This window comes from Streptomyces sp. NPDC049687 (assembly GCF_044465285.1).
Lineage (GTDB): Bacteria > Actinomycetota > Actinomycetes > Streptomycetales > Streptomycetaceae > Streptomyces.
Genome location: NZ_JBITLN010000018.1, coordinates 57672 through 162508, shown reverse-complemented (window position 1 = coordinate 162508; position 104837 = coordinate 57672). Strand labels below are relative to the sequence as shown.

Below are 104837 nucleotides of genomic sequence, written 5' to 3'. Positions count from 1 at the left end.
GCGTACCGGGCGTACGCGGGCGATCCCGACAACGCGGCGAGGCGCCGTGCCAGGCGTCGCGGGCCAGACGGGACTTTCGAAACACGCCCTAGGCGTCAGGGCCGCGGGCCGGTTACCCGGGGACGGCCCTGAGAAGTCTCCGCGCCCTCGTCCGGCACCCAGCGCAGGACATCGCCGGGCTGGCAGTCGAGGGTGCGGCAGATCGCGTCGAGGGTCGTGAACCGTACGGCCTTCGCGCGGCCGTTCTTCAGTACGGCGACGTTGGCGGGCGTGATGCCGACGGCGTCGGCGAACTCGCCCACCGACAGCCCGCGTTGGGCAAGCAGGAGGTCGAGGTCGACGACGATCGCCATCAGACCACCTCGGCGATCTCGGTCTGCAGGTCCGTCGCCTTGCGCAGCAGCCCTCGCATGACGACCACGAGCATCGCGAACGCCGCTCCCGCGCCGACGGCCAGCATCGCGGCGCCGAGCGCGCCGATGACCTGCATGTTGCCGTCGGGGGTGGGGATGTCGGCGAAGGCCAGGTGCCCGGTGACCCCGAGGGCCAGCAGGGTGGCCGCGACCGAGGCGCCGATGATGACGTCGACCCACCGGAAGGCGCGGGAGCTGAAGATCGCGTCGCGTTCGATCATGCCGAGCAGCATCCACAGGGCGCCGAGCACGACCTGGACGCAGGCGACGCCGATGATCGCCGCCGTGACGTAGGGGAGTTGGAACGGGGCGTACGGCGGGAACCGGTCGACCTCGTCGGCCGCCGTCGACGGGATGACCACGATCTGGCCGAAGAGGCCACCCAGGACGGCGGCGACGATACCGGTGCGCAGCACGGCGACGAAGAATCGATGCATGCATCGATTGTCGATCGAGCTCCTATCGAAATTCAATAGGTTTCTATCGGAACTCAATAGGTCCGATCCCCGTCCGCGGGTGGGTGCGGGTGCGCGAAAGGCTGATCACGTCGACCGCGCTGACCGTGCCGGCCGCGGGAGTCCTGCTCGCGCTGGTCCTCCCCCGGCAGGAGGCGCTGGTCGAGGGTGAGGGGACGCGGGAGACGACCGTGCGGCTCGCCATGTCCACCGGGATCTTCAATCTGCTGGGGGCGACGGTGACCGTCCTGATGATCGTGCGGCCGGGGTCGACGACGGGGGCGTAGGTGGTGACGGCCGGGACGCGGGCGGCCGGGTTTTCGTTATCGGGCCGGCCGCCGTACGTCTCCCCGGGCATGCATGCGACTCGACCTCGACAGATCAGCCGCCGCAGTGCGCTGAAGGCGGCGGGCGTGGCCGCCGGGGCCCTGGGCGTGGCCTCGGCCGTCCCCGCGGCCCCCGCCGCCGCGGCCGGCTACGCGCACCCCGGTCTGCTGCACACCGGCGCCGACCTGCAGCGGATGGCCGCCAAGGTGAAGGCGGGCGCCGCGCCCTACACGTCCGGATACGCCAAGCTGACCGCCAACCGGCACGCGCAGAGCGGCTGGACGGCGAACCCGCAGTCGACCGTGGTCCGGGGAGGCACCGGGCAGAACTACGCGATCCTCTACAACGACATCCACGCCGCCTACCAGAACGGCCTGCGCTATCACGTCGGCGGGGACAGCGCGCACGCCGACACCGCCGTCGCCATCCTCAACGCCTGGTCCGCGAAGCTCACCTCACTCGCGGGCAGCGCCGACCGGTTCCTGGCCGCCGGACTGTACGGCTACCAGGCCGCCAACGCCGCCGAACTCGTCCGCGACCGGCCGGACTTCGAGCTCGAACGCTTCCAGAAGACGCTGCGCACGGTCTTCTCACCGCTCAGCGAGAGCTTCCTGGTCGAGCACAACGGCGCCGTCGTCACCAACTACTGGCCCAACTGGGACCTCACCGCGATGGCCTGCGTCCTCGCCACCGGCATCTTCTGCGACGACACCGCGAAGGTCGAGCAGGCGGTGGAGTACTTCAAGAACGGCACCGGGCTCGGCGCGGTCAGGAACGCCATCCCCGTCGTACAGGACGACGGCCTGGCCGAGTGGCTGGAAGCAGGGCGCGACCAGGGGCACGCGCTGCTCGGGGTCGGGCTGATGGGCACGGTCTGCGAGATGGCCTGGAACCAGGGCATCGACCTGTACGGGTACGACGACAGCCGCTTCCTCAAGGGCGCCCAGTACGTGGCCAAGTGGAGCTTGGGCAACGAGGTGTCCTACACCGCCAACACCCGCAAGAAGGGCGCGATCGGGGGCTGGTCGGGGACGGAGACCGCGTCCGACGCGGCCGGTGTCGACCCGACGATGACCCGGCCGATCTGGGCGATGATCGCCAACCACTACACCAAGCGGCGGGGGCTGTCCGCGCCCTACCTCACCCGGATCGCCGCGAAGGCGGCGCCCGAGGGCGGCGGCGGGGACTACGGGCCCAACAGCGGCGGGTACGACCAGCTCGGATTCGGGACACTGGCGTTCACCCGGGACAAGGTCACGGTCGCCGACACCGAGGGCGGGGCGCCCTCGCCCTCCGCGAGCGGCTCGGTGACGGCGGGGGGTTCACCGGCCACGCCGTCCGCCGCGACCACGGCCGCCGGGAAGAACGGTGACCTCGCGGCCACCGGTTCCACCGACCTGGTCGCCTGGACCACGGCGACGGGGATCACCGCCCTGGCCGGAGGCTTGCTGCTGCTGCGGCGCCGGGGCAGGCGGGCGGCCGAGTAGGGGCCGCCCGCCGGGTGCGGCGGGGTGGGTGGAGGCGCTGCCCGCCGAGGGGTGCCGCTGCGCCCACCCGCGCCGCCCCGCCGGCCGCAGCTGGTGCCACGACACTAGGCGGACTTCAGCTTGCCCGTCGTCCTCGCGCCCCTCGCCTTCGTCGCCGCCGCCGTCAGCGGGCGGGCGATGTCCTCCAGGGAGCGGCGTTCGGCCTTGACCGCCAGGAAGACGGCCGTCAGGCCCGCCGCGCACATCAGGGTCGCGCCGATGCAGAAGGCGAGGACCGTGTCGGCGACCCTGCCCGTGCTGGTGAGGTCGGCGAACAGGAGCGGGCCGCTGATGCCGCCGGCTGCGGTGCCGATGGCGTAGAAGAAGGCGATGGACATCGCGCGGGTCTCCATCGGGAAGACCTCGGAGACCGTGAGGTAGGCGCTGGACGCTCCGGCCGACGCGAAGAACAGCACCGCGCACCAGCAGGCCGTCATCGTGGTCGCGCTCAGCGACCCCTGGTCGAACAGCCAGGCCGTGCCGAAGAGGAGCAGGCCCGACAGGAGGTAGGTCGAGGAGATCATGACCCGGCGGCCGACCGTGTCGAACAGCTTGCCCAGCAGCAGCGGGCCGCAGAAGTTGCCGATCGCGATGACGGCGAAGTAGTAGCCGGTGTTGCCGCTCGGGACGTCGAAGAACTCGGTCAGGATCGCGCCGAAGCCGAAGGTGATCGCGTTGTAGAGGAAGGCCTGGCCGATGAAGAGGGAGAAGCCGAGGATCGCCCGGCGGCGGTAGTCGGAGAACACCGTGCGGCCGATCTCCAGGAAGGTCACACTGCGGCGCTGGTGGATCGTGATCTCGCCCTCGGGGCGGGCGAGCCGTTCGTTCCTCTCGGCCTCCACCCGCCGCTCGATCGACGTCACGATCTCCTCCGCCTCCGCGTCCCTGCCGTGGATCAGCAGCCACCGCGGGCTCTCCGGGACGTGCCGCCGTACGAGCAGGATCACCAGGGCAAGGACGGCGCCGAGCGCGAAGGTCAGCCGCCAGCCCACGTCCGCCGCGAAGAGATCGGTGTTCAGCGCGACGATCGACAGCAGCGAACCGGCGACCGCGCCCAGCCAGAAGCTGCCGTTGATGATCAGATCGACGCGGCCCCGGTACTGCGCCGGGATCAGCTCGTCGATCGCTGAGTTGATCGCCGCGTACTCGCCGCCGATGCCGAAGCCGGTGAGGAAGCGGAAGAGCAGGAACCACCACGTGTCGAAGGAGACCGCGGTCAGGGCGGTGGCCGCCAGATAGACCGCGAGGGTGATCATGAAGAGTTTCTTACGGCCCCAGCGGTCGGTCAGCCGGCCCCAGAACAGGGCTCCGAAGCAGGCCCCCGCGACATACAGGGCGGCCGCGATGCCGGTGACCTCGCCCGAGGTGATCGGCAGACCGCTGCCGGGCTCCGACAGCCGGCCGGCGATGTTTCCGACGACCGTGACCTCCAGGCCGTCGAGGATCCACACGGTGCCCAGACCGATCACGATGGTCCAGTGCCAGCGCGACCAGGGCAACCGGTCCAGGCGTGCGGGAATGTCGGTGGTGACGGTCCGGCCGGTCTCGGCCTGAGCGGTGGTCATGGGCACCCTCCCCATCGAGGCGAACTCGTCGAGGCGAACTCGACGAGCAGACCGGGACCGGGTGCCCGGACAAGACCGCCTTACGCCCCCAGCGCTCTGGCCACCGTGTAGATCAGCAGGCCCGCCAGCGAACCCACCACCGTGCCGTTGATCCGGATGAACTGCAGGTCACGGCCGATGTTTGCCTCGATCTTGCGGGTCGTGTGCTCCGGGTCCCAGCTCGCCACCGTGTCCGTGATCAGGGAGGTGATCTCCTTCCGGTACGTCGTCACGACGTGCACCGCCACGCCCTCGACCCAGCCGTCGACCTTCTCCTGCACCCTGGGTTCGGTGGCCATCCGCGCGCCCAGCGACAGCAGCGAGGCCCGCACCCGCAGCCGCAGCTCACTGCGCTCGTCCTCCGCGGCCGCCACGATCATGGAGCGTACGGCGGTCCAGGCGGACGCGATCAGGTCCTGCACCTCGCCCCGGCCCAGCACCTCGCCCTTGAGCCGCTCCACCCGGGCCCGGGTGTCCGTGTCGGACTGCAGGTCGGAGGCGAAGTCCGTGAGGAAGCGGTCGAGGGCGGCACGGGCCGGGTGGGACGGCATGTCGCGCGCCTCCGCGCAGAACCGCAGCAGCTCCTTGTAGACGCGCTCACCGATCCGCCGGTCCACGAAACGCGGGGTCCAGCCGGGAGCGCCGCCCTCCACCGCGTCCATCACCGAGTCACCGTGCAGCACCAGCCAGTCGTGCGCCCGGGACAGCACCAGATCCACGGCCCGCCGGTGTCCCCCGTCCGCGACGATCCCCTCCAGCATCTTTCCCATGCCGGGCGCGATCTCCTGGGCGTCCGCCCGCCGGGTGATCGCCTCCCCGACCACCGCCTGCACATCCGAGTCGCGCAGCACCGTCAGGGCGCCCCGCAGCGCCGTCGCCAGCTCCGCCGTCACCCGGTCGGCGTGTTCCGGCTCCGCCAGCCAGGCGCCGAGCCGGGTGCCGATGCCCACGGCGCGCAGCCGCTGCCGTACGACGTCCTCGGAGAGGAAGTTCTCGCCGACGAACTCACCGAGGGAGACGCCCAGCTGGTCCTTCTTGTTCGGGATGATCGCCGTGTGCGGGATGGGCAGGCCGAGCGGGTGCCGGAACAGGGCCGTCACGGCGAACCAGTCGGCCAGCGCGCCCACCATGCCCGCCTCCGCGGCCGCCGCCACATAGCCCGCCCAGGCGCCGGCGCCGCTGTGGGACGCCCACTCGGCCAGCACGTACACCACCGCGACGAACAGCAGCAGTCCGGCCGCGGTGAGCTTCATCCGCCGCACACCGCGCTGCTTCTCCTCGTCGGCGGCGCTGAAGACGGTCATCGCGCGCGCCGGATTCATCCCGTTGGGTACCGCTTCCGTACGATCCATCAACTCCACCCGTTCCCAGTCCCCCGCGTCACCCACGCAAACATTGTCCCTACTTGACCGACTCCTGGAACGGAACAGGAGTTCCCCGCGTCTGTCAGACGGGGGAGCTCAACGGTGAGAACTCCTGTGCGGGTCCGTTCCCGCGCACGTCTTTTCCGGAGCCTCACCGCTCCCCTCGCCGAGGAGAACAACACCCGCATGACCAAGCATGACGTCAGGGGTGCGGGGGTGTCCCCCACAAGGCACGGCGCCCTGCTCAGCGCGGTCCTCGCGCTTGTCGTGGCCCTGTCCGTCGGTCTCTACGCCGGAGTCGCCGCCGACCACGGCCCCGGCCACCGTACGAACAACGCCCTGGCCGCACCGGCCACCGCCGCCCCCGTCTCCACCGGCGTCTGGGTCGGCGGCTGGGCCACCTCCCCCGTCGGCGGCGAACCGGGCACCGACACCACCGGCATGGCGGGCCGTACGGTCCGCAACGTGGTGCACACCAGCGTCGGCGGTACGAGCGCCCGCGTCACCCTCTCCAACCTCTACGGCACCCGCCCCCTGACCCTCACCCACGCCACCCTCGCGGTGGCCGCCGGCGAGGACGGCCCGGCGGCGGCCACCGGCACCCTGCGCCGCCTCACCTTCGCCGGCGCCACCACGGTCACCGTCCCGCCCGGCGCCCAGACGGTCAGCGACGCGGTCTCCGTCACCGTCCCCCGCGACTCCGACATCCTCGTCAGCACCTACTCCCCCACCTCCTCCGGCCCGGTCACCTACCACCCGCACGCCCGGCAGACCAGCTATGTCGCCGACGGCGAGTACACCGAGGACGAGACGGGCACCGCGTACACCGGCACCACCCCGTACTGGCGCTACCTCACCGCGCTCGACGTCCTCAGCGACGAGGCCGACGGCACCGTCGTCGCCCTCGGCGACTCCATCACCGACGGGGTCACCTCCACCCCGGACGCCAACCGCCGCTGGCCCGACGTCCTCGCCGACCGCCTGCACACCGCCGCACGGTCCGGCGGGGACGCGCCCCACTACGGCGTCGTCAACGAGGGCATCAGCGGCAACCAGGTCCTCGCCGACGACGCCCGCCGCGGCGCCAGCGGCCTGAACCGCTTCGAACGGGACGTCCTCGACCGTACGAACGTCAAGGTCGTCGTCATCGACCTGGGCGTCAACGACATACTCCGCAACCCACGGCTCGCCGACCCTGAGGCGGTCGTCGGAGGCCTGCGCACCCTCGTCGCCCGCGCCCACGCCCACGGCATCAAGGTCATCGGCGCCACCCTCATGCCCTTCCACGGCCACCGCGGCTACACCGACGCCCGCGAGGACGTACGGCAGCGGATCAACGAGGCGATCCGCGGGGACGGCGTCTTCGACACCGTGGCCGACTTCGACAAGGCCCTCAGGGACCCCTACGACCCCCGCAGCCTCCTGCCGGACTACGACTCGGGCGACCACCTGCACCCCAGCGACAGCGGCTACCGGGAAATGGCGGAAACGATCAACCTGGAGAAGCTCGGGGGCTCGACCCGGCCCGCCCAGGCATAGCCGCGAGCAGCGCCTGGACTCACCCCGCCGAGCCGCGGCACCGGCTCAGTGCCCCCGGTGACGCTCCCCCTCACCCAGTTCCCTCGCCGCCCTGCGCTCCAGCTTCTCCTGCCGCCGCGCCGCCCGTGTCTGCTTGCGCTCGACCCCGACCCCGCCCCAGAAGGCGAACCCGGTCACCACCACGCGCGGCGCGCCCGGATCCCCGGGAATCCCCGTCTCCCGCTGGTCGAAGCCCCCCATGATCCCGATCCCCCGGACCACGACCTCCACCCCCGGCGGCACCACGATCTGCATCCCGCCCATGATCGCCACACAGTTGATCTCGACCTCCCCGGCGGCGAAGTCCGCCTCCCGCAGATCGATCTCCCCGCCACCCCAGAACGCGAAGCAGGTGAACCGCCGGGGCACCGTCCAGCGCCCCCTGCGCTGGAACCCGGACATCACGGCCACGGCCCACGTCGACGACCCCTCGCCGCCCACGATCCGCCCGGACCAACTCCCGTCCCGCACAGGCTCCTTGTGCAGCGACACCACGGGCGGCGGGGGCGTGACCCCGGCGACCGGCAGGTCACGGGTGATCGGCGCCAACTCCCCGTACGTCCGCGCGCCGTACGTCTGCTCCAGCCGCTCCTCGAACTCCGCCATGTCGAGACGGCCCTCCGCGAGGGCGTCCCGCAGGACCTCGGCGACCCGCTCACGATCGGCGTCGGAGGCGCGGAGGTCCGGGACTGCGTCGTCGGTCATGCCAGCAGCCTACGAGCTCTGGGCGCCCGGCACTACGGTCTCGGGCTCGGGCGGGGATGCGGAGGTGTCCCCCATCGAGTACAGCATCTTGGCGATCACCGCCTCGATGTCGGGCTCGCGGACCGACAGATCCACCAGCGGATACTCCGCCGCGATCCGGGCGACCAGCGGAGCCGCCGACTCCGACGCCGGGAACGCCAGCCACTGCCGCGGCCCGTCCACCTTCACCACCCGCGCCGCCGGACCCGCCTCGATCGGCGGCAGCTCCCGTTCCAGGTCCACCACGAGGGTCCGCTCGCTGTCGCCCGCCTCGTGCAGCCCGGCGAGCGCACCGTCGTAGACCAGGTGCCCGTGGTCGATGACCATCACCCGGGAGCAGAGCTGCTCGATGTCCTGGAGGTCGTGCGTGGTGAGCAGCACCGTCGTGCCGCGCTCGGTGTTCAGCTCGCGCAGGAACTCCCGCACCCTCGCCTTGGACACCACGTCCAGACCGATCGTCGGCTCGTCCAGGTAGAGCACCTCGGGGTCGTGCAACAGGGCCGCCGCGATGTCGCCGCGCATCCGCTGGCCGAGCGACAGCTGCCGTACGGGCACGTCCAACAGGGCCGTGAGATCGAGGAGTTCGACGAGGCGGTCGAGATTCTCGCGGTAACGGGCGTCCGGGATGCGGTACATGCGGTGCATCAGCCGGTAGGAGTCGATCAGGGGCAGGTCCCACCACAGGGTCGTCCGCTGGCCGAAGACCACCCCTATCCGGTGCGCCAGACGGGTCCGCTCGCGGGACGGATCGATGCCCGCGACCCGCAACCGGCCGCCGCTCGGCACGAGGATCCCGGTCAGCATCTTGATCGTCGTCGACTTCCCGGCACCGTTCGGCCCGATGTAGCCGACCATCTCGCCGCGCGCCACGGTGAAGGAGATCGCGTCGACCGCCCGCACCCGCCGCACCTCCCGCCTCAGGAAGCCGGTCCTCTTGCGCACGTCGAAGACCTTCTCGACGCGGTCCACTTCGATGAACGCCTGCTCCGTCACCACTAACTCCCGGTACTCCGATACGACCTGAGCCCCGCCCGCCACGCCAGCCCCGCCAGCGCCCAGCACGCCACCGCCACCAGCGGAGGCGCGAACGCCGCCCACTCCGGCAGCCCCAGCGGATACGGCCGCCCCAGCACATAGGAGGCCGGCACCCAGTTGACGAAGGCCAGCGGGAACACGAACGTCACCCCCCGCACCAGCTCCCTGCCGAAGACCGTCGGCGGGTACTGCAGCATCGTCTGACCGCCGTACGTGAACGCGCTCTGCACCTCGGAGGCGTCCTGCGCCAGGAACTGGAAGGCCGCGCCCGCCACGAACACCGCCGAGAAGATCACCCCACCGCACACCACCATCACCGGCACCAGCAGCACCTTCAGCGGCGTCCAGCCGACGTCCAGGGCGACCAGCGCGTACCCCAGGATCAGAAGCCCCTGGGTGATCCGGCCGACGCGGCGCAGGGCGAACCGGTCCGCCGCGACCTGGGCCAGCACCGGCGCCGGCCGCACCAGCAGAGTGTCCAGCGTGCCGTCACGCACGCGCGTGCCCAGCCGGCCCGCCGAACCGATCACCAGGTCCGCGCACCCGAAAGAGGTCGCCGAGAGCCCGTACAGGAGCGCCACCTCCGGCAGCGCGTAGCCGCCGAGCGTGTCCACCCGGGAGAACATCAGCAAGATCGCGACAAAGTCCAGCCCGGTCACCACCGCACCGCCGAACGCCGTCATCACGAACGACACCCGGTAGGCCATGGTGGAGCGGATCCACATCCCGGCGATCAGCCGATACGCCCGCAGCCCCTCCGCCAGCCGGTTTCCCTCACCCACCCTGGATCACCACCCGCCGCGTCGCCACCGACTGCAGCAACCGCCCCGCCGCCAACAGGACCACCGCCCACACCGACTGGAAGGCGAGGACGGGCAGCGGATCCGCCTCCCCCATCAGCACATCGGCGGGCATCTGGAGCTGCGCCGCCCACGGCAGCGCCCGGACGACCTCCCCGAGACCCCCCGGGAAGGCGTTCAACGGCAGCGTCATCCCCGAGCAGAAGATGCCGGTGACCATCAGCACCTGCAGCGCTCCCTGACCGTCCATCAGCCAGAACCCGCTCAGCGCCACCAGGAACCGGATCGCGAAGCTCACCACCATCGCCGGCACCAGCGTGACCGAGAACGCCAGCCAGGTCCCCACCTCGCCCGGCAGCGCGGTCGGGAAGCACAGCACCCCGAAGACGAACGGGATCACCCCGCGCCCGATCAACTGGAACAGCGCCCGCCCCATGTCGTTCGCCAGCCACCACAGCTGGAGATCGGCCGGCCGGTAGAGATCGATCGCGATCTCACCCGTACGGATGCGTTCCATCAACTCGATCTCGAAGCCGCCGCCCTGGATCGCCAGCGTCGCGTACAACGCCTGCCCCAGCCATACGAAGGTCACCGCCTGCGCCTGGTCATAGCCCCCGAGGTGCGGCCGCTCGTCCCACAACGCCAGGTATGTGTAGACGAGGATCAGGCCGAAAACGGTGTTGGTGAACACCCCTGCGGCAGTCGCCACCCGATAGGTCGCGTACCTTCTGAAACCACCCGCTGCGACGGCCGCGTACAACCGCGCCGAACCCACGGCAACCTTCCTCCTCGCCCGTTCGTCCACCTCTACGGCACCGAAGCGCAGGAGCCTAGTCCGCTGACACAGGGCCGTGCCACGCGTTTTCCGGCACAACGCGTGCCGATTGCCGGGAACGGAACGCTTGGTGCGAGAGTCTTCAACAGGGGGCGCAGAAGGCGTACGAGGCGTACGGGAACGTACGACGCGAAACAGGAGTCCGAGCAACACATGAGCGACGAGCCGCAGCCGCAGCAGCCGACCGAGGGCTGGGCACCGAGTGAACCCCCGGGGGAGGCCAAGAAACCCAAGCGCCCCAAGCGCACGGGCTGGCGGCGGCTGATCCCCACCTGGCGGATGGTGCTCGGCACCGTCGTCCTCGGCGTCCTGCTGCTCGTCGGCCTGTTCTACCTCGGCTACTCCACGGTCAAGATCCCGCCGGCCAACGCGCTCGCCACCAAGCAGTCCAACGTCTACCTGTACGCCGACGGCACCGAGATCGCCCGCGACGGCACGGTCAACCGGGAGAACGTCGACCTCTCGCGGATCTCCAAGGACGCCCAGCACGCCGTACTGGCCGCCGAGGACCGCGACTTCTACACCGAGTCCGCCATCGACCCCAAGGCGATGCTGCGGGCCGGCTGGAACACCGCCACCGGCAAGGGCAAGCAGTCCGGCTCCACGATCACCCAGCAGTACGTCAAGAACTACTACCTCGCGCAGGAACAGACCGTCACCCGCAAGGTGAAGGAGTTCTTCATCGCGATCAAGCTGGACCGCGAGAAGTCCAAGGACGACATCCTCGAGGGCTACCTCAACACCAGCTACTTCGGCCGCAACGCCTACGGCATCCAGGCCGCCGCCAAGGCCTACTACGGCATCGACGCCGCCGAACTCACCGCCGCCCAGGGCGCCTACCTCGCCGCGCTGGTCAACGCGCCCAGCGAGTACGACGTGATCGCCCACCCCGAGAACAAGAAGGCCGCCGAGGCCCGCTGGAACTACGTCCTCGACGGCATGGTCACCAAGGGCTGGCTCACCGAGGCCAAGCGCCAGGGCATGAAGTTCCCCACCCCCAAGGAGACCTCCGGCGCCGACACCGGCATGTCCGGGCAGCGCGGCTACCTCGTCACCGCGATCAAGGACTACCTGAAGGACAACAAGATCGTCACCTCCGAGGATCTGGAGGCCGGCGGCTACCGCATCACCACCACCCTGCAGAAGAAGAAGCAGGACGCCTTCGTCGACGCCGTCAACGACCAGTTGATGGACAAGCTCGACAAGAAGAAGCGCAAGGTCGACACCTACGTCCGCGCGGGCGGCGCCGCCGTCGACCCCAAGACCGGCAAGATACTCGCGATGTACGGCGGCATCGACTACGTCAAGCAGTACACCAACAACGCCACCCGCCAGGACTTCCAGGTCGGCTCCACCTTCAAGCCGTTCGTCCTCACCTCGGCCGTCGAGAACGACTCCACCACCCAGGACCACCGCGAGATCACCCCGAACACGGTCTACGACGGCACCAACAAGCGCCCCGTCCAGGGCTGGAGCGGCGGCAGCTACGCCCCCGAGAACGAGGACTACGTCAACTACGGCAACATCACCGTGCGCGAGGCCACCGACAAGTCCGTGAACTCCGTGTACGCGCAGATGGCCGTCGACGTCGGCCCCGACAAGGTCAAGCAGACCGCGATCGACCTGGGCCTGCCCATGGACACCCCCGACCTCCAGCCCTACCCGTCCATCGCCCTGGGCACCGCCACCGCCAGCGTCCTCGACATGGCCGAGGCGTACGCCACGCTCGCCAACCACGGCAAGCACGGCACGTACACGATCATCGAAAAGGTCACCAAGGACGGCCGGAGCGTGATGGACATGCCCAAGCGCAAGACCGCCCAGGCCGTCAGCCGCCAGGCCGCCGACACCACCACCTCCGTCCTGCGGAGCGTCGTCAACAACGGCACCGCCACCGCCGCCCTCGCCGCCGGCCGCCCCGCCGCCGGCAAGACCGGCACCGCCGAGGAGGACCAGGCCGCCTGGTTCGCCGGCTACACCCCCGACCTCGCCACCGTCGTCGCCGTCATGGGCCAGGACCCCGAGACCGCCGCCCACAAGTCCCTCAAGGGCGCCATGGGCCTGCCCCGCATCAACGGCGGCGGCGCGCCCACCCAGATCTGGGCCCAGTTCACCGAGCAGGCTCTGAAGGGCACCCCCGCCCACGACTTCGACCTCGACGTCCAGGCGGGCTCCGCGGACACCGGCCTCCCCTCCACCCCGTCCTCCCCGAGCGCCACCACCGGCGACCAGGACGGCGGCACCGGCGGCAAGGCCGACCAGGGACAGACACAGGGCCAGACCCAGGGACAGACCCAGGGCACCACCCAAGGCAACACCACCGAAGGCTCCACCACCAACGGCAACACCACCACCGGCAACACCACCGACGGCACGAGCACCGAAGGCAACACCACATCCGGCGACGCCGGCGGCGACACCACCCAGGGCAACACCTCCACCGGCAACACCACCGACGGCACCACCACCGAAGGCAACACCACATCCGGCGACGCCGGCGGCAACACCGGCACGACCGTCGGCCCCGACCCGCAACTGGCCGCCACCCGGGAGGACTGAGACTCCTCGCGGGGACGGGGAGAGGGGCCGGTGACCATGGTCACCGGCCCCTCTCCCCGTCGAGCCCCGGATACGCGCGGGTACCTACAAGTACAGGCCGGTCGTGTCCTCCGACCCCTCGAACCGGTCCGCGGCCACCGCGTGCAGGTCGCGCTCCCGCATCAGCACATAGGCCACGCCCCGCACCTCCACCTCGGCCCGGTCCTCCGGGTCGTACAGGACCCGGTCGCCCGGCTCCACGGTCCGTACGTTCTGCCCCACCGCGACGACCTCCGCCCACGCCAGCCGACGGCCCACGGCCGCCGTCGCCGGGATCAGGATGCCGCCACCCGAACGCCGCTCGCCCTCGCTGGCGTCCTGCCGTACGAGGACACGGTCGTGGAGCATCCGGATGGGAAGCTTGTCGTGCTGGGGACCGCTGTGGTCGCTTCTGTTACCGCTCACGTCTCGAACCTACCTGCCTTCGCCGTACCGGAACGCCGCCGGGTGGGCCGTCACGCCTTCCGGCGCCGGGAGCTGAGGGCCAGCAGCCCGACGACCCCGACGACCACGAGCGCGACCGGCACGACCCGCTCCAGCCGCGGCGTGCCCTCCTCGTCCACGAACTGCGCCCTGACATCCGTCACCATCCGGTTGACCTGGACATAGGCCTTCCCGAGCGTGTGATCGACGTTGGCGACGACCCTGGCCTTCGCATCCCCGACGATGGTCTTCGGGTGCACCCGCACCCCGATCTCGTCCAGCGTCTCGGCCAGCACTGAGCGGCGGGCCCTGATGTCCGCCTCGATCTGCGCCGGGGTTCTGGTGTCCGACGTGTCCGCCACGGTAAGGCCTCCGAAGTCAGCCGATGCCTGTTGCTGATGCGTGTTGCTGTTCCACACAGTCTGTCAGTTCCCGCCCTCCCCGCACTGCCGGGACCCCCGGTTACGCTGGAGCGATGAGCGAGCGACTCCAGCCCGGGGACGTGGCCCCCGCCTTCACCCTCCCCGACGCCGACGGCAACGAGGTGTCCCTTTCCGACCACAAGGGCCGCAAGGTCATCGTGTACTTCTACCCGGCGGCCCTGACCCCCGGCTGCACCAAGCAGGCCTGCGACTTCACGGACAACCTCGACCTCCTGGCCACGGCCGGCTACGACGTCATCGGCATCTCACCGGACACCCCCGAGAAGCTCGGCAAGTTCCGCGAGAAGGAGTCCCTGAAGGTCACCCTCCTGGCCGACCCCGACAAGTCCGTCCTCGACGCCTACGGCGCCTTCGGCGAGAAGAAGAACTACGGCAAGACCTACCTGGGCGTCATCCGCTCCACGATCGTGGTCGACGAGCAGGGCAAGGTCGAACACGCCCTCTACAACGTCCGCGCGACGGGCCACGTCGCCAAGATCATCAAGGACCTCGGCATCTGAGGCCCCGTCTCCGCAGCTCCCGAACGGCCCGCCCCGGGGTCCCCCCGGCGCGGGCCGCTTCACGTTCCGGGCGTGACCGCCCGACAAGCGGTTCGTTACCCCGTACGAGCCACGAACGGACGGCCGGAAACGGAGGGGGACTCGACGGTGACAGGCCTGTACACGAAGGAGCGGCTCGCGCCGGAGGTCGCCGAGGCGCGTAACTGGGCGGATCTCATGCGGCGGCTCGGCCTCAAGCCGAGCGGAGGCCGACGGCGGCTGCTGCAGGAGCATGTCACGTTTCACGGACTTGATACGAGCCACTTCGTCAAACGCAGCCCGTGGCGCAAGTACCCCGACAGCGCCATCGCCGAAGCCGCCGTCTCGTCGTCGTCGCTGCGGGAAGTGGCCCTGAAGCTGGGCGCCACCCCGGCCACGGGAACCCTCTCCCACATCCGACGCCGTATCGACGCGGCGGGCATCGACATCAGTCACTTCCCCGGCATGGACCGCCGCGAGTTGGACCTGCCCTTCACTCCGGAGGAGATCCGGGCGGCTGCGGCCTCAGCCACGAGCGTGCGTGGGGTGGCACGCGCACTGGGCGTCCCGGACGACAGTCGGTCGCGGGCGACCCTGAGCCGCATGCTGGCGGCCCAGAACATCGACGTCAGCCACTTCTCCCATCGGCGAGCCACGATTCCCGAGGACGAACTGCGGGTCCTGGTGCGGTCCTGTACGAGTTACGCCGATGTCCTGCGTGGCCTCGGCCTGGACGTCAACGACACCAATCACCGGCGCGTCCGGCGCGCCGCCTCCCGGCTCGGTCTCGACACCAGCCACTTCAAGCGCCGATCCTGGGGCCGGCAGGAGCGCCCCGCGCCCCTGCCGACCGCGCATCGGGTGCTCGTAGTGCTGCCGGAGCGAGCCGGGCGGACGAACAGGACACGACTTCACCAAGCCCTGACCGAGATCGGGGTGCCGTACGAGTGTGCGGAATGCGGCAACGTCGGCGAGTGGCGGGGGCGCCCCATCACCCTGCAGATCGACCACGTCAACGGGAACTGGCGGGACAATCGCCGGGAAAACCTGCGATACCTGTGTCCCAACTGCCATGCACTGACCGACACGTGGTGTCGCAGGAAGAGCGGAGTCCCACTCGCCGGGTGAGCCGACAGCCCCGTACACTGAGTGCCGCCGGTCGAGCGCGATGACCGTTTTTGAGCGGCCGTGATGGAATTTGGCAGTCATGCTGGGTTTAGGTCCCAGTGGGTTCACACCCGTGTGGGTTCGAGTCCCACCGGCCGCACAGACGAACAAGAGGGGCCGTCCGACCGGGCGGCCCCTTTCCCGTGGCTCAGCCCAGCAGCTCCCGCACCACCGGCACCAAACCCCGGAACGCCTTTCCCCGGTGGCTGATCGCGTTCTTCTCCTCGGGCGACAGCTCGGCGCAGGTGCGGGTCTCGCCCTCCGGCTGGAGGATCGGGTCGTAGCCGAAGCCGTTCGTGCCCGTGGGGGCGCGCCTGAGGACGCCCCTCAGTCGGCCCTCGACCACGCGTTCCGTGCCGTCCGGGAGGGCCAGGGCCGCCGCGCAGGCGAAGTGGGCGCCGCGGTGTTCGTCGGCGATGTCGGAGAGCTGGGCCAGGAGGAGTTCCAGGTTGGCGCGGTCGTCGCCGTGCTTGCCGGACCAGCGGGCGGAGAAGATGCCCGGGGCGCCGTTGAGGACGTCCACGCAGAGGCCGGAGTCGTCGGCCACGGCCGGCAGTCCGGTGGCCCGGGCCAGGGCGTGGGCCTTGAGCAGGGCGTTCTCGGCGAAGGTCACGCCGGTTTCCCTGACGTCGGGGACGTCGGGGTAGGCGTCCGCGCCGACGAGGTCGTGAGGCAGGCCTGCGTCGGCGAGGATCGACCTCAGTTCGGTGATCTTTCCGACGTTGCGGGTGGCGAGGATCAGGCGGGTCATGCCCCCAGTATCCCGACCCGCCTCACCGGTGCGTCAGGGTGTGCAGACCTTGGTCAGCTCTCCCGCGGCGTCGGTGATCGGGCTGAGGTCGGGGGTGTTGTCGCCGTTCTCGACCGCCGTACGGACGTTGGTGACGGCCTTGTCGAGGTCGTCGACGGCCTTGTTGACGTCGGCGTTGTCGGTCTTGTCGCCGATCTTGTCGAGGTCGTTCTGGATGGAGGTGAGGGACTCCTCGAGCTGGGTCGGGTCGCTCGAGGCGTTCTCGACGGCCTGCTGGAGGTCGGTGACGCTGTCGGCGATGGCGTCGGCGGTCTGGACGCAGTCCAGGGCCTTGTTGACGGCGTCGCAACCGGTCACCGTGAAGCCCAGGGTGAGTGCGACGGCCGCGGCGCTCGCCGCGATGGCGGTACGGCGGCCTCGGCCCCGGTGGCGGCTCGCGGACATGGCCATACTGTGTTCCTCCCCGTTGGTGCACTGCTGCACGACTGCACTGCGTATTGCCCAAGACGCCGTGGCGCGCGGTGGGGTTGCCGCCGCGCGCCGCCCCGCTTGGCTTGTCCTTTACTTTCCGAGGACGGTATCAAGAGCCGCGCGCTGCAGCGCCGCCAGTTCGGTGCAGCCGGAAACAGCCAGGTCCAGCAGGGAGTTGAGTTCTTCACGGGCGAACGGCTCGGCCTCCGCCGTGCCCTGGACCTCGACGAAGCGGCCGTCGCCGGTGCAGACGACGTTCATGTCGGTCTCGGCGCGGACGTCCTCCTCGTAGCGGAGGTCGAGGAGCGGGACTCCGCCGACGATGCCGACCGACACGGCCGAGACCGTTCCCGTGAGCGGCTGGCGGCCGGGCTTGATCAGCTTCCTGCCCTGGGCCCAGGTGATGGCGTCGGCGAGCGCGACGTACGCGCCGGTGATGGCGGCCGTACGGGTGCCGCCGTCGGCCTGGAGGACGTCGCAGTCGAGGACGATCATGTTCTCGCCCAGTGCCTTGTAGTCGATGACCGCGCGCAGGGAGCGGCCGATGAGGCGGGAGATCTCGTGGGTGCGGCCACCGATCTTGCCGCGGACGGACTCGCGGTCGCCGCGGGTGTTGGTGGCGCGGGGGAGCATGGAGTACTCGGCGGTGACCCAGCCCTCGCCGCTGCCCTTGCGCCAGCGGGGGACGCCTTCGGTGAAGGAGGCGGTGCAGAGGACCTTGGTGTCGCCGAAGGAGACGAGGACGGAGCCTTCGGCGTGCTTGCTCCAGCCGCGTTCGATGGTGACGGGGCGGAGCTGTTCGGGGGTGCGGCCGTCGATGCGTGACATGGCGCCGAGCCTAGCGGGACATGGGGAAGGGGCTCCCCCGGTATGCGGAGGAGCCCCTTCCACGCGGGAGCCCGGTGGCTCACATCATGTCTTCGATCTCCGCTGCGATGGGGTCGGCGTCGGTGCCGATGACGACCTGGATCGCGGTGCCCATCTTGACGACGCCGTGGGCGCCGGCGGCCTTGAGGGCGGCATCGTCGACGAGGGCGGGGTCGGTGACCTCGGTGCGCAGGCGGGTGATGCAGCCCTCGATCTCCTCGATGTTGTCGATGCCGCCGAGCCCGGCGACGATCTTCTCAGCCTTGGTGGCCATGTCGGTCTCCTTACGCACAGTTGGCCCATCTTCGCGAGCGATTGTGTCGTGCGTACCGAAGGATGACGTCACAGCAACCCAATCGTCCGTAGCTGGTCTACACCACTCGGCAGGTGGTCGCCAACCCATGAGGCCGGCGGCGAGGCACCTCCCGCGCGGCGCGGTGGTATCGCGGTTCCGTCGGCGGCGGGCATCCTCGAACTTCACGACGCCCGGGCGGGAGGCGTGCGGGAGTGCGAGGACTCACGAAGGCGTGGCAGAAAGTAGCCGAATCGTCACGGGAGCCGCGGGTTCCTTATGTCTTCTTCATCTGCTACAACATGGTCTACACCACTGAGTGGTGTAGACCATCACCCAGATGGAGGAACCATGACCACCGCCACCGCGCCTACGGCGGCCCCCGCGAAGAAGCGGGGATCCGGCCTGCTCCAGGGCCTGCAGAAGGTCGGCCGCAGCCTTCAGCTTCCCATCGCCGTCCTTCCGGCGGCGGGCATCCTGCTCCGCCTCGGCCAGCAGGACGTGCACGACAAGCTCCACCTGCCCGACAAGGTCACGGCGGTGTTCGCCACGGCCGGCGGCGCCCTGTTCGACAACCTGCCGATGCTGTTCTGCATCGGTGTCGCGATCGGCTTCGCCAAGAAGTCGGACGGCTCGACCGCCCTCGCCGCGCTGGTGGGCTTCCTGGTCTACAGCAACGTCCTGAAGGCGTTCCCGGTCACCGAGGCGAAGGTCCAGGCGGGCGCCGACATAGCCGCGACCTACAACAACCCAGGTGTGCTGGGCGGCATCCTGATGGGTCTGCTGTCCGCCGTGCTCTGGCAGCGCTACCACCGCAAGAAGCTGGTGGACTGGCTCGGCTTCTTCAACGGCCGCCGGCTGGTGCCGATCATCATGGCGTTCGTCGGCACGTTCATGGGTGTCTTCTTCGGCCTGGTCTGGGAGCCGATCGGCGAGGGCATCTCGAACTTCGGCGAGTGGATCACCGGTCTCGGGGCCTTCGGCGCCGCTCTGTTCGGTCTGATCAACCGCGCGCTGATCCCCGTCGGCATGCACCAGTTCGTGAACTCCGTCGCCTGGTTCCAGATCGGCGACTTCAAGGAGGCCTCCGGCGACATCGTCCACGGCGACCTCACCCGCTTCTTCGCCGGTGACCCGACCGCCGGTCAGTTCATGTCGGGCTTCTTCCCGATCATGATGTTCGGTCTGCCGGCCGCCGCCCTGGCCATCGCGCACACCGCCCGCCCCGAGCGCCGCAAGGCCGTGCTGGGCATGATGATCTCGGTCGCGCTGACCTCCTTCGTCACCGGTGTCACCGAGCCCATCGAGTTCTCGTTCATGTTCATCGCCCCGGTGCTCTACGGCATCCACGCGGTGCTGACGGCCCTGTCCATGGCGGTCACCTGGGCCCTCGGCGTCCACGCCGGCTTCACCTTCTCCGCGGGCTTCATCGACTACGCGCTGAACTGGAACCTCGCCACCAAGCCCTGGCTGATCATCCCGATCGGCCTGGTGTTCGGCGCCATCTACTACTTCGTCTTCCGCTTCGCCATCACCAAGTTCAACCTCACCACCCCGGGCCGCGAGCCCGAGGAGGAGATCGAGGACCTCACGAAGGCGTAGCCGCCCGTACGCGCACGAAGGCCCCCGGAGCTTCGAACAGCTCCGGGGGCCTTCCGCATGTCCGCCGGGTCGGCGCCGCTGCCGCGGCACTAGATGTCGTACGACATCCTCGGCGCCGCCAGTTCCACCGGGCCGTCGTAGACCGCGCGGGCGTCGGCGAGGTTGACCTGGGGGTCGGTCCACGGCGGGATGTGGGTGAGGATCAGGCGGCGGGCGCCCGCCCGGGCCGCGGTCTCACCCGCCTCGCGGCCGTTGAGGTGCAGGTCGGGGATGTTCTCCTTGCCGTGCGTGAAGGCGGCCTCGCACAGGAACAGGTCGCTGTCGCGGGCGAGTTCCTCCAGCGCCGGGCTGAGGCCGGTGTCACCGGAGTAGGTGAGCGACCGGCCGCCGTGCTCGACGCGGATGCCGTACGCCTCCACGGGGTGGGCCACGCGTTCGGTGTGCACGGTGAACGGGCCGATGTCGAAGGTGGAGGGCTTGACGGTGTGGAAGTCGAAGACCTCGCTCATCGAGGAGGCGGAGGGGGTGTCGGCGTAGGCCGTGGTCAGGCGGTGTTCGGTGCCTTCGGGGCCGTAGACCGGCAGGGGGGCGCAGCGTCCGCCGTCGTGGCGGTAGTAGCGCGCGACGAAGTAGGCGCACATGTCGATGCAGTGGTCGGCGTGCAGATGGCTCAGGAAGATCGCGTCGAGGTCGTAGAGACCGCAGTGGCGCTGCAGCTCGCCCAGGGCACCGTTGCCCATGTCGAGAAGCAGCCGGAAGCCGTCGGCCTCGACGAGGTAGCTCGAGCAGGCCGATTCCGCGGACGGGAACGACCCCGAGCAGCCGACGACGGTGAGCTTCATAAAGCAGAAACCTCCGCTGGCGGGAAAACGAGAGAGAGGGGCGACGGGGGTCGTGCGGTTTGTCGAGCGTAAGGCGCAAAACCCAGGGTCGCTCCTCCACCAGGGTCTGTTGTGTGCGAACTCACCTGTGGTGTCACCGGTTCGGCTGGAACAGGGGCGCATGAGGTGCGAGAGAGGGCGCGCGGCGACAGGCACGCGCCGGTAACGTCATCGTATGGACACGTCCTGGTGGCTGGCGCTCGTGGCGGTGGTACTGCTGGCGCTCGTCGCCACGCTCGTGGACGGCTGGGGGCGGGGCCACCGGCCGTCCGGGCGCAGGACCCGGCCGCCGGGGCGGCCGACGCGGGCGCACGGCGGGGCGGGGCGGCCTCAGCCGGCGGAGATCTGGTGGGCGAGCGTGCCGTTCGAGGACGGGCCGGGGACGAAGGACCGGCCCTGTCTCGTACTGGGGGTGCGGGGCGGACGGGTGACCGTCGCGAAGATCACCAGCAGGTACCGGGACGCGCCGGCCGGGGTGATCCCGCTGCCGCCGGGTGCGGTCGGGGACGCGCGGGGGCGGCCGAGCTTCCTGGAGACTGACGAGCTGCGCCAGGTCCCGGTGGCGGACTTCCGGCGTCGGGTGGGCGTGGTGGATCCGGTGCTGTGGGACCAGGTCCGGCATCTGGCGGGCTGAGCGGGCCGGATGGGCTGAGCGGGCTCACCCCCGCGTCACCTTCACGGTGACGCTCCACTCCCGGATGCCCTTGCAGGACATCTGGTCGGAGTCGGTGGGGACGGCGCACAGCGGGCGGGTGGCGGTGAGCCGGGCCGTGCCGGCGGCCACCGCGTCGTAGGCGGCGACGGCGTCGCCGGGCAGGACGACGGCGCCCGCGTTGGTGGGCTTCAGGGAGTCGCCGGTGGTGGCGACGGTCGACCAGGGGCGTTGCTGGGTGCCGTCGAGGGTGAGCCGGAGCTGTCCGCCGACGGCCACGCACAGGGTGCGGCCGCTGTCGGCGGCGGTGAGTTCGGCGGGCGCGGACGCCGTGCAGTCGGTCGCGGGGGTCGTCGACGAGGACGGGGAGCGCGAGGCGGGGGACTTGGGTGCGGCGTCGTCGCTCTCGGTGCCGCAGCCGGCGAGCACGAGGGCCGGCACGGCGAGGGCGAGCACGAGGGTCGTGGAACGGGTCGTACGGCGCATGGGGCCTCCTCTCCCCCTTCGACGTACCACCCGTACGTCCGGATCCATGCCGGACGTACGGGTGGTGCGGGTGGCCCGGGCGATACGGCGATCAGCTGGTCGTCACGGCCGTGTCGTCGAGGACGAAGCTGGTCTGCAGCGAGGAGTCCTCCACACCGCTGAACTTCAGGGTGACCGTGGAGCCGGCGTAGGAGGACAGGTCGAAGGACTTCTGGGCGTAGCCGGTGGCGGCGTTGAGGTTGGAGTACGTCGCCAGGGTGGTCGAGCCGGCGGTGACCGTCAGCTTGTCGTAGGCGGTGCCGGTGGAGGTCTCGGCGGTGTCGATGTGCAGGTAGAAGGTGAAGGTCGCCTTGCAGCCGCTGGGGACGGTCACCGACTGGGACAGGGTGTCGGTGTGCGAGGAGCCGTAGCCGTCGAGCCAGGCGTAGTAGGAGCCGGCGTGCGCGGACTCGCTGCTGGAGTTGGTGATGACGCCGGAGCTGGCGGTCCAGGTGGTGTTTCCGGACTCGAAGCCGGCGTTGCCGAGCAGCTGGGTGGAGGTGCAGGTGCTGCTGCTCGAACCCACCGTCCAGGTGAAGGAGGCCGAGCCGGAGGCGCCGGTCGAGTCCTTCGCCGTGACGGTGACCTGGTAGGTGCCCGCGGTGGACGCCGTACCGGAGATCAGGCCGGTGGAGCTGCCGATGGACAGGCCGGTGGGCAGTCCGGAGGCGGTGTAGGTGAGGGTGGCGCTCGCGCTGTCGGTGGCCTTGATCTGCAGGCTGACCGAGCCGCCGGTGGTCGTCGACTGGCTGCCGGGGTTGGTGACCGTCACCGTGTTGCCGGTGCTGGTGCCGGAGGTGAAGGCGGTGGTGCCGTTGGGGGTGCCCCAGCCGGTCGGGCCGTCGTAGCCGGTGGTCGCGGTGCAGAAGTAGGAGGTGGAGCAGGAGCCGTTGCTGCCGCTGGTGACGTCGTACAGGTTGCCGGTGTGGCTGTACGGGTACTTCGCCGGGTAGTCGCTCGTGCCCGGGGTGCCGGCGAGGGCGTAGACGCCTGCGATGATCGGGGCGGAGGCGCTGGTGCCGCCGTAGACCGCCCAGCCGGAGCCGCCGTAGGTGTCGTAGACCGCGACTCCGGTGGCCGGGTCGGCGACCGCGGAGACGTCGGCCTCCATGCGCTTGGCGCAGCCGGTGTCGGTCTGCCAGGTCGGCTTGGGGTCGTAGGAGGAGCAGCCGGAGCCGGTGCCCTCGGTGCTGGAGGTCTTCCACACGGACTCGGTCCAGCCGCGGGAGTTGGAGGACGTGGACAGGGCGGTGCCGCCGACGGCCGTCACGTACTGGGAGGTGGCCGGGTACTCGGCGCCGTAGCCGGAGTCGCCCGCGCTCACCGTGATCGCCACGCCCGGGTGCTTGAAGTACGAGGTGTCCTCGCCGGTCTGGGAGGAGGACTCGTCGCCGCCCCAGCTGTTGGAGACGAACTTGGCGCCCAGGGCCACGGCCTCGTTCTCGGCGGTGCCGAGGTCTGCGTCGGTGGCCGAGTTGGCCTCCACGAGGATGATGTTGCAGTTGGGGCAGACGGCGCTGACCATGTCGATGTCGAGCGCCTCCTCACCCGCCCAGCCGGTGTCGTTGGAGGGCAGCGAGGTGGTGGAGCCGGTCTGGCCGACCTGCTTGAAGCAGCCGTTGGCCTTGGTGCAGGCCGAGAGGCCGTACGTCGAGCGGTAGGTGGCGAGGTCGGACTCGGCGTTGGGGTCGTTGTAGGCGTCGACGACGGCGACGGTCAGGCCGGAGCCGCCGGTCGAGGGCAGGTTGTAGGCGCTGTGCAGGTTGGCGGGGCTGAGTCCGGAGGGCGCGGCGGCCGCGGCGGCGAGGGCGGAGGCGAGCCGCTGCTTGATGTCGGTGCGGCGCTGGGCGAAGCAGGACACGTGCCCGGGGGTCGGGTCCCCGCACAGGTGGGTGGTGGGGACCTTCTGGCCGGCCTTGCCGGTGGAGTGGAAGGTCTGCCGGTCGGGGGCGGTGAGGGCCGTGGCGTTCTGGGTGGTGCGGGAGGTGTGCGCGGCGGCGGTGGGCTGGGCGCCGGCGGCGGGGGCCGCGAGGAGTCCGGCGACGGTGAGGGTGAGCGCGGGGAGGGCGACGCTCAGGAGTCTTCGCAGGCGTGATGCACGCATGGGGTACTGCCTCCATCGGGAGTGGGGTTCTCGCATGGGGTGCAGGCACGTGACGCGCGTAGCGGCGGACGGAGGCGCGGTCATGGGCATGACACTTCGGGGGACATTGATGACTGCGCGCCAGAACCTAGCCCCGCTCGGGGCGTGACCGGCAGTACCCTCCGGTGTTCTTTGCCGCCCCATAGGCAGCGTTTAGCCCCCTCATAGGAGGGGGCTGGCGTGTGGTTGATGAGCGCTATGCCGACGCTATGCCCAGAGCTGGCCCTGGAGGGTCTCGATCGCTTCCTCCGTCGTGGCGGCCGTGTAGACGCCGGTGGAGAGGTACTTCCAGCCGCCGTCCGCGACGACGAACACGATGTCGGCGCTCTCCCCCGCCTTCACGGCCTTCTTCCCGACGCCGATCGCGGCGTGCAGCGCGGCACCGGTGGAGACGCCCGCGAAGATGCCCTCCTGCTGCAGGAGTTCCCGGGTGCGGGTCACGGCGTCCGCCGAGCCGACCGAGAAGCGGGTGGTGAGGACGGAGGCGTCGTACAGCTCCGGTACGAAGCCCTCGTCGAGGTTGCGCAGGCCGTACACCAGGTCGTCGTAGCGCGGCTCGGCGGCGACGATCCGCACGTCCGGCTTGTGCTCGCGGAGGTAGCGGCCGACACCCATCAGCGTGCCCGTGGTGCCGAGGCCGGCCACGAAGTGGGTGATGGAGGGCAGGTCGGCGAGGATCTCCGGGCCGGTGGTGGCGTAGTGGGCGCCGGCGTTGTCCGGATTGCCGTACTGGTAGAGCATCACCCAGTCGGGGTGCTCGGCCGCCAGCTCCTTGGCGACGCGTACGGCGGTGTTGGAGCCGCCCGCGGCCGGCGAGGAGATGATCTCGGCACCCCACATCGCCAGCAGGTCCCGGCGTTCCTGTGAGGTGTTCTCCGGCATCACGCAGACGATGCGGTAGCCCTTGAGCTTGGCCGCCATGGCGAGGGAGATGCCGGTGTTGCCGGAGGTCGGCTCCAGGATCGTGCAGCCGGGAGTCAGACGGCCGTCCTTCTCCGCCTGCTCGACCATGTACAGGGCGGGACGGTCCTTGATCGAGCCGGTGGGATTGCGGTCCTCCAGCTTCGCCCAGACACGGACGTCGGCGGACGGCGAGAGCCGCGGCAGGCGCACCAGAGGGGTGTTGCCCACCGCGGCCAGCGGGGAGTCGTAACGCATGACCGGGTCTGCCGGCCTAGGCCATGCCGCCGGCCACGGCCGGCAGGATCGTCACGGTGTCGCCGTCGGACAGCTTGGTGTTGATGCCGTCGACGAAGCGGACGTCCTCGTCGTTCAGGTAGACGTTGACGAAGCGGCGCAGGGCGCCGTCGTCCACGATGCGGGCCTGGATGCCCGTATGCCGGGTCTCGAGGTCGGCGAACAGGTCGGCGAGGGTGTCACCACTGCCCTCCACCGCCTTCTGACCGTCGGTGTACTGGCGGAGGATGGTCGGGATGCGGACCTCGATGGCCATGGCTCAGGGCTCCTGTCGGAAGGAAGGTGCGGGCAGCGCGGAAGTACGTGCGTGTGAAGCGGCGCCGCGGCTCACGGCCGTACGGCGGCAGGGGCCTGCGTCAACAGATGGCGCTGGCGAGCCTGCACAGGTCGACGTGCAGCCGCGCCACGAGCAGTGCGCCCGGCGTCTTCTCGCTCACGTCGTTCAAAACCATGGGCTCATCGTATCGATTCCCGTCCCGGCTTCCGGAATGTGATCCCATATGGTGGACGAAATCGGGCCGGGAAATGAGACCGCTTCAGGCGGAGGCCCGTCGGACCAGCCGGGTGGGCACGACCACGGAGGTCGTACGGGGGGTGCGCGCGAAGAGCAGCCGGGCCATGAGGCGGCCCATCTCGCCGACGTCCTGGTGGACGGTGGTCAGCGGCGGCTCGGTGGTCTCGGCGATGGAGGTCAGGTCGTCGAAGCCGACGACGGCCACGTCCTCGGGGACGCGGCGGCCGTGCTCGCGCAGGGTCTGCAGGGCTCCGGAGGCCATGAAGTCGGATGCGACGAAGACGGCGTCCAGGTCGGGGCGGCGGTCCAGCAGCGCGGCCATGGCGTCGGCGCCGCCCTGCCGGCTGTAGTCGGCCCGCTCGACGAGGTCGCGGGGCGCGTCGGGGAGGACGTCGTGGTAGCCGGCGAGGCGGTCGGCGGCGGAGTTCTCCTGGTCGTAGGGGCCGGTGACGGTGGCGATGCGTCGACGGCCGAGGGAGACGAGGTGCCGGACGGCCTGGCGGGCTCCGCCGCGGTTGTCTCCGTCGACGTAGGCGTGGCGGTGATCGGGGAAGGCGGCGCCGTCGCGCGGCAGGGGGCGGCCGCCGAAGACGGCGGGGATGTCGAGCCGGTCGATCATCTCGTGCAGGAGGTCGCCGGGGCGCAGCGAGAACAGCACGGCGCCGTCGACGTGGCCGCCGCCGAGGTAGTCGGCCACGCGCGCGTGGTCGTCCGGTTCCTCCACGAAGAGCAGGACCGCCTGGGTGCCGCGTGCGGCGAGTTCCCGGCGCACGCCGCGCAGCAGGAGGTCGAAGAACGGGTCGAGGAAGAGCCGGTCCTCCGGAGGGGTCGCGACGACCGCGACGGCGCCGGTGCGGTGGGTCACCAGCTGGCGGGCGGCCCGGTTGGGCACGTATCCCAGCTCGGCGATCACCTCACGGACCCTCGCCACGGCCTCGGCGCTCACCCGCGTCTCACCGTTGACCACCCGGGACACGGTCGACTTCGACACCCCCGCCCGCCGGGCCACGTCCTCCAGGGTGGGCCGCCGTAAGTCCGCCGCTTGCGTCCGCGTATTCGTCCGTTGCGTCAACACCGTCTCCGTGAAAGCGCGTTGTGCTACACCTGCGGGAAACGGTAGCCGCCGTGACTACACGTACGCCTCCACGATTCGCACGTCCTCCTCCGTGACGACCCCCTCCACGATCCGGAACGAGCGGAACTGGAACTCGCCCAGGCCGTCGGTGTCGGCGGTGGAGACGAGGACGTAGTGGGCGCCGGGCTCGTTGGCGTAGGAGATGTCCGTGCGGGAGGGGTGGGCCTCGGTGGCGGTGTGGGAGTGGTAGATGACCACCGGCTCCTCGTCGCGGTCGTCCATCTCGCGGTAGAGCTTGAACAGGTCACCGGAGTCGAACTCGTAGAACGTGGGCGACATGGCCGCGTTCAGCATGGGGATGAAGCGCTCGGGGCGGTCCGAACCCGCGGGGCCGGCGACGACGCCGCACGCCTCGTCGGGGTGGTCCTTGCGCGCGTGCGCGACGATCTGGTCGACGAGGGCCTGGGTGATGGTCAGCATGCTCGTCAGGATAAGCAGAAGGAAAAGGGGCCGCGCGCAGCGCGTCAGGCGGGCGGGTGGCGGGCGAACGGGTGGGCCACCCCGTACCGAGGTGCGGTCCGGGATGGCCCATATGGCGACGTCCTCAGCGGCCGCCGCGGGGGGCGCCACGAGTGCTCCCTGCGGCTGGACGTCCTGAGGGAGTCAGCCGATCTTCTCCAGCTCCGGCTCGCGGCGGCTGGTGACCTCCGGGTTGCGGCCCTTGAGGATCACCCAGCCGACGGCGAGGGCGGCGGCCCAGCCGGCCATCACGTAGAGGCAGACACGGGAGTCGGCGTCGTAGGCGATCAGGCCCGTGACGAAGAGGAGGAAGACGATCGCGATCCAGCTGCAGACCGCGCCGCCCGGTGCCGGGAAGGAGGACGCGGGCAGACGGCCCGCGACGACCGCACGGCGGTAGAGGACGTGGCTGATCAGGATCATCAGCCAGGTCCAGATGCCGGCCGCGGTGGCGACGGAGGTGACGTAGGCGAAGGCCTTCTCCGGGACGACGTAGTTCAGGACCACGCCGATGCCCATGAAGAGGACCGAGACCGTGATGCCGAGGGCCGGGGTCTTGGTGGACGACAGCTTCTTGAAGACCGCGGGGGCCTCGCCGCTGTCGGCCAGGTTGCGCAGCATGCGGCCCGTGGAGTACATGCCCGAGTTGCAGGAGGACAGGGCCGCGGTGAGGACGACGAAGTTGACGATGCCGGCGCCCGCCGGGATGCCGATCTTCGCGAAGGCCTCGACGAACGGCGAGACACCCGGCGCGAACTCGGTCCACTTCACGACGCAGAGGATGACGGTGAGCGCGCCGACGTAGAACAGCGCGATGCGCCACGGGAGGGTGTTGATCGCCTTGGGGAGGGTCTTCTCCGGGTCCTCGGACTCACCGGCCGTGACGCCGACCAGCTCGACGGCGAGGTAGGCGAACATCACGCCCTGCAGGGTCATGAGGGACGAGCCGATGCCCTTGGGGAAGAAGCCGTCGAAGGCCCACAGGTTGGAGACCGCCGCGGTGTCACCGGCGCTGCTGAAGCCGAAGGTCAGAACGCCGAGGCCGATGACGATCATGCCGATCAGGGCGGTGACCTTGACCATCGAGAACCAGAACTCCAGCTCGCCGAAGAGCTTCACGGAGATCAGGTTGACCCCGAAGAGGATCACCAGGAAGACGAGGGCCGTCACCCACTGGGGGACGGACGGGAACCAGTAGTTGACGTAGATCGCTGCGGCCGTCAGCTCGGCCATGCCGGTGACGACCCACATCAGCCAGTACGTCCAGCCGGTGAAGTAGCCGAAGAACGGGCCGAGGAACTCGCGGGAGTACTCCGCGAACGAGCCCGAGACCGGGCGGTACAGGAGCAGCTCGCCGAGCGCCCGCATGATGAAGAAGACGATCGCGCCCGCGAGGGCGTACATGAGGATGAGGCTGGGGCCGGCCTTGGCGATGTTCGCCCCGGCACCCAGGAAGAGGCCGACGCCGATGGCGCCGCCGATCGCGATCATCTGGACCTGGCGGCTGCCGAGCCCGCGCTCGTACCCCTCTTCGGACTCTGCGGAAGCCTTCTCCGTGTCGACCTGAGCGGAGGTCATGTCGTGGTGCGCCTTTCTCCATGCCGACCCGGGCCTCTCGTCGGCCGCGGATCGGGTTTCGATCCCCCCGGATTGATGGAGCGGTGCCTGGCCGGCGATCGACCGGCTCGGTGGCGCACCCGGCCGAACATACGGGTGGTGTTCGCCGGGCGGTCGTGAAGATTTATCACGACGGCACCATTGATCACCGGAGGAGACTGTGACACATCACACAGGAAGGAGCGGACAAATGCCACGCAAGACGCTCACACCTCACCGCTGTGGTGACGTGATCGTTATCCGGATTTGAGCGTCCTCTGAGCGAACACGGAATCCACACAACTCAGGGCATCAGGGTCGCCACGAGCGTCTCCTGGAGCCCGCCCAGCCACAGGTACGCCATCACCATCGGCTTGCGCGGGTCCTCGTCCGGCAGCCGGTAGAGGAAGTCGGTGTCGTCCTCGTCGGAGATCTCCAGACGGGCGCCGATCGCCAGCCGCAGGTCGTTGAGCGCGCTGAGCCACCGCCGGGACTCCTCCGGCGCCAGCTCGAGCACCGCGCCGCCCTCGGCGGCCGCCTCGGAGGCCAGGGCGTCCAGCGAGCGGACCACCGCGAGGGCGTTCTCCCGCTTGCCGGCCCTGAGGTCGTTCTCGGTGTAGCGGCGGAACTCCGCGGAGTGCGCCTTCTGCTCGTCCGCCTGCTTCGGCCCCGGGGCGCCCTCCGGATCGGTGTAGGCGTCCGGGAAGAGCCGGCGCAGGACGGGGTCGGCGGGGGGCTCGCTCGGGCCCTCGGCGAAGAGTTCGGCGAGCGGGTCGTCGGGGGCGTCCTCGGCGGGGCCGGGGCCGATCAGCTCCAGGAGCTGGACGGCCAGCGACCGGATGATCGAGATCTCGACGTCGTCGAGCGCGACGGCCGCGCCGCCGCCGGGGAGCGGTTCGAAGTGTCCAGGCATCAGGAGGAGGCTACTTCCGGTCCCGCTTCCGGACCTATTTCCCGTCCCGCTTGCGGGCCTACTTGCGGTCCTGCTGGAGGGTGGCCCACAGCCCGTAGCCGTGCATGGCCTGCACGTCGCGTTCCATCTCCTCGCGAGAGCCGCTGGAGACGACCGCCCGGCCCTTGTGGTGGACGTCGAGCATGAGCTTGGTGGCCTTGTCCTTGGAGTATCCGAAGTACGTCTGAAAGACGTACGTCACATAGCTCATGAGGTTGACCGGGTCGTTGTGGACGATCGTGACCCAGGGGACGTCCGGCTCAGGTACGGCGAAGACCTCCTCCGCCGACTCGGTGCGTTCGATCTCAAGGGGAGCGGGTGACGTCACATGCCCCATGCTGCCACGCATCAGGGAAATCGTCACACCGACGAAAAGGGAGTACCATCTACCGTCATGAACACAGCGGACCTTGGGCTGCCGGTGGACGTTCCCTCTACGGCGCTCTTCACGGACCAGTACGAGCTCACGATGCTGCAGGCCGCGTTGAAGGCCGGTACGGCCGAGCGGCGCAGCGTGTTCGAGGTCTTCACCCGGCGGTTGCCCGAGGGCCGGCGCTACGGCGTGGTCGCGGGCACCGGGCGGGTCCTGGACGCCGTCGAGAACTTCCGTTTCGACGCGAGCGTCCTGGGCTTCCTGCGCGAGCGGGCGATCGTCGACGAGGAGACCCTGGACTGGCTGGCCTCGTACCGCTTCTCGGGTGACATCTGGGGCTACCCGGAGGGCGAGGTCTACTTCCCCGGCTCACCGATCATGCGGGTCGAGGGCTCCTTCGCCGAGTGCGTGCTCCTCGAAACCGTGATCCTCTCCATCCTCAACCACGACTCCGCGATCGCGGCCGCCGCCTCCCGGATGTCCTCGGCCGCCGGGGACCGCCCGCTGATCGAGATGGGTGCCCGCCGCACCCATGAGCTGGCCGCGGTCGCCGCCGCCCGCGCCGCCTACGTCGGCGGCTTCACCACCACCTCCGACCTGGCCGCCGGCTTCCGCTACGGCATCCCCACGGTGGGCACGAGCGCCCACGCCTTCACCCTGCTCCACGACTCCGAGCGGGACGCCTTCCGGGCCCAGGTGGACTCCCTGGGCCGGGGCACCACCCTGCTCGTCGACACCTACGACGTCGCCGAGGCCGTACGGGTGGCGGTGGAGGTGGCCGGGCCCGAGCTGGGCGCGGTCCGTATCGACTCCGGCGACCTGCTCCTCGTCGCGCACCGGGTACGCCAGCAGCTGGACGAGCTGGGCGCGACGAACGCCCGGATCATCGTCACCTCCGACCTCGACGAGTACGCCATCGCCTCGCTGGCCGCGGCGCCCGTGGACGCCTACGGCGTCGGTACGCAGCTGGTGACCGGCTCCGGGCACCCGACCTGCTCGATGGTCTACAAGCTGGTCGCCCGTGCCGAGTCCGCCGACCCGAAGGCAGCGATGGTGCCGGTGGCGAAGAAGTCGACCGGCGGCAAGACGTCCATCGGCGGCCGCAAGTGGGCGGCGCGGCGGCTGGACGCGGAAGGGACCGCGGAGGCCGAGGTGATCGGCACCGGGGCGGTGCCGTCCGAGCTGGCCGACCGGCAGCTGCTGGTCGAGCTGGTCAAGGGCGGCGACATAGTCGCCCGCGAGCCCCTGGACGTCGTACGGGACCGCCACGCGGCGGCCCGGGCCAACCTCCCGCTCTCCGCCACCCAGCTCTCCCGCGGCGAACCCGTCATCCCGACCGAGTACGCATAAACGGACGGTCTCCGTGCAAGGTACCGAGTACGCGCGGGGCCGGGGGCGGTGCCCCCTCCCGCGCGGCCCGGAAAATCTCTAGGCTTGCTTACTTCACCCATAGTCGACTTCACCCTCCCCCAGGCTCCAAGGAGCTGGGGGGACCCCCATCGAAGGACACCGACCATGCGCCGCGCCTTGATCGTCGTAGACGTGCAGAACGACTTCTGCGAGGGGGGCAGCCTCGCGGTGGCCGGGGGTGCCGATGTGGCCGCCGCGATCACCGAGCTGATCGGGCAGGCCCCCGCCGGGTACCGGCATGTCGTGGCCACCCGCGACCACCACATCGCGCCCGGCGGCCACTTCGCCGACAACCCCGACTTCGTCCACTCCTGGCCCGCGCACTGCGTCGCCGGCACGGAGGGCGTCGGCTTCCACCCGAACTTCGCGCCCGCGGTCGCCTCCGGCGCGATCGACGCCGTCTTCGACAAGGGCGCGTACGCCGCCGCGTACAGCGGGTTCGAGGGGGCCGACGAGAACGGCACCACGCTGGGCGACTGGCTGCGGGCCCGGGGGATCGACGAGGTCGACGTCGTGGGGATCGCCACGGATCACTGCGTGCGGGCCACCGCGCTGGATGCGGCGCGGGAGGGTTTCCGGGTGCAGGTGCTGCTCGACCTCACGGCCGGGGTGGCGGAGGAGACGACCGAGCGGGCGTTGGAGGAGCTGCGGGACGCCGGTGTGGAGCTGGCGGGGAAGCCCGTCGTGCGCTGACCGTTTCGCGCGCCCCTGAAGGACGCGCGGCTACGCCGCCGCGTTCTTCAGCAGGGACCTGATCGGGCGCCACAGCTCGAGGACCTTCGTGGTCTCCTCCGTGCGCCATATCAGGCCGTCCGGATGGTGCAGTACGGCCGTGATCTCGTCCGGGGTCGGGGGCGCCGCGTTGCCGCGGAGGTAGACCGCGCGCAGACCCAGGTTGCGGAGCCTGGTCAGGGCTCGGGCACGGTTCTGGGCGTGCACCAGCACCCGGACCCCGGAGGAGTCCAGGGCGGTCGGGCTGGGCAGGTTGAGGGCCACCACCACTCTGCCGTTCGGCAGCTTGCAAAAGCCTCCTGCGGCCATGCGGTCATACCCCCGTGTGTATCGGTGTCAATAAGAGAGCCACAGGAGGCACCTAAACACGATCGGCGACAACCCGCCAGGGGTTGCCGCCGATACGCCTTTGACCTGCGGTTATTTAGATCACTTCGTCGACGGGCCGACCTTCACCGTGATCGTCGAGCCGTCCTTGGGCTCACTGACGATCTTGATGGAGGTGTTGGTGTCAGTGACCTTGACGCCCGCGAGCGGGTTCGACGCGTCCCAGTAGGTGGACTTGCCGTCATCGAAGACCGAGACGCCCGGACGGGACTTGATCTTGGTCGCGACGTCCGCCTTGTGCAGCGTGATCGCGTCCGTCGGGTACAGGCTGAAGGTGGAGTCGAAGGACTGGATGCGCCCGCGCATCAGGGTGCCGTCGGACCACTTCAGCGGGGCCGAGTGCGCGTCGACCGGGAGGATCAGGCCCTCACCGCCGTGCACGCTGGTGTTGTCGTCCGCCTGGGAGGTGTCCCACTTCCAGATCAGCAGGCCGTTCTGGTACGCGTAGTGCTCCACCCAGTCCGGGCGGGTCGTCGAGAAGCCGAAGTTGTACGGGCCGACCTTGAGGGTCTTGTCGTACGACACGTACTGGCGGTTCTCGGCGATGTAGTACTGCGCGTAGTCGTCCGTGATGGCCGCGCCGATGCGCGAGAAGCCGGTCGCCGTCCAGGCCGTGTCGGCCGTCTCCGCGTTGTCGGAGAACAGGGTGGCGCCGTCGGCGGTCACGGTGATCTCGTCCGCGGCGAAGCCCTTCTGGGCCACGCCGCCGTCGGTGGCGTAGCGGAAGCGCAGGCCGATCTGCTTGCCGGCGTAGGCGTCCAGCGGGAACGTCAGCTTCTGGTAGGCGTCCACCGTGCCGGTGAGGGCGGGCTTGCCGCTGCCGTCACGCGGGATGGCGGTGCCGTCGGCCAGGGTGCCGTCGATCGGCGTGTAGCTGGCGCCGCCGTCGGTGGAGACCTCGGTGTACAGGTAGTCGTAGTCCTGCTCGATGTCCCACCAGCCGTCCAGGGTCAGCGAGGCGGACGCCTTGCCGGTCAGGTCGACCGTGCGGGTCAGCGTGTTGCGCAGGTCGTCGCCGCTGCCGCTCCACCACTGCGTGGCACCCTGCGCCGGGGCGACGACGTCGGTGGTGACCGTCTTGTCCGGCAGCTGCACCACGAGGGCCTGGGCGTTCTTGGTGTTGTACTCCGCGACGCCCAGCTTGTGGGTGGACTTCTTGCCCGCCGCGGCCACGTCGTAGTCCAGCCAGCCCAGCTGCAGCTTGTCCCAGGCGTTCATGTCGCCGGGGAGGTCGCCGATGGCGTCCTTGCCGGTGCCGAGCCAGGAACCGGAGGACATCAGGGTCCAGAAGCCGGTGGAGTTGTCGCCGCCGCCGGAGGTGTCGTACTCGTCGGGCAGGCCGAGGTCGTGGCCGTACTCGTGGGCGTAGACGCCCAGGCCGCCGTTCTCCGGCTGGATGGTGTAGTCGCCGACCCAGATGCCGGTGTCGCCGACCTCGGTGCCGCCCAGCTTGTTGGTGTCCGGGCCGGTGGCGCCGGCGTCGGTGGCGAAGGCGTACCAGCGGTGCGCCCAGATGGCGTCCGTACCCTGCGCGCCGCCGCCCGCGGAATCGTCCTCGCCGGCGTGCACGATCTGGAAGTGGTCGATGTAGCCGTCGGGCTCGTTGAAGTCGCCGTCGCCGTCGTAGTCGTAGCGGTCCCACTGGTCGAACTCGGCCAGCTCCGCCTTGATCTCGGCGGCCGTGTCACCGGCGGCCTCGCGCTCGGCGACCCAGGCGTTGACGCCGTCCTGGACCGCGTACCAGGCGCCCGTGGGGGCGTCGTCGGAGCCGTAACGGGCCTCGTTGTAGGGGACCTTGACCCAGTCGGTCACTTCGCCCTCGACCGAGTAGCGGCCCGAGGACTGCTTCTCGTAGTACTTCTTCAGCGACTCGGTCTTCTTGCCGGTGCCGAAGTACAGGTCCTGGAAGTGCGCCTGGTTGTAGTCCGCCTGCCAGGCCGTGGAGTTGTCCGTGGCGCGGTTCGGCTGGGCTATCTGGTTGTGCAGCGGGCCGACCGTGCCGCCGTAGCGGGGGTCGACCTGGTCGCCGAACTCGACCAGGATCGTGAAGATCTTGTCGGTCTTCTCGCGGCCGAGCTCGACGTACTTGCTGTCGCCCTTGCGGCTCTTGAGCTGGACGACCTTCGAGCCGTCGCGGTCCTTGACCGACGCCTCGCCGGATATGACCTGCTCGAGGGCCTCCTTCTTCTGGGCCTCCTGCGTCTTGCTGAGCGGGCCGTCGAAGTCGTGCTCCTTGGCCTTGGCCGGCTGCGGGTCCTGCCGGTCCACCGTCGCGCCGGCCGCCGGAGCACCCTCGGCGGCCTCGGCCACGGCGAACGTCGTGAACGTCGCCGAGGCCGCCGCGAGGGCGACGACCGTCGCGGCTGTCCTGAATGTCCAGGATCTCTTCGTCACTTGATGTCCTCCCCTAACGCGCCCGTCCGCGCGGAAGGGGGGTCCCTGTCAAGGAAAGTCCGCGCGCGGTTATACGCGTGTAGTCAAGTGACGCCATTTGACTACTGGTTTACGAGAAAAAACAGACCTTGACTTGGACAGATCAAGTGCATTAACGGGAGCGGGTGTTCGCTTTGCGGACACATGACCGTAACGTGACGAAGCACACCGGAGACCCCGCCCACTTCGAACGGGCGCGCGGGACCGTCCACTTGCTGGACCTCATGACTCCGTGCGCCCCCTGTGCACCGGCGCCGTGGGTTAGGTCACGCTTACCGTCCAGTCCGCTCGGGCATGCAGGCGAATAGAGTCGAGATCTCCCCCGCTTCCGAGGACACGATTGCCATGCCTCGTCCGACTGTCGCACAGCTCACATACGGTTCCTGCACCGTCATCGTCTCGACGCTCGCCATGCTGCTGCTGTCACAGACGAGTTCGGGACCCGGGATCGCGGTCATCGCCGTCGCGGCGCTCGCGCTCGGCGTGCTCGTCGCCCTGACGGTGCCGGTGACCCGGTCGTCGCCCGCCCCGGCGCCGGCGGAGCAGCCGGCGGCGCCCGAGCCGGTACCCGTACCCGCCTCCGTCGCCGCGGCACCCGAGCCCGTCAGGGAGCCGACGGCGCCTTGACGCACGCGTGGAAGGAGGGCCCGTCCCGTCCGGGATACGGGCCTTCCTTCGTGCTGCGGTGTGTCAGGCGGTGCTGACCACCACCGTCTTGGCCGCCTTGTCGTGCAGACCCTGCTTGTAGGGCTTGTCGAAGAAGCTCCAGCCGCCCGCGACCAGCGTCCACAGGCAGGCGCAGCAGAAGGCGAACGGGACCCACAGCACCAGGGCACGGATCAGCGAGGTCTGCACGGAGGGCGTGGCGCCGTTGTCCAGGTTGGCGACCCGCATGCCGAACCACTTCTTGCCGAGGGTCTGCCCGGACCGGGCGATCAGGATCGTGTCGTACGCGACATAGAGGACGACCGTGATGATCTCGCGCCCGAAGGTCTTGCCGAACTCGATCTCGTCCGCGTCGACCGTGTACTGGTCGACGCGGAAGGCCCACACCAACAGCGCCACCACGATGTACACCAGGACCATGTCGATGAGCCGGGCGAGCGTGCGTTTGCCGCTTTCGGCGAGCGGGGGCATGCCGGCGAGCGGATCGGCCGGGTAACCGCCGTAGGGGCCGCCCCCGGGAGCCCCGCCGCCGGGCCCGCCGTCGTACGGCGGGGGCGGTTCTCCGTCGTACGGGGTGTCGTACGGCGAGCCGCCCCGCGCGGGCTGCGAGGGCTCCTGCGGGGGCTGCTTCCGGAACGGGTCGTCCTCCGGCGGGCCGCCGGAGGAGGGGGGCGGTTCGGTGGTCATGGCCCGAGTGGAACCCGCAGGCCGTGCCGCCGCATCCGGCGGGCCGCCGTACGGGTGTCAGCCGGCCACGAAGGTGTGCGCCGCCTTGTCGTGCCAGCACTGGTGCCACGGCTTGTCGAACACGCCCCACACGACGCCGACGACACCGATCACGAGCAGCCCGGGCACGCTGTAGACGAGCCAGCGGCGCAGCGCCGCGCCGAAGGACGGGGGTTCGTGGGCCTCGATGTCGCGCACCTCCAGACCGAGCAGCTTCTTGCCCAGCGTGCGGCCCCACTTGGCGGTCGGCAGGACCTCGTACACGATGCCGAAGACGAGGAGGACGGCGAGGACGATGCCGAGGTAGACGGAGGTCGTGCCGTCGAGGAGCCATACGGTGACGGTCTGTCCGGTGAGCTTGGCCTCGTCGATCTTCTCGTTGACGTGGTCCGCCGCCTTCAGGCCGAGCGGTACGGCCGCGGCGGAGGTGACGGTGGCGAGCACGAGGGTGTCGACGAGACGGGCGGCGAACCGCTTGCCGAGCGCCGCGGGCCGGGCCGCCGCCTGCCGGCGGGCGGCCGCCTGGAAGATGTCCTCGACCGGCGGCTTCCAGGGCACCGGCGCCTCGTCGGCACCCGCCAGCCGGTGCACCTGCTGGGCCCAGGAGGACTGACCGCCGCCGGGACCGGCGGCCATGGGAGCGGATGCCTGGGCGGCGGCCTGAGCCTGGGCGCCCTGCGGGGGCACGCCCGGAGGGGCCTGCTGGGGCCCGGAGAGAGCGGCCGCCTGCCCGGCGGCGGGCGGAAACCCGGCGGGGCCCTGCGGTGCGGGGCTCTGCGGTGCGGGACCTTGGAGGCCGGGGAGGTTCTGGGGGCCCGGGGTGCTCTGGAAACCCGGGGTGCCCTGCGCGGCGGCCGCACGCTCGGCGGCGGCCCTGCCCGCGGCGAAGCCGGGCTTGGCGACGGCGGGGTCGGCCGGGGCGGGGGCAGCCCCGCTGCTCCCGAACGCGCCCGGCTGGTCGCCGGTGCGCGGGTTCGGGGCGCGGAAGGTCACCGTGCCCGGGTCGGGCCCGGAGCCGGTGCCGCCGGGCGCGCCGGAGCCCGCGTCGGCGGCCGTCGGGCGGCGGAAGACGAAGGTGCCCCCCGACACGTCACCGGCGCCGGAACCCGCGCCCGGCTCCGGCTCCGCCGGCGGGATGGTCGCCGTACCGTCCGTACTGGCCGACCGTCCGTCGGGCTGCACCGGGGCCACCGGCCGACCCGGACCCGGCTGCTGCCCGGGAACCCCCGGCTGCCCCGTCGCAGGGGAGCCCGGGGTGGCGCCCCAGGAGACCCGGCGGTCGGGGTCGCCGCCGAAGCCGGACTGGTGGGAGCGGTCGGCGCCCCAGGCCGAGGCGGGTTCGGGGCGGCCGCCGCCGACCTGTTGCGCCGGGTCGGGGTCCTCGTCGAAGAAGTGCGGTCCGGTCTCCTCGACGGGGGACGCCGGGGGCGTGAGCGGCGTACCGTCCGACGGGGCCGGGCGGCTGGTGCCCGGTACCCAGGCGGAACCGTTCCAGTACCGGACATATCCGGGAATGGACGGGTCCGGGTAATACCCCTCGCGGGGCCTGTCGTCACCGGGTGCCGGGGTTGGGGCGCTCATGTCCGTCGTCCCGTATCTGCTCGGAGGTGGGATGGGGACATCCACATCTATCAGACGCACGCAGGCCTCATCGCCAGTCCCGCCGTACCCGCCCCTTTCCGGGCAACCCCGTGCACGCCCTTCACACGTTCGGAACCGTCCGCCGTCAGACCTGCCCGGAGATCGGCCGACGGACTCGCGGAAAAAAATCTGCGAATCCGCGTAATGCTCCGCATCCCTTCCGCTCTCTCCCTCCGTACACATCCGTACCGAGAGGAGAACGACCATGCATCACACCGTGGTGGAACGCGAGCTGACGCTGAACCTCATCGTGTCGCCGGAGCGCAGCGTCCCCGTCCCGGCCCGGCTGAGCTACCGCAGCGACGACCCCTTCGCCGTCCACGTCGCCTTCCACATCGACTCCGAGCACCCCGTCCACTGGACCTTCGCCCGTGACCTGCTCGTGGAGGGCGTCTTCCGGCCGTGCGGGTACGGGGACGTACGGGTGTGGCCGACGAAGGCGGAGGGGCGCCCCGTCGTGCTGATGGCGCTGAGTTCACCCAACGGTGACGCCCTCCTGGAGGCGCCGGCCGCTCAGGTCTCCGCCTGGCTGGAGCGGACCCTGCGGGTGGTGCCCCCCGGGACCGAGGGCGAGCAGCTCGGTCTCGACGAGGGTCTGGCCGGGCTGCTCGCCCAGTGAGCCGGCCCGCGCGAAGGGGTCAGAACAGCTTGCCCGGGTTCAGGATCCCCAGCGGGTCGAACACCTGCTTGACGCCGCGCTGCATCTCCACCCCCACCGGGCCGAGCTCACGCGCCAGCCACTCCTTCTTGAGGACGCCCACGCCGTGCTCGCCGGTGATCGTGCCGCCGAGCTCCAGGCCGAGGGCCATGATCTCGTCGAAGGACTCGCGGGCACGGCGGCACTCGTCCGGATCCTGCGCGTCGAAGCAGACGGTGGGGTGGGTGTTGCCGTCACCCGCGTGGGCGACCACCCCGATGGTGAGCCGGTGCTTCTCCGCGACGCGTTCGACGCCCTCGATCATGTCGCCGAGCCGCGACCGGGGCACGCACACGTCGTCGATCATCGTCGTGCCCTTGACGGCCTCCAGGGCGACAAGTGAGGACCGCCGTGCCCGGAGGAGGAGTTCGGACTCGGCCGCGTCGTCCGCGGGGACCACCTGGGTCGCGCCCGCCTCCTCGCACAGCGCGCCGACGGCGGCCAGGTCGGCGGCCGGGTCGGGGGTGTCGAAGGCCGCCAGCAGCAGGGCCTCCGTGGTCTCCGGCAGGCCCATGCGGGCGAGGTCGTTGACGGCCTTGACCGTCGTGCGGTCCATCAGTTCGAGGAGCGACGGTACGTGGCCGCCCGCCATGATCCGGCACACCGCGTCGCAGGCGGCGGCCGCCGACTCGAACTCCGCCGCCAGGACCAGCTGCTGGGGCGGTCGCGGCCTGAGGGCCAGGACCGCCCGTACGACGATGCCGAGCGAGCCCTCGGAGCCCACGAACAGGCGGGTCAGGTCGTACCCGGCGACACCCTTCGCCGTACGCCGGCCGGTGGACATGAGCCGCCCGTCGGCCAGCACCACGTCCAGCCCCAGGACGTACTCGGCCGTCACCCCGTACTTCACACAGCACAGGCCCCCGGAGGCCGTGCCGATGTTGCCGCCGATGGTGCACATCTCCCAGCTGGAGGGGTCGGGCGGGTAGTACAGACCGTGTTCGCCCACCGCGCGCGCGAGGGTGGCGTTGACGACTCCCGGTTCGACGACGGCGATGCGGTCGACCGGGTTGATCTCCAGGACGCGGTCCATCTTCGTCAACGACAGCACGATGCAGTCGTCGGTCGCGTTGGCGCCGCCGGACAGGCCGGTGCGGGCGCCCTGCGGGACGACGGGGACGCGCAGTTCGGTCGCGGTGCGCATGACGTGCTGGACCTGCTCGACCGTGCGCGGCAGCACGACGACGGCCGGGGTGCCGGCCGGACAGAAGCTGGCCATGTCGTTGGCGTACGACACCGTGACGTCGGGGTCGGTGAGAACGGCGTCGGCGGGCAGGCCGACGAGCAGACGGTCGACGAGGTTGCCCGTGACCTCGTCGCGTGGCGCTTCGATACGGCTCATGATCACAGGTTCGCACCCGGGGCCATCGGTGTGAACCCCGTCCACGGCGGCCGTCACCTGCCCGGGTGCGGCCGGCGCGCTGACGCACAGTGAGCGCCATGGAGAGCGTCGTACAGAAGGAAAAGATCACCGCGCCCGCCCCGCAGGAGTGTCCTGGGCGAGCCCCCTGGTACCGGCGGCGGCTGCTCGTCGGCTCGCTCGCGGGGGCTCTCGCGCTGGCCGGCGGGGTGGTCGTGCTGTGTCTGCCCGGGGAGCGGGCGGACCGCGGGACGGCGCCCGCACCGGCTCCGGGGGCGCGGGCGGCGGTGGGGTCGGGGGTGCCGGCCGCGCTGCCCGGTCTGGCGGTGCTGATCGACGAGGGCGAGCGGCGGGTGCGGCGGCAGCCGCGGGACGCGGGGGCGTGGGCGGTGCTCGGCGCGGCCTATGTCGAGCGGGGGCGGCGCACCGCCGACGCGGCCCTCCTCTATCCGAAGGCGGAGCGTGCGCTGCGCACCTCGCTGAAGGTGCGCCCGAAGGACAACGCCGACGCCCTCCGCGGTCTGGCCGCGCTGGCCAACGCGCGCCGGGACTTCCGGGCGGCGCTGGCCTGGGCGGAGGCCGCGCGGAAACTGGCGCCGGCGCGCTGGACGACGTATCCGCAGCTCATCGACGCGTACACGGGCCTCGGCGACTACAAGAAGGCCGACAGGGCGCTGGAGAGGCTGGTGGAACTGCGCTCAGGTCCGGCCGTGCTGGCGCGCGCGGCGGAGGTGTACTGGGACCGGGGCCGCCGGGAGGACGCGCAGGCGGCGCTGGCCGACGCGGCGGCCGGTGCCTCCTCCCCCGCCGAGCAGGCCGCGTGGCTGGAGCGGGCCGGGCAGCTGGCCTGGGAACGCGGTGAGCGGGAGAGCGCGCTGCGGCACTTCCGGGCGGCCGTACGGCTGGACCCGGACCTGCGGGCCGCGCAGGCGGGGCAGGGACGGGCGCTGGCCGCGCTGGGGCGGACCTCGGAGGCGCTGACCGTGTACCGGGTCGCGCTCGCCAAGCAGCCGCTGCCGCGGTACGCGCTCGAACTGGGCGAGCTGTACGAGTCGCTGGGGCTGTCGCGGCCGGCGCGGGCGCAGTACGACCTGCTGCGCCGGCGGGTGCGGGAGGACGCGGCGGGCGGGGTCGACGGGGAGCTGGTGCTCGGTCTGTTCGAGGCGGACCACGGCGATCCGGCGTCGGCGGTGCGGCGGCTGCGGGCCGAGTGGCGGCGCCAGCCCGGCATCGCGGTCGCGGACGCGCTGGGCTGGGCGCTGCACCGGGCCGGGAACGACAAGGAGGCGCTGAAGTACGCCGCGATCGCCACCGACCGGGAGCACGGCGGGGCGGTGCTCAGTGCGCCGTACGCCTATCACCGGGGCATGATCGAGCGGGGGTTGAAGCGGACCGCGCCGGCCCGCCGCCGTCTTCAGGAGGCGCTCCGGCTCAACCCGTACTTCTCCCCCCTGCACGCCCCGGCGGCCCGTGCCGCGCTGGCGGCCCTGGGCGAGCCCCGGGACGTGCCGCCGCCGGGGCCGTGATGCCGAGGCCGGGTGCCGTCGCTACAGGTTGCCGCGCTTGGCCTGCTCTCGTTCGATCGCCTCGAACAGGGCCTTGAAGTTGCCCTTGCCGAAGCCCATCGAGCCGTGGCGTTCGATGAGCTCGAAGAACACGGTCGGGCGGTCCTGGACCGGCTTGGTGAAGATCTGCAGGAGGTAGCCGTCCTCGTCGCGGTCGGCGAGGATCTTCAGCTCGCGCAGGGTGTCGACGGGCACGCGGGTGTCCCCCACCCACTCGCCGAGGGTGTCGTAGTAGGAGTCCGGGGTGTCGAGGAACTGGACGCCGGCCGCGCGCATGGTGCGTACGGTCTCGACGATGTCGTTGGTGTTGAGCGCGATGTGCTGGACGCCCGCGCCGCCGTAGAACTCCAGATACTCGTCGATCTGGGACTTCTTCTTGGCGATGGCCGGCTCGTTGATCGGGAACTTGACCTTGAGGGTCCCGTCGGCGACGACCTTCGACATCAGGGCGGAGTACTCGGTGGCGATGTCGTCGCCCACGAACTCCTTCATGTTGGTGAAGCCCATGACCCGGTTGTAAAAGCCGACCCACTCGTTCATCCGGCCGAGCTCGACGTTGCCGACGCAGTGGTCGATCGCCTGGAAGGTGCGGTGGGCGGGAGGTTCGACGATCGGGTCGGCGGCGACGTAGCCCGGAAGGTAGGGGCCGTCGTAGCCGGAGCGGTCGACGAGGGTGTGGCGGGTCTCGCCGTAGGTGGCGATCGCGGCGAGGACGACCGTGCCGTGCTCGTCCTTCAGCTCGTAGGGTTCGGCCACCGAGCGGGCGCCGTGCTCGAGGGCGTAGGCGTAGGCGCGGCGGGCGTCCGGGACCTCGATGGCGAGGTCGACGACGCCGTCGCCGTGCTCGGCCACGTGCTGTGCGAGGAAGTGGCCCCAGGTGGTGGCGGGCTTGATCACGGAGGTGAGCACGAAGCGGGCCGAGCCGTTGGTGAGCACGTACGACGCGGTCTCGCGGCTGCCGGTCTCCGGTCCGCGGTACGCGACGAGCTTCATGCCGAAGGCGGTGGAGTAGTAGTGCGCCGCCTGTTTGGCGTTGCCCACGGCGAAGACGACCGCGTCCATTCCCTTGACCGGGAAGGGGTCTGCCTGCCGGGCGGTGTCGGGAGTGCGGTGTGTGGTCTGCGTCATAGCGGAAGCCTCACTCCCGCCCGCAAGGTGCGCAATAGTTCGCTTTCTCGCTGGGCAATCTGTTCAGTGGTACGACGGTACCGGCGGTCTTTCTGTACAGGGTGACCATCTTGGAGGCGGGCGTGGCGATCGATCATCTGGACGGGCGGATCATCGCGCTGCTGGCCCGGGAGCCGCGCATCGGGGTGCTGGAGATGTCCCGGCGGCTCGGCGTGGCCCGGGGCACGGTTCAGGCGCGCCTCGACCGGCTTCAGTCGAACGGAGTCATCCGGGGATTCGGGCCCGACGTGGATCCGGCGGCCCTCGGTTACCCCGTCACCGCGTTCGCCACCCTGCAGATCCGGCAGGGGCAAGGAACCGATGTGCGGGCCCACTTGGCGACCGTGCCGGAGGTACTGGAGCTGCACACCACCACCGGCAGCGGGGACATGCTGTGCCGGCTGGTGGCCCGCTCCAACGCCGATCTCCAGCGGGTCATCGACCGGGTTGTCGGTTTTGATGGGATCGTCCGGGCGTCCACCGCGATCGTGATGGAGAACGCCGTTCCGCTGCGGATCATCCCGCTGGTGGAGCAGGCCGCCCAGGACTCGGGTTAGTCGGTCAGGCAGGCGGGCACCGGGCGGTGAGGGTGTGTGAGCTTCTGGGAGTACCTGGGTGAGCGGCACCAGCAGCTGCTCGCGGACGCCTGGCGGCACGCCGCCGTCGTGGTGCCGTGCGTGGTCGTGGCGACCGTGCTCGGGGTGGCCGTCGGGGTCGCCGTCCACCGCGGCGGCCGGACGGGTGATCTCGCCACCGCCACCGCCACCGCCCGCACGCTCCTCGCCGTCCCCGCCCTCGCCCTGATCGGTCTGCTGGTGCCGGTGGTGGGTCTCGGTGTGCCGCCGACGGTGATCGCGCTGACGTTGTGCGGGCTGCCGCCGGTCGTGCGGAACGCGGTCACCGGCCTGCGCGGGGTGGACCCCGTCCTGGTGGACGCGGCCGGCGGCCTCGGCATGTCCCGGTTCGCCCGGCTGGCGCGGGTGGAGCTGCCGCTGGCCTGGCCGCCGATCCTGACCGGGATCCGGGCCGGCACCCGGATGCTGATGGGGATCGCCGCGATCGCCGCGTACGCCTCCGGGCCCGGCCTCGGCAACGAGATCTTCCGTGGCCTCGCCTCCCCCGGCAGCGCGTACGCCCTCGACGAGGTCCTCGCGGGCACGCTCGGGATCGTCGTCCTGTCGCTGCTGTTCGACGCCGGGTACGTCGTCCTCGGTCGGCTGACGATTCCGAGGGGGATGCATGGCTGAGGCCGGACACGTGACCGAGGGGGAATGCGTGGGCGAGCCCCGTGCGCGCGGCGCCGCGATCGAACTGGAGAACCTCAGCAAGCGGTATCCCGGCAGTCCGCGGCCCTCCGTCGACGACGTGACCCTGGAGATCAAGGGGGGCGAGACCGTCGTCCTCGTCGGCCCGGCGGGGTGCGGGAAGTCGACGATCCTGAAGATGATCAACCGGCTGGTCGAGCCGAGCGGCGGCCGGATCCGGATCGACGGCGAGGACGTCATCGGCGCCGACCCGGTGCGGCTGCGCCGGAAGGTCGGGTACGCGGTCGGGTCGTCGGGGCTGTTCCCGCACATGACCGTCGGCCGGAACATCGCGCTCGTCCCGAGGATGACCGGCTGGCCGAAGGCGCGGATCCGGGACCGGGTCGAGGAGGTGCTCGGCCTGGTCGGACTCGATCCCGGCGAGTTCCACGGCCGCTATCCGGGCCGGCTGTCCGAGGGGCAGCGGCAGCGGGTGGGCCTGGCCAGGGCGCTCGCGGCCGATCCGCCCGTCCTGCTGATGGACGAGCCGTTCGGCACGCTGGACCCGGTCACCCGGGAGCAGCTCCAGGACGAGCTGATCCGGCTCCAGGGCGAGCTGCGCAGGACGATCGTCCTCGTCACCCAGGACGTCGACGAGGCGATCAGGCTGGGCGACCGGGTCGCGGTGCTGGGCGAGCGTTCGCGGATCGCCCAGGTCGGCGCCCCGGAGGCGATCCTCACCCGCCCGGCGGACGCGTTCGTGTCGGGGTTCGTGGGCGCGAGGGCCGTGCTGAGGAGGCTCGACCTCACCCGCGTGGGAGAGGTGCCGATCAGGGACTGGCCGACGGCCACGGTCGACGACCCCCTCCAGGTCCTCGTCCGCAGGCTCCGCACCACCGGGACGACCGAGATCCTGCTGCTCGACCGGCACGGCCGCCCCGACAGCTGGCTGGGGCGCGGCGACCTGATGCGGGCGAAGGGCTCCGCGGCCCGCGCCGGGACCCCCGTGCGCTCCACGGTGGCCCGGGACGCGACACTGCGGGACGCGCTGGAGGCGGTGCTGGCCGACAGTGGCGGGCGGGTCGTGGTCACCGGGCGGCGCGGCGAGTACACGGGCGTCGTGGACATGGAGACACTGCTGAACTCCGTGCACGGGCTACGCGCCCGGAACAGGAGGGGGCGTGCCGGCGCCTGAGCTGGAGAAGCGGGAGGCGGCGCCGGTCGCGCCCGCGCGACAACACGTCACCTGGCGGAAGCGGGCCCTGCTGCCCGGCTTCCTGGTCGTCCTGCTGCTGGGCACCTGGCTGTGGTTCCGGCAGGCCGCCCTCGACCCGGTGTCCGAGGGCGCCCTGTCGGGCGGTCGGGTGCCGGAGGCGCTGTGGCAGCAGGTGCGGCTGACGGTGATCGCCACGTTCTTCGTGCTGGTCGTCGGGGTCCCGCTGGGCATCCTGCTGACCCGCCCGGTGTTCCGCCGGGCCGCCCCGGTCGTCCTGGCCGTCGCCCGCGCGGGCGGCGGGGCGATCCCGGCGGTCGGTCTGCTGGCCGTGCTGGTGGTCTGGCTGGGCACCGGCATGACGGCGGTCCTGATCGCCCTCGTCCTCTGCGCCCTCCTGCCCGTCGTCTCCCACACCGTCACCGGTCTGCTGGCGACCGACCCGACGCTGCTGGAGGCGGCGCGCGGGATCGGCATGTCACCGGCGGGGGTGCTGTGGCACGTCGAACTGCCCCTCACCGTCCCGCGGCTTCTCACCGGTGCCCGTACGGCACTCGTCCTCAACGCCGGCACGGCGACCCTGGCGGGCTTCGGTGGAGGCGGGGGGCTGGGTGCACTGATCGCCACCGGCATCCGGGAGGAGCGAACGCCGGTGCTGGTGGTGGGTTCGGTCCTGACGGTCGCCCTTGCGCTGCTGGTCGACTGGGTGGGGTCGATGGGGGAGGTGGGGTGGAGCGGAGGGGGTGAGGTGGAGGAGTGAGGTGGAGGAGTGAGGTGGAGACGGTGAGGTGGGTGGAGTGGGTGAGACGCAGTGATCGCCCCCGAGACCCACCTCGCCCTGGCGCCCCGAGGCCCGCGGCACTAGCAGCTGGGCACGGAGCCCTTCCCGCTCTCCAGGGCCGTCAGCGCGCTCACCGCGCCCTCGAGCGTGGTCACCGGGATCAGTCGCAGGCCCTTGGGCAGTTCGGACCGGGCCTCGGAGCACTCGGCCCTCGGGACGAGGAACACCGTCGCACCATCCCGGCGGGCGGCCTGTGTCTTCAGGGCGACGCCCCCGACCGCGCCCACCGTGCCGTCCGTGTCGATGGTGCCCGTACCGGCGATGGTGCGCCCGCCGGTGAGGTCGCCGTCGTCGCCGTCGCCGTCGAGCTTGTCGACGATGCCCAGCGAGAACAGCAGCCCGGCGCTCGGGCCGCCCACGTCGGCCAGCTTCAGGGTGACCTTGATGCCGTCGTCGGTACGGTCGAGGTACTTCAGGGCGGCCCGGGTCGCGGCGTCCTGGGACTCCTCCATCTGCTCGGTGTTGTGCTGCTCGATCTCCTTGGTGGTCTGCCCGCTGGGGTAGACCGAGTCGCGCGGCATGATCGCCTGGTCGCCGCGGAACCAACCGTCGATGACGTCGGCGAGCCTGACGTCGGCGTCCGGGCCGGTCGCCTCGATCGTCGTCATCCGCAGCTGCCCGGACGTCTTGCGGGTGGGCGCGCCGGAGATCGTGATGACCGGGGTGCCCTGGTTCTCGCCGAGAACGTTCGCCGTCATGCCGGGCTGCGCCACCGAGAACGGCAGCGGCGCGAACACCGCGGTGGCGAGCAGCCCCACGAGGGGCACGGCACAGGCGACGACGCCCTGGAGGCGTGTGAGGCGAGAGAGCACGAGGTCAATGTAACCGGCGCCGGTGTGCGCGCCCTCGCGCAGGTGCGTCAGCGCAACGCCTCCGCCACCTCCCGCGCCGCGTCCACCACCCTCGGTCCCACCCGCTCCGGTACCGCGTCGGCCAGCATGACGACACCCACGCTGCCCTCGACACCCGTGACTCCCAGCAGCGGCGCCGCCGCCCCGCTGGCACCGGCCTCCAGTTCCCCCTGCGTGAGGGTGTACCCGGGCTCCTCCGGCAGCTTCTGGCGGGCGGCGAGGATCGCGCGGCCGGCGGCTCCCCGGTCCAGCGGGTGCCGGAACCCGGCCCGGTACGCCACGTGGTAGTCCGTCCACGACGGCTCGACGACCGCCACGGCCAGCGCCTCCGCGCCGTCCACCAGGGTCAGATGGGCGGTCGCCCCTATGTCCTCGGCCAGCGACCGCAGCGCGGGCAGCGCCGCCTCCCGGACCAGCGGATGCACCTGGCGTCCCAGCCTCAGCACCCCGAGGCCGACCCGGGCTCGCCCGCCGAGGTCCCGCCGTACGAGTGCGTGCTGCTCCAGCGTGGCGAGCAGCCGGTACACGACGGTCCGGTTCACGCCCAGTTTCTGGGACAGCTCGGTGACGGTCAGCCCGTGGTCGGTGTCGGCCAGCAGCTTGAGGACCTTCAGGCCCCGGTCGAGCGTCTGGGAAGTCTCCGCGGTCACGACGCCCACTCCTTCAGTGGTGAGGTCGGCGGCCCCCGTCGCGGCGGATGCGTCACCGAGTCCCGTCAGTGACGCGCTACAGAGGCCGCCGATCGGCAGATGGGCCCGGCTTGTCCGGGCCCAGTCGCTTCACGGCTGCGCTCCGCGGCGGCGCTGCCACGGGGCGTGTGCGTAGCGGGACAGTAGCGAAGCAGGTTCGCTGAGCGGAAGAGAACGTCCAGAATCCGGTCAATGGCCGTTATGAACGACTAGGATTTGTCGCGCTTTTGCCCTGATACGTGACCTGCCGCGGGTGGCGTGGGGGCCCGCTGTCACTTCATCCGGGTGGCCCACTCCTGCACCTTGGCGATGCGCTGCCGCAACTGCCCGGCCGTCGCCTCCGCGCTCGCCGGTCCCCCGCACACCCGCCGCAGTTCGGTGTGGATGACCCCGTGCGGCTTGCCGCTCTGGTGGACGTAGGCCCCGACCATCGTGTTGAGCTGCCGCCGCAGCTCCATCATCTCCTTGTGCGAGACGACGGGCCGCCGCTCGGCCGGCACCTCCAGCAGATCGGCCTCGCTGTCCGGCTTCTTCCTGCTGTGCGCGATCTGCTTGGCCTGCCGCTTCTGCAGCAGCAACTGCACCTGATCGGGCTCCAGCAGCCCCGGAATGCCGAGGTAGTCCTGCTCCTCCTCGCTGCCCGGGTGGGCCTGCATGCCGAACTCGGCGCCGTTGTACATCACCCGGTCGAAGACGGCGTCGGACTCGAGGGCCTCGAAGGGCAGCATGTCCTGCTCGCCGGTGTCCTCGTCCTGCTGCTTCTCCGCCTCCTGGAGAAGCTTCTCCTCCTCGGCGTAGGGGTCCTCCTCCCCCTCCTTCTTCGGCTTGTCGAGGACGTGGTCGCGTTCGCGCTCCATCTCGTTGGCGAAGCCGAGCAGATCGGGCACGGTCGGCAGGAACACGGACGCGGTCTCGCCGCGCCGCCGCGACCGTACGAAGCGGCCGACGGCCTGAGCGAAGAAGAGCGGCGTGGAGATGGTCGTCGCGTACACGCCGACCGCCAGCCGCGGCACGTCGACGCCCTCGGACACCATCCGCACCGCGACCATCCACCGGTCGGTGTTGTGGCTGAACGCGTCGATCCGGTCGGAGGCGCCGGCGTCGTCGGAGAGCACGAGGGTCGCCTTCGAGCCCGTGATCTCCCGGATGAGCTTGGCGTACGCACGCGCCGAGTCCTGATCGGAGGCGATGACCAGCGCGCCCGCGTCCGGGATGGCCTTCCTGACCTCCGTCAGCCGCTGGTCGGCGGCGCGCAGCACGCTCGGCATCCAGTCACCGCGCGGATCCAGGGCCGTACGCCACGCCTGGCTGATCGCGTCCTTCGTCATCGGCTCGCCGAGCCGCGCGGCGATCTCGTCACCGGCCTTGGTGCGCCAGCGCATGTTGCCGCTGTAGGACAGGAAGATGACGGGCCGCACGACGTTGTCGGCGAGCGCGGAGCCGTAGCCGTACGTGTAGTCGGCGGAGGACCGCCGGATCCCGTCGGCCCCCTCCTCGTAGGTCACGAAGGGGATGGGGTTGGTGTCCGACCGGAAGGGGGTGCCGGTCAGGGCCAGTCGACGGGTGGCGGGCTCGAAGGCCTCCAGGCACGCCTCGCCCCAGGACTTGGAGTCACCGGCGTGGTGGATCTCGTCGAGGATGACGAGCGTCTTGCGCTGCTCGCTGCGGTTGCGGTGCAGCATCGGCCGCACACCGACGCCCGCGTACGTCACCGCGACGCCGTGGTAGTCCTTGCTGAGCGGTCCGGCGCTGTACTCGGGATCGAGTCTGATCCCTATCCGGGCCGCGGCCTCCGCCCACTGCTTCTTCAGGTGCTCGGTCGGCGCGACCACGGTCACCTGCTGCACGACGTGGTGGTGCAGCAGCCAGGAGGCGAGGGTCAGCGCGAAGGTCGTCTTGCCGGCGCCGGGCGTGGCGACGGCGAGGAAGTCGCGCGGCTGCTCCTGGATGTACTTCTCCATCGCCCCCTGCTGCCAGGCCCGGAGCTTGCTGGCGGTACCCCACGGGGCGCGGCCCGGGAAGGCGGGAGAGAGGTGGTGGGAGTGGGAGGAGGTCGCAGACATAGAAGTGGGCCCGGAGGGCCCTCCGTTGAGGGTGCTGGCGGATGACGGGCGGGCGGTAGTCACGGTCTCCGGGTTCGGGGGTCGGGCGGCTCGGCTGGCGTGATGGACTCGGCTACGTATGACAACCGGGCCACCCTACCGGCGGCCCGGGACGGTGACCGCGCGAACGAGGCCGGGTCGCCGCAGGGTGGGACCCACGTCACAGCGCCCGCAGCCGCTCCGCGATCGCGCCGACCTCCGATTCCGCACCGGAGGCGACATCGATGACCAGGTCGTATGCCGCGTCCTGGTCGCAGCCGGCGAGGTCCACGCCGTGGAGGGCGAGAAGGGTCACGGTGGCGAGCCAGGCCGCGCGCTTGTTGCCGTCGACGAGGGGGTGGTTGGTGGCGAGGGCGTGCAGGAGTGCGGCGGCCTGCTCGTGGAGGTCGTCGTAGGCGGCGGTGCCGAACATACGGGCCCGTGGCCGGTGTACGGCGGAGACGAGCTGCCCGTGCGCGCGGGCATCGGGGGCATGTCCGCCGAAGGCGATACGGGCGATGTCCGTGACGTCGGCGACGGTGAGGTGACGGGTCGGGCGGCCGCTCACTCCCCCAGCCTCCGCAGCAGCTCGGCGTGGGCCCCGGCGAGCCGCTCGGCCGTGGCCCGCACCCGCGCCTCCTCCGCACGCAGCAGCGTGTGTACGGCGTCCAGCGCGACGTCCTCCGGCCGGCGGCCCGTGGCGTCCGCCAGGTCGGCGAGGGCGCGGCCGAGGTCCGGGGGGAGGGTGAGGGTGAGGTGCCGCATGCCGGTGAGGATAGGAAGCGGCGGGGCGCACGGGCCAGGGGATTTCAGCTGCTGGGCTTGTGCGGGCCGGGTGGTCAGGGGCGCCGCTCGTGCAGTCGGGTGGTGACCCACGCTCCGAACAGGGCCACACCGGCCATCGGCAGGAATACGGCGGCGAAGGCGGCCGGGTGCGAGGAACCGCCGGCCGTGGTGGCCGTATGGGCCACGCTTCCGCCCCCGAGCGCCGCGAAGGCGGCACCACCCGCGGCCAGCAGCAGCACGTTGGACAAACCGTCCGAGATCTGCAGGGCGGCCGAGTTGGCACCGGCCTCCTCCGGGGCGGACAGCTGCAGCAGAAGCACGCTGGTGGAGGAGATGACGAGCCCCATCCCGAAACAGCCGAACCCCCAGGCGACGGCCACGGTCCAGGCGGGCACGGAGTGGATCAGCACACTGGGCGCGGCGGCGATGGCCCCGGCGGCGAGCACCATTCCCACGGTCGTCAACCGCTCCCGGTACGGGGCCACTTTCGCCCGGGCCTGCACCCACGACCCGAGAGCCCACGTCCCCCCACCGGCGGCGAGTGAGAACCCGGCGAGGGTGGGACTCAGCCCGCGCTCGGTGACGAGCATCAACGGTACGAAGGACTCGGCGGAGATGAAGGCCCCGGCGGCCACTCCGCGCAACAGCACCACGGAGGGCAGCCCGCGGGCCGCCCGCCAGGTCCCCCGCGGAAGCAGCCCGAGCGCGGCGGGCACGAGCAGAGCGACCCCGGCCGCGATGGGGAGGACGGAGAGGGGCCGCAGATCCTGAGCGCCGTACTGGAGCAGGCCGGCCCCGAACGAGATCCCCAGCGCAAGCCGAATCCGCCGCCGGCCGAGGGAGGAGTCGCCGACGGAGCCGCCGGAGCCCCGGGAGCCGTCCGGCCCCTCTGCCCCGCCTGAGCCGCTGTGGACCGCCCCACCGGCCCGCCGCCGTATCTGCGGCAGGGCGAGCCCCAGCGGAAGCAGGACGAGAACAGGTATCCCGAGGAAGACCCACCGCCACCCCAGCCGCTCGGTCACCGCACCCGCGGCGAGCGGACCGACGACGGACGGCACGACCCAGCAAGCGGCGAAGGCAGCCATGATGGCCGGCCGCAGCCGCTCGGGATAAGCCCGCCCCACGACGACGTACAACGCCACGATGACCAGCCCACCGCCGAGCCCCTGCACGGCCCGCCCGAGGATGAACACCCACATGTCCTGAGCGGTCCCGGCCACCACGAGCCCCGCCGCGAATGCCCCGATGCCACTGCTCAACGCCCCCAGCGGCCCCCGCCGATCCGACCACTGCCCGGCGAGCACCATCCCGAACAGACTGGTGGTGAAGTACCCGGAGAACGCGAACGCGTACAACGACACCCCGCCCAGTTCCCGGGCGGCAACAGGCATGGCGGTCCCCACTGCCGTTGCCTCGAAGGCGATGAGCAGCACCACGGAGACGATCCCGACACTGAGCGCCCGGTAGGCCCGCCCAAGGACGGTCTCCTCGGAGCTCGGGCCGGGACTCTCACACGTATCCGCGACACCGGTGTCGCGAGGTTCCAGGACAGCCATGCCCGCCAGCGTAAGGTCCACGACTGACATTGACCCCTGTCAGAAGACGGACCCCACCTCCGACCTTCGTCGTACGCCCCGCCTCGCCCTCCCCGTTCATGAACGGCGTATGGCAGTCCCGTTGCGGCGCGGCCGATTTCCTTGAGCCCCCTGCAGCCCCCGCCGTACGGTCAATACACCAAGTCCGAACCGGACCTGGCTGAACGGCCGTGTGCCCGAGTGGTTCAGGGGCTCGCCTGCAAAGCGAGTTACGTGGGTTCGAATCCCGCCACGGCCTCCAAGAAGGACCAGCACCGCTGCAGGCTGAGGACTGTCCGACGACGCTGAGTTGACGTGCCTCGCTACCGTGGCCCCATGCGCCGGAACGATCTCCAGCCGTACTGGAACACGAACGTCGCTCGGCATCCGGGCATCCTCCGTGCCGTACCCGAGGGGTGCGGGGACGCGCTGGACGTGGGGTGCGGGGACGGGCTGCTGGTGCGGAAACTGGCCGGGCGGGCGAAGCGCGTCACCGGCGTCGACAGTTCGTCGGAGATGATCGCCCGGGCCCGGGGACTCGCCGCCGGCCATGCGGAACTCCTCTTCGTTCAGGGCGACTTCCTCACCGTCGAACTTCCCGCTGCGGGCTACGACTTCATCTGCTCGGTGACCGCCATCCACCACATGGACTTCGAGGCGGCTCTCCTGCGCATGCGCGCGTTGCTGCGGCCCGGCGGCACACTGGTGGTGGTCGGCATGGCCCGTGAGGTGAGCCTGGCGGACTGGGCGGCGAGGATCGCGGCCGCCCCGGTGGTGAGGGTCACGAAGGTGCTGCGCCGTGCGCGCGGCCCGGAGGGGATGCCGGTCTCCCGCCCTCACATGAGCTACGCGCAGGTGCGGACCACCGCACACCGTCTCCTCCCGGGCGCGCGCTACCGCTGGCACGTGCTCCGCCGATACTCCTTGACCTGGGAGAAACCCGCCCACTGAGGGATTGTTCCGAGCCCTGCGACCAAGCCTTCGACCAAGCCCCTGCGACCGATCCCTCCGATCCCCCTTCGATCCGCCTCAGACCAATCCCCTTTCTGTTCCCCGGATTTAACCTACGACCCCTTGGCGACTCCCTCTCTACGCGCGTAACTTGATCCGGCCTCCCCCACACACCCCGGCCGTACCCGACGACGTACGAGGAGACCGCCAGCGTGTCCAGACCCGCAGGTAGCAGACCCCGCCGCACCATCCATGCGCTCATATCCGTCGGCGTGGCCAGCGCGTTCGCCATCGTCTCCCTGCCCGCCGCGTATGCGACGCCGTCCGCCACGGCGGTGATCTCCGAGGTGTACGGCGGTGGCGGGAACTCGGGGGCGACCCTGACCCGGGACTTCGTCGAACTCGGCAACGCGGGGTCGGCGGCCTACGAGCTGGCCGGGTACAGCGTGCAGTACCTGCCCGGTTCGCCGTCCTCGTCCTCGGTGTGGCAGGTGACCGCGCTGAGCGGGTCCGTGGCGCCGGGCGGGCGGTTCCTCGTCGCGGAGGCGGCGGGTTCCGGGGGGACGACCGCGCTGCCCACGCCCGACGCCACCGGCTCCGTCGCGATGAGCGCCACCAGCGGCACCATCGCCCTGGTCTCCGGCACCACCGCCCTGACCTGCAAGACCGCCGCCGACTGCGCGGCCGACAGCCGGATCGTCGACCTGGTGGGCTACGGCAGCGCCGTCGTCCGGGAGGGAAGCGGGCCGGTCACCGGGGCCTCCAACACCGCCTCCGTCGCGCGCGGCGCCTCCCTGGCGGACACCGACGACAATGCCGCCGATCTCGTCTCCGGTACGCCCTCCCCGGTGAACTCCGCCGGGCAGACGCCCGGTTCGGGGGACGGCGGCGGCGGGGGCGGCGGGGACGACCCGACCCAGCCCGGCACCGTCCGCATCCATGACATCCAGGGCACCACCCGTCTCTCCCCGCTCGCCGGACAGACCGTCACCCGTGTCCCGGGCATCGTCACCGGTGTGCGGACGTCCGGGTCGAAGGGGTACTGGATCCAGGATCCGTCGGCCGACTCCGACCCTCGCACCAGCGAGGGCGTCTTCGTGTACACCGGGTCCGTCACGCCCACCGTCGCGGTCGGCGACTCGGTCCTGGTCAGTGGCAAGGTCAGCGAGTACTACCCGAGCAGCACCAGCCAGTCCGTCACCGAGATCACCGGGCCCACCGCGACCGTGCTCTCCGGCGGCAACGCCCTGCCGACCGCCGTCACCGTGGACGCGGCCGGCGTCCCGGACGCCTATATCCCCACCGCCGGGGGCGGCAGCATCGAGTCGCTGCCCCTGGAACCGGCCGTGTACGCCCAGGACTTCTACGAGTCGACCGAGGGCATGCGGGTCACCTTCTCCGACGCGCGGGTCGTCGGGGCGAGCGACGAGTACGGCGAGCTGTGGGTGACCGTCAAGCCGGACGAGAACGCCACCGTGCGCGGCGGCACCCTCTACTCCTCCTACGACCAGCCCAACACCGGCCGCCTGGAGGTGATGTCGCTCGACACCACCACCGCCTTCCCCGTCGCCGACGTCGGCGACGAGCTGTCCGGCACCACCACCGGACCGCTCGACTACTCCACCTACGGCGGCTACAACGTCCAGGCCACCCAGCTCGGCACGCTGGTCGACCACGGGCTGAAGCAGGAGGTGACCCGCCGGCAGAAGGGGGACGAGCTGGCCGTCGCCACCTACAACGTGGAGAACCTGGACGCGCTGGACGACCAGAAGAAGTTCGACCGGCTCGCCCAGGGCGTCGCGGTCAACCTCAGCTCTCCCGACATCGTCGCCCTGGAGGAGATCCAGGACGACAACGGCGCCACGAACGACGGCACGGTGACCTCCGAGGCCACGCTCAAGCGGTTCACGGACGCCGTCCGCGCGGCCGGCGGGCCCCGCTACCAGTGGCGCTACATCGCGCCCACCGACGGCCAGGACGGCGGCGAGCCCGGCGGCAACATCCGTCAGGTCTTCCTCTTCAACCCCAAGCGGGTGTCGTTCACCGACCGGCCCGGCGGTGACGCCACCACGGCGACGAGCGTGGTGAAGACGCGTAAGGGTGTCCGTCTCTCCGCCTCCCCCGGCCGTATCGACCCGACCGACGACGCCTGGGACAACAGCCGCAAGCCGCTGGCCGGCGAGTTCGTCTTCCAGGGCGAGACCGTCTTCGTCATCGCCAACCACTTCAACTCCAAGGGCGGCGACCAGCCCCTGCACGGCCGCTACCAGCCGCCCGCCCGCAGCTCCGAGACCCAACGGCAGGCGCAGGCCGCCGAGGTGAACACCTTCGTCAAGTCGCTGCTCGCGGCCGACAAGAACGCCAAGGCCGTCGTCCTCGGGGACCTCAACGACTACGAGTTCTCCCGGACCGTCACGACGCTCACCGACGGGGGTGTCCTCACCCCCCTGATCACCACCCTGCCGCCCGCCGAGCGCTACACCTATGTGTACGACGGCAACTCGCAGACGCTGGACCACATCCTCACGAGCCCGGCCGTCACCCGCTTCGACTACGACGTGGTGCACCTCAACGCAGAGTTCGCCGACCAGGCCAGCGACCACGACCCGCAGATCGTGCGGATCGACGTCAGCAGGTGCCGCCGCTAGGGCGTGTTTCGAAAGTAGCGTCGTCCGCCCGGAGGGCGGGGCCCGCGGCGTCTGGTGCGGTGCATCGCAAGGCGGAGGGTCGTCCGCGTACTGGGCGTACGCGGGCGATCCCGACAACGCGGCGAGGCGCCGTGCCAGGCGTCGCGGGCCAGACGGGACTTTCGAAACACGCCCTAGGCGTACAGCCCTCCGCCCGCCTCGTCCTCGAACACCCCCGGCCAGTAGCGCCAGCCGTCGTCGGTGGGGGTGTTCGGGGTCGGGTCGCAGGCGACCGGGTCGACCGCGGACAGGGTGCGGCACATCGTCTCGGCCAACTGGTCGTAGGCCTCGGTCAGTTCGTACACCGCGTCCAGGGCGTGCTCCCGGCGTATCAGCCAGAGGGTGAACGCCAGGGTGGAGACATCGGCGTTGAGCGGGCGCAGGGAGAGGTCCGGCTCGCTCCAGCTCAGCACCGCTCCCGTGGCACCGTCGACGACCAGGCTGGTGTCCTCCACCAGGTGGCCCAGGCGGATCAGACGGTCCGCGTCGGCCGGGAGCTGCCCCTCGGTGAAGACGCCCTCGCGGGCGTCCGCGCAGTACTCGGCGAGGGTCTGCAGCGGCATGTCCGTCTCCAGGAAGAACCAGACGACCTCCTCCGGCAGGCCCACCTGGCGCAGGAAGCGGCGGGTCGGGGCGTGGGTGAGCGCCTTCGGGAAGTCGACGTCCTCGAAGCGGGCGACCGCGCCGGGGCCGAACTCCTCGTCCAGGAAGCGGACCGGCAGGTCCAGGGCCAGGCCGGAGGTGGTGCCCGGGCCGGCCACCAGGGCCAGCGGGCGGATCACCGCGGCCAGCTTCCAGAACAGTCCGGGCTCGCCCTCCGTACCGCCGGCCTCGAACACGGCCAGCAGCTGCCGGGTCGCCTCCGCCACCGCGTGGGGGCCCAGCCGACCGGCGTAGGAGGCGAACTGGCCGCGCAGTGCCGCCAGTTCGTCCACCGCGGTGGCCCAGTGCACCAGCATCTCCAGGCTGGGCGCGAGGGGGCGGGGGTCCATCAGGTCGGGGCGGTCGTGCAGGAAGTACGTCGTCGAGATCTCGCCCGTCGCACCGTCCAGCAGGACGGACTCCCGCTCCCGGCCGTCCACTCCGAGGATGCCGCCGATGACCAGCCGGTCGCGCAGCTCCACGGCCAGGCGGCCGTCGGAGTCGCCCGTGGAGTCACCGACCGTGCGCAGCCCCTCCGTGCGCAGCGCCTCGAACGTCAGCAGGCCGCCGTCGCCCGGGAGTCCGGGGCCGGTCAGCCAGCGGCGCGTCGGCGCGTGCGTGACATACGGGTCCAACTCGCCCTCGGTGAGGGTGATCACTCTCATGCCGGTGAGGTGTGTGATGTCGGTGGCGGTGGTGGTCCTGGTCGTGCCCATCGGGTCCCCCGTGCGGATAAGTGCGTGCGCCGTCCCACTGCTCCGCACCCTACGCGGCACCACTGACAACGGCCCCTGACCAGCGACGACGCCCAGCGACGCCGACAGCGCCCCGCAACACCGACACCGGTCCCCACTGAGTAGACGTCAGGCCACCCTCGCGCGTTCCCGTCCCGCCGGAATCGCCTCGACCGTCTCCCCCACCGTCCACCGCGAGGTGTCCAGCCACAGCCCGAGGCGCGGGGTGCGCCGCCGCAGCTCCGCGTCCAGGCCGGCCACCGTCCAGCCGGCGCCGTAGCCCGACTTCTCCCGGCCCGCCTCACGCGCCGCGACCGCCCCGGCGTCCGGCGCCAGGACGACCACGTACAGCGGGCGGGCGCGGACCAGCCCGACGTACTCCGTCAAGGACGGGCCGAGGACCACGTCCTGCACCACCGCCGTGAAGCCGGCCTCCGCGTGGCGTCCGCGGTCGCCGCCGACAGCCGTACCGCAGCCGGAGCTGCGCCTCGGCCTCGCCCCGGCGCCGGGGACGTACTCCTCGCGGCCGGAGACGATCATGCGGCGGAAGAGGTCCCCGCGCACATGCGCCGCCCTCGGCGGTCTCGCCGCCGGCGCCTGCGCGACCGTGGACGTCCCGGACGCCATCACTCCGGTGACGAGGACGACACCGGCCAGGCTCACGTGAGGTAGACGCCGCCCAGCACCACGGCCAGCGCCGCCACCACGAACACCAGGATCCACAGCAGCAGTCTGCCCACGCTCGGCGGGGGTTCGTAGCGCTGTGGCTCGCTCACTGGCCCGTCACCACCGCGGCCTGGGGGCGGATCGGGAGGCGGTTGACCGGGCGGCCCGTGGCGGCGCGCACGGCGGAGGCGACGGCCGCCGGGGACGTCACCACCGGGACCGCGCTGGCCGCCTTCGCCCCGAAGGGGGCGACCACGTCCCGTTCCTCGACCAGTTTGACGATCCGGATGTCCGGGGCGTCCAGGGCCGTGGGCAGGGCGTAGCCGGTCAGGTCGGGGTGCCGGATCAGGCCGCGCGGGGTGCGGAGGTTCTCCGTGAGCGCGATGCCCACGCCCTGGGTCACGCCCGCCTCGATACGGGCCGCCAGCTGCGCCGGGTTGAGGACGCGGCCGACGTCCTGGGCGACCGCCAGCTCCACGACCCGTACCGAACCGATCTCGATGTCGACGTCCACCACCGCGCGGACCGCGCAGAACGCCAGGCCCACGAAGGCGTCGCCCTGGCCGGAGGAGTCCAGCGGCTCGGTGGGGTGCGGACGGCACTGGGCCGTCGCCCACAGTTCCTTGCCGTGCAGTTCCTCGGTGACCGTGGTCGACAGGACACCGTCGTACGAGGTGATCTTGCCGTCGGTGATCTGGAGCAGCTCGGTGGACATGCCGAACTTGTGTGCCAGGGGCTGCAGGAGCTGGGTGCGGACCATCTTGGCCGCGCGTTCGACCGCGCCGCCGGAGACCCAGGTGTGGCGGCCGCGGCAGCCGGCGCCCGCGGGGGGCTGGTCGGTGTCCACGGGGGCCACGTGCACCTCGTCGACGCCGAGCGTCTCCTGGACGATCTGGCGGGCCAGCGTGGTGAAGCCCTGGCCGGTCTCCACCGCCGCGCACAGGACCGTCGCGACGCCGTCCTGGACCTTCACGGTCGCCGTGGAGACCTCGTCGGCGCCCTCCGCGCCGAGCATGTGCACCATGCCCAGGCCGTAGCCCACGCCCCGGCGCACCGCGCCCGGTTCGCCCGCGCCCTCGGGGCCGCCGGGGAGGAGCCAGTCCTCCTCGGGGGTGTCCTTGGGGAGCGGGGGCAGGGGGAATTCCTGGACGGCCTGGAGCAGTTCGGCGACGGGGGCCGGGCAGGTCACGGTCTGGCCGGTCGGCAGGACGTCACCGGTCGCCATGACGTTGCGCAGGCGCAGCTCCGCCGGGTCGAGCCCGAGTCTCTTCGCCAGCTTGTCCATCTGCGCCTCGTAGGCGGCGCAGACCTGCATCGCACCCTCGCCGCGCACATGGCCGGACGGCGGGTTGTTGGTGCGTACGGCCCAGCCCTCGATGAAGGCGTTGGGGACCACGTAGGGGCCGCACGCGAAGGAGACGGCGGCGGCGAGGGCCTCGGAGGAGGTGTCGGCGTAGGCGCCCGCGTCCAGCAGGATCTGGGCCTCGACCTTGACCAGCCGGCCCTCGGCGTCGGCGTGGTGGCGGTAGCGCAGCAGGGTCGGGTGGCGGTGGGCGTGGCCGAGGAAGGACTCCTCGCGGCTCGCCGTGAGCTTCACCGGGCAGCCGGTCTTCAGCGCCAGCAGGCCGAGCGGGAGCTGGAAGCCCTGGTCCTCGCGGTCGGCCGTCGCGCCGGGCACCCCGGTGACGACGATCTTCACCCGATCGGGTGCCAGGCCGAAGACGGCCGCGGCCGTGTCGCGGTCGGCGTGCGGGTCGGTGGAGCCCAGGTAGAGCTCGACGCCGCCGTCGGGGCGGGGCACGGCCAGGCCGGCCTCGGCGCCGATGGGAGCGGGGTCGGCGCGGCCGATGCGGTACTGGCCCTCCACGACGACCTCGCCGGTCGCGGACGGGTCGCCGTGGTGCAGCGGGATGTGCCGGATCAGGTTGCCGTCGGGGTGCAGGGCGTCGGCCTCGAAGGCCAGTTCGGGGTCGGTGACCGGGTCGAGCACCTCGTACTCGACGATGACGGCCGCGGCGGCCATCCGCGCGGTGTCCGGGTGGTCGGCGGCGACGGCCGCGATGGGCTCGCCGTGGTGGCGTACGACCTCGGAGGCGAACACCGGGCGGTCGGGCACTCCTCGCCCGTGCCGGGGGGTGCCGGGGACGTCCTCGTGGGTGACGACGGCGCGGACGCCGGGCATCTCGCGCGCGTGGGACGTGTCGATCGACACGATGCGCGCGTGCGGGTGCGGGGAGCGCAGCACGGCCGCCCACAGCAGGCCCTCGGCCCACAGGTCGGCCGCGTACGGGAAGGTGCCCTCCGTCTTCGCGCGCGCGTCGGCGGGCTGCAGGGAGGCGCCGATGCCATGCGGGATCGGCTCGGGGGCCGGGGCGGCCTCCGCGGTCGTCGTCGCGGTGGCTGCTTCATTGGTCACGCCTGGCCTCCGTCCTGGCCCTGTCCGTACACCGGGTCGTGCGGGTGGGGCTGTGCCGGGTTCTCGAACGCCGACGGGTGGACGCCGCCGGCGCCCGGGCCCGCCTGGTGCGGAATACGTGCCTCGTCCCCGTCCGTCTCAGCGTCGGCGGCTGCCTGTGCCTCGCGTTCGGCGACGACGTCCTTGACGGCCCGCAGGACTCCCTTGTAGCCGGAGCAGCGGCACAGGTTGCCGCACAGGGCCTGGCGGGTCTCCAGTTCGGTGGGGGCGGGGTTGCCCTCCAGCAGGTCGTGCACGGTCATCGCCATGCCGGGCACGCAGAAGCCGCACTGCACGGCCCCGCACCGGGCGAGCGCCCGCTGCACGTCCGAGGGCTGGCCGTCGACGGCCAGCCCCTCGACGGTACGGATCTCGCTGCCCGCGGTGGTGACCGACGGGACCAGGCAGGAGGCGACGAGCCGTCCGTCGACCTGGACGTTGCAGGCCCCGCACTCGCCCTGCGAGCAGCCGTCCTTCGCGCCGGCGAGACCGAGGCGCTCACGCAGGACGTAGAGCAGCGACTCGCCGATCCAGGCGTCGGTGACGGGCCGGTCGGCGCCGTTGACGCGCAGGACGTAGGAGGCGAGGGGGTGTTCCTCCGCCGGGGGCGGGGGGATCTCCTCGGGCGCCTCGGCGGTTCCCTCGCCGGGTCCCGCCTCCGCGCGCGCGTGGCCGGCCGGGTCGTCGGGAGCGGGCTGCGCGGCTTCCGGCTCGTGTACGGCGGACGGCTCGGCGGGCCTCTGGGCGGCCTCTCGGGCCTCGGCGGCGTCCGCGGTCGCCCCACTCGTCTCGGAGGCGTGCTGAGCGGCCTCTGCGGGCGTCGCGCCGCCCTGTGCCGCCGCGCCGGGCTCCGCCTGGTGTCCCGCCGGCGGCTCGGCGGCGTCTCCGGACTCCGGGTCGGTGGTGCGGGCGTGGGGGGCGGTGTGCTCGGGCGCCTCGGCGGGCAGGGGGGCGGGTCCGGGCGGGAGCGTGCGCTCGACGCCGTACGGCGGCGTGTGGTCGCCGTGGTGGGCCGCTGCCTGCGCGGTGTCGTGGAACCCGTCGCGCCCCGTGCCGCGCGGGTCGCCGTGGCCGGTGTCGTGTGCGCCGCCCTGCTCCGGCGTGTGCGCCGATCCGTGCTCCGGCGTGTGGCCGAACGCGGGCGCCCCCGGCGCCGGTCGCCCGGCCTCGGGTCCCGGTGTCCCCGGGTGGCCGGTCTCCTGGACGCCGGTGTGCGCGGCACCGGTCGCGCCGGGCTGCTCCGCCTCCTGGGCCCAGGGCTGGCCCGCGCCGTTCGTGGCGCCGGTCGCCCAGGGCGCGGGCGCGCCGCCCGGCAGGGTGGCCGGCGGAGTGCCGCCCCACTGCTCGACCAGGGCCGACGTGGTGAACTCCCCGGACTCGTCGGGCAGGTCGCCGCCCGCGACCGGGATCGACCACTGGCCGGTCACGTCGTGGCCCGGGGCGGGCTCCGCGCCGGGCGCGTTGTCGGTGAAGGACCACTGGCCGGTCGCGCCCGGGTGGTACGTGAACCGGTCGCCTCCGGAGGTCTCCGGCGGCAGTTGCGGCGCGGGCCACTCGGTGCCGCCCGCCGGGGCCGCCCAGGTGCCGGTGCCGTCCGTCGCGGGGGGCGCCGCCGTTATCTGCGGCGGCACGTACCCGTGGCCGGGCGCGGCGAGCGGGGTGTCGCCCGCCAGGAGGGCGTCGATGCCGCCCTCGGGGAGTTTGACGAAGGCGGTGGCGCCGTCGTCGTAGTCGCCCTGGGGCAGCGGGTCCCAGCGGCCGCCGCTCTGGGGCGTTCCCTCTCCGTGCTGGTCGTCGGTCACGACAGCGCCCTCCCCAGTGCTCGTCGGGCCAGCGCGGCGACGGTGCGCCGCAGGTGCAGTACGGCGGGCGGAAGCTCGGGCACGGACCCGTCCACGCCCGGGGTCGGGTCCGGGATGCAGGCCGCGGCGACGTACTCCCCGAACGCGTTGAGCGCCTCCGGGACGATCGTGCGGCTGTTGTCCCAGTCGATGAGCCGGGCGACCCACTGCTCGGCGTCCAGGGGCCGCAGCGGCATCGGCGCTATGGCGCCGACGGCGCACCGGACTCCGCGCCGGGCCGGGTCGAGGACCAGGGCGACCGAGGCGATGGCGCGTCCCGGGCCGGTGCGGCCGGTCGCCTTGAGGAAGACCTGGGGGGCGTGCAGCAAAGGCACGCGCACGAAGCCGATGAGTTCGCCGCCGCTCAGCATCTCCATGCCGGCCAGCAGGTGCGACACCGGCATCTCCCGGCGGGCTCCGCCCGGGCCCGCGATGATCAGCGTCGCTTCGAGGGCGGCCAGCACCGGGAGGGCGTCGCCGGTGGGGGCTGCGGTGGCGATGTTGCCGCCCAGGGTGCCCGCGTTGCGGATCTGCGGCGGGCCCGCGGCGCGCGCGGCGGCGGCGAGCGCCGGGATCAGGGCGGCGAAGTCGGGGCGGCCCATGCGGGCGTGCGTGAGTCCGGCGCCGAGCAGGGCGTGGCCGTCCTGGTACTGCCAGCCGCGGATCTCGCTGATCCGGCCGAGGCCGACCAGTCCGGCGGGCCGCAGCTGTCCGGAGTTGACGGCGGTCATGAGGTCGGTGCCGCCGGCCACGGGCACGGCGGCGGGCATGGCCGCGAGGGCCGCCACGGCCTCGTCCAGCGTCGTGGGCAGCGTGACGGCCTGCGCCGCCTGCGGTGCGTGCGTGCTCAAAACCGGCTGCCCCTTCCCGCTGCCCCACCTGGTCCCGCGTGGTCCCACCTGTGCTGCCGTACGGTACGTGCTGACAGGGCGGACGTGGCAACTCTGGCACATGTTCGCCAGACCCGAAGACGGGGGTCCGCTAGGAGGCATTCGCCCACCTCATCCCGGAGATGGTCCGTTTTCGCACGGCATCACCCGTGCGTGCGAATTGCCACTCTTTGGTGATGCTGCCGGTGTTTTTCCGTGACGCGCCACACCTGTGACGTGCCACACGTCCCAGGGGCCGGGGCGGCTACCGGTTCGGGGGCGGGCCGTCGATCGGGCGCCCCGGGACGCCGGGCCGTCGCTGCCACGGGCGGGGTCCCTCCGGCGGGCGGTAGGCGACGCCCAGGGCGTCGAGTCGCCCGTAGTGGGCCCGCATCCGCCGTTCGAAGCCGGCGAAGTCCCGTTCCCCGGGGGCCGGCAGGGCACTCCAGGCGACCTCGGCGAAGGCGGCGAGCCGGGGGAAGGCCTGGTAGTCCACGCGCGCGTGATCCTCCATCACCTCGGTCCACAGGTTGGCCTGGGTGCCGAGCACGTGCGCCGCCTCCTCGGGGGTGAGCTCCGCCGGGACGGGCTCGAACCGGTAGACGTCCTCCAGGCCGCGCACATAGCCGATGGGCACCGGCTCGTCCGGGCCGCCGTGCTGCCGGTGGTCGAGGTAGACCTGCTGCTCGGGGCACATGACGACGTCGTGTCCCGCGCGCGCGGCGGCGATCCCGCCCGCGTAGCCGCGCCAGGACGACACGGCCGCGCCCTCGGCGAGCCCGCCCTCCAGGATCTCGTCCCAGCCGATGAGCCGGCGCCCGCGCGCGGAGAGCCAGGTGTCGAAGTGCCGGATGAACCAGGACTGGAGCTGGTCCTCGTCCGCAAGCCCGAGTTCCTTGATGCGCGCCTGCGCGGTCGGCGACCGGCGCCACTGGTCCTTGGGACATTCGTCACCCCCGATGTGAATGAACTCCGCGGGGAACAGGTCGAGGACTTCCTCGAACACCCCCTCGTAGAAGCGCAGGGTGTTGTCGGTGGGGGCGAGTACGTTCGGGTTGATGCCCCAGGTGTCCCAGACGGAGAGGCGGGTGGTGTCGACGACGTCGGTGTTGCCTAGTTCCGGATACGCGGCGATCGCGGCCTGCGAGTGGCCCGGTACGTCGATTTCGGGGACGACCGTGATATGCCGCTCGGCGGCGTACGCGACGATCTCCCGGATGTCGTCCTGGGTGTAGAAGCCACCGTGCGGCTTCTCCTCCCACAGGCGTGAGGCGCTATGGCCGAATTTCGTGCGGGCCCGCCAGGAGCCGACCTCGGTCAGCCGGGGGTGCCTCTTGATCTCGATCCGCCAGCCCTGGTCGTCCGTCAGATGGAAGTGGAAGACGTTCAGTTTGTGGGCGGCCATCAGGTCCAGGTAGCGCAGGACGCCTTCCTTGGGCATGAAGTGCCGGGCGACGTCGAGCATGAGGCCGCGCCAGCGGAAGCGGGGCGAGTCCTCCACGGCGAGCAGCGGTACGTCCCATTCCCGGCGGGGCCGTACCGGAGCCCGGCGGAAGGCGTCGGGACCGAGGAGTTGCCGGAAGGTCTGCGCGCCCCAGAAGACACCGGCCGCGCTGCCGCCCTGAATGCGCATCGCGTATCCGTCGATCACGACGCGATAGCCCTCGGGGGGCAGTTCCGGGTCGATGCCCAGCACGACGCGGTTCTCGGCGCCATCGCCCTCCCTCAGCGGCAGTCCGGTGGCAGCGCCGACGGTCGTGCGCAGCCAGCGGGCGACGCCCTCGGTGCCCGGCCCCGTCTCCAGGAGCGTCTCCTCGTCGAGCACGTCCCGGCCGGGGGTGTCCAAGAAGACACGGCGCGGCGCCGGAATCAGTTCCGTCAGTGAAGTCACGTCAGTCCTTTACCGCTCCGCCCGGCCCGGAGACCAGCCGTCGCTGTACGCGTACGAAGAACACCAGTACCGGAATCGTCATCACCGTGGAGCCGGCCATCACGCCGCCCCCGGTCGGGAATCTTCCAGGCGGAGACGAGCGAAAGTCCGCCGGTCGCCACGAGGCCCGGCAAGAGGGAGAGGGAAAAGGATCTGCCGCACAAAGCGCGTACGGCTCGGCCCGTTGAGGTGGGCGGCTTCCTCGTGGGCTTCCGGGACGCCTTTCACGAACCCCTTCGGCATCCGGACCGCGAAGGGCAGAACATGATCAGCAAGATGGTCCGGAAGCGGAACCGGAATCACCTCACGGCGGTCGCGGCGAGAAACGCGATCACTCCGGAGACGATCAGCATGGCCCCCGGGACGACAAGGCCGTTGAGGAATTGACGTGCTCCCTGGCCGGAAGTCCGGGGATTCCGGCCGGAGTCGTCCGGCCCTTCCGGGGGCTTCCTGTTTCACCGCGCCGGGCAGAACGGCCGCGAGCGCGGTGAGACGGACGGGGAGCTTCATGGAAGCGAGAGACCCTCTGCTCAGCGTTGCAACATGCGCAATGACGGTTTCGCTGCGCACAACACTTGGGAGGCTAGGCACTCCATGAACACGACCACAAGAGGTCTCCACCACTCTGTGACCGGGCGACGCACTCCACGCAACGCCGGAACACGCCAAAGGCCCCCGGGCGCGCCACATCGCGCCCCGGGGGCCTCGGAGAATCAGGGAGCTACTTGCCGCCGCCCTTGTCGTCGCCGCCGCCCGCGCCCATCGACTCGAAGATCTCCTTGCACATCGGGCACACGGGGTACTTCTTCGGATCGCGGCCGGGCACCCACACCTTGCCGCACAGCGCCACGACGGGCGTCCCGTCGAGGGCGCTCGCCATGATCTTGTCCTTCTGGACGTAGTGCGCGAAGCGCTCGTGGTCACCGTCGCCGTGCGACACCTGCGGCGTCGGCTCTACGAGGGTCCCCGTACCAGTACCGCGCTCGGGCTCAAGAGTGCTCATGCGCCCAGGGTACTGAAGCTCGGACGGATCAGTTGAGCGAAGGGTCGTCCGGGTACGTCGCCACCATCGCGAGCTCGTTGCGCTGGCGGCGCAGGACCTCGCGCCAGAGCCGCTCGGGGGACGGCGAGGAGACGTCGCCGGGCTCGGACTCCACGACGTACCAGGCGCCCTCCACCAGCTCGTCCTCCAGCTGGCCGGGGCCCCAGCCGGCGTACCCGGCGAAGATTCTCAGGGAGCCGAGGGCCGAGGCGAGGAGCTCCGGCGGGGCCTCCAGGTCGACCAGACCGATGGCGCCGTGCACCCGGCGCCAGCCGAGGGGGCCGCGGTCGCCGGAGGAGTCCCCGGGGATCACCGCGACGCCCAGCGCGGAGTCGAGGGAGACGGGGCCGCCCTGGAAGACCACGCCCGGTTCCCCGGTGAGGTCGGCCCAGCCCTCCAGGATGTCGCCCACGCCGACGGGCGTCGGACGGTTGAGGACGACGCCGAGGGAACCCTCCTCGTCGTGGTCGAGAAGGAGCACCACCGCACGGTCGAAGTTCGGGTCCGCCAGGGCGGGAGTGGCCACGAGCAGCCGCCCTGTGAGCGAGGACACCTCGGTCATGCCAGACATGATCCCGCATCTTTCCGAGAAGTGGGGAGCCAATGCGGCAGAGGGGCGAGGGGCAGGTCGGGCGCACGGACGCGGTCCGGGCGCACGAACACGAAAGCACCTTCACGGTGACCCCACGTGGCCGCCGCGGAACGGTTCGTGTTGTGACACAGCTATGACGTTCCTGGGAACACTTCGGGCTTACGGGAGGGGCCCCGGTGGCGATTACCCTGTCTCCTCTGGCCCTTGCACCGATCCAGGCCCTGCCCCCGTCCACCACCCATGGAACGCGAGATACATGACCGTCAACGGCTCTGACGACGTACTGGTTGTCCACGGCGGAACCCCGCTCGAGGGCGAGATCCGTGTCCGCGGTGCGAAGAACCTCGTACCAAAGGCCATGGTCGCCGCCCTGCTGGGCAGTGAGCCGAGCCGGCTGCGCAACGTTCCGGACATCCGTGACGTGCGGGTCGTACGCGGTCTGCTGCAACTGCACGGGGTGACGGTACGTCCGGGTGAGGAGCCGGGCGAGCTGGTGCTCGACCCGACCTACGTCGAGAGTGCGAACGTCGCCGACATCGATGCCCACGCGGGGTCGAGTCGTATTCCGATCCTCTTCTGCGGACCCCTCCTGCACCGCCTCGGGCACGCGTTCATCCCCGGCCTGGGCGGCTGTGACATCGGCGGCCGGCCGATCGACTTCCACTTCGACGTGCTGCGGCAGTTCGGCGCGAAGATCGAGAAGCGGGCCGACGGCCAGTACCTGGAGGCCCCGCAGCGGCTGCGCGGCACGAAGATCCGGCTGCCGTACCCGTCGGTCGGCGCGACCGAGCAGGTGCTGCTGACGGCCGTCCTCGCGGAGGGCGTCACCGAGCTGTCCAACGCGGCGATAGAACCCGAGATCGAGGACCTCATCTGCGTGCTGCAGAAGATGGGCTCGATCATCGCGATCGACACCGACCGCACGATCCGCATCACCGGTGTGGACAAGCTCGGCGGCTACACCCACCGCGCCCTGTCGGACCGCCTCGAGGCCGCCTCCTGGGCGTCCGCGGCGCTGGCGACCGAGGGCGACATCTACGTCCGCGGCGCCCAGCAGCGCTCGATGATGACGTTCCTGAACACCTACCGGAAGGTGGGCGGTGCCTTCGAGATCGACGACGAGGGCATCCGCTTCTGGCACCCCGGCGGCCAGCTGAAGTCCATCGCGCTGGAGACGGACGTGCATCCCGGTTTCCAGACCGACTGGCAGCAGCCCCTGGTGGTCGCCCTCACCCAGGCCACGGGCCTGTCCATCGTCCACGAGACGGTCTACGAGTCCCGGCTCGGCTTCACCTCGGCGCTCAACCAGATGGGCGCCCACATCCAGCTCTACCGCGAGTGCCTGGGCGGCTCCGACTGCCGCTTCGGCCAGCGCAACTTCCTGCACTCCGCGGTCGTCTCCGGCCCCACCAAGCTCCAGGGCGCCGACCTGGTCATCCCCGACCTCCGCGGCGGCTTCTCCTACCTGATCGCCGCCCTCGCGGCCCAGGGCACCTCCCGCGTCCACGGCATCGAACTCATCAACCGCGGCTACGAGAACTTCATGGAGAAGTTGATGGAGCTGGGTGCGAAGGTCGAGCTGCCGGGCAAGGCGCTCGGCTGACAGCCGTTTCCCGCCACGGTCCAGGGCAGCGCCCCCGGCTGGGGGTCCGGGGGTCATCCCCCGGACAGGCACAGCATGGAGAAGTTGATGGAGCTGGGTGCGAAGGTCGAGCTGCCGGGCAAGGCGCTCGGCTGACAGCCGTTTCCCGCCCCGGCCCAGGGCAGCGCCCCCGGCTGGGGGTCCGGGGGTCATCCCCCGGACAGGCACAGCAGCCGTTCTGACGGAACTGGGGGCGCGAAGGTCGAGCTGCCGGGCAAGGCGCTCGGCCTGGGCCCGTAACAGCGGCCCGTCGGCGTTCGAGGGCGTTTCTGAGCGCAACCACGGTGGGGCGGCACCCGGAAGTCCGGGTGCCGCCCCATCGGCGTTCTCGGCGGAGGCTTACTTGCCCTTGGCCGCTTCCTTGAGCTTGCTGCCCGCGGAGACCTTCACGCTGTAGCCGGCCGGGATCTGGATCGGGTCGCCGGTCTGCGGGTTGCGCGCGGTGCGAGCGGCACGGTGGGTGCGCTCGAAGGTCAGGAAGCCGGGGATGGTGACCTTCTCGTCGCCCTTGGAGACGATGTCGCCGACGACCTCGGCGAACGCGGCCAGCACGGCGTCGGCGTCCTTGCGGGTCACCTCGGCGCGGTCGGCCAGCGCGGCCACCAGCTCACTGCGGTTCATGTTGTTACTCCCGTGTTCTTCTTGCCGTTGCGGCGTGCCACGCGGCGGAGCCGCATGTTGGGCACAGCGAAGTCGATGTGCTCGCGCCCAGGGACGCATCCTGCCCCTACCTGCGGCGGGAAAGCCAATCCGGCACCCGCAGGAGTCGTGAGAACACCCTTGGGAGTCACACGAAGAGAGCCTGAGGCTGGCCGTCACGATAGGGCTAGGTACTGACAGCGCGTACACCGACGCGCCGTTCTCGGGGGACCGTGGCGATCCTCACAGTCCCCCCACAGTACGGGACGAAACCCTACGAGACCGACGTGGCCGACGCGGCGGACGCACCGGCCGCCTTCGCGGCGTCCCGCACCGCTCCCGCCACCGCGCCCGCGACCTTGTCGTTGAAGACGCTCGGGATGATGTAGTTCGCGTTCAGCTCGTCGCCGCTGACGACGTCCGCGAGAGCCTTCGCGGCCGCGAGCATCATCTCGGTGTTGACCGTGCGGGACTGGGCGTCAAGCAGGCCGCGGAAGACACCCGGGAAGACCAGCACGTTGTTGATCTGGTTCGGGAAGTCGGAGCGGCCGGTGGCCACCACGGCGGCCGTCTGGCGGGCGACCGCCGGGTCCACCTCGGGGTCCGGGTTCGCGAGCGCGAACACGATCGCGCCCTCGGCCATGCCGGCCACGTCGTCGCCGTCGAGGACGTTCGGGGCGGAGACGCCGATGAAGACGTCGGCGCCGCGCACGGCCTCCTTCAGGGTGCCGGTGAGGGCCTCGGGGTTGGTGTTGTCGGCGATCCAGCGCAGCGCCGACCCCGGGGCGGCGTCCACCAGGTCCTCGCGGCCGGCGTGCACGACGCCGTGGATGTCGGCGACGACGGCGTTCTTGACGCCCGCGGCGATCAGCAGCTTGAGGATGGCCGTGCCGGCCGCGCCGGCGCCGGACATGACCACGCGGACGTTCTCGATGCCCTTGCCCACGACACGCAGCGCGTTCGTCAGGGACGCCAGGACGACGATCGCGGTGCCGTGCTGGTCGTCGTGGAAGACGGGGATGTCGAGGGCCTCGCGCAGGCGGGCCTCGATCTCGAAGCAGCGCGGGGCGGAGATGTCCTCGAGGTTGATGCCCGCGAAACCGGGGGCGATCGCCTTGACGATCTCGACGATCGCGTCGGTGTCCTGGGTGTCCAGGCAGATCGGCCAGGCGTCGATGCCGGCGAACCGCTTGAAGAGGGCCGCCTTGCCCTCCATGACGGGCAGGGCGGCCTTGGGGCCGATGTTGCCCAGCCCCAGCACGGCCGAGCCGTCCGTCACGACCGCAACGGAGTTGCGCTTGATGGTGAGGCGGCGGGCGTCCTCGGGGTTCTCGGCGATCGCCATGCAGACACGGGCCACGCCGGGCGTGTAGATCATGGAGAGGTCGTCACGGTTGCGGATGGGGTGCTTCGACGCCATCTCGATCTTGCCGCCGAGGTGCATCAGGAACGTACGGTCGGAGACCTTGCCGAGCGTGACGCCCTCGATCTCGCGCAGCTGCTGCACGATTTCGTCGGCGTGCGCGGTGGAGGTGGCCGCGATGGTGACGTCGATGCGGAGCTTCTCGTGCCCGGAGGCGGTGACGTCGAGGCCGGTCACCGAGCCTCCGTGGGACTCGACGGCTCCGGTGAGCTGGGAGACCGCGGTTCCACTCGCGGGCACCTCCAGCCGGACCGTCATCGAGTAGGAGACGCTGGGCGCCGTTGCCATGGCCGACTTCCTCTGCACTGCTGGGTCGCGGGTTTGCCGTCCGATCGTCGCACCTACCGACGAGTACGTGAAAGCCGCCCTCAATTGCGATCGTTTTGTTCTCAATGAGCATCGACGGGCCCGACGGCGGCCCCAACGACGAAGAGGCCCACGTCACATTCGACGTGGGCCTCTTCTCCGTTCATGACACCGACCCGCCATGCTCGCCTCGCGGCAAGTGGTCGCTCGTAGCGACGAAGGTTGGGCCCGGGGGCTTGGATCGGGCCGGTGTCACACCCAGGCTAACAAACGGATCCCCGAAGACCATTCCCGTGCGGGACAGTTCACAGGAAACGATCCGCCGGATGCCCGGCCCTCAGTCCCTGAGCAGGTCGGGGACGCCCTGTGCGTCCGGTTCGTCGCGCTCCCCCGAGACGACCGTGAGCTGCTGCGTGGCCCGGGTCAGGGCGACGTACAGCACACGCAGGCCCGCCGGGGACTCGTCGGCGATCTCCGCGGGCGAGACGACCACCGTGGCGTCGTACTCCAGGCCCTTGGCCTCCAGGCTGCCGAGGGCGACGACCCGGTCGCCGAGCCCGGCGAGCCAGCGGCGGGCCTCCTCGCGGCGCTGCATCGCGACGACGACGCCGACGGTGCCGTCGACCCGGTCCAGGAGACGTCCGGCCTCGGCGCGGACGGTGGCGCCCAGGGTGTCCGTCACGGCCGTGAAACGGGGTACGACGCCTGTCGAGCGGACCGCCGACGGGGACTCGGCCCCGGGCATGGCCAGGGCCAGCACCTTCGCGGCCAGTTCCGCGATCTCGGCCGGGTTGCGGTAGTTCACGGTGAGCCGGAAGCGGCGGCGCGGGCGGCTGCCGAGGGCCTCTTCGCGGGCTTCGGCGGCCTCGTCGGGATCGGACCAGGAGGACTGCGCCGGGTCGCCGACGACCGTCCAGGTGGCGTGCCGGCCGCGGCGGCCGACCATGCGCCACTGCATCGGCGTGAGGTCCTGGGCCTCGTCGACGATGACGTGCGCGTACTCGACGCGCTCGGCGGCGAGCCGCTCGGCGCGCTCGCGCTGCGACTCCTCGCGCACCGGCATCAGCTCCTCCAGGCCGGTGAGCTGGTCCAGCGGGTCGAACTCGCGCTTCTTCTTCGGGCGGGCCGGGGTGCCGAGGATCGCCTGGAGCTCGTCGAGCAGGGCGATGTCGTGCACCGAGCAGCCGTCCCGCTTCAGCGAGCGGGCGACCTTGCGGACCTCGCCGGGGTTGAGGATCCGGCGGGCCCAGCGGCCGAGCCGCCGCTCGTCGGCCATCGCGGCCAGCACGGCCCTGGGGGTCAGCTCGGGCCACCAGGCGTTCAGGAACGCGATGAAGCTGTCCTCTCCGGTGACGTCCTCGTCGAAGGAGGAGCGCAGTTCGGCGGCGAGTTCGGGGTCGGTGTGGCGGCCTGCGGCGCCGGAGCGCTCCCACAGGGCGTCCAGGAGCAGCTTGCGGGCGCGCGGGCGCAACAGGTTGACGGGGGCGGTACCGGCGAGGGCGCTCTGCCGGATCCGGTCCAGGTCGGCGGCCTCCAGCTCCAGCCGCCGCCCGAAGGCCACGACACGCAGCCGGCCGGGGGTCGTGCCCGTCGCGTCGGCCGGGCTGCCGTCGAGGGCGAGCTGTCCGTCCCCGCCTCCGCCGCCGCCGTTCTCCAGCGCACCGCGGGCGGCCTTGCGCAGCACCTTCAGCATCCGGTACGAGCCCTTCGCGCGGGCCACCGCCGGGGAGTCGTACAGGGTGGCCTCGGCGCCGTCGACGAGGGAGCCGATGGCGCGGATGGCGACCTGGCCCTCCTCACCCAGGGAGGGCAGCACGCCCTCGGTGTAGGCGACGAGCAGGGGTGTGGGCGAGACGATGAGGATGCCGCCCGCGTACCGGCGCCGGTCCTGGTACAGCAGGTACGCGGCCCGGTGCAGGGCCACGGCGGTCTTGCCGGTGCCCGGGCCGCCCTCGACGTACGTCACGGAGGAGGCGGGGGCGCGGATGACCAGGTCCTGCTCGGCCTGGATGGAGGAGACGATGTCGCGCATGGTGTGGCTGCGGGCCTGGCCGAGCGCGGCCATCAGGGCGCCGTCGCCGATGACGGGCAGCTCGTCGCCGTCGAGGAACGCCTTCAGCTCGGGCCGCATCAGGTCGTCCTCGACCCCGAGGACGCGCCGCCCCTTGGAACGGATCACCCGGCGCCGTACGACCCGCCCCGGGTCGACGGGGGTGGACCGGTAGAAGGGAGCGGCGGCGGGCGCCCGCCAGTCGATCACCAGCGGCGCGTACTCGGAATCCAGGACTCCGATACGGCCGATGTGGAGGGTCTCGGCGATGTCGGCGGTGTTGTCCTCCCGCACGGCGCCGTCGGCGGGCTCCACGGCGGTGTAGGCACCGTCGGGGCCCTTCTTGCCGTCCCTGCCGGGCAGCAGGTCGATCCGGCCGAACAGGAAATCCTCGAACTCGTTGTTGAGCCGGTTGAGATGGACGCCCGCCCGGAAGACCTGGGCGTCACGCTCGGCGAGCGCGCCGGGCGTGCCGACGTGGCCGCGCTGGGCCGCGTCGTGCATGAGGAACTCCGCCTCGTGGATCTTCTCCTCGAGGCGCCGGTACACCCGGTCCAGGTGTTCCTGTTCCACGCTGATCTCGCGTTCCCGGACCGAGTCCGATGCGGCGACGACCGCGGTTTCCTGCTGAGCCTGAACGGCCACCGGGCCCCCTTCTGACGTGCTGGGCAGCCGTCAACCGTACGCGAAGGGGGCCGGTGGAGGCGAGAGGCGGGCCTCTACGCGTCGACCTGGACGAGCTTGTCGCCGTCGAAGGTCATGACCTCGAAGTGGTCGATCTCGTTCGGCTTGAAGGCCGCGCCGCCCACGACGTAGAGGGGGTTCTTGGCCTGTTCGGTCGTGGCGTTGGGGAGGCCGTAGCCCCACTCCGGGACCGACCAGGAGGAGACCGTCTCGCGCTTGCCGTCCTTGCCGACGGCGATGAGCGAGCACTTCTCCGGTCCGGACACGTTCTTCAGCTCGACGCCGATCTCGGAGCCCCACGCCTTCTCGCCCATGGCGACGGTCGCCGTGACCTTGGACGCGGGGTCGGTCGCGGAGATCTTGTCGGAGAGCGTCTCGAAGGTGCTCTTGGCGGGGTTGGTGGTACTGCTCGCCACCGGGGCCTTGCCGCCGTCGTCGCCGCCGGTCGCCGCCATGACGCCCACCGGGCCGCCGATGATCAGCGCCGCGGCGGCCGCCACCAGGTAGAAGGAGCGGCGGCGCTTCTGGGCGCGTCGCTCGGACACCTCGTCGACCAGCTTCTCCACTAGGCGGGGGCTGGGCCGGGCGGACAGGGAGTCGCCGATCGCGGGGGTGCCGGAGCCCGGCAGGTCCGCGAGCGCGGCCAGCATCGGCTCCATGCCGGCGAGTTCGTCGAGCTGCTGCGCGCACCACTCGCACCCGGCGAGATGGGCTTCGAAGGCGGTCGCCTCGGCGTCGTCGAGGATGCCGAGGGCGTAGGCGCCCACGGTTTCGTGTTCGCTCGGGCTCGGAGATCCCACAGATCCCTGCATGGGGCCAGACATACCCGGCCCACCTGCTCCGAACCCCCCATACATACTCATCACGCCGTCACCCCCCGCTCCTCCAGAGCCAGCTTCATCGACCGCAGGGCATAGAAGACCCGTGAGCGGACGGTGCCACTGGGAATACCCAGCGTCTCGGCCGCCTCATTGACGGTACGCCCCTTGAAGTACGTCTCGACGAGCACCTCCCGGTGGGCCGGGGTCAGGTCGTCGAGTGCATCGGACAGCGTCATCAGCCACAGCGCCTTGTCGATCTCGTCCTCCGCGGGGATGACCTCCAGCGGCGACGGGTCGACCTCCTGCGGCCGGGCCTGCCGGCTGCGGTGGCCGTCGATGACGATGCGGCGCGCGACCGTCACCAGCCAGGGGCGTACCGATCCGGTCGCTCGATTGAGCTGACCGGCGTTCTTCCAGGCACGGATGAGTGTCTCCTGCACTACGTCCTCGGCGCGCTGCCGGTCTCCGGCAACCAGGCGCAGGACATACGCAAGCAAAGGTCCGGCATGCTCCCGATACAGAGCACGCATCAGCTCCTCGTCAGGTTCCGAGGGCTGGGACATGCGATGTCGGGCCCTCGATCCACGTTCATTGGCCACGGCCGCATCCTTGCGCACGCCCACCTCCGGTGTCCGGGGGTTCCCCCAGTCGGTCGCTCGCCGAGGGGTACGGACGGGGGGTGTGGAGTGTTCAAACCAGGGAGACAGTTTTCTTCGGGGTGTCATGACGAGGGGGACATGGCGGCACATTCCCACCGCTTCTTCTTCACATTTTCGCCACACTGACAAGTTCGCGCGAGCTGCCCTTACCCAGGCATGGGCAAACATGATGTTGTCGAAATCACTTCGACAATTCTTCGGCAACGCCCGTCGCGTTTCCTGTCACCTCGTCAAAGAAGACGCATACCGGGCAGTTGGTTTCGAGCGAGCGCAGCACGTCTGCGGTGCCGTGCGACCCGTTCCCGGTTCCCGCAGACCTCGCTCGAACACCATCGCCTGCGCCGCCCCCGGGACGTGTCGACGTACACGATGGGGCAGTTGTCCCCCTCGCACTGCCTCAGCCCCGCCCGCGCGACGGGATCGGTGAGCAGTTCCACGGCGTCCCGGGCGACGGCGGCGAGCAGCGCGGCGCAGTCCGGCTGCCCCTCCAACTCCCGTACGAGGGTGCCGTCCTCCTCGCGTACGGCGCGCGGGACGGGCGGTGCGGCGCGCGCGGCGTCGTTGAGGCGGGTGAGGTCGACGTCGTACCGGTCGGGGTGACCGCGGGACAGCCAGCTCCGGACCAACCGGTCGACGGCGGACCGCAGTTCACGGAAGGCGGGCGGCCAGGAGGCGTCCGCGTGGGTCAGCGGCGTGTCCGGCGGCACGAGTCCGGCGCCACGGATCCAGGCCCGCAACGGGGCGACGCCGTCGAGGTGTTCGTGGGGATGGCTGGTCGCGAGGAGGTCGAGACAACTGCGTCCGGCGTCGAAGCGCAGCTCGTAGGGTTCCGTGGCCGTGCCCAGTGCCATGCGCCACCGCCTGCGTCGGAGCGTTCCTGAGGAAACCGTTCCCCTCACAGTGCCCTGGGCCCCACCCGGACCGGAACCCCTCCTTCGTCAAGCGGCCCCGGTCGTCAGTCGGCTTCCGCCACGGCTCACGCGTCCGCGTACTTCGTGTCGGCGGCCGGATCCAGCGCCAGCCGGTACCCCCGCTTCACCACCGTCTGGATCAGCTTCGGCGCGCCCAGGGCGGTGCGCAGACGGGCCATCGCCGTCTCCACGGCGTGCTCGTCGCGGCCGGCGCCGGGCAGTGCCCGCAGCAGGTCGGCGCGCGGCACCACCCACCCCGGCCGCCGCGACAGCGCCCGCAGCAAGGACATCCCCGCCGGCGGCACCGGCCTCAGGCAGCCGTCCACCAGCACCGCGTGCCCGCGGATCTCCACCCGGTGCCCGGCGATCGGCAACGCCCGCGCCCGCCCCGGCAGTTCCTGGCACAGCAACTGCACCAGCGGCCCGAGCCGGAAGCGCTCCGGCTGGACGGTGTCCACGTTGTGCGCCTGGAGCGGCAGTGCGGTCACCGGCCCGACGCAGGCCGGCAGCACGTCGTGGTGGAGCGCGGCGAGCAGCTCGGGCAGCAGGCCCCGCTCCTCGGCCCGGGAGAGCAGGGACGCGGCCGCCGGGGCGCTGGTGAAGGTGATCGCGTCGAGGCCGCGCGAGACGGCCGCGTCGAGGAGCCGGTCCAGCGGAGTGATGTCCTCGGGCGGCATCCACCGGTAGACCGGCACGCCCACGACCTCCGCTCCCCCGGCCCGCAGCGACTCCACGAACCCGGGCAGCGGCTCACCGTGCAGCTGGACGGCGATCCGACGGCCCTCGACGCCCTCCTCCAGCAGCCGGTCGAGCACCTCGGCCATGGACTCCGACGACGGCGACCACTCCTCCGTCAGACCGGCGGCGCGGATCGAGCCCTTGACCTTGGGGCCCCGGGCGAGCAGCTCCACCGTGCCGAGCCGGGTCAGCAGCTGCTCACCGAGTCCCCACCCCTCGGCGGCCTCGACCCAGCCCCGGAATCCGATCGCGGTCGTCGCCACGACCACGTCCGGCGCCTGGTCGATGAGGTCCTTGGTCGCGGCGAGCAGTTCGCCGTCGTCGGCGAGCGGCACGATCCGCAGGGCGGGCGCGTGCACCACGGCCGCCCCCCGCCGCTGGAGCAGCGCGCCGAGCTCCTCGGCCCGACGCGCGGCCGTCACGCCCACGGTGAAACCCGCGAGGGGTCCGTGTTCGACGGCGGCCTGGGGTCCGGCGTCCGGTTGCTGCTGTTCCTGGTACATAACTCTCGTCCCGCACTCGAGTCGTCCTGCGTGGCCCTACATGCCGAACGAGCCTGTCAACGGTCCGTGACAGGCTCGGTTCGGCTACATGTCGCTGGTGTTACGTCACACCTCGGCGTAGCTGAGCTGCGGCTTCTGCTCGGAGGCCGAGTCCGCCGCCGCCACCCGGCCGGCCGGGCGACGAAGGTATACGGCCCAGGTGACCGCGAAGCAGGCCGCGTAGAAGGCGAGGAAGGCGACGAACGCGCCGGTCCCGGAGCCGTAGGAGAGGAAGGACTGGCGGAAGGCCAGGTTGATGCCGACACCGCCGAGGGCGCCGACCGCGCCGATGAGTCCCATGGAGGCGCCGGAGAGCCGGCGCCCGTAGGCGGCCGCCGCTTCCCCTTCGAGGCCCTTGGCGAGGGCCTTCGTCTGGAAGATGCCGGGGATCATCTTGTACGTCGACCCGTTGCCGAGGCCGCTGAGCACGAACAGCACCACGAAGACGGCGACGAAGAGCGGCAGCGACTTCTGCATGCTGGCGAAGACCAGGACGGCGGTGGCGGCGGCCATGCCGACGTAGTTGTAGAGGGTGATCTTCGCGCCGCCGTACTTGTCGGCCAGCCAGCCGCCCACCGGACGGATCAGCGAGCCGAGCAGCGGGCCGATGAAGGTGAGGTAGGCCGCCTGCAGGGGCGTACGGCCGAACTGGTTCGTCAGGACCTGGCCGAAGGCGAAGCTGTAGCCGATGAACGAGCCGAACGTGCCGATGTAGAGGAAGGACATGATCCAGGTGTGGGCGTCCTTCGCGGAGTCGATCGCGGCGCCGGTGTCGTTCTTCACGGACGACAGGTTGTCCATGTACAGCGCGGCGAGGGTCGCGGCGATCACGATGAGCGGGATGTAGATCCCGAGCAGGACGCGCGGACCGGCGCTGGCGCCGATGACGGCGAGGCCGACCAGCTGCAGGACCGGCACACCGATGTTGCCGCCGCCCGCGTTCAGACCGAGCGCCCACCCCTTCTTGCGGAGCGGGAAGAAGGCGTTGATGTTGGTCATGGAGGAGGCGAAGTTGCCGCCGCCGATGCCCGCGATCAGGCCGACGATGAGGAACGTGTTGAAGGAGGTCCCCGGCTCCATCACCGTGAAGGCGGCGATGGTGGGGATCAGCAGCAGGGCGGCGGAGATGATCGTCCAGTTCCGGCCGCCGAAGATCGCGACGGCGAAGGTGTACGGCACCCGGACGACCGCTCCGACCAGCGTCACCATCGACGTCAGCAGGAACTTGTCGGCGGGGGTGAGGCCGTACTCCGGGCCCATGAAGAGCACCAGCACGGACCACATCGTCCAGACGGAGAAGCCGATGTGCTCGGAGAGGACGGAGAAGACGAGGTTCCGGCGGGCGATCTTCTCGCCCTTCTCGTTCCAGAAGGTCTCGTTCTCCGGGTCCCACTCCTCGATCCAGCGGCTCCCCTTCTTGGAGGGGGACGGGGGTGCGGGGGCTGTACTCGGGGCTGTCATGACGCCTCCACGTGCTCCGGGCTCGGGTGGTTCGGGGTGATGAGCGGTGATGAGTCCCGAAGGTAGGGAGGGCGCGTTTCCGGTCCTGTGGCTGTCGGTGACCGGAAGGGAACGTTGCTCTCACCTCGGGCGCAGGCCGGGTGAGAGGTTTTGGGCAAGGGTACGTGCCCGTCGGCCGGGCCCGGGGAGACCGGTCCCCGGGATTCAGGCCCGGTGGCCCCCGGTCCGCCCGTCCGGCCACAGCCGCGGCCCGCGCCGGGCGGCCAGGTCCTCCACCCAGCCGAAGCAGACCACGCAGAGGGCGGTCAGGAGCCAGACGAACGGCAGCTGTGACCAGGGGTTCTCCAGCAGCCAAGGGGTGTTCTCCTCCAGCCAGGCGATGCCCCACAGGCGGTCCCAGAGCGCCTCGACGACGTCGATGCACACGTTGTGCCACAGGTAGATCGTCACGGCCCGCGAGTTGAGGAGGGTGACCAGCCGGTCCCAGCGGCGCAGCGGGCGCGGCCACTCGGACCAGGACGGGCTGAGGTGCAGAAGCAGCAGTACGGCCGCGAACGACCACAGGGACTGCGCGAACGGCATGTCGTCGAGGTCGTGCCCCGCCTCGAAGCCGTGCGTGAGGGCGTACCAGAGACCGAATCCGGCCACCGCCGGGGCGAGGGACGGCACGACGTACCGGGGCAGGCGGCGCAGCACGCCCTCCTGGTGGGCCATGCCGAGCAGCCAGCACGCGCCGAAGGCGCCGAGGTCACTGAGGTTGGAGTCCAGCCGCCAGCTCGGCACCGACACCGCGCCGAACTCCAGGGCGGCGGAGAGCGCGATCGGCGCCAGGACCGTGGGCCAGGGTGCGGCGCGCAGGGCCCGCAGGAGCAGGGGGGAGAGCAGGACGAACCAGAGGTAGGCGCGGATGTACCAGAGAGGTACGGCCAGGTCGACGGCCCAGCCGTCGGCGATCAGGCCGTGCACACCGGGCAGGTTCTCGCCGTACGGCGGGTCGCTGAGCGGGAGGATCCAGAAGGTGAGGTGGAGCCACCACCAGCCGGGGTGTCCCTCGTCGTCCGGCCCCCAGCCGGCCAGCAGCATGCCGGTGACACCGACCGCACCCAGCATCCACAGCGGGGGCAGCAGGCGGCGCAGCCGCCCCCGTACGACCTCCGGGGCGGGCCGTTTCCCGAGGGAGCGGGCCATGAGGTTGCCGGCGAGGGCGAACATCACGCCCATGGAGGGGAAGGCGACGGGCAGCCAGGCCCAGCCCATCAGGTGGTAGAAGACGACCCGGAACAGGGCGACGGCGCGCAGCAGGTCGAAGTAGCGGTCGCGGCCCTGGGGCGCGCGCGTCGGGGCGGTGACGTCGGTCGGCCGGGTGGTCGTCATGCCGCGCTCCCTTCCACCGCCGTGGTCTCGGCGGGGGGAGCCGCCACCTGCCCCTTGCGCCGCAGCTTCTGCCAGCGCAGCCGGCCGCCGGTGAGGGCGGTGATCCACGACTGGAGCAGCACGACGTACATCAGCTGGCGGTAGAGGAGTTGCTGGAGCGGGAGGGAGACGAGGGGGGTGAGTCGTTCGCGGTCCAGGACGAAGGCGTACGCCGCGCAGCCCGCCTGCACGGCGAGGACGCCGAACCAGGCCGCGATCGTCCTGCCGGTGGGGCCGAAGACCAGGCCGTAGACGAGGAACAGGTCGATGAGGGGGGCGAGCAGCGGGGCGACGACCATGAACAGCGAGACCAGGGGCAGGCCCACCCGGCCGAAGCGTCCCGACGGCCCCCGTTCCACCAGGGCCCGGCGGTGTTTCCAGATGGCCTGCATGGTGCCGTAGCACCACCGGTAGCGCTGCGACCACAGCTGCTGGACGGACTCGGGGGCCTCGGTCCAGGCGCGGGCCTTCTCGGCGTACACGACCTTCCACCCGTCGCGGTGGATGGCCATGGTGATGTCGGTGTCCTCGGCGAGGGTGTCGTCGCTCATGCCGCCCACCCGGTTCAGGGCGGAGCGGCGGAAGGCCCCGACCGCGCCCGGGATGGTGGGCATGCAGCGCAGGACGTCGTACATACGGCGGTCGAGGTTGAAGCCCATCACGTACTCGATGTGCTGCCAGGCGCCGATCAGGGTGTCCTTGTTGCCGACCTTGGCGTTGCCGGCGACAGCGCCGACGCGCGGGTCGGCGAAGGGCTGGACGAGTTCGCGGACGGTGGCCGGTTCGAAGACGGTGTCGCCGTCCATCATCACGATCAGGTCGTGCCGGGCGTTGGCCACGCCCCGGTTGAGGGCGGCCGGCTTGCCCGCGTTGAGCTGCCGTACGACGCGTACACCGGGCAGGGCGAGGTCCTCGACGATACGGGCGGTGCCGTCACTGGAACCGTCGTCGATGACGATGATCTCGACGGGGTGCTCGCTGCGCATGAGCGAGCGGACGGTGTTCTCGATGCACTTGGCCTCGTTGTAGGCGGGGACCAGTACCGAGACCGGTTCGGTGACGGGTGCGTCGGGTCCCCAGGCGAAACCGCGCCGGCGGGTGCGGCGGGTGTGGATCGCGGAGAGCAGCAGCATCAGTCCGAAGCGGGCGAGGACGAGGAAGCCGATGGCGGCGAGGCCGACGACGAGGACGTCGGTGAGGTGGTCGGACGCGGTGACCAGGAAGATCCACGCCTTGCCCTTCCACAGCTCGGCGCCGGTGACCGGGGTGTGCGCGCTGGGGGCCTTCAGTGCCTCGGTGAGGTTCTGGAAGGCGTAGCCCTTGTGCTGCAGCTCGGGCAGATAGGCGTCCAGGGCCCGGACCGTCTGGTGGCGGTCGCCGCCGGAGTCGTGCATCAGGACGATCGCGCCCCTGCCGTCCTTCGGCGTGGAGTTGCGGATGATCTGCCGTACGCCCGGCCTGCGCCAGTCCTCGCTGTCGGCGGTGGTGAAGACGGTGAGGTAGCCGCGGGTGCCGACGTACCGGGTGACCGGCCAGGACGCGTTGTCGAGGGCGTCGACGGAGGAGGAGTACGGCGGCCGGAAGAGGGAGGTCCGGATCCCGGCCGCGCCCGCCAGGGCCAGCTGGTTCTGGGTGAGCTCCCAGTCGATGCGCTTCTCGGACTGGTAGGAGAGGTCGGGGTGGTTGAAGGTGTGCAGCCCGATCTCGTGGCCGTCCGCGACCATACGGCGGACCAGTTCCGGGTAGCGGGAGGCCATGGTGCCGGTGATGAAGAAGACGGCGTGCGCGCGGTGCTTCTTCAGGACGTCGAGGACCTCGGGAGTCCACCTCGGATCGGGCCCGTCGTCGAACGTGAGCACGATCCGACGGTCCGGCACGTCCAGGCTCGTGCGCTTCCCTGCCCGGGTGTCGAGGACCGGCCCGCCGTCGAGGATCTGCTGCGGAACCTTGTCGGCGGCGGCCTCGGGGCGGATCCGGTGGTCGGCGAGGATCTCGCTGTGCACATAGCCGCGCAGCATCAGCGTCGCCAGCGTCGCCAGCAGGACGAGGAGCGGAAGCAGATGCCGCAGACGCAGCGGCATCGTCCGGCGCCCGGCGGAGGGCGGTGGCGGCGCGGCGGGGCCGCCGGACACCGGACCGGCTGTCCGGGAGGCCCGGGGCCGGCGGAGTCCGGACCGGCGAACGGCCCGCCGGCCGGGCGGAACCCCGGCCCCCTCACTTCCCGATACGGGCGCGGACTGACCGCCGGACGCGAGATGCCCGGCCTGCCCGACGACGGAGCGCCGGGTCGAACGCCGGTTGGTGCGTGGTGCCATGTGAGGTCGTACTCCGGGGACGAGGATGAGAGAAGGTGAGCCGACGCCGGACCGCACGGGCTGTACGGCGGCGGTCGGTGCGGGTGGCCTGCGCGGCGCGTGCCGCGTGGCCCCGGCCGGAACGCCCTGAGCCGCACGGGCCAGGTCGAGCCGCGTGAGTGTGGCGGGGCGGTCAGGGGGCCGGTTCGGGCAGCGGAAGCCGGCGGGGGCGCGGGGCGGACCGGGCGAGCGGGGTGGCGGACGGCGTGGGCCTGATGCGCGCGCCGGAGCGGACGAACCGCACGACCCTTGGCGGGTGGCGGGCGGTCACGCCCCCGGGCTCGGCGCCGTCGCCGGGTGCGGTGCGCCGTCTGCCACCGTCGTGGAGGCGCCGCCCGCCGGGGACGGCGAGCTCTCCGGGGAGGGGCTGGTGACGGGGGAGGACGCCGAGGGTTGGGGTGAGGGTGAGCCGCCTACGACCGGACTGCTCGGGCCGGGGGCGGACGGGGAGGCGCTGGGTGCCGTGGTGGGGCGGGTGGTGCCGCCGATGGAGGGGCGGGCCCCTGCGGAGGGGGTCGGTGACGGCGGGCCGGCCGAGGCGCTGGGTCCGGCGTCGGCTCCCCGCCGGGCCGGTGTGCCCGCCGAGGCGGAGACTCCCGGGCTGCGGGGCGCCGCGAAGCCCGGTGCTCCGGAGGTGGGAGCGGCGGAGGTGCCCGGTGCGCGGGTGGCCTCGACCCGGTCGGCCGGCGGACCGTCGCCCGGACCCGGCACCGGCAGCCAGGGCGCGCCGGCGTTGCCCGACAGAAGGGTGGCGACGATGACGACGGCGTAGGCCGCGCAGGCGAGGCCCACCAGGATGCCGATGCGGCGGAAGGTACGGCTGCGGCGGCCCGACTCGTCCACGAACACCGGGGCGTCGGAGGCCGCGTGGCCGCCGCCTCCCTCGGCCGCGTACGGGGAGTCGAGCTGGACGGTCACCTCGTCCGGGTCGCTGCCCCGGTCGGCCGCGTCCTCGCTGCCGTCACCGGTCCCGTCGACCCTGTCGGTCCCGTCGGGCCCCTCGCCCCCGTCGGCCCCCGGTTCCCACGGATCACGGAGTCCGCTCGACCGTTCGTTTTCGGAAAGGTCGTTCGAGACCACCGATCGCCCGGCTTGCAAGGGAACGTCCGGTAATGACCGGTATCCGTCCACGGTCGGCACATCCCTGGTCGAAGAGGCCGCTTCCGGCCACGTCAAACCTTCCGGATGGGCGTCTTCCCGCCATTTCTTCACGTGCGCACTTCCCCCCACGGACTGTTCACGGTGCGCCTACGACCCCGAGCGCGCGTCGACGGAACCGGGCCCCCACCCGGTCCCCGCGCCCCGTTTACCCCAATGCGCTCAGGTCGACGAATCTAGCGCAGGGGTGGGGCCCGTGTTCGCGATGTGTCGTTTGTGTAGAGAAGTCATGCTCATGTCCATGGCTGAAATCCATCCGCCGACGGGCCGCTGAAGCCACCCTTCCGCACCCGCGATCTCGGCGGCCGACCGTCGAAGCGCATCGAGGCCCGGATGGACCAGCCCCTTTCGCCACACCAGCGACACCGGTGACAGGGGGACGGGATCGATCAAGGGGCGCGACACGGTCCCAGGCATGACCGGAAAGCCCACCACCGCGAGGACCGGATTGTCCTCCTTTGCCATGACCCGCTGGAACTCCTCGTCTCCGACCGCGAGGGGAGCCGCCGACGCGACCCGGATGCCGCGCCCCTCGAACAGCCGGTGGGCGAGGTCGGTCCACTCCGAGCCAGCAGAGGTACGGCATGCCGAGTAATGCCTACGAGTTCTCGGATGTCCAGTGGGGGGTAGCGGAGCACGCTCGGGGCGCCACTCGGGCAAGGAGGTGATCGCGATTACGGTGAGTCACAACAGGTCTATTGCTCAGACGGCAACGCTGAGGGCAACCGCCCCGCCAGAGGACTGGGCGGCCCCGCTCACCCGGAGGCAGGGGCGCCGTCGGTCGCGTCGGTCATGTCGTCGGAGCGCAGCAGGCGCAGGAACGCCTTCACGCCCGCGATGATCTCCTGGTTGTCGGTGAGGCGGTTCACCGTGGACTCGAACTCCCTGCCCAGCGCGGCGATCCGGCGGTCCGTCGCTTCCGCCCGCTCGTACGTGCTCATGGCCAGCGCGTCGACGGTGCGGCGCAGTTCGGCGAGGGCTTTGTACTGCTCCTCCGTCTTCTCCTCCAGAACCCGCGTCCCGGCCTCGGCGCGGTCCACGCGGGAACGCAGTTCGACGACGTCGTCCCGCGGATAGGTGACGTCTTTCAGGAGGGTTCCCAGGCGTCGGCGGAGCTGGCCGAAGTACGCGCCGGCCGGACGGAAGAAGGTGCTCAGCACGAAGAACACGGCGAACCAGTAACCGGTGAACTCGCCCGTCGCCCAGGTGATCGCGCAGACGACCGCCGCCGTCAGGACGTGGCCCGCGACCGCCGCCCGGAGCATCGCGCGGGCGATGCGCGCGGCCTCGGCGTCCCGGGCCGGGGAGATGTCCATCCCCTTCCCTCGGCTCACCGCGATCTCGGCGAGCACGGCATGCGCACGGAAGTACAGGTTCCAGGGCAGTGTGAGCAGGAGCGTCAGCCACAGCAGGCTCAGCACACCCGCCGCGACGGCGAACACCACTGCGGTCGGCGCCCCCGCCACGTAGGCGAGGATCAGTGCCGCGGCCGCCGCCCCGACGGCCACGACCGCCCCCAGAAGTCTGCCCATGCCCCCGCCCCCCGGTTGGCCTGCCGGTCCGTCCGATCCGTCCTGTCCGTCAACACAGTCCATCGTCCCCGGGCCGGCGGGGGTTGGCATGAGTAGGCGTACTCAAGGAAGGACGAGGGAGCGGCTTCGGCGCGGTCAGTCCTGGCGGGAGGGGACGCCCGTGCGTATGCCTGCCAGGAGGTGGGCGAGGGTGGTGGGGGTGGTGGTGAGGACGGTGGCGGGGGTGTCGGACTCGCGGAGGTGGAGGGTTCCGGGGGTGGAGGCCAGTTCAAGGCAGTTGTCGCCGTCACCGCCGCCGGAGAAGGATGACTTCCGCCAGTTGCCGGGAGCGATCATGGCGCACCTCACAGTTCCTTCGCGAGTCGGTGGATGAAGTCACGCGAGCGCTCGGGCTCGAGCGACGCAGCCTCCACCTTACGGAAGAGCGTTCGAAACGCTCCGAGTTGAGCTTCGGAGTCGATGAACGCCGCACCTTGGGGTGCGTCGCGTACGACGGTGTCCAACTTGGAGACTGAGCCACCCGCGTACATCATCGTGTTCCAAGCTCCCGCGAAGCCGTCGAGGTCGAACGGGATCACGCGCACGGTGACGTGGTCCGACTCCGACAACTCAAGAATGCGGTCGAGCTGAGCGCGTGCGGCAGTACGGTCGCCGACCCGGATGCGCAGAGCAGCTTCGTGGATCACGGCTTCGTAGGGGATGGGAGCGTGGCCCTCAATGATGGTCTTGCGACGCATCCGGTGCTGTACGCGCAGCTCTGTGTCTTTGGGCGGGAGTTCGGGAACTCTATACGAGTAGATGGCGTGTGCGTACGCCTCCGTCTGGAAGAGGCCGGGGACGGTCAGGGACTCCACATCGAGCCGGTAGGAAGCGTGGTGCTCCAACTCGGCGATGTCGAGGAACCGCGCGGGCAGAAGGCCTCGGTACTCCTCCCACCAGCCCCGAGTGCGATCGGTCGCCATGGCAACCAGCGCCTCGATCAACTCTGCATCCTCGCAGGAGTAATGAGCGGCGAGGCTCCGTAGGCGCTCCTCGCTGACGCCGGCGGTACCAGACTCCATCTGACTCATGTGTGCAGAGTCCGAACCGACCAAGGCAGCGGCTTCGCGGGCCTTGAGGCCTGCGGCCTCACGCAGTTTCCGCAGCTCAACGCCCAGACGTTCTTGGCGTGCTGTGGGCTGGCGCCTGCGTGGCATCGCTTCCTCCTCGCCCCCCAACTTCCCTGAGGGAGTGACTCGTTCGAGGGGCAGATTACGACAACGACTTGCAGGGACCCAAATTTTACCCATACCGTCGGTGACGCGAACTTCACGCAGCGGAAGCGCACCGCCCCGTCCTGCCATGACGGCTGCGGCACTGCCACCGCCTCCAATCCTCAGCCGACCGGAGCTGCCCCATGCCTGAAAACGACTGCGACTCCTGGGAGTACTCCCTCCACATCCCCACCGACCCCAGAGCCGTCACCGTCTCCCGCCGTACCCTCCGCCTGATCCTCACCCTCCACCACCTCCCCCACCTCATCGACACCGCCGAGCTCCTCGCCTCCGAGCCGGTCTCCAATGCCGTACTCCATACCAAGGGCCCCGCCTGCCTGCGCATCCGCCACCGCGCCGGCGTCCTGCAGATCGGTGCCTGGGACGCCGACCCCGCACCCCCCGAGCCGCCGGGTGACTTCACCGAACCGGCCGACGCCGAGAGCGGGCGCGGCTTCGCCCTCGTACGGTCCTGCTCCGACCTGTGGGGATGGCAGCCCCTCTCCCGGCTCGGCCTTCGCGGCAAGCTGGTCTGGTGCGAACTGGGAGCCGCGTAAATGGTCACCTCGTCCCACGAGGCCGTTCGTCCTCGGGCCGGAGAACGTACCCCTGATCGCCACCGAGCAGGAGGCCAGACGAGATCCACCCCTTGCGGTGCTCTCGGCCATGACACACGGCCGCGGACGGCAGGCCCCGGCGATACTGGAATCGCTGGAAGCCGCCCTGCGGACCATGGACCGCGAGACCGCCGCGGTCCTCGCGCAATTCGTCGACTCGTGCCTGGCAGACCCCCAGGCCCGGCAGATGTGGAGGGACCTCATGACGGCCATGCAGTACTTCTGGCGGCACCCGTTCGCCGAGGAGGCCAGGGAGGAAGGACGAGAGGAAGGACGAGAGGAAGGCCGCGTCGGGGCGCTCGCCGAGATGACCCTGAACATCCTGCGCTGGCGCGGCATCGACGTCCCCGAACCCGTACGCGCCCGCGTCGAAGCCTGCACGGATCTCGACCAGCTCACCGCTTGGTCGGAGCGCGCCGTCCACGCCACCACCGCCGACGACCTCTTCACCGCCGTCGAGTAGACACCACTCCCGAGCGGGCCCCGCTCCCCCGGACGCCGGGCCCGCATCGCACACACCTCCGGCCAATTCCCGCCCACCCCATTGACGCACGTCACAGCCGCCGCCTACCTTCCCCCGTCGAAGCGCTTCGACGTCACGCATCGAAACGGTTCGACGATCTCGTCGAACGCCGCGTGACGGCTGTTCCTGCCCGGAGAACCATCCCGAACTCCCCTGGAGGCACAGGATGTTGACGGCAAGAAGGCGTGCGATGGCGAGTGCGGCGGCGGCCCTGGCGGGCGCCCTGCTGCTGGCCTCCTGCGGTGGATCGGGGAGCGGCGGCTCCTCCGACCCCAAGACCCTGCGCCTGTGGCACTACGAGGCCCCCAACAGCGCGATGGGCGTCGCCTGGGCGGAGGCGATCAAGGAGTTCGAGGCCCAGCACCCGGGTGTGAAGGTGAAGTTCGAGGAGAAGAGCTTCGAGCAGATCCAGAAGACCGCCCCGATGGTCCTCAACTCCTCCGACGCGCCCGACCTCATGGAGTACAACAAGGGCAACGCGACGGCGGGCCTGCTCTCCAGGCAGGGGCTCCTCACCGATCTGTCCGCCGAGGCGGCCGAGCGCGGCTGGGACAAGCTGGCGAGCGCCGGCGTACGCACCACCAGCCAGTACGACGACAACGGTGTCATGGGCTCGGGCAAGTGGTACGGCGTGACCGACTACGCCGAGTACACGATGGTCTACTTCAACAAGGACCTGTTCGCGAAGTACGACGTCCCCGAGCCGAAGACGTTCGACGACCTGGTCTCGGCGATGGACACCTTCGCCGGCCACGACATCACCCCGCTCGCCAACTCCGGCGCCGAGTACCTCGCCCACCAGTACCTGTACCAGCTGGCGCTGTCCCGGGCCGACCGCTCCTGGGTCGACTCCTACGAGCTGTACCAGGGGAAGACCGACTTCCACGACGCGGCCTGGACGTACGCGGCGGAGACCTTCGCCGACTGGGTGGAGAAGGGCTACATCGGCGAGAAGTCCAGCGGCGCCACCGCCGAACAGGCCGGTGTCTCCTTCCTCCAGGGCAAGGCGCCGATCCTGTTCTCCGGCAGCTGGTGGTACGGCCGCTTCCAGGACGAGGCGACGTTCGACTGGGGCACCACCCTGTGGCCCGGCTCGGACCTCACCCTCGGCTCCGGCGGCAACCTCTGGGTCGTCCCCAAGAGCGCGGGGAACAAGGAACTCGCCTACGACTTCATCGACATCACCCTGTCGAAGAAGATCCAGAACCTGCTCGGCAACAAGGGCGGCGTCCCGGTCGCGGCGGACACCGCCGCCATCACCGACCCGAAGGCCAAGAAGCTCATCGCCGACTTCAACACCCTGTCCGGCCGGGACGGCCTCGCCTTCTACCCCGACTGGCCGGTCCCCGGCTTCTACGACGTCCTCGTCTCCGAGACCCAGAAGCTGATCACCGGCAGCGAGAAGCCGGACGCCTACCTGGACGCGTTGCAGAAGGCGTACGACAAGGGCGTACCGAAACGATGACACGCGCCCGGGACTCGTACACGTTCTACCTCCTCCCCGGGGTCGTGGCCTTCCTCGCGGTGATCGTCGTCCCGTTCCTGATGAACACGGGGGTGAGCTTCACCGACTGGCAGGGGGTGGGCAGTCCGTCGTGGTCCGGACTCGCCAACTACCGGGAGCTGGCCGACGACGCGGACTTCTGGGAGTCGTTCCGGCACAGCCTGTTCATGGTCGTCGCGATGGCGGCCGTACCGACCGCGGTCGGCCTGGTGCTCGCGGCCGCCCTGTTCGACTACGTCGGCAGGCACTTCGGCAGCAGGGTGACGGCCGTCCTGCGGGCCTGCTTCTACCTCCCCCAGGTGCTGCCGATCGCGGTCGCGGGGATCGTGTGGAGCTGGATCCTCGCCCCCGACAACGGCACCCTCAACGAACTCCTGAGGGCGATCGGGCTGGGCGGGTGGCAGCAGGACTGGCTGGGCGATCCCGATCTCGCGCTCTACAGCGTGATGGCCGTGATGGTGTGGGTGCAGCTCGGCTTCCCGCTGGTGGTCTTCATGGCCGGTCTGCAACGCGTCGACCCCCAGCTCCACGAGGCGGCCGCACTGGACGGCGCCGGCTGGTGGCGCCGCTTCCGGCACATCACGCTGCCGCAGCTCCGGCCGGAGATCTACGTCGTCCTGACCTGGTGCACGATCGCCGCGCTGAAGGTGTTCGGCGCGGTGTACGTCCTGACGAAGGGCGGCCCCGGCGGCGCGACGGACGTCCCCTCCTACTTCTCCTTCACCACCTTCTTCGAGAAGACCCAGGTCGGCTACGGCGCGGCGATCTCCACGGTGCTCACGGTGATCATCCTGGCCCTGTCCCTGGTCGGCCTGAGACTGCAGACGCGCGCCGAGGACGCCGAGGAAGGGGCACGCGCATGAGGAGCGCCCTACGGCGTTACCCGGTCCTGATCGCCCTCTGCCTCGCCGCGCTCCTCATGGTCGTCCCGTTCCTGATCGTCGCGGTGAACGCGGTCAAGTCCCCCGCGGAGTACTCGCAGGACGGCCCGCTGAGCCTGCCCGACGGCCTCTATCTGGACGGTCTGAAGGACTTCTGGGAGCGGGTGGACTACACCCGGAAGCTGGTCAACTCGCTCGTCATCAGCGGCTCGGTGGCGGTGTGCGCGGTGGTCCTGTCGATCCTGAACGCGTACGCGATCGGCATCGGGAGGATCAGGGGCCGCACCTGGGTCCTGGCCTTCTTCGTCCTGGCGAACACGCTGCCGCAGGAGGCGCTGGTCTACCCCGTCTACTACCTGAGCAAGCAGGCCGGCCTCTACGACACCCGGCTGAGCGTGATCATCGTCTTCACGGTGATCCAGGCGGCCTTCGGGACGTACCTCCTCTCCTCCGTCCTGGGCCGGTTCCCCCGCGAGATCATCGAGGCGGCCCGCATCGACGGGGCCACCACCTGGCAGGTGCTGTGGCGGATCGTCGTCCCGGTCAGCCGCCCCACCCTCGGGGTGCTCCTCGTCTTCTTCTTCGTCTGGACCTGGAACGAGTTCCTGCTCCCGCTGGTCATGCTGGTCTCCAACGACAACCAGACGGTGTCGGTGGCCCTCGGCGTCCTCCAGGGCCAACGGCTGATGGACGCCACGATGACCAACGCGGCCGCCCTGCTCGGTGTGCTCCCCGCCCTCGTCTTCTTCCTCGTCTTCCAGCGCACGCTCACCCGCGGCATAGCGGTGGGCGCCGTGAAGTAGTTAGGACCCCCCACCATGAAGTTCTCCGACGGTTACTGGCTGCTGCGCGAGGGCGTCACCGCGGCGTACCCCGCCGAGGTCCTCGACGTCACCGAGTCGGACGGCACCCTGGAGATCCACGCGCCGACCCGGCCCGTCCGCGGCCGCGGCGACCTGATGACGGGACCGGTCATGACGATCACCGTCCACACCCCGATGCCCGACGTCATCGGCCTGACCCTGACCCACTTCACGGGCGAGCGCCCGCGCGAACCCGCATTCGAGCTGACCGAGGAGGAGTTCTCGCCCCAGCTCTCCCACGACGACCGGCACGCGACCCTGACCTCCGGCGCGCTGTCGGTGCGGGTGGCCCGCTCAGGCCCCTGGCACGTGGAGTTCCTCGCCCACGGCCGCACCCTCACCTCAAGCGGGCCCAAGGGCATGGGCATCCTCCGGGACACCGCCACCGGCGGCCACTACCTGCGCGAACAGCTCAACCTGGGGGTGGGCACCTCCGTCTACGGCCTCGGCGAACGCTTCGGCCCCCTGGTCAAGAACGGGCAGGTCGTCGACATCTGGAACGCCGACGGCGGCACGGCCACCGAACAGGCCTACAAGAACGTCCCCTTCTACCTCACCGACGCCGGCTACGGCGTCTTCGTCGACCATCCGGGCAAGGTGAGCTTCGAGGTCGGTTCGGAGACCGTCTCCCGGGTCCAGTTCAGCGCCGAGACCCAGCAGTTGACGTACTACGTCATCCACGGCCCCACCCCGAAGGAGATCCTCCGCAGATACACGGCCCTCACCGGCCGCCCGGCACTGCCGCCCGCCTGGTCCTTCGGGCTGTGGCTGTCGACCTCCTTCACCACCTCCTACGACGAGGAGACGGTGACCTCCTTCATCGAGGGCATGCGGGAGCGCGAACTCCCGCTGTCGGTCTTCCACTTCGACTGCTTCTGGATGCGGGAGTTCCAGTGGTGCGACTTCACCTGGGACCCACGGGTGTTCCCGGATCCCGAGGGCATGCTGGCCCGGCTGAAGGCCAAGGGCCTGCACATCTGCGTATGGATCAACCCCTACATCGCCCAGCGTTCGCCGCTGTTCGCGGAGGGCAGGGACCTCGGCCATCTGCTGCGCCGGCCCGACGGCGGCGTCTGGCAGTGGGACCTGTGGCAGCCGGGGATGGCTCTGGTCGACTTCACGAGCCCCGCCGCCCGCGACTGGTACGCCGGGAAACTGGAGACGCTGCTCGCGCAGGGCGTCGACTGCTTCAAGACCGACTTCGGCGAACGCGTCCCGGTGGACGTGGAGTGGTCCGACGGCTCCGACCCGGAGCGGATGCACAACTACTACACGTACCTCTACAACCGCACGGTGTTCGAGGTGCTGCGCAAGCACCGGGGAGAGGGGGAAGCCGTCGTCTTCGCGCGCTCGGCGACGACGGGCAGCCAGAAGTTCCCCGTCCACTGGGGCGGCGACTGCGAGGCGACCTACGAGTCGATGGCCGAGTCGCTGCGGGGCGGCCTGTCGCTGGGCCTGTCGGGCTTCGGCTTCTGGAGCCACGACATCGGCGGCTTCGAGGGCACGCCGACCCCGTCCCTCTTCAAACGCTGGCTGGCCTTCGGCCTCCTCTCCTCCCACAGCAGACTCCACGGCAGCTCCTCCTACCGGGTGCCCTGGCTGTTCGACGACGAGTCGGTGGACGTCCTGCGCCACTTCACCCGGCTCAAGCTGCGGCTCATGCCCTACCTCCACGAGGCCGCGCGCGTCGCCCACGAGGAGGGGCTGCCGGTGATGCGGGCGATGGTGCTGGAGTTCCCTGAGGATCCCGGGTGCGCGTACCTGGAACGGCAGTACATGCTCGGCCCCGATCTGCTGGTCGCGCCCATCTTCAGCGACGAGGGAGACGTCTCGTACTACGTCCCCGAGGGCACCTGGACCCACTACCTCACCGGGCGCACGGTGACCGGACCGCGCTGGGTGCGCGAACGCCACGGGTTCCTCAGTGTGCCGCTGCTGGTACGGCCGGGCACGGTGCTGCCGGTGGGCGCGCACGCCGACCGCCCCGACTACCCGCACGCCGACGGGGTCACCCTGCGGGCGTACGGCCTGGAGCGCGGGGCGCAGGTGACGGTACGGGTCGGGGAGGTGACCTTCACCGTCGTACGGGAGGGGGACACCCTGCGGGCCTCGGCGAGCGACCCGTCGGCGCCCTGGGCACTGGCGGCGGGGGACGGGGTGGCGCGGGCCGACGCGGGAACGGGTTTCCTGACCCTCGACGTTCCGGAGCCGCGCTCATGGTGAAGATCACGGATGTGGCGCGGCAGGCCGGGGTCTCCCCCAGCACGGTGTCGTACGCCCTCAGCGGCAAGCGCCCGATCTCGGCGGAGACCCGGCGGCGGGTCGAGGCGGCCGCCCGTGAGCTGGGCTACCGGCCGCACGCGGGCGCACGGGCGCTGGCGAGCAGCAGATCGAACGTCCTGGCCCTCGTGGTCCCCCTGCGGGCCGGCATCCATGTCCCGGTCGTCATGCAGTTCGCGGTGTCGGTGGTGACGGCGGCGCGACGCCACGACCACGACGTCCTCCTGCTCACCCAGGAGGAGGGCGAGGAGGGCCTGCGCCGGGTGGCGGACACGGCCCTGGTGGACGCCCTGATCCTCATGGACGTCCAGCTGCACGATCCCCGCCTGCCGCTGCTGCGCTCCCTGGACCGGCCGTCGGTGACGATCGGCTTCCCCGCCGAGCCCGACGGGCTGACCTGCATCGACCTCGACTTCCGGGCGGCGGGTGAGGTGTGCGTGGAGCATCTCGCCCAGTTGGGCCACCGGGTGGTGGGCCTGGTCGGCTCCCCGCCGGAGGTCTACGTGCGCGGGACGGCGTTCGCGCAACGTGTGGTCCAGGGCTTCACCGCGGCCGCCGACCGGAACGGCCTCGCCTGCGCCGTCCACCCCTGCGAGGCGACCCCGGCGGCGGCCCGGCGGGTGGCGGAGCGGCTCCTGCGCGAGCAGCCGGCGCTGACGGGGGTGGTGGTCCACAACGAGGCGGTCCTGGAACCGCTGATCGACGCCTTCGAGCAGCTCGGGCTGAGCGTCCCGGGCGATCTGTCGGTGACGGCGATCTGTCCGGACGAACTGGCCGACAGCCTCCGCATCAGCTCTGTGGCGCTGCCGTCGGCGGAGGTCGGCGAGCGGGCGGTGGAGCTGCTGATGGAGAAGCTGGGCGGCGGCACCGCCCCGGAGGCGACCCTTCTCCAGCCCCGCCTCACCCGGCGGGCGAGCACCGCGCCGCGGGCTCTGGGGGCGTGAGCAGCACGAAGGCCCCGCCGCGTATGCGACGGGGCCTTCGCCCACATGGGATGAGTGGAGATGGCGGGAATCGAACCCGCGTCCAACGGTGCGGAATCAGGGCTTCTCCGTGTGCAGTTCGCTGCGATTTTCTCGGCCCCGGCGATCACGCGAACAAGTCGCCGACGGGCCCAGTCACTGTTTGGTTTCCCTCTTCACCCCGTGACCGGGATCAAGGTTTAGTCCCCTAGCTGATGCCAGGATCCGGGTCGGGAACGAGCCCGGGCTGACACTCCCATGAAGGAGCTAAACGATCACTACCTGATCAGGCAGCGAGAGCGTAGAGCTCGGGAGAATCGCTCTTGGAATTGGCGATTATTTTTTGCGACATATGGTTTACGAGATCATTGCCGCTTTCTCGACACGCTTCCCCTGCTTCGACAGCCGCTGTCGAAACCGATCATCCCCATGTTGTGTTCTCAAACCGTGCACCCTCTGTTGGGGTGCGGTGCCATCGTACGTGACCAACGCACGCGGATGCCACCGTATTCCCGCGAGGCTACACGGCCCGCTGCTTCCGCTTCGCCGCCGCGATCGCCCGGTCCGACTCCCGCCGGTCCTGCTTCTCGCGGAGGGTCTGCCGCTTGTCGTACTCCTTCTTGCCTCGCGCCAGCGCGATCTCGGCCTTCGCCCGGCCGTCCTTGAAGTAGAGGGCGAGCGGCACGATCGTGTGACCCGTCTCCTCCGCCTTGACCGCCAGCTTGTCGATCTCCTCGCGGTGCAGCAGCAGCTTGCGCTTGCGGCGCGCGGAGTGGTTGGTCCAGCTGCCCTGGCTGTACTCCGGGATGTGGGCGTTGTACAGCCAGGCCTCGCCCCCGTCGATCTGGACGAAGCCGTCGGTCAGCGAGGTCCGTCCCTGACGCAGCGACTTCACCTCGGTGCCGGTGAGTACGAGCCCGGCCTCGTAGGTGTCGATGATCGCGTAGTCGTGGCGGGCCTTCTTGTTCTGGGCGACGATCTTGCGCTTGCCGCCCTTCTCGCCGTCCTTGGACTTGGCGGCCGCCCCGCCCTGCTTGGGCTGGGACTCCTTCGGTACGTACATTCCCTTGCTCATAGTGCGGCCATTTTCGCACCTGGAAGGGGTTGGAGGGAAAGCCGATTACGCGCGGTGCGCCCCTGGGGTCAGGACGGGTCCCCGAGACCGCTGAGCACGGTCTCCGCCCGCTCCAGCGCCCCCTCGGTGACCTCCAGGTCGGGGGTGATGCCCCGGCCGTCGACGGTGCGGCCGGAGGGGGTGCGGTAGTGGCCGACGGTCAGCTCGGCGACGGAGCCGTCGGGCAGCCGGCTCGGCATCTGCACCGAGCCCTTTCCGAAGGTGCGCGAACCCACGACGACCGCGCGGCCGCGGTCCTGGAGGGCGCCGGTGAGCAGCTCGGCGGCGCTCATGGTGCCGCCGTCGACGAGCGCGACGAGGGGGCGGTCGGTGTCGCCGCCGGGCTCGGCGTGCAGGGCGCGCTGGTCGCCGTCGACGTCGTACGTGGCGACGAGACCGCCGTCGAGGAAGGCTGACGCGGTGGAGGTGGCCTCGGTGACCAGTCCGCCGGAGTTGCCGCGCAGGTCGAGGACGATCCCGGCGTCGGCGGGAGCGTGCCGTACGGCGGTCTTGACGGCGTCGCCGACGCCCTTGGTGAACGCGGCGACCTTGATCACCCTCGCGCCGCCCGGGAGCTTGCGGACGGTGACCGAGTCCGTGGACAGCAGGGCGCGGCGCAGGGTCTCGCGCCACGCGCGGGTGCCGCGTTCCAGGCCGAGCGTGACGGGCGTGCCGGCGGGGGCGTCCGTGGCGTCACCGCGGAGTAAGGAGACGACCTCGGTGACCGGGCGGCCGTCGACGTCGTGGCCGTCGATGCTCGTGAGCCGGTCTCCGGACCGGATCCCGGCGTCGGCCGCGGGCGAGCCGGGCCGCACCCGGGTCACCTCGATCCGCCCGTCCGCCGCGCGCCGCGCCCACAGCCCGACGCCGGTGTAGCGGCCGTCGAGGGACTCCTCGAACTCCTCGTACTCGCCCGCGGAGTAGACGGCGGCCCAGCGGTCCCCGCTGCGGCTCACGGCGCGCTCGGCGGCCTCCGCGGGGGACTTGCCGACCGCGGCGGCCTCCTCGGCGGCCCGCGTCACGTCCTCCGCGTGCCCGGCGGACAAGGTGCCGGCCGCCTCGCGTGTCTCACCGGCCCCGGTCCGGCGGCCGTCCCCGGGCAGCGAGCCGGTCGCCGCCCCGGCGACGAGCACACTCGCGAACACCAAGGTCAGGGCGGCCCCGCGGCCGAAGCGGCGGGGCTGACAGAACAGGTCACGGCCTGACATGGCGGTGAGTCTAGGGGAACGTGAGGGGCCGCACGGTCGCTTGACCGTACGGCCCCAGGGGGTGTGCGTCACACCTTCAGGTACTTGCGGAGCGCGAAGAACGCGGCCAGGGCCGGCATCAGCAGGCTCGTGGCGAGGATGAGCGGGAGTTTCGTCAGTACGGCGTCCCAGCCGATGAAGTTGATCAGGTTGAGCTTCTCGGACAGGGCCAGGCCGTGGTCGATGATGAAGTACCGGGCGATCACCAGGAACCCGCAGGCGACCGTGCCGCCGATGAGCCCGGCGACGGCGGCCTCCGCGATGAACGGCGCCTGGATGTAGAAGCCGGAGGCGCCGACCAGCCGCATGATCCCGGTCTCACGCCTGCGGCTGAACGCCGAGACGCGCACGGTGTTGACGATCAGCATCAGCGCGACGACGAGCATCAGCGCCATCACCGCCCGCGCGGCCCAGTTCATGCCGTTGAGCAGCCCGAAGAGGTTGTCGAGGATCCCCTTCTGGTCCTGCACCGACTGCACGCCCTCGCGCCCGTCGAAGGCGGTGGCGATGACCTGGTACTTCTCCGGGTCCTTCAGCTTGATCCGGTACGACTCCTGCATCTGGTCCGGCGTGAGGGAGCTGGCCAGCGGCGAGTCGCCGAACTGCTCCTTGTAGTGCTTGTACGCCTCGTCCTGCGACTCGTACGTGACCTTCTCGACCACCGACATCTTGTCGAGGTCGGAATTGATCTGCTTCTTCTGGTCCTCGGTGACCGCGCCCTTGGCGCAGTTGGGGTCGGACTCGGCGTCGCTCTTGTTGCAGAGGAAGATCGAGACGTTGACCTTGTCGTACCAGTAGCCCTTCATGGTGCTGACCTGGTCGCTCATCAGGAGCGAGCCGCCGAACAGGGCGAGCGACAGGGCCACGGAGACGATGACGGCGAAGGTCATCGTCAGGTTGCGGCGGAGACCGACACCGATCTCGGAGAGTACGAACTGGGCACGCATGGCGTGTTCTTGAGGCCTTTCCGTGGACGTCTGCGGGTGCGGTCAGTGCTGGTAGCCGTAGACGCCGCGCGCCTGGTCGCGGACGAGGCGGCCCTGCTCCAGCTCGATGACGCGCTTGCGCATCTGGTCCACGATGTTCTGGTCGTGCGTGGCCATCACGACGGTCGTGCCGGTCCGGTTGATCCGGTCGAGCAGCTTCATGATGCCGACGGAGGTCTGCGGGTCGAGGTTGCCGGTGGGCTCGTCGGCGATGAGCAGCTTGGGCCGGTTCACGAAGGCGCGGGCGATGGCCACGCGCTGCTGCTCACCACCGGAGAGCTCACCGGGCCTGCGGTCCTCCTTGCCGCCGAGCCCGACGAGGTCGAGCACCTGCGGCACGGATTTGCGGATCTCGCCCTTCGACTTGCCGATGACCTCCTGCGCGAAGGCGACGTTCTCCGCCACCGTCTTGTTCGGCAGCAGCCGGAAGTCCTGGAAGACCGTCCCCAGCTGGCGGCGCATCTGCGGCACCTTCCAGTTGGAGAGGCGCGCGAGGTCCTTGCCCAGCACGTGCACCTGCCCGTGACTGCACCGCTCCTCGCGGAGGATCAGCCGCAGGAAGGTGGACTTTCCGGAGCCGGAGGACCCCACGAGGAACACGAACTCGCCCTTCTCCACCTCGAGGGAGACATCCCTCAGTGCGGGGCGGGTCTGCTTGGGGTAGACCTTGGAGACGTTGTCGAATCGGATCACGGGTGCACCACGGGTCGCCGGGGGTAGATGAGCGTGACCATACGCGAACCGGGTACGCAAGCGCAGGCGCCGGGACGGGTTGCGGGAGGCTTGTGGGCTTTTGTACCGGGGGCTCTTCGAACGAACGGCGGCACAGCCCACTCGGGGGCGCGGAACGCTGCCGACATGCGGCTCCGCCGTGCGGCGGTGAGTCGGCCCCCGAGCCCCCTTGCGGAGCGAGCTGCGCAATCTCCGGAGGACCTGGCACAGTGGAAGGGAACGTTCTCGGCCTCGTGAGCGTTCTCTACGTGGAACCGGTGCAAGGAGGGCGAGCGCATGACGTACGACCGGCTGGTGTGCGCTAACTGCGCGGCGCCCGTGAGCGAGGGCCGGTGCCCCGTGTGCCGCGCGAACCGCGAGCGGCTGCAGCAGGAGAACTTCTTCGCGGGGCTGAACCCCATGGCGCTGATCGCGCTGCTGGCGGTCCTGGTGGCGGCGGTGGCCCTGCTGGCCCACCAGACCGCCTGACCCGCGGCCCTACGACGCCGAAGGGGCCCGGAGCCGGCGAGCTCCGGGCCCCTTCGTGTGTACGTCACGTAACGTCACGCAGGGGGACGGCTACCGTCAGGCGGCGGCCCCGCCACGGCCCCCGACGAGACGCGGCAGCACGCGGAAGGCGACACCGCCCGCGATCATCGTGGCGGCACCGATGATCAGGAACGTGGTCTGGCCGGCACCGGTCTCGGCGAGCTCCCCGCCGCCGCCCTGGGCGGTGGTGTCGGAGGAGGTGGTGTCCGAGGTGTCGGTCAGCGCGGAGCTGCCCTCCTCCTGGGTGGAGGTGCCGTCGGTGTCGGTACCGGAACCACCGGTGGAGTCGGAGCTCGAACCGCCGGTCGCGCTGGACCCGCCGTCCGAGGAGGAACCGGAGGAGCTGTTGCCCGAAGAGCTGTTGCCGGAGGAGCTGTTGCCCGAAGAGCTGTTGCCGGACGAGCCGTTGCCCTGGGAACCGTTGCCCTGAGAGCCGTTGCCCTGAGAACCGTTGCCCTGAGAACCGTTGCCCTCGGACCCGTTGCCCTCGGAGGTGTTGCCCTGGACCGCGCCTTCGGCGGTGTTGCCCTGGACCGCGCCCTCGGCCGTGTTGCCCTGAACGGTGCCCTCAGTGGTGTTGCCCTGGACCGTACCCTCGGCCGTGTTGCCCTGGACCGCGCCCTCGGCCGTGTTGCCCTGGACCGTACCCTCAGTGGTGTTGCCCTGAACGGTGCCCTCAGTGGTGTTGCCGGGGTCGCATTCGGGAGAGGTGACGATTTCACACGGGTCGGTGGGGTCCTCGTCGCCCTCGCCGGCCACGGTCGCGACGAGCCCGCTGAGGCCGCCGTCGTTGGTGTCGGCCGAGGCCACGCCGGCGACCGTGAGCGAGGCACCCGCGGCGATCACGGCACCGGCGGCTATGCGCGCGACCCGGATCCGCGTCTTCTTTGTCATATGGTTGCTACCCCCAGTAGCTGATCGTCGATGAGGCCGCGCTCGGGGCGGTGATCGACGGGAGATAGCTGAGATGTAGCTGAAACCCCCCGGTTCACATGCGCCCCAGAGATACGCATGCCACACTGCACCTTCCCGATTTTTCAAAGCAACGTCAAGGCCGTTGCGCACGCAATGTCCAAGTCAGGGTGCTTTGCGCGATGTTCGAGCTGTGAGTGTGATGTAAAACCCAGACATCGGGGAAGCCGCAGCGCGCGAAAAAGGCAACCGCCCCTGACGCAGGGGCAGTTGCCTTGTCGACAAACCTACTTCTCTTGCTGCTTGCGCCAGCGAATTCCGGCTTCCAGGAATCCGTCCAGCTCACCGTTGAAAACGGCCTCGGGGTTGCCGACCTCGAATTCCGTACGGAGGTCCTTGACCATCTGGTACGGGTGCAGGACGTAGGAGCGCATCTGGTTGCCCCAGGAGTTGCCGCCGTCGCCCTTGAGCGCGTCCATCTTGGCCTGCTCCTCCTGCCGGCGCCGCTCGAGGAGCTTCGCCTGCAGGACGTTCATGGCGGTGGCCTTGTTCTGGATCTGCGACCGCTCGTTCTGGCAGGAGACGACGATGCCGGTGGGGAGGTGGGTGATGCGCACCGCGGAGTCGGTCGTGTTCACGCCCTGACCACCGGGCCCGGAGGACCGGTAGACATCGATGCGCAGCTCCGACTCGTCGATCTCGACGTGGTCGGACTGCTCGACGACGGGAAGGACTTCCACACCCGCGAAGGACGTCTGCCGGCGCCCCTGGTTGTCGAAGGGCGAGATACGCACGAGGCGGTGCGTGCCCTGCTCGACGGAGAGGGTTCCGTAGGCGTAGGGCACCTGGACGGCGAAGGTGGTGGACTTGATCCCCGCCTCCTCCGCGTACGACGTCTCGTAGATCTCGGTCTTGTAGCCCTTCTGCTCGGCCCACCTCAGGTACATCCGCTGGAGCTTCTCGGCGAAGTCGGCGGCGTCGACGCCACCGGCCTCGGCGCGGATGTTGACGAGCGCCTCCCGGGAGTCGTACTCCCCGCTGAGGAGCGTACGGACCTCCATCTCGTCCAGCGCCTTCCGGACGGCGACGAGCTCGGACTCGGCCTCGGCACGGGTGTCCGGATCGTCCTCCTCCTCGGCCATCTCGAACAGCACGGCGAGATCGTCGATCCGGCCGCGCAGCGCGTCGGCCTTCCTGACCTCGGCCTGGAGGTGGGACAGCTTGCTGGTGATCTTCTGCGCCTCGTCCGGGTTGTCCCACAGGGACGGCGCGGCCGCCTGCTCCTCGAGCACGGCGATGTCTGCCCTCAGCTTGTCGAGGTCCAGAACGGCCTCGATCGACTCCATGGTCGAGGAGAGGGACTTGAGCTCTTCGGATACATCGACGACTGCCACGCCTCCCAGCGTAACGGACCCGGCATCCCGCCCCACCCGGCGTTCACGGTCGAGCTCCGCTCACCAATCAAGGGGAGGACGGTGCCGAGCTCCCCGTGTCCTGCGGCGAAGCCCCCGCGTCGTCACCGGAGGTCACCGCCCACGTCCCCGCGCCCACCGCCGCGACCAGCGCCACGCCCGCCACCCCGAGCGTGATCCGCCGCCGCCGAGTCGTCGCCCGATTGCGCGCCGACCCCGGCCGGGGCGCCCCCGCGGCCCGCGGTACCCGCGCGGTCCCGTGCGCCCCGCCCGCCAGCTCGTCCGGCGCCGGCACCCGCATCGACGTGTGCGTGTCCCGGTTGGAGTCCGGCTTCGCCCCGGGAACGAGGGGGACCGAGCCCCGCCGTACCCGCCCGGAGGGCGCGACCGGCGCCGGCCGTGGCCCCGACTCCGCGGGCTCCCCGCCGCCCTCCTCCACCGGCTCCGTGTCCGGCTCGTCCACGTCCAGCGGCGGCATCCCCGCCAGCGTCGGCAGCTGCTCCCGCAGCCGCGCCGCCAGCTCGGACGCCCGCAGCCGCGACGCGGGCCCCTTCGCCAGGCACTGCACGATCAGCTGCCACAGCTCGTCGGGGATACCGGGAAGCGGAGCAACCGTCTCCGTCACATGCCGTCGCAGCACCGCACCGGGATGTCCGCCGCCGAACGGGGTGAACCCCGCCAGCAGCTCGTACAGCACGGTCGCCAGCGCGTAGATGTCCACGGAGGCCCGCGGCGGCAGCCCCTCCACGATCTCCGGGGCGAGGTAGTCCGGCGTACCGATGATCTTCGTGGCGCGGGTCCGTCTGGGGGTGTCGATCAGCTTCGCGACACCGAAGTCGGTCAGCAGGGCGCGGTGCGAACCACCGGGCCCGAGCGGCCCCTGCATGTCCAGCAGCACGTTCTCCGGCTTGACGTCCCGGTGCACGACCCCGGCCGCGTGGGCCGCGGCCAGCCCCTCGGCGACGTCCGCGACGATCGCCACCGCGGCCTCGGGCGCGAGCCGCCGGTCCCGGTCGAGCCGGGTGCGCAGGTCCGTGCCCCGGACGAGGTCCATGACCAGTGCCAGGTCGTTGCCGTCGACCACCAGGTCCCGTACGGAGACCACGTTCGGGTGTTCGAGGCCGAGCAGTGCGGTGCGCTCCTGCACGAAGCGGCCCACGAGCTCCTCGTCGGAGGCGAGGTCCTCGCGCAGCAGCTTGATGGCGACGGGTCCGTCCGGTCCCTCGCCCAGCCACACCGTGCCGGCGCTGCCCCGTCCCAGGATCTGGTGGGCGGTGTACCGGCTGCCGATCTTCCGTGCCAAGGCTGCTCCTACAGACGCGTGTTGCCGAACAAAGTACGCGTCCGACGAGCCAACCTTCACCGCGGAGACGGAAATCACCCGTCAGATGTCGACAAGTCCACAGACTCGCGGTCAGGCACGGAGGCCTCTCAGGGCCCGTTGCCGCCCGATCCGTCCGAGCTCCCACCCAGATCGCCGACCCAGTTCGTGATCTGGTCGAACCAGTGGCTCAGCTCGCCCCACCAGCTCCGCCCGGTGCCGATCCATCCCTGCAAGGGGCTGAACTCCCAGATCAGCCATCCGGCCACGACGAAGATGACGATCGTGAACAGACAGCCCTTCAGGCAGCCGAGCCCGGGGATCTTCATCGGGTTGGCGCTGCGCTGCCTCGGCTCCCGGGGCTCCCGCTGCCGCGGTTCCGGCGCGGGCCGCTGCGGCTGGGGCTGGTGGCGCTGGGGCTGCTGCCGCTGGGGCTGCGGCGGGGCGTACTGCTGGGGCTGCTGCTGCGGGGGCGCGTACTGCTGCTGGGGCTGCTGCTGATAGCCGTACCCGCCCTGTTGGGGCCGCTGCTGCGGGCGCTGCGGCGGCTGCTGCGGCCGGGCGACCTGCCGCTGGGGGCGGCGGCGCAGCGGGTCCTCGCCGGGGTCGAGGTACTGCTGGACCTGCGTCTGCTCGTTGCGGTCGCGGGCGGCCCGCAACTGGGTCTGCCAGGGGTGCGGCTGCTCGGGCTGCTGTCCCTGCTGGTGGGGCGGCACGGGCGGCATCACGGCCGTCGGGTCGGCCGCGCCCGCCGGACCACCGGTGTGCGGAAGGACCGCGGTGGGGTCGGCCGCGCCCGCGGGCGCGCCGGTGTGCGGGAGCACGCTGGTCGCCGCGTTCGGGTCGTACGCCCCCGCGGGCGCCCCCGATCCGGCGCCCGGCACCTGCGCGGGCGCCGGGTCCGGGGCGAGCAGGTGGACGACGCCCTCGGCGGCCGCGATCTGCATCGAGTTCGCGTGCACCCCGATGCCCTCGGCGACGATCCGCAGACCGCGCGCGAGGTTCTCGGCGCTGGGCCGGTGGTCGGGGCTCTTGCTCAGGCAGCGCTCGATGACCGTCCACAGCGGGTCGGGGACGGTGGAGGGGCGGCGCGGCTCGGCGCTCAGGTGCTGGTGGAGCACCTCCAGGGCGGAGCCGCCGGAGAACGGCGGGCGGCCGGTGACCAGTTCGTACAGCAGGATGCCGGCGCCGTAGATGTCGACCGCCGAGGTCTGCGGACGGCCTTCCGCCGACTCGGGCGCCACGTACGCGGGCGTGCCGACGAACTCGCTGGTGCGGGTCAGTCCCGGGGAGTCGGCCAGACGGGCGATGCCGAAGTCGGTGAGCATCGGGTGCATCTGCCCGCCGTCCTGCTTGAGCAGGACGTTGGCCGGCTTCAGGTCGCGGTGCACCACGCCGTCGGCGTGGCTCGCGGCGAGCGCGTCGGCGACCTGGGCGGTGAGCAGCGCGGCGGCGACCGGCGTGAGGGGGCCGTTCTCGCGCAGGTAGCGGTGGAGGTCGGGACCGTCGACGAGGTCCATGACCAGCGCCAGCAGATCGCCCTCGACGACCAGGTCGCGGACCCGGACGATGTTCGGGTGGGTCAGGCGCAGCAGCACGGAGCGCTCGCGCAGGAACCGCATCACGACGTCGGGGTCGCTCGCGAGCTCCTCCTTGAGGACCTTGATCGCGACGGTCTCCCCGGGCTGGCCGGGCACGGCCGCCTCGGCGCCCGCGGTCTCGCGCTGGCGGGCTCGCCAGACGGTGCCCGTGGCGCCGCGTCCGAGCGGCTCCTCGAGCAGGTACTTGCTGCCGACTGGCCGCACGTCACGCGCTCCCTGCTGCTTGCTTGCCTGCTTGCTTGTCTGTCCTGCCGGTGTTTCGACCCACTGTAGTGCCGTGCTTCCCGTACCGGGCTGTCGTCGTCCCATGGGCCTCGCGCGGGTCCCGTGTACGGGTACGCGAGGGCTCCTCCGCCCGTTCGAAGGGAAGACGCGCACCCCTGGCTCCGGGTTGCCGGAGCCGGACGTGACCGATCTCAACTGATCGCCGAGTGATCGGCGGCGAGGCAATGGTCAGGCACTTTTGCGGGCAGAGCCGACCAATCAAGATCACTTGTCCTCGGGCGGTGGGCGGATTGTCAGTGGCAGGTGCGAGGATGCCTTCAGTACTGGCCGATGTGCTCGTGTGGGGTGGGGGAAGTCCGCGCCCGGGCAGAAGGGACCGCTGACGGCGATGCAGATCCGGCTGACCGTCGTAGACCCGCTGGGCCCGCATGCCGACGCCCGCGGCCGCGCCGCGAGCTGCGACGTACTGGTCACGGCGCCCGCCGGCACGGCCCTGGCCGCGGTGGCCTCCGCCCTGGCCGCGGCGGTCTCCGGGGAGAGCGCGGGCGGCGCCTCCGTCGTCCTGTACGCGGGCCCGGAGCGGCTCGACACCCAGCGCTGCACACTCGGCGAGCCACCGCTGATCGACGGCGCCGTGCTGTCCGTGGGCGCCCCGGCCGACCCCGAGCCGCATCCTGAGGTCGACGACGCCCCGGCCCGGCTGCACGTGGTCGCGGGCCCGGACGCGGGCGGTGTCCATCTGCTGCACGGCGGTCAGGTCCGCGTCGGCCGCTCCGCCGACGCCGACGTCCCGCTGGACGATCCGGACGTCTCCCGTCTGCACTGCGCGGT

General features: G+C 71.0%; 93 protein-coding genes, 2 tRNA genes, 1 other RNA gene and 5 pseudogenes (1 of these 101 only partly in view). 31 read left to right on the top strand and 70 right to left on the bottom strand.

All coding sequences use genetic code 11. The features are described 5' to 3' along the window. Positions 1-95: 95 nt before the first annotated feature. Both ACIBVL_RS38165 and ACIBVL_RS38160 read right to left on the bottom strand, forming a co-directional pair. The gene (locus tag ACIBVL_RS38165; RefSeq protein WP_399104925.1) at positions 96-353 is read right to left on the bottom strand and encodes a helix-turn-helix domain-containing protein; all 258 of its coding nucleotides are present in this window, start codon (positions 351-353) and stop codon (positions 96-98) included. After that, positions 353-850 (bottom strand): DUF2975 domain-containing protein, encoded by a 498-nt coding sequence (locus ACIBVL_RS38160; protein WP_399104923.1) that lies wholly within the window; start codon positions 848-850, stop codon positions 353-355. Before ACIBVL_RS38160 ends, ACIBVL_RS38165 begins: the two co-directional genes overlap by 1 nt. 101 nt (positions 851-951) lie before the next feature. Between ACIBVL_RS38160 and ACIBVL_RS38155 the strand changes: the two are divergent. After that, positions 952-1155: pseudogene (locus ACIBVL_RS38155) on the top strand (hypothetical protein); the annotation flags it as partial. Between the two features lie 69 nt (positions 1156-1224). Further along, the gene (locus ACIBVL_RS38150) at positions 1225-2682 is read left to right on the top strand and encodes an alginate lyase family protein (protein ID WP_399104921.1); all 1458 of its coding nucleotides are present in this window, start codon (positions 1225-1227) and stop codon (positions 2680-2682) included. A 104-nt stretch (positions 2683-2786) separates the two neighbouring features. Here the strand turns inward: ACIBVL_RS38150 and ACIBVL_RS38145 are convergent, their stop codons facing one another. Together ACIBVL_RS38145 and ACIBVL_RS38140 are read right to left on the bottom strand one after the other, a co-directional pair. Next, positions 2787-4286: an MFS transporter gene (locus ACIBVL_RS38145; protein WP_399104919.1), complete on the bottom strand. Its 1500-nt coding sequence runs from the start codon at positions 4284-4286 to the stop codon at positions 2787-2789. Positions 4287-4366: 80 nt separating this feature from the next. Next, entirely contained in the window at positions 4367-5677 is a 1311-nt protein-coding gene (locus ACIBVL_RS38140) for a DUF445 domain-containing protein (RefSeq protein WP_399104945.1), read from the bottom strand. A gap of 198 nt (positions 5678-5875) precedes the next feature. Here ACIBVL_RS38140 and ACIBVL_RS38135 point away from each other — a divergent pair, with 198 nt between their 5' ends. After that, on the top strand, positions 5876-7228 hold the full coding sequence (locus ACIBVL_RS38135; RefSeq protein ID WP_399104917.1) for a GDSL-type esterase/lipase family protein: 1353 nt from the start codon (positions 5876-5878) through the stop codon (positions 7226-7228). A gap of 45 nt (positions 7229-7273) precedes the next feature. On the opposite strand, the gene ACIBVL_RS38130 is transcribed toward ACIBVL_RS38135, so the two are convergent. From ACIBVL_RS38130 to ACIBVL_RS38115, 4 genes are read right to left on the bottom strand one after another with little or no spacing between them, the layout of a single operon-like run. Then, positions 7274-7972 (bottom strand): DUF1707 domain-containing protein, encoded by a 699-nt coding sequence (locus tag ACIBVL_RS38130; protein WP_399104915.1) that lies wholly within the window; start codon positions 7970-7972, stop codon positions 7274-7276. A 9-nt stretch (positions 7973-7981) separates the two neighbouring features. Continuing rightward, positions 7982-9004 (bottom strand): ATP-binding cassette domain-containing protein, encoded by a 1023-nt coding sequence (locus tag ACIBVL_RS38125; RefSeq protein ID WP_399104913.1) that lies wholly within the window; start codon positions 9002-9004, stop codon positions 7982-7984. A 2-nt stretch (positions 9005-9006) separates the two neighbouring features. After that, complete coding sequence (locus tag ACIBVL_RS38120) at positions 9007-9771, bottom strand: ABC transporter permease (protein WP_399104943.1); 765 nt, start codon at positions 9769-9771, stop codon at positions 9007-9009. A gap of 49 nt (positions 9772-9820) precedes the next feature. Beyond that, on the bottom strand, positions 9821-10621 hold the full coding sequence (locus ACIBVL_RS38115; RefSeq protein WP_399104911.1) for an ABC transporter permease: 801 nt from the start codon (positions 10619-10621) through the stop codon (positions 9821-9823). A gap of 213 nt (positions 10622-10834) precedes the next feature. On the opposite strand from ACIBVL_RS38115, the gene ACIBVL_RS38110 reads away from it, so the two are divergent. Next, the gene (locus ACIBVL_RS38110; protein ID WP_399104909.1) at positions 10835-13240 is read left to right on the top strand and encodes a transglycosylase domain-containing protein; all 2406 of its coding nucleotides are present in this window, start codon (positions 10835-10837) and stop codon (positions 13238-13240) included. Between the two features lie 84 nt (positions 13241-13324). On the opposite strand, the gene ACIBVL_RS38105 is transcribed toward ACIBVL_RS38110, so the two are convergent. Together ACIBVL_RS38105 and ACIBVL_RS38100 are read right to left on the bottom strand one after the other, a co-directional pair. After that, positions 13325-13627, bottom strand: a complete 303-nt coding sequence (locus ACIBVL_RS38105) for a co-chaperone GroES (RefSeq protein ID WP_179123375.1) — start codon at positions 13625-13627, stop codon at positions 13325-13327. 107 nt (positions 13628-13734) lie between these two features. Beyond that, complete coding sequence (locus tag ACIBVL_RS38100) at positions 13735-14064, bottom strand: DUF3618 domain-containing protein (protein ID WP_399104907.1); 330 nt, start codon at positions 14062-14064, stop codon at positions 13735-13737. 113 nt (positions 14065-14177) lie between these two features. Here ACIBVL_RS38100 and bcp point away from each other — a divergent pair, with 113 nt between their 5' ends. The 3 genes from bcp to ACIBVL_RS38085 all read left to right on the top strand — a co-directional run bounded on the left by bcp (position 14178) and on the right by ACIBVL_RS38085 (position 15930). Beyond that, positions 14178-14645 carry a thioredoxin-dependent thiol peroxidase gene (bcp, locus tag ACIBVL_RS38095; RefSeq protein ID WP_399104905.1) on the top strand — a complete coding sequence of 156 codons (468 nt, stop codon included), beginning with the start codon at positions 14178-14180 and terminating at the stop codon, positions 14643-14645. Positions 14646-14792: 147 nt separating this feature from the next. Next, positions 14793-15791: an HNH endonuclease gene (locus ACIBVL_RS38090; protein WP_399104903.1), complete on the top strand. Its 999-nt coding sequence runs from the start codon at positions 14793-14795 to the stop codon at positions 15789-15791. Between the two features lie 54 nt (positions 15792-15845). Continuing rightward, a tRNA-Leu gene (locus ACIBVL_RS38085) sits at positions 15846-15930 on the top strand. A 48-nt stretch (positions 15931-15978) separates the two neighbouring features. On the opposite strand, the gene rdgB is transcribed toward ACIBVL_RS38085, so the two are convergent. From rdgB to ACIBVL_RS38065, 4 genes are all read right to left on the bottom strand, one after another. Then, the gene (gene rdgB / locus ACIBVL_RS38080) at positions 15979-16581 is read right to left on the bottom strand and encodes an RdgB/HAM1 family non-canonical purine NTP pyrophosphatase (RefSeq protein ID WP_399104901.1); all 603 of its coding nucleotides are present in this window, start codon (positions 16579-16581) and stop codon (positions 15979-15981) included. Between the two features lie 33 nt (positions 16582-16614). Next, positions 16615-17025: a hypothetical protein gene (locus ACIBVL_RS38075; RefSeq protein ID WP_399104899.1), complete on the bottom strand. Its 411-nt coding sequence runs from the start codon at positions 17023-17025 to the stop codon at positions 16615-16617. Between the two features lie 117 nt (positions 17026-17142). Continuing rightward, positions 17143-17880: a ribonuclease PH gene (rph, locus tag ACIBVL_RS38070; RefSeq protein WP_399104897.1), complete on the bottom strand. Its 738-nt coding sequence runs from the start codon at positions 17878-17880 to the stop codon at positions 17143-17145. 79 nt (positions 17881-17959) lie between these two features. Further along, positions 17960-18193, bottom strand: coding sequence for a glucose PTS transporter subunit EIIB (locus tag ACIBVL_RS38065; protein ID WP_399104895.1), 234 nt, complete (start codon positions 18191-18193; stop codon positions 17960-17962). A 369-nt stretch (positions 18194-18562) separates the two neighbouring features. Here ACIBVL_RS38065 and ACIBVL_RS38060 point away from each other — a divergent pair, with 369 nt between their 5' ends. After that, positions 18563-19813 (top strand): PTS transporter subunit EIIC, encoded by a 1251-nt coding sequence (locus ACIBVL_RS38060; protein ID WP_399104893.1) that lies wholly within the window; start codon positions 18563-18565, stop codon positions 19811-19813. 89 nt (positions 19814-19902) lie between these two features. On the opposite strand, the gene ACIBVL_RS38055 is transcribed toward ACIBVL_RS38060, so the two are convergent. Further along, positions 19903-20655, bottom strand: coding sequence for an MBL fold metallo-hydrolase (locus ACIBVL_RS38055; RefSeq protein ID WP_399104891.1), 753 nt, complete (start codon positions 20653-20655; stop codon positions 19903-19905). A 214-nt stretch (positions 20656-20869) separates the two neighbouring features. On the opposite strand from ACIBVL_RS38055, the gene ACIBVL_RS38050 reads away from it, so the two are divergent. Further along, entirely contained in the window at positions 20870-21328 is a 459-nt protein-coding gene (locus ACIBVL_RS38050; RefSeq protein ID WP_399104889.1) for a type II toxin-antitoxin system PemK/MazF family toxin, read from the top strand. A 24-nt stretch (positions 21329-21352) separates the two neighbouring features. On the opposite strand, the gene ACIBVL_RS38045 is transcribed toward ACIBVL_RS38050, so the two are convergent. From ACIBVL_RS38045 to clpS, 10 genes are all read right to left on the bottom strand, one after another. Then, positions 21353-21832: a hypothetical protein gene (locus ACIBVL_RS38045; RefSeq protein WP_399104887.1), complete on the bottom strand. Its 480-nt coding sequence runs from the start codon at positions 21830-21832 to the stop codon at positions 21353-21355. A 91-nt stretch (positions 21833-21923) separates the two neighbouring features. Beyond that, positions 21924-23975, bottom strand: a complete 2052-nt coding sequence (locus tag ACIBVL_RS38040) for a putative Ig domain-containing protein (RefSeq protein ID WP_399104885.1) — start codon at positions 23973-23975, stop codon at positions 21924-21926. Between the two features lie 246 nt (positions 23976-24221). Next, complete coding sequence (locus ACIBVL_RS38035) at positions 24222-25172, bottom strand: PLP-dependent cysteine synthase family protein (protein ID WP_399104883.1); 951 nt, start codon at positions 25170-25172, stop codon at positions 24222-24224. A gap of 16 nt (positions 25173-25188) precedes the next feature. Beyond that, a complete protein-coding gene (locus ACIBVL_RS38030) occupies positions 25189-25467 on the bottom strand; it encodes a MoaD/ThiS family protein (protein ID WP_399104881.1) in 279 nt (92 codons plus the stop codon). Between the two features lie 100 nt (positions 25468-25567). Further along, positions 25568-25663 carry a putative leader peptide gene (locus tag ACIBVL_RS38025; RefSeq protein ID WP_020132206.1) on the bottom strand — a complete coding sequence of 32 codons (96 nt, stop codon included), beginning with the start codon at positions 25661-25663 and terminating at the stop codon, positions 25568-25570. Between the two features lie 84 nt (positions 25664-25747). Further along, positions 25748-26743, bottom strand: coding sequence for a LacI family DNA-binding transcriptional regulator (locus ACIBVL_RS38020; protein ID WP_399104941.1), 996 nt, complete (start codon positions 26741-26743; stop codon positions 25748-25750). 111 nt (positions 26744-26854) lie between these two features. Beyond that, positions 26855-27280 carry a Mov34/MPN/PAD-1 family protein gene (locus tag ACIBVL_RS38015; RefSeq protein WP_399104879.1) on the bottom strand — a complete coding sequence of 142 codons (426 nt, stop codon included), beginning with the start codon at positions 27278-27280 and terminating at the stop codon, positions 26855-26857. A 183-nt stretch (positions 27281-27463) separates the two neighbouring features. Further along, a complete protein-coding gene (locus tag ACIBVL_RS38010) occupies positions 27464-28897 on the bottom strand; it encodes an amino acid permease (protein ID WP_399104877.1) in 1434 nt (477 codons plus the stop codon). 322 nt (positions 28898-29219) lie between these two features. Beyond that, positions 29220-29828, bottom strand: a complete 609-nt coding sequence (locus ACIBVL_RS38005) for a DUF2017 domain-containing protein (protein ID WP_399104875.1) — start codon at positions 29826-29828, stop codon at positions 29220-29222. 58 nt (positions 29829-29886) lie between these two features. Next, positions 29887-30204 carry an ATP-dependent Clp protease adapter ClpS gene (clpS, locus tag ACIBVL_RS38000; RefSeq protein ID WP_399104939.1) on the bottom strand — a complete coding sequence of 106 codons (318 nt, stop codon included), beginning with the start codon at positions 30202-30204 and terminating at the stop codon, positions 29887-29889. 57 nt (positions 30205-30261) lie between these two features. On the opposite strand from clpS, the gene ACIBVL_RS37995 reads away from it, so the two are divergent. Then, complete coding sequence (locus ACIBVL_RS37995) at positions 30262-31590, top strand: nicotinate phosphoribosyltransferase (protein WP_399104873.1); 1329 nt, start codon at positions 30262-30264, stop codon at positions 31588-31590. Positions 31591-31755: 165 nt separating this feature from the next. Then, positions 31756-32343 carry a nicotinamidase gene (locus tag ACIBVL_RS37990; RefSeq protein WP_399104871.1) on the top strand — a complete coding sequence of 196 codons (588 nt, stop codon included), beginning with the start codon at positions 31756-31758 and terminating at the stop codon, positions 32341-32343. Between the two features lie 30 nt (positions 32344-32373). On the opposite strand, the gene ACIBVL_RS37985 is transcribed toward ACIBVL_RS37990, so the two are convergent. Further along, on the bottom strand, positions 32374-32691 hold the full coding sequence (locus tag ACIBVL_RS37985) for a hypothetical protein (RefSeq protein WP_399104869.1): 318 nt from the start codon (positions 32689-32691) through the stop codon (positions 32374-32376). Between the two features lie 120 nt (positions 32692-32811). Continuing rightward, positions 32812-35163 (bottom strand): immune inhibitor A domain-containing protein, encoded by a 2352-nt coding sequence (locus tag ACIBVL_RS37980; protein ID WP_399104867.1) that lies wholly within the window; start codon positions 35161-35163, stop codon positions 32812-32814. 384 nt (positions 35164-35547) lie between these two features. Here ACIBVL_RS37980 and ACIBVL_RS37975 point away from each other — a divergent pair, with 384 nt between their 5' ends. Continuing rightward, positions 35548-35829 (top strand): hypothetical protein, encoded by a 282-nt coding sequence (locus ACIBVL_RS37975; protein WP_399104865.1) that lies wholly within the window; start codon positions 35548-35550, stop codon positions 35827-35829. 63 nt (positions 35830-35892) lie between these two features. Here ACIBVL_RS37975 and ACIBVL_RS37970 read toward each other — a convergent pair whose 3' ends face one another. Both ACIBVL_RS37970 and ACIBVL_RS37965 read right to left on the bottom strand, forming a co-directional pair. Beyond that, positions 35893-36555, bottom strand: coding sequence for an RDD family protein (locus ACIBVL_RS37970; protein WP_399104863.1), 663 nt, complete (start codon positions 36553-36555; stop codon positions 35893-35895). A gap of 57 nt (positions 36556-36612) precedes the next feature. Next, a complete protein-coding gene (locus ACIBVL_RS37965; protein ID WP_399104861.1) occupies positions 36613-38175 on the bottom strand; it encodes an RDD family protein in 1563 nt (520 codons plus the stop codon). Positions 38176-38440: 265 nt separating this feature from the next. Here ACIBVL_RS37965 and ACIBVL_RS37960 point away from each other — a divergent pair, with 265 nt between their 5' ends. After that, positions 38441-38854 carry an SsgA family sporulation/cell division regulator gene (locus ACIBVL_RS37960; RefSeq protein WP_399104859.1) on the top strand — a complete coding sequence of 138 codons (414 nt, stop codon included), beginning with the start codon at positions 38441-38443 and terminating at the stop codon, positions 38852-38854. 19 nt (positions 38855-38873) lie between these two features. Here the strand turns inward: ACIBVL_RS37960 and ACIBVL_RS37955 are convergent, their stop codons facing one another. Continuing rightward, on the bottom strand, positions 38874-40280 hold the full coding sequence (locus tag ACIBVL_RS37955) for an FAD-binding oxidoreductase (protein ID WP_399104857.1): 1407 nt from the start codon (positions 40278-40280) through the stop codon (positions 38874-38876). A gap of 92 nt (positions 40281-40372) precedes the next feature. On the opposite strand from ACIBVL_RS37955, the gene ACIBVL_RS37950 reads away from it, so the two are divergent. Continuing rightward, positions 40373-41818 carry a tetratricopeptide repeat protein gene (locus ACIBVL_RS37950; RefSeq protein ID WP_399104855.1) on the top strand — a complete coding sequence of 482 codons (1446 nt, stop codon included), beginning with the start codon at positions 40373-40375 and terminating at the stop codon, positions 41816-41818. 21 nt (positions 41819-41839) lie between these two features. Here the strand turns inward: ACIBVL_RS37950 and hppD are convergent, their stop codons facing one another. Beyond that, positions 41840-42985, bottom strand: coding sequence for a 4-hydroxyphenylpyruvate dioxygenase (gene hppD / locus ACIBVL_RS37945; protein WP_399104853.1), 1146 nt, complete (start codon positions 42983-42985; stop codon positions 41840-41842). A gap of 122 nt (positions 42986-43107) precedes the next feature. Between hppD and ACIBVL_RS37940 the strand changes: the two genes are divergently transcribed. From ACIBVL_RS37940 to ACIBVL_RS37925, 4 genes are read left to right on the top strand one after another with little or no spacing between them, the layout of a single operon-like run. Continuing rightward, positions 43108-43581 carry an Lrp/AsnC family transcriptional regulator gene (locus ACIBVL_RS37940; RefSeq protein ID WP_399104937.1) on the top strand — a complete coding sequence of 158 codons (474 nt, stop codon included), beginning with the start codon at positions 43108-43110 and terminating at the stop codon, positions 43579-43581. Between the two features lie 36 nt (positions 43582-43617). Next, entirely contained in the window at positions 43618-44271 is a 654-nt protein-coding gene (locus ACIBVL_RS37935; RefSeq protein WP_399104851.1) for an ABC transporter permease, read from the top strand. Next, entirely contained in the window at positions 44264-45463 is a 1200-nt protein-coding gene (locus ACIBVL_RS37930; protein WP_399104849.1) for an ABC transporter ATP-binding protein, read from the top strand. The genes ACIBVL_RS37935 and ACIBVL_RS37930 overlap by 8 nt, the downstream gene beginning before the upstream one ends. Then, positions 45450-46241 (top strand): ABC transporter permease, encoded by a 792-nt coding sequence (locus ACIBVL_RS37925; RefSeq protein WP_399104847.1) that lies wholly within the window; start codon positions 45450-45452, stop codon positions 46239-46241. The genes ACIBVL_RS37930 and ACIBVL_RS37925 overlap by 14 nt, the downstream gene beginning before the upstream one ends. 101 nt (positions 46242-46342) lie before the next feature. Here the strand turns inward: ACIBVL_RS37925 and ACIBVL_RS37920 are convergent, their stop codons facing one another. From ACIBVL_RS37920 to ACIBVL_RS37895, 6 genes are all read right to left on the bottom strand, one after another. Next, positions 46343-47134, bottom strand: coding sequence for a S16 family serine protease (locus ACIBVL_RS37920; RefSeq protein ID WP_399104845.1), 792 nt, complete (start codon positions 47132-47134; stop codon positions 46343-46345). 47 nt (positions 47135-47181) lie between these two features. Continuing rightward, a complete protein-coding gene (locus ACIBVL_RS37915) occupies positions 47182-47823 on the bottom strand; it encodes an IclR family transcriptional regulator (RefSeq protein ID WP_399104843.1) in 642 nt (213 codons plus the stop codon). 311 nt (positions 47824-48134) lie between these two features. Next, positions 48135-49925: a DEAD/DEAH box helicase gene (locus ACIBVL_RS37910; protein ID WP_399104841.1), complete on the bottom strand. Its 1791-nt coding sequence runs from the start codon at positions 49923-49925 to the stop codon at positions 48135-48137. Between the two features lie 199 nt (positions 49926-50124). Beyond that, positions 50125-50511 carry a type II toxin-antitoxin system death-on-curing family toxin gene (locus ACIBVL_RS37905; protein WP_399104839.1) on the bottom strand — a complete coding sequence of 129 codons (387 nt, stop codon included), beginning with the start codon at positions 50509-50511 and terminating at the stop codon, positions 50125-50127. Next, on the bottom strand, positions 50508-50708 hold the full coding sequence (locus tag ACIBVL_RS37900; protein ID WP_399104837.1) for a hypothetical protein: 201 nt from the start codon (positions 50706-50708) through the stop codon (positions 50508-50510). The genes ACIBVL_RS37905 and ACIBVL_RS37900 overlap by 4 nt, the downstream gene beginning before the upstream one ends. Positions 50709-50782: 74 nt before the next feature. After that, positions 50783-52285: an MFS transporter gene (locus tag ACIBVL_RS37895; protein ID WP_399104835.1), complete on the bottom strand. Its 1503-nt coding sequence runs from the start codon at positions 52283-52285 to the stop codon at positions 50783-50785. 205 nt (positions 52286-52490) lie between these two features. Here ACIBVL_RS37895 and ACIBVL_RS37890 point away from each other — a divergent pair. From ACIBVL_RS37890 to ACIBVL_RS37880, 3 genes are all read left to right on the top strand, one after another. Further along, positions 52491-52565, top strand: a tRNA-Cys gene (locus tag ACIBVL_RS37890). A gap of 74 nt (positions 52566-52639) precedes the next feature. After that, the gene (locus ACIBVL_RS37885) at positions 52640-53254 is read left to right on the top strand and encodes a class I SAM-dependent methyltransferase (protein WP_399104833.1); all 615 of its coding nucleotides are present in this window, start codon (positions 52640-52642) and stop codon (positions 53252-53254) included. A 248-nt stretch (positions 53255-53502) separates the two neighbouring features. Then, on the top strand, positions 53503-55902 hold the full coding sequence (locus ACIBVL_RS37880) for an endonuclease/exonuclease/phosphatase family protein (protein WP_399104935.1): 2400 nt from the start codon (positions 53503-53505) through the stop codon (positions 55900-55902). 173 nt (positions 55903-56075) lie between these two features. Here ACIBVL_RS37880 and ACIBVL_RS37875 read toward each other — a convergent pair whose 3' ends face one another. The 9 genes and pseudogenes from ACIBVL_RS37875 to ACIBVL_RS37835 form a co-directional block, all read right to left on the bottom strand. Beyond that, entirely contained in the window at positions 56076-57299 is a 1224-nt protein-coding gene (locus ACIBVL_RS37875; RefSeq protein WP_399104831.1) for an SUKH-4 family immunity protein, read from the bottom strand. Between the two features lie 147 nt (positions 57300-57446). Then, positions 57447-57944: pseudogene (locus ACIBVL_RS37870) on the bottom strand (phosphotransferase). A 145-nt stretch (positions 57945-58089) separates the two neighbouring features. Then, positions 58090-60399 (bottom strand): xanthine dehydrogenase family protein molybdopterin-binding subunit, encoded by a 2310-nt coding sequence (locus tag ACIBVL_RS37865; protein ID WP_399104829.1) that lies wholly within the window; start codon positions 60397-60399, stop codon positions 58090-58092. After that, positions 60396-62240: a 2Fe-2S iron-sulfur cluster-binding protein gene (locus tag ACIBVL_RS37860; protein WP_399104827.1), complete on the bottom strand. Its 1845-nt coding sequence runs from the start codon at positions 62238-62240 to the stop codon at positions 60396-60398. Before ACIBVL_RS37860 ends, ACIBVL_RS37865 begins: the two co-directional genes overlap by 4 nt. After that, complete coding sequence (locus ACIBVL_RS37855; RefSeq protein ID WP_399104825.1) at positions 62237-63130, bottom strand: FAD binding domain-containing protein; 894 nt, start codon at positions 63128-63130, stop codon at positions 62237-62239. Before ACIBVL_RS37855 ends, ACIBVL_RS37860 begins: the two co-directional genes overlap by 4 nt. Before the next feature lie 283 nt (positions 63131-63413). Next, positions 63414-65039, bottom strand: coding sequence for a beta-N-acetylhexosaminidase (locus ACIBVL_RS37850; protein ID WP_399104823.1), 1626 nt, complete (start codon positions 65037-65039; stop codon positions 63414-63416). A gap of 1 nt (position 65040) precedes the next feature. Further along, positions 65041-65506 (bottom strand): annotated as a pseudogene (locus ACIBVL_RS37845) (ABC transporter permease subunit); the annotation flags it as partial. Positions 65507-65799: 293 nt separating this feature from the next. Further along, the gene (locus tag ACIBVL_RS37840; RefSeq protein WP_399104821.1) at positions 65800-66081 is read right to left on the bottom strand and encodes a DUF3039 domain-containing protein; all 282 of its coding nucleotides are present in this window, start codon (positions 66079-66081) and stop codon (positions 65800-65802) included. A 28-nt stretch (positions 66082-66109) separates the two neighbouring features. Next, positions 66110-66682, bottom strand: coding sequence for a YqgE/AlgH family protein (locus ACIBVL_RS37835; protein ID WP_133914983.1), 573 nt, complete (start codon positions 66680-66682; stop codon positions 66110-66112). Between the two features lie 286 nt (positions 66683-66968). On the opposite strand from ACIBVL_RS37835, the gene murA reads away from it, so the two are divergent. Continuing rightward, positions 66969-68315, top strand: coding sequence for a UDP-N-acetylglucosamine 1-carboxyvinyltransferase (gene murA / locus ACIBVL_RS37830; protein WP_399104818.1), 1347 nt, complete (start codon positions 66969-66971; stop codon positions 68313-68315). A 378-nt stretch (positions 68316-68693) separates the two neighbouring features. Here the strand turns inward: murA and ACIBVL_RS37825 are convergent, their stop codons facing one another. The 15 genes and pseudogenes from ACIBVL_RS37825 to ACIBVL_RS37755 all read right to left on the bottom strand — a co-directional run bounded on the left by ACIBVL_RS37825 (position 68694) and on the right by ACIBVL_RS37755 (position 86241). After that, on the bottom strand, positions 68694-68975 hold the full coding sequence (locus ACIBVL_RS37825; protein WP_004000874.1) for an HU family DNA-binding protein: 282 nt from the start codon (positions 68973-68975) through the stop codon (positions 68694-68696). Positions 68976-69267: 292 nt separating this feature from the next. Further along, entirely contained in the window at positions 69268-70704 is a 1437-nt protein-coding gene (locus tag ACIBVL_RS37820; protein ID WP_399104816.1) for an NAD-dependent malic enzyme, read from the bottom strand. Positions 70705-71059: 355 nt separating this feature from the next. Next, positions 71060-73417, bottom strand: a complete 2358-nt coding sequence (locus ACIBVL_RS37815; protein WP_399104814.1) for a HelD family protein — start codon at positions 73415-73417, stop codon at positions 71060-71062. A gap of 74 nt (positions 73418-73491) precedes the next feature. Then, on the bottom strand, positions 73492-74268 hold the full coding sequence (locus ACIBVL_RS37810; RefSeq protein ID WP_399104812.1) for an anti-sigma factor family protein: 777 nt from the start codon (positions 74266-74268) through the stop codon (positions 73492-73494). A 50-nt stretch (positions 74269-74318) separates the two neighbouring features. After that, positions 74319-74840: a sigma-70 family RNA polymerase sigma factor gene (locus ACIBVL_RS37805; protein WP_010039908.1), complete on the bottom strand. Its 522-nt coding sequence runs from the start codon at positions 74838-74840 to the stop codon at positions 74319-74321. A gap of 326 nt (positions 74841-75166) precedes the next feature. Then, positions 75167-75787, bottom strand: a complete 621-nt coding sequence (locus ACIBVL_RS37800; RefSeq protein WP_399104810.1) for a CGNR zinc finger domain-containing protein — start codon at positions 75785-75787, stop codon at positions 75167-75169. 125 nt (positions 75788-75912) lie between these two features. Then, on the bottom strand, positions 75913-77088 hold the full coding sequence (locus ACIBVL_RS37795) for a uroporphyrinogen-III synthase (RefSeq protein WP_399104808.1): 1176 nt from the start codon (positions 77086-77088) through the stop codon (positions 75913-75915). Between the two features lie 105 nt (positions 77089-77193). After that, the gene (locus tag ACIBVL_RS37790) at positions 77194-78588 is read right to left on the bottom strand and encodes a nitrate/nitrite transporter (RefSeq protein ID WP_399104806.1); all 1395 of its coding nucleotides are present in this window, start codon (positions 78586-78588) and stop codon (positions 77194-77196) included. Between the two features lie 204 nt (positions 78589-78792). Beyond that, complete coding sequence (locus tag ACIBVL_RS37785; protein WP_399104804.1) at positions 78793-79962, bottom strand: acyltransferase; 1170 nt, start codon at positions 79960-79962, stop codon at positions 78793-78795. Continuing rightward, positions 79959-82082, bottom strand: coding sequence for a bifunctional polysaccharide deacetylase/glycosyltransferase family 2 protein (locus tag ACIBVL_RS37780; RefSeq protein ID WP_399104802.1), 2124 nt, complete (start codon positions 82080-82082; stop codon positions 79959-79961). The genes ACIBVL_RS37785 and ACIBVL_RS37780 overlap by 4 nt, the downstream gene beginning before the upstream one ends. A 540-nt stretch (positions 82083-82622) precedes the next feature. After that, positions 82623-83435 (bottom strand): hypothetical protein, encoded by an 813-nt coding sequence (locus tag ACIBVL_RS37775; protein WP_399104800.1) that lies wholly within the window; start codon positions 83433-83435, stop codon positions 82623-82625. A gap of 240 nt (positions 83436-83675) precedes the next feature. Further along, positions 83676-84080 (bottom strand): annotated as a pseudogene (locus ACIBVL_RS37770) (hypothetical protein); the annotation flags it as partial. Between the two features lie 188 nt (positions 84081-84268). Continuing rightward, a complete protein-coding gene (locus ACIBVL_RS37765; protein WP_399104798.1) occupies positions 84269-85045 on the bottom strand; it encodes a hypothetical protein in 777 nt (258 codons plus the stop codon). Between the two features lie 135 nt (positions 85046-85180). Then, positions 85181-85381: a DUF397 domain-containing protein gene (locus ACIBVL_RS37760; protein WP_399104796.1), complete on the bottom strand. Its 201-nt coding sequence runs from the start codon at positions 85379-85381 to the stop codon at positions 85181-85183. Positions 85382-85389: 8 nt separating this feature from the next. Continuing rightward, positions 85390-86241: a helix-turn-helix domain-containing protein gene (locus ACIBVL_RS37755; protein WP_399104794.1), complete on the bottom strand. Its 852-nt coding sequence runs from the start codon at positions 86239-86241 to the stop codon at positions 85390-85392. Between the two features lie 200 nt (positions 86242-86441). Between ACIBVL_RS37755 and ACIBVL_RS37750 the strand changes: the two genes are divergently transcribed. The 7 genes and pseudogenes from ACIBVL_RS37750 to ACIBVL_RS37720 all read left to right on the top strand — a co-directional run bounded on the left by ACIBVL_RS37750 (position 86442) and on the right by ACIBVL_RS37720 (position 93910). Beyond that, on the top strand, positions 86442-86855 hold the full coding sequence (locus tag ACIBVL_RS37750) for an ATP-binding protein (RefSeq protein WP_399104792.1): 414 nt from the start codon (positions 86442-86444) through the stop codon (positions 86853-86855). Position 86856: 1 nt separating this feature from the next. Then, positions 86857-87378: pseudogene (locus ACIBVL_RS37745) on the top strand (hypothetical protein); the annotation flags it as partial. A gap of 226 nt (positions 87379-87604) precedes the next feature. Next, a complete protein-coding gene (locus ACIBVL_RS37740) occupies positions 87605-88903 on the top strand; it encodes an ABC transporter substrate-binding protein (RefSeq protein ID WP_399104790.1) in 1299 nt (432 codons plus the stop codon). Continuing rightward, a complete protein-coding gene (locus ACIBVL_RS37735; RefSeq protein WP_399104787.1) occupies positions 88900-89805 on the top strand; it encodes a carbohydrate ABC transporter permease in 906 nt (301 codons plus the stop codon). The genes ACIBVL_RS37740 and ACIBVL_RS37735 overlap by 4 nt, the downstream gene beginning before the upstream one ends. Next, positions 89802-90626 (top strand): carbohydrate ABC transporter permease, encoded by an 825-nt coding sequence (locus ACIBVL_RS37730; RefSeq protein ID WP_399104785.1) that lies wholly within the window; start codon positions 89802-89804, stop codon positions 90624-90626. Before ACIBVL_RS37735 ends, ACIBVL_RS37730 begins: the two co-directional genes overlap by 4 nt. Before the next feature lie 15 nt (positions 90627-90641). Beyond that, positions 90642-92909, top strand: coding sequence for an alpha-xylosidase (gene yicI / locus ACIBVL_RS37725; protein WP_399104783.1), 2268 nt, complete (start codon positions 90642-90644; stop codon positions 92907-92909). After that, positions 92903-93910, top strand: a complete 1008-nt coding sequence (locus ACIBVL_RS37720; RefSeq protein ID WP_399104781.1) for a LacI family DNA-binding transcriptional regulator — start codon at positions 92903-92905, stop codon at positions 93908-93910. Before yicI ends, ACIBVL_RS37720 begins: the two co-directional genes overlap by 7 nt. A 52-nt stretch (positions 93911-93962) precedes the next feature. Here the strand turns inward: ACIBVL_RS37720 and ssrA are convergent. From ssrA to ftsE, 5 genes are all read right to left on the bottom strand, one after another. Beyond that, positions 93963-94357, bottom strand: a transfer-messenger RNA (tmRNA) gene (gene ssrA / locus ACIBVL_RS37715). A gap of 91 nt (positions 94358-94448) precedes the next feature. After that, positions 94449-94991, bottom strand: coding sequence for an SsrA-binding protein SmpB (smpB, locus tag ACIBVL_RS37710; RefSeq protein WP_399104933.1), 543 nt, complete (start codon positions 94989-94991; stop codon positions 94449-94451). 80 nt (positions 94992-95071) lie between these two features. Next, positions 95072-96250 carry a S41 family peptidase gene (locus ACIBVL_RS37705; RefSeq protein WP_399104779.1) on the bottom strand — a complete coding sequence of 393 codons (1179 nt, stop codon included), beginning with the start codon at positions 96248-96250 and terminating at the stop codon, positions 95072-95074. A gap of 68 nt (positions 96251-96318) precedes the next feature. After that, a complete protein-coding gene (gene ftsX, locus ACIBVL_RS37700) occupies positions 96319-97236 on the bottom strand; it encodes a permease-like cell division protein FtsX (RefSeq protein WP_399104777.1) in 918 nt (305 codons plus the stop codon). A 42-nt stretch (positions 97237-97278) separates the two neighbouring features. Next, entirely contained in the window at positions 97279-97968 is a 690-nt protein-coding gene (ftsE, locus tag ACIBVL_RS37695; RefSeq protein WP_399104775.1) for a cell division ATP-binding protein FtsE, read from the bottom strand. Positions 97969-98283: 315 nt separating this feature from the next. Here ftsE and ACIBVL_RS37690 point away from each other — a divergent pair, with 315 nt between their 5' ends. Next, the gene (locus ACIBVL_RS37690) at positions 98284-98475 is read left to right on the top strand and encodes a hypothetical protein (RefSeq protein WP_055639109.1); all 192 of its coding nucleotides are present in this window, start codon (positions 98284-98286) and stop codon (positions 98473-98475) included. A 96-nt stretch (positions 98476-98571) separates the two neighbouring features. Here the strand turns inward: ACIBVL_RS37690 and ACIBVL_RS37685 are convergent, their stop codons facing one another. From ACIBVL_RS37685 to ACIBVL_RS37670, 4 genes are all read right to left on the bottom strand, one after another. Beyond that, positions 98572-99429, bottom strand: coding sequence for a hypothetical protein (locus ACIBVL_RS37685; RefSeq protein ID WP_399104773.1), 858 nt, complete (start codon positions 99427-99429; stop codon positions 98572-98574). A gap of 305 nt (positions 99430-99734) precedes the next feature. After that, positions 99735-100841 (bottom strand): peptide chain release factor 2, encoded by a 1107-nt coding sequence (gene prfB, locus ACIBVL_RS37680; protein WP_399104771.1) that lies wholly within the window; start codon positions 100839-100841, stop codon positions 99735-99737. 67 nt (positions 100842-100908) lie between these two features. Continuing rightward, complete coding sequence (locus ACIBVL_RS37675) at positions 100909-102162, bottom strand: serine/threonine-protein kinase (RefSeq protein WP_399104769.1); 1254 nt, start codon at positions 102160-102162, stop codon at positions 100909-100911. 128 nt (positions 102163-102290) lie between these two features. After that, positions 102291-103985: a serine/threonine-protein kinase gene (locus ACIBVL_RS37670; RefSeq protein WP_399104767.1), complete on the bottom strand. Its 1695-nt coding sequence runs from the start codon at positions 103983-103985 to the stop codon at positions 102291-102293. A gap of 409 nt (positions 103986-104394) precedes the next feature. Between ACIBVL_RS37670 and ACIBVL_RS37665 the strand changes: the two genes are divergently transcribed. After that, positions 104395-104837, top strand: the beginning of a protein-coding gene (locus ACIBVL_RS37665; protein ID WP_399104931.1) for an FHA domain-containing protein. The gene runs 2947 nt beyond the window's last position; the window shows 443 of its 3390 coding nt (coding positions 1-443); it begins with the start codon at positions 104395-104397; its stop codon lies off the right edge, out of view.

Coding starts and splice junctions, on each gene's coding strand:
- ACIBVL_RS37995 (WP_399104873.1), top strand. CDS start 30,262: ATGAACACAGCGGACCTTGGGCTGCCGGTGGACGTTCCCTCTACGGCG.
- ACIBVL_RS38010 (WP_399104877.1), bottom strand. CDS start 28,897: ATGACCTCCGCTCAGGTCGACACGGAGAAGGCTTCCGCAGAGTCCGAA.
- ACIBVL_RS38140 (WP_399104945.1), bottom strand. CDS start 5,677: ATGGATCGTACGGAAGCGGTACCCAACGGGATGAATCCGGCGCGCGCG.
- ACIBVL_RS37910 (WP_399104841.1), bottom strand. CDS start 49,925: ATGTCTGCGACCTCCTCCCACTCCCACCACCTCTCTCCCGCCTTCCCG.
- ACIBVL_RS37990 (WP_399104871.1), top strand. CDS start 31,756: ATGCGCCGCGCCTTGATCGTCGTAGACGTGCAGAACGACTTCTGCGAG.
- ACIBVL_RS37835 (WP_133914983.1), bottom strand. CDS start 66,682: ATGACCGAGGTGTCCTCGCTCACAGGGCGGCTGCTCGTGGCCACTCCC.
- ACIBVL_RS37885 (WP_399104833.1), top strand. CDS start 52,640: ATGCGCCGGAACGATCTCCAGCCGTACTGGAACACGAACGTCGCTCGG.
- ACIBVL_RS37790 (WP_399104806.1), bottom strand. CDS start 78,588: ATGACAGCCCCGAGTACAGCCCCCGCACCCCCGTCCCCCTCCAAGAAG.
- ACIBVL_RS38165 (WP_399104925.1), bottom strand. CDS start 353: ATGGCGATCGTCGTCGACCTCGACCTCCTGCTTGCCCAACGCGGGCTG.
- ACIBVL_RS37895 (WP_399104835.1), bottom strand. CDS start 52,285: ATGGCTGTCCTGGAACCTCGCGACACCGGTGTCGCGGATACGTGTGAG.
- clpS (WP_399104939.1), bottom strand. CDS start 30,204: ATGGGGCATGTGACGTCACCCGCTCCCCTTGAGATCGAACGCACCGAG.
- ACIBVL_RS38025 (WP_020132206.1), bottom strand. CDS start 25,663: ATGGTTTTGAACGACGTGAGCGAGAAGACGCCGGGCGCACTGCTCGTG.
- ACIBVL_RS37685 (WP_399104773.1), bottom strand. CDS start 99,429: ATGACAAAGAAGACGCGGATCCGGGTCGCGCGCATAGCCGCCGGTGCC.
- ACIBVL_RS37780 (WP_399104802.1), bottom strand. CDS start 82,082: ATGCCGCTGCGTCTGCGGCATCTGCTTCCGCTCCTCGTCCTGCTGGCG.
- ACIBVL_RS37690 (WP_055639109.1), top strand. CDS start 98,284: ATGACGTACGACCGGCTGGTGTGCGCTAACTGCGCGGCGCCCGTGAGC.
- ACIBVL_RS37740 (WP_399104790.1), top strand. CDS start 87,605: ATGTTGACGGCAAGAAGGCGTGCGATGGCGAGTGCGGCGGCGGCCCTG.
- ACIBVL_RS37900 (WP_399104837.1), bottom strand. CDS start 50,708: ATGCGGCACCTCACCCTCACCCTCCCCCCGGACCTCGGCCGCGCCCTC.
- ACIBVL_RS37970 (WP_399104863.1), bottom strand. CDS start 36,555: ATGACCACCGAACCGCCCCCCTCCTCCGGCGGCCCGCCGGAGGACGAC.
- ACIBVL_RS38145 (WP_399104919.1), bottom strand. CDS start 4,286: ATGACCACCGCTCAGGCCGAGACCGGCCGGACCGTCACCACCGACATT.
- hppD (WP_399104853.1), bottom strand. CDS start 42,985: ATGACGCAGACCACACACCGCACTCCCGACACCGCCCGGCAGGCAGAC.
- ACIBVL_RS38160 (WP_399104923.1), bottom strand. CDS start 850: ATGCATCGATTCTTCGTCGCCGTGCTGCGCACCGGTATCGTCGCCGCC.
- yicI (WP_399104783.1), top strand. CDS start 90,642: ATGAAGTTCTCCGACGGTTACTGGCTGCTGCGCGAGGGCGTCACCGCG.
- ACIBVL_RS37800 (WP_399104810.1), bottom strand. CDS start 75,787: ATGGCACTGGGCACGGCCACGGAACCCTACGAGCTGCGCTTCGACGCC.
- ACIBVL_RS37795 (WP_399104808.1), bottom strand. CDS start 77,088: ATGTACCAGGAACAGCAGCAACCGGACGCCGGACCCCAGGCCGCCGTC.
- ACIBVL_RS37765 (WP_399104798.1), bottom strand. CDS start 85,045: ATGGGCAGACTTCTGGGGGCGGTCGTGGCCGTCGGGGCGGCGGCCGCG.
- ACIBVL_RS38075 (WP_399104899.1), bottom strand. CDS start 17,025: ATGTCCGCGAGCCGCCACCGGGGCCGAGGCCGCCGTACCGCCATCGCG.
- ACIBVL_RS38060 (WP_399104893.1), top strand. CDS start 18,563: ATGACCACCGCCACCGCGCCTACGGCGGCCCCCGCGAAGAAGCGGGGA.
- ACIBVL_RS37840 (WP_399104821.1), bottom strand. CDS start 66,081: ATGAGCACTCTTGAGCCCGAGCGCGGTACTGGTACGGGGACCCTCGTA.
- rdgB (WP_399104901.1), bottom strand. CDS start 16,581: ATGACCCGCCTGATCCTCGCCACCCGCAACGTCGGAAAGATCACCGAA.
- ACIBVL_RS37730 (WP_399104785.1), top strand. CDS start 89,802: ATGAGGAGCGCCCTACGGCGTTACCCGGTCCTGATCGCCCTCTGCCTC.
- ftsX (WP_399104777.1), bottom strand. CDS start 97,236: ATGCGTGCCCAGTTCGTACTCTCCGAGATCGGTGTCGGTCTCCGCCGC.
- ACIBVL_RS37950 (WP_399104855.1), top strand. CDS start 40,373: ATGGAGAGCGTCGTACAGAAGGAAAAGATCACCGCGCCCGCCCCGCAG.
- ACIBVL_RS38005 (WP_399104875.1), bottom strand. CDS start 29,828: ATGCCTGGACACTTCGAACCGCTCCCCGGCGGCGGCGCGGCCGTCGCG.
- ACIBVL_RS37820 (WP_399104816.1), bottom strand. CDS start 70,704: ATGGCAACGGCGCCCAGCGTCTCCTACTCGATGACGGTCCGGCTGGAG.
- ACIBVL_RS38030 (WP_399104881.1), bottom strand. CDS start 25,467: ATGGCCATCGAGGTCCGCATCCCGACCATCCTCCGCCAGTACACCGAC.
- ACIBVL_RS38130 (WP_399104915.1), bottom strand. CDS start 7,972: ATGACCGACGACGCAGTCCCGGACCTCCGCGCCTCCGACGCCGATCGT.
- ACIBVL_RS38045 (WP_399104887.1), bottom strand. CDS start 21,832: ATGCGCCGTACGACCCGTTCCACGACCCTCGTGCTCGCCCTCGCCGTG.
- ACIBVL_RS38105 (WP_179123375.1), bottom strand. CDS start 13,627: ATGCTCCACGACCGTGTCCTCGTACGGCAGGACGCCAGCGAGGGCGAG.
- ACIBVL_RS37785 (WP_399104804.1), bottom strand. CDS start 79,962: ATGACGACCACCCGGCCGACCGACGTCACCGCCCCGACGCGCGCGCCC.
- ACIBVL_RS38065 (WP_399104895.1), bottom strand. CDS start 18,193: ATGGCCACCAAGGCTGAGAAGATCGTCGCCGGGCTCGGCGGCATCGAC.
- ACIBVL_RS37960 (WP_399104859.1), top strand. CDS start 38,441: ATGCATCACACCGTGGTGGAACGCGAGCTGACGCTGAACCTCATCGTG.
- ACIBVL_RS37930 (WP_399104849.1), top strand. CDS start 44,264: ATGGCTGAGGCCGGACACGTGACCGAGGGGGAATGCGTGGGCGAGCCC.
- ACIBVL_RS37965 (WP_399104861.1), bottom strand. CDS start 38,175: ATGAGCGCCCCAACCCCGGCACCCGGTGACGACAGGCCCCGCGAGGGG.
- ACIBVL_RS37705 (WP_399104779.1), bottom strand. CDS start 96,250: ATGTCAGGCCGTGACCTGTTCTGTCAGCCCCGCCGCTTCGGCCGCGGG.
- murA (WP_399104818.1), top strand. CDS start 66,969: ATGACCGTCAACGGCTCTGACGACGTACTGGTTGTCCACGGCGGAACC.
- ACIBVL_RS37985 (WP_399104869.1), bottom strand. CDS start 32,691: ATGGCCGCAGGAGGCTTTTGCAAGCTGCCGAACGGCAGAGTGGTGGTG.
- ACIBVL_RS38120 (WP_399104943.1), bottom strand. CDS start 9,771: ATGTGGATCCGCTCCACCATGGCCTACCGGGTGTCGTTCGTGATGACG.
- ACIBVL_RS38050 (WP_399104889.1), top strand. CDS start 20,870: ATGGACACGTCCTGGTGGCTGGCGCTCGTGGCGGTGGTACTGCTGGCG.
- ACIBVL_RS37875 (WP_399104831.1), bottom strand. CDS start 57,299: ATGGGCACGACCAGGACCACCACCGCCACCGACATCACACACCTCACC.
- ACIBVL_RS37825 (WP_004000874.1), bottom strand. CDS start 68,975: ATGAACCGCAGTGAGCTGGTGGCCGCGCTGGCCGACCGCGCCGAGGTG.
- ACIBVL_RS38135 (WP_399104917.1), top strand. CDS start 5,876: ATGACCAAGCATGACGTCAGGGGTGCGGGGGTGTCCCCCACAAGGCAC.
- ACIBVL_RS38110 (WP_399104909.1), top strand. CDS start 10,835: ATGAGCGACGAGCCGCAGCCGCAGCAGCCGACCGAGGGCTGGGCACCG.
- ACIBVL_RS37735 (WP_399104787.1), top strand. CDS start 88,900: ATGACACGCGCCCGGGACTCGTACACGTTCTACCTCCTCCCCGGGGTC.
- ACIBVL_RS37975 (WP_399104865.1), top strand. CDS start 35,548: ATGCCTCGTCCGACTGTCGCACAGCTCACATACGGTTCCTGCACCGTC.
- ACIBVL_RS38055 (WP_399104891.1), bottom strand. CDS start 20,655: ATGAAGCTCACCGTCGTCGGCTGCTCGGGGTCGTTCCCGTCCGCGGAA.
- ACIBVL_RS37760 (WP_399104796.1), bottom strand. CDS start 85,381: ATGATCGCTCCCGGCAACTGGCGGAAGTCATCCTTCTCCGGCGGCGGT.
- ACIBVL_RS37720 (WP_399104781.1), top strand. CDS start 92,903: ATGGTGAAGATCACGGATGTGGCGCGGCAGGCCGGGGTCTCCCCCAGC.
- ACIBVL_RS37805 (WP_010039908.1), bottom strand. CDS start 74,840: ATGTCCCAGCCCTCGGAACCTGACGAGGAGCTGATGCGTGCTCTGTAT.
- bcp (WP_399104905.1), top strand. CDS start 14,178: ATGAGCGAGCGACTCCAGCCCGGGGACGTGGCCCCCGCCTTCACCCTC.
- ACIBVL_RS38150 (WP_399104921.1), top strand. CDS start 1,225: ATGCATGCGACTCGACCTCGACAGATCAGCCGCCGCAGTGCGCTGAAG.
- ACIBVL_RS37750 (WP_399104792.1), top strand. CDS start 86,442: ATGCCTGAAAACGACTGCGACTCCTGGGAGTACTCCCTCCACATCCCC.
- ACIBVL_RS38015 (WP_399104879.1), bottom strand. CDS start 27,280: ATGCTGACCATCACCCAGGCCCTCGTCGACCAGATCGTCGCGCACGCG.
- ACIBVL_RS37755 (WP_399104794.1), bottom strand. CDS start 86,241: ATGCCACGCAGGCGCCAGCCCACAGCACGCCAAGAACGTCTGGGCGTT.
- ACIBVL_RS38040 (WP_399104885.1), bottom strand. CDS start 23,975: ATGCGTGCATCACGCCTGCGAAGACTCCTGAGCGTCGCCCTCCCCGCG.
- ACIBVL_RS37810 (WP_399104812.1), bottom strand. CDS start 74,268: ATGCAGGGATCTGTGGGATCTCCGAGCCCGAGCGAACACGAAACCGTG.
- rph (WP_399104897.1), bottom strand. CDS start 17,880: ATGTCACGCATCGACGGCCGCACCCCCGAACAGCTCCGCCCCGTCACC.
- ACIBVL_RS38035 (WP_399104883.1), bottom strand. CDS start 25,172: ATGCGTTACGACTCCCCGCTGGCCGCGGTGGGCAACACCCCTCTGGTG.
- smpB (WP_399104933.1), bottom strand. CDS start 94,991: ATGTACGTACCGAAGGAGTCCCAGCCCAAGCAGGGCGGGGCGGCCGCC.